General features: G+C 60.5%; 109 protein-coding genes and 2 tRNA genes (2 of these 111 cut by a window edge). 51 read left to right on the forward strand and 60 right to left on the reverse strand.

Annotated features, from left to right (window positions below):
* The 7 genes from ahpF to HYX42_RS21260 form a co-directional block, all read left to right on the forward strand.
* Nucleotides 1-169: the final stretch of an alkyl hydroperoxide reductase subunit F gene (gene ahpF, locus HYX42_RS21230; protein ID WP_293406959.1), read on the forward strand. It extends 1,400 nt beyond the left edge of the window; only the last 169 of its 1,569 coding nucleotides appear in the window; the start codon falls outside the window, past its left edge; its stop codon occupies nucleotides 167-169.
* A gap of 208 nt (nucleotides 170-377) precedes the next feature.
* Nucleotides 378-854 (forward strand): bacterioferritin, encoded by a 477-nt coding sequence (bfr, locus tag HYX42_RS21235; protein WP_293406961.1) that lies wholly within the window; start codon nucleotides 378-380, stop codon nucleotides 852-854.
* Between the two features lie 225 nt (nucleotides 855-1,079).
* Nucleotides 1,080-1,337 (forward strand): (2Fe-2S)-binding protein, encoded by a 258-nt coding sequence (locus tag HYX42_RS21240; protein ID WP_293406963.1) that lies wholly within the window; start codon nucleotides 1,080-1,082, stop codon nucleotides 1,335-1,337.
* A gap of 112 nt (nucleotides 1,338-1,449) precedes the next feature.
* Nucleotides 1,450-2,178 (forward strand): TonB family protein, encoded by a 729-nt coding sequence (locus HYX42_RS21245; protein ID WP_366931172.1) that lies wholly within the window; start codon nucleotides 1,450-1,452, stop codon nucleotides 2,176-2,178.
* 35 nt (nucleotides 2,179-2,213) lie between these two features.
* A complete protein-coding gene (locus HYX42_RS21250; protein WP_293406965.1) occupies nucleotides 2,214-2,930 on the forward strand; it encodes a MotA/TolQ/ExbB proton channel family protein in 717 nt (238 codons plus the stop codon).
* A 17-nt stretch (nucleotides 2,931-2,947) separates the two neighbouring features.
* Entirely contained in the window at nucleotides 2,948-3,358 is a 411-nt protein-coding gene (locus tag HYX42_RS21255) for a biopolymer transporter ExbD (protein ID WP_293406967.1), read from the forward strand.
* 144 nt (nucleotides 3,359-3,502) lie between these two features.
* Nucleotides 3,503-3,721 carry a hemin uptake protein HemP gene (locus tag HYX42_RS21260; RefSeq protein ID WP_293406969.1) on the forward strand — a complete coding sequence of 73 codons (219 nt, stop codon included), beginning with the start codon at nucleotides 3,503-3,505 and terminating at the stop codon, nucleotides 3,719-3,721.
* A 213-nt stretch (nucleotides 3,722-3,934) separates the two neighbouring features.
* On the opposite strand, the gene HYX42_RS21265 is transcribed toward HYX42_RS21260, so the two are convergent.
* Nucleotides 3,935-4,342, reverse strand: coding sequence for a heme-binding protein (locus tag HYX42_RS21265; RefSeq protein WP_293406971.1), 408 nt, complete (start codon nucleotides 4,340-4,342; stop codon nucleotides 3,935-3,937).
* Nucleotides 4,343-4,542: 200 nt separating this feature from the next.
* Between HYX42_RS21265 and HYX42_RS21270 the strand changes: the two genes are divergently transcribed.
* Entirely contained in the window at nucleotides 4,543-5,232 is a 690-nt protein-coding gene (locus HYX42_RS21270; protein ID WP_293406973.1) for a Bax inhibitor-1 family protein, read from the forward strand.
* Between the two features lie 47 nt (nucleotides 5,233-5,279).
* Here the strand turns inward: HYX42_RS21270 and rlmD are convergent, their stop codons facing one another.
* The 4 genes from rlmD to surE all read right to left on the reverse strand — a co-directional run bounded on the left by rlmD (nucleotide 5,280) and on the right by surE (nucleotide 9,477).
* Entirely contained in the window at nucleotides 5,280-6,743 is a 1,464-nt protein-coding gene (rlmD, locus tag HYX42_RS21275) for a 23S rRNA (uracil(1939)-C(5))-methyltransferase RlmD (RefSeq protein ID WP_293406976.1), read from the reverse strand.
* A 125-nt stretch (nucleotides 6,744-6,868) separates the two neighbouring features.
* Nucleotides 6,869-7,753, reverse strand: a complete 885-nt coding sequence (locus HYX42_RS21280) for a peptidoglycan DD-metalloendopeptidase family protein (protein ID WP_293406978.1) — start codon at nucleotides 7,751-7,753, stop codon at nucleotides 6,869-6,871.
* Between the two features lie 72 nt (nucleotides 7,754-7,825).
* Complete coding sequence (locus HYX42_RS21285; protein ID WP_293407723.1) at nucleotides 7,826-8,554, reverse strand: protein-L-isoaspartate(D-aspartate) O-methyltransferase; 729 nt, start codon at nucleotides 8,552-8,554, stop codon at nucleotides 7,826-7,828.
* Between the two features lie 113 nt (nucleotides 8,555-8,667).
* The gene (surE, locus tag HYX42_RS21290) at nucleotides 8,668-9,477 is read right to left on the reverse strand and encodes a 5'/3'-nucleotidase SurE (protein ID WP_293406980.1); all 810 of its coding nucleotides are present in this window, start codon (nucleotides 9,475-9,477) and stop codon (nucleotides 8,668-8,670) included.
* Between the two features lie 122 nt (nucleotides 9,478-9,599).
* Between surE and HYX42_RS21295 the strand changes: the two genes are divergently transcribed.
* Entirely contained in the window at nucleotides 9,600-10,574 is a 975-nt protein-coding gene (locus tag HYX42_RS21295; protein WP_293406982.1) for an NADPH:quinone oxidoreductase family protein, read from the forward strand.
* Nucleotides 10,575-10,851: 277 nt separating this feature from the next.
* Here the strand turns inward: HYX42_RS21295 and HYX42_RS21300 are convergent, their stop codons facing one another.
* The 3 genes from HYX42_RS21300 to HYX42_RS21310 are packed head-to-tail and all read right to left on the reverse strand — an operon-like array spanning nucleotide 10,852 to nucleotide 12,574.
* Nucleotides 10,852-11,352: a low molecular weight protein-tyrosine-phosphatase gene (locus HYX42_RS21300; protein WP_293406985.1), complete on the reverse strand. Its 501-nt coding sequence runs from the start codon at nucleotides 11,350-11,352 to the stop codon at nucleotides 10,852-10,854.
* A gap of 57 nt (nucleotides 11,353-11,409) precedes the next feature.
* A complete protein-coding gene (locus HYX42_RS21305; protein ID WP_293406987.1) occupies nucleotides 11,410-12,252 on the reverse strand; it encodes a DUF5677 domain-containing protein in 843 nt (280 codons plus the stop codon).
* Between the two features lie 25 nt (nucleotides 12,253-12,277).
* Nucleotides 12,278-12,574, reverse strand: a complete 297-nt coding sequence (locus tag HYX42_RS21310) for a hypothetical protein (protein ID WP_293406989.1) — start codon at nucleotides 12,572-12,574, stop codon at nucleotides 12,278-12,280.
* A 77-nt stretch (nucleotides 12,575-12,651) separates the two neighbouring features.
* On the opposite strand from HYX42_RS21310, the gene HYX42_RS21315 reads away from it, so the two are divergent.
* A complete protein-coding gene (locus HYX42_RS21315) occupies nucleotides 12,652-13,065 on the forward strand; it encodes a hypothetical protein (protein ID WP_293406991.1) in 414 nt (137 codons plus the stop codon).
* A 10-nt stretch (nucleotides 13,066-13,075) separates the two neighbouring features.
* Here the strand turns inward: HYX42_RS21315 and HYX42_RS21320 are convergent, their stop codons facing one another.
* From HYX42_RS21320 to HYX42_RS21350, 7 genes are all read right to left on the reverse strand, one after another.
* Nucleotides 13,076-13,303, reverse strand: coding sequence for a hypothetical protein (locus HYX42_RS21320; protein WP_293406993.1), 228 nt, complete (start codon nucleotides 13,301-13,303; stop codon nucleotides 13,076-13,078).
* 160 nt (nucleotides 13,304-13,463) lie between these two features.
* Nucleotides 13,464-13,539: transfer RNA gene (locus tag HYX42_RS21325), tRNA-His, on the reverse strand.
* Nucleotides 13,540-13,591: 52 nt separating this feature from the next.
* Nucleotides 13,592-15,538, reverse strand: a complete 1,947-nt coding sequence (locus HYX42_RS21330) for a SurA N-terminal domain-containing protein (protein ID WP_293406995.1) — start codon at nucleotides 15,536-15,538, stop codon at nucleotides 13,592-13,594.
* Nucleotides 15,539-15,644: 106 nt separating this feature from the next.
* A tRNA-Val gene (locus HYX42_RS21335) sits at nucleotides 15,645-15,720 on the reverse strand.
* A gap of 22 nt (nucleotides 15,721-15,742) precedes the next feature.
* The gene (locus HYX42_RS21340; RefSeq protein ID WP_293406997.1) at nucleotides 15,743-16,015 is read right to left on the reverse strand and encodes an HU family DNA-binding protein; all 273 of its coding nucleotides are present in this window, start codon (nucleotides 16,013-16,015) and stop codon (nucleotides 15,743-15,745) included.
* A 253-nt stretch (nucleotides 16,016-16,268) separates the two neighbouring features.
* Nucleotides 16,269-17,363: a tartrate dehydrogenase gene (locus HYX42_RS21345; RefSeq protein WP_293406999.1), complete on the reverse strand. Its 1,095-nt coding sequence runs from the start codon at nucleotides 17,361-17,363 to the stop codon at nucleotides 16,269-16,271.
* Nucleotides 17,364-17,374: 11 nt separating this feature from the next.
* Nucleotides 17,375-18,256: an alpha/beta hydrolase gene (locus HYX42_RS21350; protein WP_293407001.1), complete on the reverse strand. Its 882-nt coding sequence runs from the start codon at nucleotides 18,254-18,256 to the stop codon at nucleotides 17,375-17,377.
* Nucleotides 18,257-18,382: 126 nt separating this feature from the next.
* On the opposite strand from HYX42_RS21350, the gene HYX42_RS21355 reads away from it, so the two are divergent.
* On the forward strand, nucleotides 18,383-19,333 hold the full coding sequence (locus HYX42_RS21355; RefSeq protein ID WP_293407003.1) for a LysR family transcriptional regulator: 951 nt from the start codon (nucleotides 18,383-18,385) through the stop codon (nucleotides 19,331-19,333).
* Nucleotides 19,334-19,344: 11 nt separating this feature from the next.
* On the opposite strand, the gene HYX42_RS21360 is transcribed toward HYX42_RS21355, so the two are convergent.
* The 3 genes from HYX42_RS21360 to uvrC all read right to left on the reverse strand — a co-directional run bounded on the left by HYX42_RS21360 (nucleotide 19,345) and on the right by uvrC (nucleotide 22,844).
* Entirely contained in the window at nucleotides 19,345-20,235 is an 891-nt protein-coding gene (locus tag HYX42_RS21360) for a DMT family transporter (RefSeq protein WP_293407725.1), read from the reverse strand.
* Between the two features lie 68 nt (nucleotides 20,236-20,303).
* Nucleotides 20,304-20,870, reverse strand: coding sequence for a CDP-diacylglycerol--glycerol-3-phosphate 3-phosphatidyltransferase (pgsA, locus tag HYX42_RS21365; RefSeq protein ID WP_293407726.1), 567 nt, complete (start codon nucleotides 20,868-20,870; stop codon nucleotides 20,304-20,306).
* Nucleotides 20,871-20,921: 51 nt separating this feature from the next.
* The gene (gene uvrC, locus HYX42_RS21370; protein ID WP_293407005.1) at nucleotides 20,922-22,844 is read right to left on the reverse strand and encodes an excinuclease ABC subunit UvrC; all 1,923 of its coding nucleotides are present in this window, start codon (nucleotides 22,842-22,844) and stop codon (nucleotides 20,922-20,924) included.
* A gap of 53 nt (nucleotides 22,845-22,897) precedes the next feature.
* Between uvrC and earP the strand changes: the two genes are divergently transcribed.
* The 3 genes from earP to HYX42_RS21385 all read left to right on the forward strand — a co-directional run bounded on the left by earP (nucleotide 22,898) and on the right by HYX42_RS21385 (nucleotide 25,670).
* A complete protein-coding gene (earP, locus tag HYX42_RS21375; protein WP_293407007.1) occupies nucleotides 22,898-24,004 on the forward strand; it encodes an elongation factor P maturation arginine rhamnosyltransferase EarP in 1,107 nt (368 codons plus the stop codon).
* Nucleotides 24,005-24,152: 148 nt separating this feature from the next.
* Nucleotides 24,153-24,707 carry an elongation factor P gene (gene efp, locus HYX42_RS21380; RefSeq protein WP_293407010.1) on the forward strand — a complete coding sequence of 185 codons (555 nt, stop codon included), beginning with the start codon at nucleotides 24,153-24,155 and terminating at the stop codon, nucleotides 24,705-24,707.
* Between the two features lie 96 nt (nucleotides 24,708-24,803).
* Entirely contained in the window at nucleotides 24,804-25,670 is an 867-nt protein-coding gene (locus HYX42_RS21385; RefSeq protein ID WP_293407012.1) for a TIGR00730 family Rossman fold protein, read from the forward strand.
* Here HYX42_RS21385 and HYX42_RS21390 read toward each other — a convergent pair.
* From HYX42_RS21390 to HYX42_RS21425, 8 genes are all read right to left on the reverse strand, one after another.
* On the reverse strand, nucleotides 25,658-26,845 hold the full coding sequence (locus HYX42_RS21390) for an MFS transporter (protein ID WP_293407015.1): 1,188 nt from the start codon (nucleotides 26,843-26,845) through the stop codon (nucleotides 25,658-25,660). The two genes, HYX42_RS21385 and HYX42_RS21390, sit on opposite strands and share 13 nt — an antisense overlap.
* Nucleotides 26,846-26,929: 84 nt before the next feature.
* Nucleotides 26,930-28,288 (reverse strand): DNA recombination protein RmuC, encoded by a 1,359-nt coding sequence (gene rmuC / locus HYX42_RS21395; protein ID WP_293407017.1) that lies wholly within the window; start codon nucleotides 28,286-28,288, stop codon nucleotides 26,930-26,932.
* Nucleotides 28,289-28,290: 2 nt separating this feature from the next.
* On the reverse strand, nucleotides 28,291-29,277 hold the full coding sequence (locus HYX42_RS21400) for a D-glycerate dehydrogenase (protein ID WP_293407020.1): 987 nt from the start codon (nucleotides 29,275-29,277) through the stop codon (nucleotides 28,291-28,293).
* Between the two features lie 47 nt (nucleotides 29,278-29,324).
* Complete coding sequence (pncB, locus tag HYX42_RS21405) at nucleotides 29,325-30,512, reverse strand: nicotinate phosphoribosyltransferase (protein ID WP_293407021.1); 1,188 nt, start codon at nucleotides 30,510-30,512, stop codon at nucleotides 29,325-29,327.
* Between the two features lie 65 nt (nucleotides 30,513-30,577).
* A complete protein-coding gene (locus HYX42_RS21410) occupies nucleotides 30,578-30,928 on the reverse strand; it encodes an FKBP-type peptidyl-prolyl cis-trans isomerase (RefSeq protein WP_293407022.1) in 351 nt (116 codons plus the stop codon).
* Nucleotides 30,929-31,302: 374 nt separating this feature from the next.
* Nucleotides 31,303-32,019, reverse strand: coding sequence for a nitroreductase (locus HYX42_RS21415; RefSeq protein WP_293407023.1), 717 nt, complete (start codon nucleotides 32,017-32,019; stop codon nucleotides 31,303-31,305).
* Nucleotides 32,016-32,459: a thioesterase family protein gene (locus HYX42_RS21420; protein WP_293407024.1), complete on the reverse strand. Its 444-nt coding sequence runs from the start codon at nucleotides 32,457-32,459 to the stop codon at nucleotides 32,016-32,018. Before HYX42_RS21420 ends, HYX42_RS21415 begins: the two co-directional genes overlap by 4 nt.
* A 44-nt stretch (nucleotides 32,460-32,503) precedes the next feature.
* Nucleotides 32,504-33,451 carry a histone deacetylase gene (locus HYX42_RS21425; RefSeq protein ID WP_293407025.1) on the reverse strand — a complete coding sequence of 316 codons (948 nt, stop codon included), beginning with the start codon at nucleotides 33,449-33,451 and terminating at the stop codon, nucleotides 32,504-32,506.
* A gap of 214 nt (nucleotides 33,452-33,665) precedes the next feature.
* Here HYX42_RS21425 and HYX42_RS21430 point away from each other — a divergent pair, with 214 nt between their 5' ends.
* Complete coding sequence (locus tag HYX42_RS21430; protein ID WP_293407728.1) at nucleotides 33,666-34,211, forward strand: phasin family protein; 546 nt, start codon at nucleotides 33,666-33,668, stop codon at nucleotides 34,209-34,211.
* Nucleotides 34,212-34,647: 436 nt separating this feature from the next.
* On the opposite strand, the gene HYX42_RS21435 is transcribed toward HYX42_RS21430, so the two are convergent.
* Nucleotides 34,648-35,481 (reverse strand): patatin-like phospholipase family protein, encoded by an 834-nt coding sequence (locus HYX42_RS21435; protein WP_293407729.1) that lies wholly within the window; start codon nucleotides 35,479-35,481, stop codon nucleotides 34,648-34,650.
* A gap of 224 nt (nucleotides 35,482-35,705) precedes the next feature.
* On the opposite strand from HYX42_RS21435, the gene HYX42_RS21440 reads away from it, so the two are divergent.
* The 6 genes from HYX42_RS21440 to HYX42_RS21465 all read left to right on the forward strand — a co-directional run bounded on the left by HYX42_RS21440 (nucleotide 35,706) and on the right by HYX42_RS21465 (nucleotide 42,475).
* On the forward strand, nucleotides 35,706-36,464 hold the full coding sequence (locus HYX42_RS21440; protein ID WP_293407026.1) for a 3-hydroxyacyl-CoA dehydrogenase: 759 nt from the start codon (nucleotides 35,706-35,708) through the stop codon (nucleotides 36,462-36,464).
* Between the two features lie 123 nt (nucleotides 36,465-36,587).
* Entirely contained in the window at nucleotides 36,588-38,474 is a 1,887-nt protein-coding gene (locus tag HYX42_RS21445) for a gamma-glutamyltransferase family protein (RefSeq protein WP_293407028.1), read from the forward strand.
* 68 nt (nucleotides 38,475-38,542) lie between these two features.
* The gene (locus HYX42_RS21450) at nucleotides 38,543-39,580 is read left to right on the forward strand and encodes an amino acid ABC transporter substrate-binding protein (protein ID WP_293407029.1); all 1,038 of its coding nucleotides are present in this window, start codon (nucleotides 38,543-38,545) and stop codon (nucleotides 39,578-39,580) included.
* Between the two features lie 31 nt (nucleotides 39,581-39,611).
* Nucleotides 39,612-40,625 carry an ABC transporter permease subunit gene (locus HYX42_RS21455; RefSeq protein WP_293407030.1) on the forward strand — a complete coding sequence of 338 codons (1,014 nt, stop codon included), beginning with the start codon at nucleotides 39,612-39,614 and terminating at the stop codon, nucleotides 40,623-40,625.
* A 4-nt stretch (nucleotides 40,626-40,629) separates the two neighbouring features.
* Nucleotides 40,630-41,742 (forward strand): amino acid ABC transporter permease, encoded by a 1,113-nt coding sequence (locus HYX42_RS21460; RefSeq protein WP_293407031.1) that lies wholly within the window; start codon nucleotides 40,630-40,632, stop codon nucleotides 41,740-41,742.
* Entirely contained in the window at nucleotides 41,735-42,475 is a 741-nt protein-coding gene (locus HYX42_RS21465) for an amino acid ABC transporter ATP-binding protein (protein WP_293407032.1), read from the forward strand. The genes HYX42_RS21460 and HYX42_RS21465 overlap by 8 nt, the downstream gene beginning before the upstream one ends.
* 8 nt (nucleotides 42,476-42,483) lie before the next feature.
* On the opposite strand, the gene HYX42_RS21470 is transcribed toward HYX42_RS21465, so the two are convergent.
* Entirely contained in the window at nucleotides 42,484-44,130 is a 1,647-nt protein-coding gene (locus HYX42_RS21470) for an acyl-CoA synthetase (RefSeq protein ID WP_293407033.1), read from the reverse strand.
* Between the two features lie 144 nt (nucleotides 44,131-44,274).
* On the opposite strand from HYX42_RS21470, the gene dnaG reads away from it, so the two are divergent.
* Entirely contained in the window at nucleotides 44,275-46,278 is a 2,004-nt protein-coding gene (dnaG, locus tag HYX42_RS21475; RefSeq protein WP_293407034.1) for a DNA primase, read from the forward strand.
* Between the two features lie 319 nt (nucleotides 46,279-46,597).
* Here the strand turns inward: dnaG and HYX42_RS21480 are convergent, their stop codons facing one another.
* Nucleotides 46,598-46,768: a hypothetical protein gene (locus tag HYX42_RS21480; protein ID WP_293407035.1), complete on the reverse strand. Its 171-nt coding sequence runs from the start codon at nucleotides 46,766-46,768 to the stop codon at nucleotides 46,598-46,600.
* 91 nt (nucleotides 46,769-46,859) lie between these two features.
* Here HYX42_RS21480 and rpoD point away from each other — a divergent pair, with 91 nt between their 5' ends.
* Nucleotides 46,860-49,025, forward strand: a complete 2,166-nt coding sequence (rpoD, locus tag HYX42_RS21485) for an RNA polymerase sigma factor RpoD (protein WP_293407037.1) — start codon at nucleotides 46,860-46,862, stop codon at nucleotides 49,023-49,025.
* A gap of 76 nt (nucleotides 49,026-49,101) precedes the next feature.
* Here the strand turns inward: rpoD and HYX42_RS21490 are convergent, their stop codons facing one another.
* From HYX42_RS21490 to HYX42_RS21525, 8 genes are all read right to left on the reverse strand, one after another.
* A complete protein-coding gene (locus HYX42_RS21490; protein ID WP_293407038.1) occupies nucleotides 49,102-49,806 on the reverse strand; it encodes an ABC transporter ATP-binding protein in 705 nt (234 codons plus the stop codon).
* Nucleotides 49,799-50,590 carry an ABC transporter ATP-binding protein gene (locus HYX42_RS21495; protein ID WP_293407039.1) on the reverse strand — a complete coding sequence of 264 codons (792 nt, stop codon included), beginning with the start codon at nucleotides 50,588-50,590 and terminating at the stop codon, nucleotides 49,799-49,801. Before HYX42_RS21495 ends, HYX42_RS21490 begins: the two co-directional genes overlap by 8 nt.
* The gene (locus HYX42_RS21500) at nucleotides 50,587-51,573 is read right to left on the reverse strand and encodes a branched-chain amino acid ABC transporter permease (protein WP_293407040.1); all 987 of its coding nucleotides are present in this window, start codon (nucleotides 51,571-51,573) and stop codon (nucleotides 50,587-50,589) included. Before HYX42_RS21500 ends, HYX42_RS21495 begins: the two co-directional genes overlap by 4 nt.
* Nucleotides 51,570-52,442, reverse strand: coding sequence for a branched-chain amino acid ABC transporter permease (locus HYX42_RS21505; protein WP_293407041.1), 873 nt, complete (start codon nucleotides 52,440-52,442; stop codon nucleotides 51,570-51,572). Before HYX42_RS21505 ends, HYX42_RS21500 begins: the two co-directional genes overlap by 4 nt.
* Nucleotides 52,443-52,557: 115 nt before the next feature.
* Complete coding sequence (locus tag HYX42_RS21510) at nucleotides 52,558-53,736, reverse strand: ABC transporter substrate-binding protein (protein WP_293407042.1); 1,179 nt, start codon at nucleotides 53,734-53,736, stop codon at nucleotides 52,558-52,560.
* 131 nt (nucleotides 53,737-53,867) lie between these two features.
* Nucleotides 53,868-54,320 (reverse strand): nuclear transport factor 2 family protein, encoded by a 453-nt coding sequence (locus HYX42_RS21515; protein ID WP_293407043.1) that lies wholly within the window; start codon nucleotides 54,318-54,320, stop codon nucleotides 53,868-53,870.
* A gap of 2 nt (nucleotides 54,321-54,322) precedes the next feature.
* The gene (locus HYX42_RS21520) at nucleotides 54,323-55,474 is read right to left on the reverse strand and encodes an ABC transporter substrate-binding protein (protein ID WP_293407731.1); all 1,152 of its coding nucleotides are present in this window, start codon (nucleotides 55,472-55,474) and stop codon (nucleotides 54,323-54,325) included.
* A 79-nt stretch (nucleotides 55,475-55,553) separates the two neighbouring features.
* The gene (locus tag HYX42_RS21525; RefSeq protein WP_293407045.1) at nucleotides 55,554-56,327 is read right to left on the reverse strand and encodes a GntR family transcriptional regulator; all 774 of its coding nucleotides are present in this window, start codon (nucleotides 56,325-56,327) and stop codon (nucleotides 55,554-55,556) included.
* Between the two features lie 191 nt (nucleotides 56,328-56,518).
* Here HYX42_RS21525 and HYX42_RS21530 point away from each other — a divergent pair, with 191 nt between their 5' ends.
* Genes HYX42_RS21530 through HYX42_RS21540 form a run of 3 tightly spaced genes read left to right on the forward strand, consistent with a single transcriptional unit; the run spans nucleotide 56,519 to nucleotide 59,737 of the window.
* Nucleotides 56,519-57,574, forward strand: a complete 1,056-nt coding sequence (locus HYX42_RS21530; protein ID WP_293407046.1) for an aromatic ring-hydroxylating dioxygenase subunit alpha — start codon at nucleotides 56,519-56,521, stop codon at nucleotides 57,572-57,574.
* A 42-nt stretch (nucleotides 57,575-57,616) separates the two neighbouring features.
* Nucleotides 57,617-58,573, forward strand: a complete 957-nt coding sequence (locus HYX42_RS21535) for a PDR/VanB family oxidoreductase (protein WP_293407073.1) — start codon at nucleotides 57,617-57,619, stop codon at nucleotides 58,571-58,573.
* 51 nt (nucleotides 58,574-58,624) lie between these two features.
* Nucleotides 58,625-59,737 (forward strand): 5-methyltetrahydropteroyltriglutamate--homocysteine S-methyltransferase, encoded by a 1,113-nt coding sequence (locus HYX42_RS21540; RefSeq protein WP_293407075.1) that lies wholly within the window; start codon nucleotides 58,625-58,627, stop codon nucleotides 59,735-59,737.
* Nucleotides 59,738-59,964: 227 nt separating this feature from the next.
* Here the strand turns inward: HYX42_RS21540 and HYX42_RS21545 are convergent, their stop codons facing one another.
* The 14 genes from HYX42_RS21545 to HYX42_RS21610 form a co-directional block, all read right to left on the reverse strand.
* Complete coding sequence (locus tag HYX42_RS21545; protein WP_293407077.1) at nucleotides 59,965-61,065, reverse strand: aldose epimerase family protein; 1,101 nt, start codon at nucleotides 61,063-61,065, stop codon at nucleotides 59,965-59,967.
* Nucleotides 61,066-61,095: 30 nt separating this feature from the next.
* The gene (locus HYX42_RS21550) at nucleotides 61,096-62,064 is read right to left on the reverse strand and encodes a TRAP transporter substrate-binding protein (RefSeq protein WP_293407080.1); all 969 of its coding nucleotides are present in this window, start codon (nucleotides 62,062-62,064) and stop codon (nucleotides 61,096-61,098) included.
* Between the two features lie 85 nt (nucleotides 62,065-62,149).
* On the reverse strand, nucleotides 62,150-63,130 hold the full coding sequence (locus tag HYX42_RS21555) for a tripartite tricarboxylate transporter substrate binding protein (protein ID WP_293407082.1): 981 nt from the start codon (nucleotides 63,128-63,130) through the stop codon (nucleotides 62,150-62,152).
* 61 nt (nucleotides 63,131-63,191) lie between these two features.
* Nucleotides 63,192-64,124 carry a 2-hydroxy-3-oxopropionate reductase gene (glxR, locus tag HYX42_RS21560; RefSeq protein ID WP_366931177.1) on the reverse strand — a complete coding sequence of 311 codons (933 nt, stop codon included), beginning with the start codon at nucleotides 64,122-64,124 and terminating at the stop codon, nucleotides 63,192-63,194.
* A 57-nt stretch (nucleotides 64,125-64,181) separates the two neighbouring features.
* The gene (garL, locus tag HYX42_RS21565) at nucleotides 64,182-64,979 is read right to left on the reverse strand and encodes a 2-dehydro-3-deoxyglucarate aldolase (protein WP_293407088.1); all 798 of its coding nucleotides are present in this window, start codon (nucleotides 64,977-64,979) and stop codon (nucleotides 64,182-64,184) included.
* Nucleotides 64,980-65,016: 37 nt separating this feature from the next.
* Entirely contained in the window at nucleotides 65,017-66,015 is a 999-nt protein-coding gene (locus HYX42_RS21570; RefSeq protein ID WP_293407091.1) for a tripartite tricarboxylate transporter substrate binding protein, read from the reverse strand.
* 57 nt (nucleotides 66,016-66,072) lie between these two features.
* On the reverse strand, nucleotides 66,073-67,128 hold the full coding sequence (locus HYX42_RS21575) for a beta-propeller fold lactonase family protein (protein ID WP_293407733.1): 1,056 nt from the start codon (nucleotides 67,126-67,128) through the stop codon (nucleotides 66,073-66,075).
* A gap of 78 nt (nucleotides 67,129-67,206) precedes the next feature.
* Nucleotides 67,207-68,781 carry a galactarate dehydratase gene (gene garD / locus HYX42_RS21580; RefSeq protein WP_293407094.1) on the reverse strand — a complete coding sequence of 525 codons (1,575 nt, stop codon included), beginning with the start codon at nucleotides 68,779-68,781 and terminating at the stop codon, nucleotides 67,207-67,209.
* A gap of 29 nt (nucleotides 68,782-68,810) precedes the next feature.
* Nucleotides 68,811-70,118, reverse strand: coding sequence for a glucarate dehydratase family protein (locus tag HYX42_RS21585; RefSeq protein WP_293407097.1), 1,308 nt, complete (start codon nucleotides 70,116-70,118; stop codon nucleotides 68,811-68,813).
* A 39-nt stretch (nucleotides 70,119-70,157) separates the two neighbouring features.
* Nucleotides 70,158-71,459, reverse strand: coding sequence for a TRAP transporter large permease (locus tag HYX42_RS21590; protein WP_293407100.1), 1,302 nt, complete (start codon nucleotides 71,457-71,459; stop codon nucleotides 70,158-70,160).
* A gap of 49 nt (nucleotides 71,460-71,508) precedes the next feature.
* A complete protein-coding gene (locus HYX42_RS21595; RefSeq protein ID WP_293407735.1) occupies nucleotides 71,509-71,997 on the reverse strand; it encodes a TRAP transporter small permease in 489 nt (162 codons plus the stop codon).
* A gap of 211 nt (nucleotides 71,998-72,208) precedes the next feature.
* A complete protein-coding gene (locus tag HYX42_RS21600; protein WP_293407103.1) occupies nucleotides 72,209-73,177 on the reverse strand; it encodes a TRAP transporter substrate-binding protein in 969 nt (322 codons plus the stop codon).
* Nucleotides 73,178-73,234: 57 nt separating this feature from the next.
* Nucleotides 73,235-74,134 (reverse strand): SMP-30/gluconolactonase/LRE family protein, encoded by a 900-nt coding sequence (locus tag HYX42_RS21605; protein WP_293407106.1) that lies wholly within the window; start codon nucleotides 74,132-74,134, stop codon nucleotides 73,235-73,237.
* 11 nt (nucleotides 74,135-74,145) lie between these two features.
* Nucleotides 74,146-74,976 (reverse strand): NAD(P)-dependent oxidoreductase, encoded by an 831-nt coding sequence (locus HYX42_RS21610; protein ID WP_293407109.1) that lies wholly within the window; start codon nucleotides 74,974-74,976, stop codon nucleotides 74,146-74,148.
* Between the two features lie 134 nt (nucleotides 74,977-75,110).
* Between HYX42_RS21610 and HYX42_RS21615 the strand changes: the two genes are divergently transcribed.
* Complete coding sequence (locus tag HYX42_RS21615; protein WP_293407112.1) at nucleotides 75,111-75,911, forward strand: FadR/GntR family transcriptional regulator; 801 nt, start codon at nucleotides 75,111-75,113, stop codon at nucleotides 75,909-75,911.
* A 389-nt stretch (nucleotides 75,912-76,300) separates the two neighbouring features.
* Nucleotides 76,301-77,671 (forward strand): glucarate dehydratase, encoded by a 1,371-nt coding sequence (gene gudD, locus HYX42_RS21620; protein ID WP_293407115.1) that lies wholly within the window; start codon nucleotides 76,301-76,303, stop codon nucleotides 77,669-77,671.
* A 131-nt stretch (nucleotides 77,672-77,802) separates the two neighbouring features.
* Here gudD and HYX42_RS21625 read toward each other — a convergent pair whose 3' ends face one another.
* On the reverse strand, nucleotides 77,803-78,675 hold the full coding sequence (locus tag HYX42_RS21625; RefSeq protein ID WP_293407118.1) for an amidohydrolase family protein: 873 nt from the start codon (nucleotides 78,673-78,675) through the stop codon (nucleotides 77,803-77,805).
* An 89-nt stretch (nucleotides 78,676-78,764) separates the two neighbouring features.
* Here HYX42_RS21625 and HYX42_RS21630 point away from each other — a divergent pair, with 89 nt between their 5' ends.
* From HYX42_RS21630 to HYX42_RS21650, 5 genes are all read left to right on the forward strand, one after another.
* Nucleotides 78,765-79,559, forward strand: coding sequence for a crotonase/enoyl-CoA hydratase family protein (locus tag HYX42_RS21630; protein WP_293407121.1), 795 nt, complete (start codon nucleotides 78,765-78,767; stop codon nucleotides 79,557-79,559).
* Complete coding sequence (locus HYX42_RS21635) at nucleotides 79,556-81,472, forward strand: feruloyl-CoA synthase (protein ID WP_293407124.1); 1,917 nt, start codon at nucleotides 79,556-79,558, stop codon at nucleotides 81,470-81,472. The genes HYX42_RS21630 and HYX42_RS21635 overlap by 4 nt, the downstream gene beginning before the upstream one ends.
* Before the next feature lie 78 nt (nucleotides 81,473-81,550).
* Nucleotides 81,551-82,543 carry a tripartite tricarboxylate transporter substrate-binding protein gene (locus HYX42_RS21640; protein WP_293407127.1) on the forward strand — a complete coding sequence of 331 codons (993 nt, stop codon included), beginning with the start codon at nucleotides 81,551-81,553 and terminating at the stop codon, nucleotides 82,541-82,543.
* A gap of 94 nt (nucleotides 82,544-82,637) precedes the next feature.
* Complete coding sequence (locus tag HYX42_RS21645) at nucleotides 82,638-83,123, forward strand: MarR family winged helix-turn-helix transcriptional regulator (RefSeq protein WP_293407130.1); 486 nt, start codon at nucleotides 82,638-82,640, stop codon at nucleotides 83,121-83,123.
* Nucleotides 83,124-83,363: 240 nt separating this feature from the next.
* Nucleotides 83,364-83,672 carry a winged helix-turn-helix transcriptional regulator gene (locus HYX42_RS21650; protein ID WP_293407134.1) on the forward strand — a complete coding sequence of 103 codons (309 nt, stop codon included), beginning with the start codon at nucleotides 83,364-83,366 and terminating at the stop codon, nucleotides 83,670-83,672.
* Between the two features lie 63 nt (nucleotides 83,673-83,735).
* Here HYX42_RS21650 and HYX42_RS21655 read toward each other — a convergent pair whose 3' ends face one another.
* Both HYX42_RS21655 and HYX42_RS21660 read right to left on the reverse strand, forming a co-directional pair.
* On the reverse strand, nucleotides 83,736-84,887 hold the full coding sequence (locus HYX42_RS21655; RefSeq protein ID WP_293407137.1) for a hypothetical protein: 1,152 nt from the start codon (nucleotides 84,885-84,887) through the stop codon (nucleotides 83,736-83,738).
* A gap of 117 nt (nucleotides 84,888-85,004) precedes the next feature.
* On the reverse strand, nucleotides 85,005-86,009 hold the full coding sequence (locus HYX42_RS21660) for a tripartite tricarboxylate transporter substrate binding protein (RefSeq protein ID WP_293407140.1): 1,005 nt from the start codon (nucleotides 86,007-86,009) through the stop codon (nucleotides 85,005-85,007).
* 93 nt (nucleotides 86,010-86,102) lie between these two features.
* On the opposite strand from HYX42_RS21660, the gene HYX42_RS21665 reads away from it, so the two are divergent.
* On the forward strand, nucleotides 86,103-86,837 hold the full coding sequence (locus tag HYX42_RS21665) for a GntR family transcriptional regulator (protein ID WP_293407143.1): 735 nt from the start codon (nucleotides 86,103-86,105) through the stop codon (nucleotides 86,835-86,837).
* 7 nt (nucleotides 86,838-86,844) lie between these two features.
* Here HYX42_RS21665 and HYX42_RS21670 read toward each other — a convergent pair whose 3' ends face one another.
* Nucleotides 86,845-88,113, reverse strand: coding sequence for an MFS transporter (locus HYX42_RS21670; protein ID WP_293407146.1), 1,269 nt, complete (start codon nucleotides 88,111-88,113; stop codon nucleotides 86,845-86,847).
* 231 nt (nucleotides 88,114-88,344) lie between these two features.
* Nucleotides 88,345-89,079: a PadR family transcriptional regulator gene (locus HYX42_RS21675; RefSeq protein WP_293407149.1), complete on the reverse strand. Its 735-nt coding sequence runs from the start codon at nucleotides 89,077-89,079 to the stop codon at nucleotides 88,345-88,347.
* Nucleotides 89,080-89,395: 316 nt separating this feature from the next.
* Here HYX42_RS21675 and grpE point away from each other — a divergent pair, with 316 nt between their 5' ends.
* The 4 genes from grpE (at nucleotide 89,396) to HYX42_RS21695 (ending at nucleotide 93,633) form a co-directional block, all read left to right on the forward strand.
* On the forward strand, nucleotides 89,396-89,965 hold the full coding sequence (gene grpE / locus HYX42_RS21680) for a nucleotide exchange factor GrpE (RefSeq protein ID WP_293407152.1): 570 nt from the start codon (nucleotides 89,396-89,398) through the stop codon (nucleotides 89,963-89,965).
* A 244-nt stretch (nucleotides 89,966-90,209) separates the two neighbouring features.
* Nucleotides 90,210-92,153 (forward strand): molecular chaperone DnaK, encoded by a 1,944-nt coding sequence (dnaK, locus tag HYX42_RS21685; RefSeq protein ID WP_293407155.1) that lies wholly within the window; start codon nucleotides 90,210-90,212, stop codon nucleotides 92,151-92,153.
* A 128-nt stretch (nucleotides 92,154-92,281) separates the two neighbouring features.
* Nucleotides 92,282-93,415, forward strand: coding sequence for a molecular chaperone DnaJ (dnaJ, locus tag HYX42_RS21690; RefSeq protein WP_293407158.1), 1,134 nt, complete (start codon nucleotides 92,282-92,284; stop codon nucleotides 93,413-93,415).
* Nucleotides 93,416-93,435: 20 nt separating this feature from the next.
* Nucleotides 93,436-93,633, forward strand: coding sequence for a hypothetical protein (locus HYX42_RS21695; RefSeq protein WP_293407161.1), 198 nt, complete (start codon nucleotides 93,436-93,438; stop codon nucleotides 93,631-93,633).
* A gap of 91 nt (nucleotides 93,634-93,724) precedes the next feature.
* On the opposite strand, the gene HYX42_RS21700 is transcribed toward HYX42_RS21695, so the two are convergent.
* Nucleotides 93,725-94,528, reverse strand: coding sequence for an enoyl-CoA hydratase/isomerase family protein (locus tag HYX42_RS21700; RefSeq protein WP_293407164.1), 804 nt, complete (start codon nucleotides 94,526-94,528; stop codon nucleotides 93,725-93,727).
* Between the two features lie 223 nt (nucleotides 94,529-94,751).
* On the opposite strand from HYX42_RS21700, the gene HYX42_RS21705 reads away from it, so the two are divergent.
* The 4 genes from HYX42_RS21705 to HYX42_RS21720 all read left to right on the forward strand — a co-directional run bounded on the left by HYX42_RS21705 (nucleotide 94,752) and on the right by HYX42_RS21720 (nucleotide 98,212).
* Complete coding sequence (locus tag HYX42_RS21705; protein WP_293407166.1) at nucleotides 94,752-95,858, forward strand: S-(hydroxymethyl)glutathione dehydrogenase/class III alcohol dehydrogenase; 1,107 nt, start codon at nucleotides 94,752-94,754, stop codon at nucleotides 95,856-95,858.
* A 99-nt stretch (nucleotides 95,859-95,957) separates the two neighbouring features.
* A complete protein-coding gene (gene fghA / locus HYX42_RS21710; protein WP_293407737.1) occupies nucleotides 95,958-96,815 on the forward strand; it encodes an S-formylglutathione hydrolase in 858 nt (285 codons plus the stop codon).
* A gap of 26 nt (nucleotides 96,816-96,841) precedes the next feature.
* Nucleotides 96,842-97,561: a glutathione binding-like protein gene (locus tag HYX42_RS21715; RefSeq protein WP_293407168.1), complete on the forward strand. Its 720-nt coding sequence runs from the start codon at nucleotides 96,842-96,844 to the stop codon at nucleotides 97,559-97,561.
* A gap of 30 nt (nucleotides 97,562-97,591) precedes the next feature.
* Entirely contained in the window at nucleotides 97,592-98,212 is a 621-nt protein-coding gene (locus HYX42_RS21720; protein ID WP_293407170.1) for a 2-hydroxychromene-2-carboxylate isomerase, read from the forward strand.
* 44 nt (nucleotides 98,213-98,256) lie between these two features.
* On the opposite strand, the gene HYX42_RS21725 is transcribed toward HYX42_RS21720, so the two are convergent.
* Entirely contained in the window at nucleotides 98,257-99,234 is a 978-nt protein-coding gene (locus HYX42_RS21725; protein ID WP_293407172.1) for a tripartite tricarboxylate transporter substrate binding protein, read from the reverse strand.
* 135 nt (nucleotides 99,235-99,369) lie between these two features.
* Nucleotides 99,370-100,590: an aminotransferase class V-fold PLP-dependent enzyme gene (locus tag HYX42_RS21730; RefSeq protein ID WP_293407174.1), complete on the reverse strand. Its 1,221-nt coding sequence runs from the start codon at nucleotides 100,588-100,590 to the stop codon at nucleotides 99,370-99,372.
* Nucleotides 100,591-100,716: 126 nt separating this feature from the next.
* Here HYX42_RS21730 and HYX42_RS21735 point away from each other — a divergent pair, with 126 nt between their 5' ends.
* Genes HYX42_RS21735 through HYX42_RS21745 form a run of 3 tightly spaced genes read left to right on the forward strand, consistent with a single transcriptional unit; the run spans nucleotide 100,717 to nucleotide 105,554 of the window.
* Nucleotides 100,717-101,412, forward strand: a complete 696-nt coding sequence (locus HYX42_RS21735; protein WP_293407177.1) for a GntR family transcriptional regulator — start codon at nucleotides 100,717-100,719, stop codon at nucleotides 101,410-101,412.
* The gene (locus HYX42_RS21740) at nucleotides 101,412-104,564 is read left to right on the forward strand and encodes an FAD-binding and (Fe-S)-binding domain-containing protein (protein WP_293407179.1); all 3,153 of its coding nucleotides are present in this window, start codon (nucleotides 101,412-101,414) and stop codon (nucleotides 104,562-104,564) included. Before HYX42_RS21735 ends, HYX42_RS21740 begins: the two co-directional genes overlap by 1 nt.
* Nucleotides 104,565-104,609: 45 nt before the next feature.
* The gene (locus tag HYX42_RS21745) at nucleotides 104,610-105,554 is read left to right on the forward strand and encodes a 1-phosphofructokinase family hexose kinase (RefSeq protein ID WP_293407740.1); all 945 of its coding nucleotides are present in this window, start codon (nucleotides 104,610-104,612) and stop codon (nucleotides 105,552-105,554) included.
* An 89-nt stretch (nucleotides 105,555-105,643) separates the two neighbouring features.
* Here HYX42_RS21745 and lgt read toward each other — a convergent pair whose 3' ends face one another.
* Entirely contained in the window at nucleotides 105,644-106,450 is an 807-nt protein-coding gene (gene lgt, locus HYX42_RS21750; RefSeq protein WP_293407181.1) for a prolipoprotein diacylglyceryl transferase, read from the reverse strand.
* A gap of 164 nt (nucleotides 106,451-106,614) precedes the next feature.
* Between lgt and HYX42_RS21755 the strand changes: the two genes are divergently transcribed.
* From HYX42_RS21755 to HYX42_RS21780, 6 genes are all read left to right on the forward strand, one after another.
* Complete coding sequence (locus HYX42_RS21755; RefSeq protein WP_293407183.1) at nucleotides 106,615-107,538, forward strand: LysR family transcriptional regulator; 924 nt, start codon at nucleotides 106,615-106,617, stop codon at nucleotides 107,536-107,538.
* Nucleotides 107,539-107,966: 428 nt separating this feature from the next.
* Complete coding sequence (locus HYX42_RS21760) at nucleotides 107,967-109,157, forward strand: mandelate racemase/muconate lactonizing enzyme family protein (RefSeq protein WP_293407185.1); 1,191 nt, start codon at nucleotides 107,967-107,969, stop codon at nucleotides 109,155-109,157.
* A gap of 50 nt (nucleotides 109,158-109,207) precedes the next feature.
* Nucleotides 109,208-109,888, forward strand: a complete 681-nt coding sequence (locus HYX42_RS21765) for a 4-carboxy-4-hydroxy-2-oxoadipate aldolase/oxaloacetate decarboxylase (RefSeq protein ID WP_293407187.1) — start codon at nucleotides 109,208-109,210, stop codon at nucleotides 109,886-109,888.
* An 11-nt stretch (nucleotides 109,889-109,899) separates the two neighbouring features.
* Nucleotides 109,900-110,298 carry a carboxymuconolactone decarboxylase family protein gene (locus HYX42_RS21770; protein WP_293407189.1) on the forward strand — a complete coding sequence of 133 codons (399 nt, stop codon included), beginning with the start codon at nucleotides 109,900-109,902 and terminating at the stop codon, nucleotides 110,296-110,298.
* A 45-nt stretch (nucleotides 110,299-110,343) separates the two neighbouring features.
* Nucleotides 110,344-111,348 carry a tripartite tricarboxylate transporter substrate binding protein gene (locus tag HYX42_RS21775; protein ID WP_293407192.1) on the forward strand — a complete coding sequence of 335 codons (1,005 nt, stop codon included), beginning with the start codon at nucleotides 110,344-110,346 and terminating at the stop codon, nucleotides 111,346-111,348.
* A 16-nt stretch (nucleotides 111,349-111,364) separates the two neighbouring features.
* Nucleotides 111,365-112,087, forward strand: the 5' portion of a protein-coding gene (locus tag HYX42_RS21780) for a tripartite tricarboxylate transporter substrate binding protein (RefSeq protein WP_293407194.1). It continues 285 nt past the right edge of the window; 723 of the gene's 1,008 nt are visible here — the first part of the coding sequence; its start codon is at nucleotides 111,365-111,367; the stop codon falls past the right edge of the window.

Genomic DNA, 112,087 nt, shown 5'->3' on the forward strand with positions numbered 1-112,087 from the left:
CGGTGAAATCGTGGTCGACCCCCGCGGCCAGACCTCGGTGCCCGGCGTGTTTGCAGCGGGCGATGCGACGACGACGCCGTTCAAGCAGATCATCATTGCGGCCGGCGACGGCGCCAAAGCCGCGCTGAGCGCTTTCGATCACCTGATCCGCACGTCTGCGCCGGCCTGAGCCCTTCAAACCATGAGGGTCTTGTGTACGGGTCATCCGCAAGGGTGGCCCGTGCTGTTTGATGGCCCGAGCAACCGCCCGCGCCAATCAGCCAATACGAACAGTTATCACACTCACACGCAACAAAACCTGAAAGAACGGAAATACTTGAGTTCAACCGCCTTGCAACAGACAATGCGGAGTTGCAAATAACAATCAAGGACCAGCCATGAAAGGCGACGCTCAAGTCATCTCCCATCTCCAGGCCCAGCTCAAGAACGAGCTAACAGCCATCAACCAGTACTTCCTGCACTACCGCATGTACAAGCACTGGGGTCTGGACAAGCTGGCGAAGAAGGAATACGCAGAATCCATAGGCGAGATGAAGCACGCCGACAAACTCATGGACCGCATTTTCATGCTGGACGGCCTGCCCAACCTGCAGGACCTGGGCAAGCTGATGATCGGCGAGAACGTGCCCGAAGCCATGGGCTGTGACCTGAAAGCCGAAATGGGCGCACAGGAAACCATCAAGGCCGGTATGGCGCATTGCGAGCTTGTCCGTGACTACGTGTCACGCGACCTGCTCCAGGGCATCCTCGACGACACCGAAGAGCACATCGACTTTCTGGAAACCCAGCTGGAGCTGATCAACAAGGTCGGCATCCAGAACTACCTGCAGAGCCAGATGGGCGAGCTGGAATAGAGATTTAGAGCCGGTACAAGCCGGAAAAGCAGACAGAGACAAAAAGGGCCATAAAGGGCCCTTTTTTGGTTTTCACAGTTGATGACACGCCAGAGATCCGTGCCGGTTTCCCGCTGTGCCAAGCCATTGCTCAAAGCAAGGGCTTTAAAGTGATTGCAAATGCGATAGATTCGCATTTATAATTGCTTCACTGAATTAAATCATTCAACCAGCAAGCCAATCCAAATGATCGTCTGCGTCTGCCACCGAATCTCCGACCGCGAAATCGCCCGTCACGCACGTGCCGGCATGGGTTTTGACGAGATTCAATTCGAACTGGGTGTTGCCACCCAGTGCGGGCAGTGCGAAGGTTGCGCCAGGGATGTGGTGGCCCAATGCAGCGCAAGCTGCCCTACAGCCAACATCAAGCTCGCCAGCAATCTCCTGGAAGGCAGCACATGGCAAACACTACAACCTTTTTCGCAGCTCTCCCCGTCAGCCTGATACTGGTGGTGGGGTCGGCGTGGTGGGTTTTCAGACGCTGACGAACAATAAGTCACCATTTTCCAGCGCACACGGCACACTGCCGTGACATGCTTTCCCTTAATTCCCGCCCATGAACGCCCCCGCACATCCATCACCTACCGGCATGCCCTCGCTTGGCCTGCCGCCCGGGCTTGTCATCAAGGAAAAAACTGCCGCCAAAGCTCCGCTGTTAAGCCGCAATGTCACCATCGCCCTCGGTGTTGTCGGCTTGCACGTCGCATTCATCTGGGCCCTTCAAAGCGGGCTGCTGATCCGGGCGGCTGAAATCATTATTCCGGCGGAAGTGCTCACACAGTTCATAGAGCCGCCTGCGCCCAAGGTTGAGCCGGTTCCGCCCAAGCCGCCAGAACCCGTCAAAAAACCTGTTGTAAAAACATCGGTGCCGCCGCCCATGCCAATCGCGGTTGCCGACCCGACGCCCGCGCCAAATGCGCCCGTCGGTGTCACCACGCCTGCGCCGCCGGCGCCCCCCACACCACCGGCCCCCGCTCCTGCAGCACCACCCGCCGCGCCTTCGATGCAATTGCCGTCCAGCGACGCGAGTTACCTTCAGAACCCCAAGCCGCCCTATCCGCCCATCAGCCGCAGGATGAACGAGCAGGGTAAATCGATTATTCGTGTGCTCATTGGCATCGATGGATCGCCGCAAAAAGCCGAGATTGCGAAATCCAGTGGATACGACCGGCTCGACCAGGCCGCCATGACCACCGTGATGCGCTGGCGCTACGTGCCCGGCAAACGTAACGGCATGCCTGAAGAGATGTGGTTCAACGTGCCCATCAACTGGGTTCTCGAATAACACCGACCAATTTTTGTCTTCTGGAGTATTGATTCATGAATTCCCAATTCGGCCTTGCCAATGTCTGGAGCCAGGGCGATATCGTTACAAAATCAGTGGCCTTGCTGCTGCTTGTCATGTCGCTGGCATCCTGGATGGTCATCATCATCAAGACACTTGATCTCATCAAGTACAAAAAGATTGCAAAATCTGCAGAAGACTTTTGGCACAGCGAAGACTTCGCCGCAGGCCTGGCCAAGCTGGGTTCAGACCCGGCCAATCCGTTCCGCCAGCTGGCGCTCGAAGGCCGCGAAGCCACCCTGCACCACCGCAACACCAAGGCCCACCTGCATGACACACTGGATGTCAGCGACTGGGTCACGCGCACCTTGCGCAATGCCATTGATGAATTCACATCCAGGTTGCAGTCGGGCCTGGCAATTCTGGCGTCGGTCGGCTCCACAGCGCCATTTGTGGGCCTGTTCGGAACGGTGTGGGGCATCTACCATGCGCTGCTGGCCATCGGTTTGGCGGGCCAGGCCACCATCGACAAGGTTGCAGGCCCGATTGGCGAGTCGCTCATCATGACGGCTCTTGGCCTGGCAGTAGCCATTCCAGCCGTGCTCGGCTACAACGCGCTGGTTCGCGGCAACAAGAGCGTGCTGCAAAAGCTCAACCGCTTTGCACATGACATGCATGCCTACTTTGTGACGGGTGCGCGGGTCAGCGCAGGCACCTCGGCCAAAGTTCTGCCAATCGCCAAAAAAGCCTGATTTAAAAGAGAACCATCATGGCCTTTGGAACACAGGACGACAGCGACGAGGTGATGAACGAAATCAACATGACGCCCATGGTGGACATCATGCTGGTTCTACTGATCATCTTCATCATCACCATCCCGGTGATGAAACACTCGGTGAACATTGACCTTCCACGCGCGACCAACGAAGCGCAGAACATCAAGCCCGAAACCATACGCCTGACCGTTGATGCGCAGGGGGCCTACTACGTCAATGAAGCACCCACCACCGACGAGCAACTGATACCGCTTTTCAAGGCCGCCGCTGCGCGGAACCCGCAGCCCGACCTGCACATCCGCGGTGACAAGGCTGTGCGGTATGAACGCGTGGCGCAGGCCATGGCGGCCGCGCAGCAGGCCGGGCTGCGCAAAATCGGCTTCATCACTGAACCCAAGAACTGAAGGCCGGGGCGTCAAGCCTCAGGCTCACAACACGTTTTTGTAAAAAAATTGCGAGAAAAGCCCAAATCCGGTTGACTTTTAAATGCGAATAGTTATCATTAACTCATTGAATTATCAACGGCAAACCACACAGGTTTAACCATCATGTCCCTAGCGATGCCAGCGTCAAATACTCCGAGCCTTCCGCGTTCTGCGCCAACCGTGCAACCAGATGATTCAGCCAGCACGGTGATGGGGTCAACCCAGGCCAGCGTGAACAGCGATGACATCCTGCGGGGCCAGAAAACTGTCGAAATCAGTCACAATGGTTCAACCTATCGCCTGCAGGCCACCCGCCTGGGCAAATTGATTCTCACCAAATAAACCGGACACGCTTGCGGTGGCCACCAACCGCAGACACTACTTTCATCGTGGGGCGATCCGGGGCTCTCACCAGCCCCCAAGATCGTTTTAGCCAGCCACGGGCTTCCTTGAAGTCGTTTAGCCAGGCTTTTTTTCCACACCCACCTTTCCCCCGTAAACAAAAAAGCCGACATCAAAGTCGGCTTTTTTATGCAGGGCTAAACCTGCAGAAGCTCAGAGCCCAACAGCAGCCATGCCGGCACGCGCGATCTGCGCATCCTCATTCGACTTGACGCCGCTGACACCCACGGCACCCACGCACTGGCCATCCTTCATCATGGGCACGCCGCCCTCAAGCATGCCCTGGATGGTGGGTGCACTCAGGAAGGACACGCGACCACCGTTGATCATGTCTTCGTAGGTTTTGCTTTCGCGGCGGCCCAGTGCGGCAGTGTGCGCCTTGGCTGGCGCGATATGGGCAGATGCCGGTGGCGCGCCGTCCAGGCGCTGCAGGTGCAGCAGATGGCCGCCATCGTCGACGATGGCGATCGTCACGGCCCAGTTGTTCTTGACGGCTTCTGCCTCGGCTGCGGCGGCGATGGCCTTGATGTCGGCAAATTCAAGCACTGCTTTCGATTTCATGGTTTTCCCGGAAATGGTTGGTAAAACCCCTGAGGATACGCAAAATTTGGGCTTCTTTAGCCGCTTCCCGATTCAAATACTGAATGGTGGCTATTTCAGAACCCCTACTAAAAATAGGAAGTGCACCATTTCTTGATAAAGCAGGTCTTCACCCTAAAATGAACCTGCCTGCATTTGCCGGCTACTAGGAGATAACTCTCATGACTGAAAACGTCCAAACCATTGACTACGGCCTGGCGACTTCCAGCGAACAGCGCAACAAGGTCTTGCGCAACACCTACTGGCTGCTGGCCCTGAGCCTGCTGCCTACCGTACTCGGCGCCTGGCTGGGCGTATCCACCGGCATCACACGCTCCCTGAGCGGTGGCCTCGGCATGATCGTGTTCCTGGCAGGTGCATTCGGTTTTATCTTCGCCATCGAAAAAACCAAAAACTCGGCAGCGGGCGTTCCCGTCCTGCTGGGCTTTACCTTCTTCATGGGCCTCATGCTCTCGCGCATGATCGCCATGGTGCTGGGTTACAGCAATGGTGCTTCCCTGGTCATGACGGCGTTTGCCGGTACAGCAGGCGTGATGTTTGTGATGGCCAGCCTGGCGACGGTCATCAAGCGCGACATCAGCGGCATGGGCAAATGGCTGTTTGCCGGTGTTCTGGTTCTGCTTGTTGCATCCGTCATCAATGTGTTCGTCGGCTCGACCATGGGCATGGCGGTGATCAGCACGCTGGCAATTGCGATTTTCAGCGCCTACTTGCTGTATGACCTCAAGCAGGTGATTGACGGCGGTGAAACGAACTACATCAGCGCCACCCTTGCCATCTACCTCGACCTGTTCAACATCTTCCAGAGCATGCTGGCACTGCTGGGCATCTTCGGCGGTGAGCGCGACTAGGGCCTGTCATCGCTGCGCACAACAAAAAGGGCCTCGCGGCCCTTTTTTTATATCCTGTCAAATACCGCAATGCTCTCGACGTGGGCCGTATGCGGAAACATGTTTACAACACCTGCCGATGTACAGCGGTAGGCCCCGCTCTCCAGCAACACCCCGGCATCGCGCGCCAAGGTGGCCGGATTACAACTCACATAGACAATGCGCTCAGGCAACGCCCAGTCGCCCAGCACAAGGCTCTGCTGGTCTTTGCCATCGTCACACGGCACGCCGGTCACCAATTGCTGGTGCAGCGCTGCCAGGGATTTGAAAAGTTCAAATGCGCCTTCACGCGGCGGATCGACCAGCCACTTCTGTGCCGCGCCGTCCCTCGCGAGCATTGCCGGTGTCATTTCAAACAGGTTGCGGGCCACAAAGCTTGTTGGTGACAAGGCGCCACGTACGCTGCTTGCACCCTTGTTCCTGTCAAAGTTTTCGCGTGAGCGCGCCACCAGCACTTCGCTGCCTTCGATCCCCAGCACTTCGCGCGCACGCGTTGCCAGCGGCAAGGTGAAGTTGCCGAGGCCGCAAAACCAGTCAATCACGCGCTCATCGGGTTTCACGTCAAGCAGGCGCAGCGCACGCGACACCAGCACCTGGTTGATGTGCGGATTGACCTGCGTGAAGTCCGTGGGCTTGAAGGGCATGACCACGCCGAACTCCGGCAAGCCGTAGTTCAACTCATGAGTGGTCTCGTCAAGCAGCTTGACAGTCTCCAGCCCGCCGGACTGCAACCACCACTGCAAGCCCTCATGAACAACGGCAAAAGCACGCAGCCTGGCAATGTCACCCTCGCTCAGTGGCTCCATGTGCCTGAGCACCATGGCCGTCACGTCATCGCCGCAGGCCAGTTCGATCTGCGGAATGGTTTCCTTCGCGTCCATGCTGGCTATCAATTCACGCAGCGGCAGCAGCATATCGCTGACGTGTTCAGGCAGCACCAGGCAAACGTTCATGTCAGCGACATAACTGCTTTTGCGCTCATGAAAACCGACCAGAACTGCGCCCTTCTTGCGCACATAGCGCACCGACAGCCGGGCGCGGTAACGATAGCCCCAGGCCGGTCCTTCTATGGGACGCAGCAGGTTTTCAGCCTTGAGTTTGCCGATGTGCCACAGGTTGTCTTCAAGCACGCGCTGCTTGACTGCCACCTGCGCGCTTACATGCAGGTGCTGCATCTTGCAGCCACCGCAGGCACCGGTGTGCATGCCAAAGTGCGGGCAACCTGGCCGCACACGTTGTGACGACTCGCGGTGGATCGCCATCAGCGTGGCTTTTTCAAAGCTGGCTTTTTTACGGAATACGCTGGCTGTCACGCGCTCAAAAGGCAGCGCACCTTCAATAAACACCACCTTGCCGTCTTCCCTGTGGGCGATGCCCTGGGCTTCAATATCAAGCGACTCTATGGCAAGGATATCGGGGAGGTATTCTTTTAACGCCGGGGCTGGCGGCAGGTTATCGTTTTCTTCTGACATGAATGAATTGTCTCAGGTGCGCATGGGGCGGCAGCGGCCGGATATTCATGCCTGTAATACCGGCTTTTATTTCAGGCAAAAAAAGAGGCTGTACGACAGCCTCTTTTATATTCGTGCAATGCTGTTTATTTGGCAGGCAGGTACTTTGCCGGATCTACAGGTTTGCCCTGACGGCGCACTTCAAAATGCAGTTTCACGCGGTCGGCATCGCTGTTGCCCATCTCGGCAATCTTCTGGCCCTTTCTCACGGTCTGATCTTCCTTGACCAGCAGTGTCTGGTTGTGGGCGTAGGCCGTGAGGAAGGTGTTGTTGTGCTTGAGGATGATCAGGTTTCCATAACCGCGCAGGCCTGCACCGGCATACACCACTCGGCCATCGGCCGACGCAAGGATGGGGTCCCCCGCCTTGCCTGAAATATCAAAACCCTTGTTCTTGACCTCATCAAAACCGGCGACAAGCGTGCCCTGTGCAGGCCAGATGAAAGCGAGGTCGTCTTCGCTGGCAGATGCCGTTTGACTGCTTGCAGGCGAAGACGCAGGGCGGGCGGCACTGGCTGCCTGCACTGGCGCCGTGGTGCCTGTGTTTGCGGTGGCCACGCCGGATGTGACAGGCCGCGTCACAACAAGCGAGCTTTCGCTGGTCGGCGGCACCACACGCAGAACCTGGCCGACTTCGATCAGGTTGGGGTTTTCAAGGTTGTTCCAGCGCACAACATCGCGCCAGTTTTGCCCTGTGTCCAGGCCAATGCGTATCAGCGTATCGCCGGGCTTGACGGTGTAGTAGCCGGGCTTGCCTGCATTCTCGAAGCCGGGCGGCTGTTTGACACCCGGGTCCACCGCTGTGACGGGCGCACGCGAACCACCCGTACCACGATCTTCGACAGGCGCGGGGGTCAATGAGCGTGAGCTGCAGCCTGCAGCCAGCACGACCACAGCCAGCAGGCAGGCAATGCCCGCCCTGGTCGGTGATTTTCGGTTTTTGTCAGGTAGCGGAATTTGGAAAGTTGCCATGTTGCACCCTGTGTTGTTTGATTGCTTTTTTGATGGACGGCACCGGCGATAACGCAGCCGGGCGACACCCTGTCAGCTTGTACCTGATTTTAAAGGCACAAAATGCACGGCCTCCAGCAAGGTCTGCTTGACCCCTTGCGCCGTCTTGTCAACCACCACCAGCGCCTGCGTGCCATTGGCCGATTGCAGCGGCGCGACCAGCCTGCCGCCTATGGCCAACTGGTCAATCCAGTTGGCAGGAATGTTGTCGCCACCGGCTGCCGAAATGATGGCCGCATAGGGCGCGCCCTTGGCGTAACCAATCATGCCGTCACCAAACATCAGGTGCACATTGGGCAGGCGCATGGGTCTGAGGTTGTCACGCGCCTTGTCATGCAGGCCGCGCAGGCGTTCTATGCTGTAGACCTCTTGTGCCAGCTGGGCCAGCACCGCGGCCTGGTAGCCGCAGCCAGTGCCAATTTCAAGCACACGGCCCAGCTTGCCCTGGCGGCCCTCGTTGCCGCGCATCAACAATTCCAGCATGCGGGCCACCACATTCGGCTTTGAAATCGTCTGACCCAGGCCTATGGGCAGGCTGGTGTCTTCATAGGCCTGGTTGACCAGCGCGCTGTCTACAAAACGGTGCCGCTCGACCTGGCCCATGGCAGCCAGCACCTGCGGGTCAGTCACGCCTTGCGCTGCCAGCTTTTGCACCATGCGCGCACGCACGGCATGTGAGTCAAGCCCCAGGCCGCTGGGAACCGGCTTTTGCGCGGCCTTGGGGCTGACTGCACCCGAAGGGCGAGACAAAGGCGCAGCCATATTTTTGTTGGCAGTCGGCACGCCCGCCGCAGGCTTCAATTGCACCGGGAACGAAGGGCGGCTGGCAATCACGCCGCTTTTGGGCGCAGACACGGGCGGCTTGCCGGATGGCTTCATGCAGCCTGCGTCAGTGTTATGGCGGCTTGCGCGGCCGACTGTGCAAACGACTGCGCCCAATACGGCAGTCGCTCGTGGTCGGTCAGGTCCACATGCAGCGGCGTGATGGCCACAAAGCCTTTTTTGGTGGCGTGAAAGTCCGTGCCCTCGCCTTCGTCCTTGGCCGGGCCAGCACCGCCTATCCAGTACATGGTTTCGCCACGCGGGCTGGTTTGGGTGATGACGCGCTCCGCCGCATGGCGACGGCCAAGGCGCGCAACCTTCACGCCCTGGATTTGCTCATATGGCAGGTTCGGAATATTCACGTTCAGCAACCACGGCGGCACGCTGGGTGCCTTGCCTTCGGCAATCACTTCCAGCGTGGGCATCAACTGCAGCACCAGGTCGCGTGCGCGCTGAGCTGCCGCGTCGATATGAGCCCAGCCTTTTTCAGTTTGCGAGAACGCAATCGCCGGAATGCCAAACAGGTAGCCTTCCATCGCGGCACCCACGGTGCCCGAATAGATGGTGTCATCGCCCATGTTGGCGCCGTTGTTGATGCCGGAGACCACCAGGTCAGGCCGGTAGCCCAGCAGGCCGGTCATGGCGATGTGTACGCAGTCGGCCGGCGTGCCGTTGATGTAGCGAAAGCCATTGGGGGCCGTGTGCACGTACATGGGGGAATGCAGGGTCAGCGCGTTGGACTTGGCACTGTTGTTCTGCTCGGGCGCAACAACCTCCACATCGGCCACATCCTTGAGCGCCTCGTACAGGGCAACAATGCCGGGTGCCTGGTAACCGTCATCGTTGCTGATCAGAATTTTCATGAGCCGATTTTAGGTCACTGGGGCGACAGCCAGCGTCGTTTTCCCCTCGCAAACGGCCTGTTTTCAGGTTTGTTTTGCCTATGATGCTGGATTGCCATCAACAGACGACGAACGGAGACGACATGCACGCCTGGCTTTGTGAAAACCCTGTGGGCGTTGATGCCCTGACCTGGAAGGAACTGCCCACCCCCGAGCCCAAAGCCGGCGAGGTGCTGATAGAGATCAAGGCCGCCAGCCTGAACTTCCCGGACCTGCTGATCGTGCAGAACAAATACCAGATGAAGCCGCCCCTGCCCTTTGTGCCGGGTTCGGAATACGCCGGTATCGTGCAGGCCGTCGGCGAAGGCGTCACCTACCTGAAGGTCGGCCAGCACATCGCCTGCCTCTCGGGCACAGGCGGTTTTGCCACCCACACCATTGCACCAGCCGCGCTATGCATGCCGCTGCCAGAAGGTTTCCCGTTTGTCGATGCAGCCGCCTTCATCATGATTTACGCCACGTCACACCACGCGCTGGTAGACCGGGCGCAGCTCAAGGCCGGCGAGACCGTGCTGGTACTGGGCGCAGCAGGCGGCGTCGGCACATCGGCCATCCAGATTGCCAAGGCGGTGGGCGCCAAGGTGATCGCCGCAGCGTCCACCGACGAGAAATGCGAACTGTGCAAATCCATAGGTGCAGACGCCACCATCAACTACAGCAAAGAGAATTTGCGCGATTCGATCAAGGCGCTCACAGACGGCAAAGGCCCCGACGTGATCTATGACCCGGTCGGCGGCGATTTCAGCGAGCCAGCCTTCCGCTCCATCGCCTGGCGCGGCCGCCACCTTGTCATCGGTTTTGCATCCGGCCCGACGCCGTCCATCCCGCTCAACCTGCCCCTGCTCAAGGGCGCCTCCATCGTCGGCGTGTTCTGGGGCGGCTTCGCCAAACAGGAGCCCAAAGCAAACGCCGCCATGATGCAGGAGCTGGCCACCTGGTACGGCCAGGGCAAGATCAAGCCGGTTATCGACAGCACCATGCCCATGGCAGACCTCAAGGCCGCCTACGCCCACATGGGTTCACGCGGCGTCAAAGGCAAGCTGGTGATGGTGAACTGAGCTCCTGCTTTTGATTTCGACGGTCTGACCGTACTGTTTTTGCTGAAAAGCCACTTTTTAACGTAAACATTAAAAATTTAACATCTACAGCAAAATTTAGGCTTCCGGACCTTTTTGAATCGCCAAAACCCGGTTTGGAGGCCTCAATACTGGTAAAAAAGCCGATTTTCAGGTGACAAATTGGCCTCCAAGCCAATAGATATGCACGTGAGCAGCTATTTAATTGATAGCAATTTCCATCACCCAAATCCGATCCAGCTGCTTCGTGCAGGCCCGCTCACCGCAGCCCGGTGGCCAACCGGGCCTTCACATGCCGCAGCAAGCCTTCACAGGCATCCTCCACCAGGTCAAGCACCTCGTCAAAGCCATCGTCGCCCCCGTAGTAAGGGTCAGGCACCACCGCACTCTCATGCGTCAGGCAGAACTCGGTAAGCCGGCGCACCTTGCGCTGGTGCCCGGGCGGGCAATCGGCCTGAATCAAGGCCAGGTTCTCCCAGTCCATCGCCAGAATCAGGTCATACGTTTCGAAGTCAGACGCTGTTATCTGGCGCGCCCGCTGCTTTGAGAGGTCGTAGCCGCGCCTGAGCGCGTACGCCTGCGAGCGCTCATCCGGCGGGCTGCCAACGTGGTAGTTATGGGTACCGGCTGAATCGACCTTTACCTGCTCGCTCAGGCCCTGCCCTGCCACCTTGTGGAGGAACACGCCGTGCGCGGTCGGGCTGCGGCAAATGTTGCCCATGCAGACGAAGAGGACCGAGAGGCTTGCCGCATCTGTCATTGGAGAGGTTCCCCGTGGAACACCCGTGTTTCCCCAAAATTGTCCCCGAAACTTAGCTTACAGATCGCGCCTGACATACGCCTCGTCCAACTCAGCTGCAGCCTTCCACCACATGATAGCGGTCGGAAGGCATGGACTATTCTGCATCGTGGCCATGGCCGGCTCGAATAGGTCCGAGTAGTGTTGAATAAAAAGGGCCATTATGTAATTCGCGATTCTGAGCGTCACAGTGGTCAGGGCACGCTCTGCTTCGGGTGTATCGGCTTCACCCACCTGGAGCGCGGCAATGTAGCTCGAGTGCGAATAGTCGCACAGGTAGGTGTAGCTGCTGACGAAAAAACTGACGCTGAGATTGACTGCCTTGGCGATCTCATGCCACTTCATGTTCATTCGCCAGTCGCCCTTGAGCGCAGCCCGCTGCTGGACCGGTGCCAGAGTCAGGAACAACTCATGCACCGTGATTTCCGCCTTGAGCAGCTCGATCCGTGCTTTCTCAAGGTCGGCCTTAGTCTGAGACTCGGCATTCAGCACAGGATACTTCTGCCGGCTCATGAGGCCGCTCATGCGCCAAATCATTGCGCGTAGGCGACTCACCTCGAGGTCGGCCGGCCCGAACAGGAATGCGAAAGTGAGGTAGTTTTCCATCACTGCCCTGGCGACCACCTTGGCACTTGGGTGATCCACGATCCGAGTTTCGAAGTCGTTCAGGGTGATGACACTGCCCGCGGCGATCTGGTGCAGCGTACAGAGGTGGTAGATGAGCTTCTTGGCAAGGGTCTGGCGGTCGTTCATCCACCAGTCGCCGTCGGAGATAGGCATGCCCTTGGGCGCCTCGACCATGGTGACCAACAATTGCAGGAGCTGCGAATACGCCTCTCCGGGTTCTTTCGTCGGCACCATGGGCTTATTGTGCCGTGGTCGGGCGTTAGTCCTTAGCCATCTGACCACGGCAGATTTCGCAGCCGTCGTTGGCATAGTCGCTGCTCTCGGCGACCGCCTTGATGTGGTCGGTCATATCGCGCCGGTCTGCCCAGGCACTGCCGATCTGGGTCCATTTCGAATTGCCCAGCTTATAAGCGTCCTCGACCTCGCCGTTGTGTGCTCGGTAAACGATCTCTTCGTGGCGTTCGCAGCGAGTCAGATACCCGACCCCGATCAGCAGGTCTTTCGCCAGTTCGTTCTTGCCTTCTTCTTCGGCCATGTGCTGTTTTACGATGCCCATGTTGTCCCTGATGGTGGTTAACGGGCACCGATTTTACAAAATCTGGAATTCCCGTCTTTCCCCGGTAAAGTGCGGTGATGACTAAAACAATGATGGCCATTTTGATCAGCCTGGTGCTGGCGGGGTGCGAGAAGCCCAAACCACCGGAGCCGACTGTCGAGCAGAAGCTGAATGCGTTCGTCGCCTCGACCGTGACGGGAAGTGGCGGAAAACTTACCGGGGCAACGCTTGCCACTCAGACTTTAAGCACGCCTATCGTCTCCTACGTGGCGAAGATCACCACCCATAGCCCGGAATACATGCTTCGGCCAACCGGTGGCGACGACGCGGTGCGGGACGCCAATCTGGTCATCACACGGGCTTGGCAGGAGCAATTCTGCACTTCCCAGCTCAAGGCACTGTTGCAGGAAACCAAGGTCGATACCTTCTCTGTGCAGCTTGTGGACGGCACCGGCTTAGGCCATTCGGTCGCGGTCTGCATGAAGACCTGATGGCCCTCGGTCAGAAAACTCTGTCATCGTCGGCAGGGTCAAACCCGCTGGACACGGCACTGGCAAGCCGGCGGGCGCTGCGCTCCTTCAGCTTTTCGGTATTCAGAATCGCCGGCACCCCCACCTGCTTGACCACCCACCGGACTTTGAAGTTGTTCTTCCGGGACTTCGCGGTGTCCCTCTCGGCAATCGTGATAGTGCCCTCGATCGTCATGCCCTTGTCGTTGATGGCGAGCACCTGGTTTACCGCATAGGGTTCTGCATGCCTTAGCGGATGCCGGGCTAGTAAAGCCGTGCCATCAGCCCGCTGCTGCCTTCCGGTCAGGGCTCCATAGTCCCCCGGCTGTCCCCGGAAACAAATCAACCGCTCGTAAGCGGTTGATTTAAGGGGAAAATTTTGGGGTGGCTGATGGGGCTCGAACCCACGACAACAGGAATCACAATCCTGGACTCTACCAACTGAGCTACAGCCACCGCGAGGGCAAATTATAGCCGCTACTTTCCTCTGCCGAATGCAGAAAGAAAATTAACGGGTGACTGTTTCAGGTGCGGCCTGTGCATCTGCCGCTGCGCTCACCGGTTTGGCGACACGAATCTCGGTCTTGAAGCGGTCCTTCAGGCTGTTGTAGTAAGCCAGGCTTTCAGCTGCAGTCCACCACTGGGCGTACTGGTCCTGCTCCTGCTTGGCGCTGGGGCCCAGCGCCGGGTCGCGTGGCAATACCTTCAGCAGCTTCACAACTGCATAACCCTGCGCACCGAGGTCAACGCCGGTGAATACGGGCAAGGTCGATGCATCAGTCTTCAATGCTGTTTCGACAATCTTTGCGGGCAGCTTCTGCAACTGATCGCGTGACACGACCATGGCGGGCAGCAGCGTTGCGGTGTCAGGCGCGGCTTTCCATGCGGCCAGTTTGGCTGCGCCGTCCTTGCGGGCTTCTTCAGCGCCGCGCGAGGCAACCAGGCGCTGGCGAACATCGTCTTTCACCTCTGCCAGAGGTTTGGTGCGCGCCGGCGTGTACTGTACGATGCGGCCGGAGATCAGCAGGTTGGAGGCCGCTTCAACAGCTTCGGTGTTGCGCTTTTTCTCGATCGCATCGGGCGAGAAAATCGCATTGAGGAACTTGGCATTTGCAAGGGGGCCGCTGGCGCCGGGCTGTGGTTGGCGCGTAATGTTTGCTGCGGTCTTCACTTCAAGCTTGAGGCGGTCGGCAACAGGCTTGAGGCTGTCCGCCTGCTCGTAGACACCGTTGGTGAAGGCTTCGGCACTCTCGGAAAACTTCTTCTGCGCCTGCTGCTTCTTCACATCTGATTCAATCTCGGCCTTCATTTCTTCGAAGGTGCGCTGCTTGGGCGCCTTGATGTCTGTGAGCTTGATGATGTGATAGCCAAAATCAGATTCGACCACGTCGCTGATGTCGCCCTTTTTCATTGCAAATGCTGCATCCGAAAAAGGCTTGACCATGGCATCACGCGCAAAGAAATCGAGGTCGCCGCCATTGGGGGCTGAGCCAGGGTCCTGCGAATTTTTACGCGCAACATCGGCAAACGAGTCAGGCGCTTTTTTGACCTGGGCCAGCAACTCTGCAGCTTTGGCCTTGGCCTTCTGGCGATCAGCATCAGGTGCGCTTTTGGCTGCAGCGATGAGGATGTGGCTGGCGCGCCGCTCTTCGATGCCGCTCAGGCGGGCGGCGTTCTGGTCGTAGTAGGCCTTGAGGTCTGCGTCAGCAACCGTGATGCCCTTCTTGAGCGTGTCGACATCAAGAATCACATATTCAATATTCGCCTGCTCGGGAGCCTGAAAGAGTTTTTCGTTGGCCTTGTAGAACTGCTCAAGTTCTGCATCGGTCGGGTTGATTTTTGCCGCGTAGTCGGCGGCAGGGAAACTCGCCAGCTGGATCTCACGCTTTTCAAAATAGGCATTGAGCGCGGCATCTGCGGCAAGCTTTGGCGCGAAACCGCTGCCAGCCACGCCCATCAGCACCTGGCGGCTGGACAGGTCGGCGCGCACGTTGGCTTCAAACATTTCGGGGCTCAGGCCCTGGGCGCCCAGCATGGTGCGGTAGCGGTCCATGTCGAGCTTGCCATCGGGCAGGCGCAGCGATGCGATGTCCGGGTTCTCCTGCAGGTCACGCGCAAGACGCTGGTCGCTGGTGACCAGTTTTGATTTGGCGGCAGCAGCGGTCAGCACACGGTCGCGCACCAGGCGCTCCAGCGTCGCGTACTTTGCTTCGGGTGAATCAAGCAGCTTGGGGTCCAGCGACGGCATGGATGCCCGCAGCCTTTCGACTTCACGTTGATGCGCCCTGTCCCAATCGGTCTGCGTGATGTCCTGGCCATCTACCCTGGCGACCACGGCCGCCTTGTCCTTCGACTGGTTGTAGCCGTCCAGGCCAAACAATATGAAAGAAGGAACGATCAGCAAAAACAGCAAGCCCATCGTGACCTTGGTGTGCTTGCGAATGAAATCAAACATCTCGAAATTCCTGTAGACGGCCATCGCGGCCAGAGAGCCCCATGAATGTGGAGCCCTAATAAAAAAGGCGAACCATTTGTTCGCCTTTTCACATTATCGCAGTCTGTGGTGGGTGCTGACGGGCTCGAACCGCCGACCTACGCCGTGTAAGGGCGCTGCTCTACCAACTGAGCTAAGCACCCCACAAACTATTAACCATGTCTGTCAGTTCAAAGCATCTTTCAGCGCCTTGCCCGGACGGAACTTGGGAACCTTGGCTGCCTTGATTTTAATCGCATCGCCGGTACGCGGGTTACGGCCGGTACGCGCAGCACGTTTACCCACGGCAAAAGTGCCAAAACCCACGAGGGACACGGAGCCGCCCTTCTTCAGTGTGGTCTTGACGGCGCCAATGGTGGCTTCGAGCGCGCGGGTGGCCGCGGCTTTGGAGATGTCTGCGTTTTTGGCGATGTGCTCGATCAGTTCAGTCTTGTTCACAAAGGGCCCCTCGTTAGTGAAAAGTTAATTCGGTTGTCTCTAAAAAGTATCTCCCGGGACATCATGAACAGACGTCAGCGGGAGGCGGCATATGCAGGTCAACTGCTGCATGCCATTAGAGCGACGGGCTTCCCGTGTGTCAATACAGCAGCAGATTTTTACAACGTGCGGAGGCGGATTCTAGTCCCTTTTTTCACGCTTTATAAATCTGATTATGTGCACACATTGTAATTTTTTGCCTTGACAAATCGCCTCACACCAAAGCGGCTGCGATGGCTTTTCCGACATCGCTTGTGGATGCCGTACCACCCAGATCAGGCGTACGCGGCGCACCACTCTGGGGTGCAAGCACCTTCTCGATGGCAGCCAGCACGGCATCGTGGGCATCCTTGTGGCCGAGGAACTCAAGCATCATCGCGCCACACCAGATCTGGCCTATGGGGTTGGCAATCTGTTTGCCTGCGATGTCGGGCGCAGAGCCGTGCACGGGCTCAAAGAGTGAAGGGAACTTGCGCTCCGGATTGAGGTTGGCGCTGGGCGCAATGCCAATGGTGCCGGTGCACGCCGGCCCGAGATCACTGAGGATGTCACCAAAGAGATTGCTCGCAACCACCACATCAAAGAAATCAGGTCGCTGCACAAAATGCGCCGTGAGAATATCGATATGAAATTTGTCCAGGTTGATGCCTGGATAGTTCTTTGCCATCTCGACCACACGCTCGTCCCAATAGGGCATGGATATCGAAATGCCATTGGACTTGGTAGCGCTTGTGAGGTGTTTTTTGGGTCGTGACTGCGCGAGCTCGAAGGCAAACTTCAGTACCCGATCAACGCCAATTCTTGTAAACACGGATTCCTGCAAAACGAATTCCCTGTCAGTGCCGGGGAAAGCCTTGCCGCCAATGCTGGAGTATTCGCCCTCGGTGTTTTCACGCACGATATAAAAATCGATCTCGCCAGGCGCGCGTGCGCTGCCGTCCTTGCGCACAACGGGTGCAATGATGCCGGGCATCAGGCGTGCAGGGCGCAGGTTGATGTACTGGTCGAACTCGCGGCGAAACAGAAGCAATGAACCCCAAAGCGAAACATGGTCGGCGATCTTGTCAGGCCAGCCCACTGCGCCGAAATAAATCGCATCGTGCCCGCCGATCTGGTCTTTCCAGTTGTCGGGAAGCATCTTCCCGTGCTTTTCAAAATGGTCCCAGCTCGAAAAATCGAAATGGTCAAACTGCAGGTCGATGCCGAACTTGCGGGCAGCGGCATCCATCACGCGTATGCCTTCGGGCATGACCTCCTTTCCTATGCCATCCCCTGCAATAACTGCGATCCGTTTTTTTCCGCTGGCCATGATGTCTTCCTTCATTCAGTTTTAAAAAAATCAAAAATATTCTTGAGCAGAAGCTCTGGTGCTTCTTCAGCGATGTAATGCCCGCAAGGCAGGCTTTGTCCCGTGACCGTTGCGGCCCGCTCACACCACATCGCCAATACGTCAAAACATTTGCCTACCGCGCCATGCTCGCCCCAGAGGACATGCAAGGGTTGCAACAATTTATTGCCGGCGGCGATATCTTCCCGGTCATGCACAAGGTCAATCGAGGCCGAAGCCCGGTAGTCTTCACAGATGGCATGTGCGGTGCCCGCAATGGCGGCGCAACGTTCATATTCAGCGAGGGCCCGGGGTTCGAACGCGGCCATGCCGGCGTGGCGTTTACCCATGACACCGTGCAGGTAACGCACCGGGTCTGACTCAATCAGTGCCTCGGGCAGTGGTGGCGGCTGGATCAGGAAGAACCAGTGCCAATAAGCCGTGGCAAATGCCTCGCTGGTGCCCTCATACATCGCCAGCGTGGGGGCGATGTCCAGCAGCATCAGGCGCTCGACAGCCCCCGCGTGGTCCGCTGCCAGCCGATGCGCCACGCGCGCGCCGCGATCATGCGCCAGCACCTTGAAGCGTTCAAACCCATGGTGCGCCATGACGGCCAGCGCATCCAGTGCCATTTCGCGCTTTGAATAAACCACATGCCCGGCATCACCAGCAGCCCTGACCGAGTCGCCATAACCGCGCAGATCCATCAGCACAACAGTGAAGCGCCTAGCCAATTCAGGTGCGACGCGATGCCACATGGCATGGGTTTGCGGGTGGCCGTGCAGCAGCAGAAGCGGCGGGCCCTCGCCACCACGCAATGAATGTATCTGGCCTGCAGGCCCTGCTACCGGGACAGAAACAAAACCCTCAAACATGGGCCGGCCACCTGGCATATGAGTGGGTTTCTGCGAGCTTTTGTCTGGACATGGCTACATCATGCCGGTCTTGCCCAGCCGATTCAATCAATAATCAGAGCATTGATTATTTCTTTTTAAGAAATTATGGACAGAAGTGACCTTGAGCTGGTTCTCGCCATTCGTGACCACGGAAGCCTGACCGCTGCCGCATTAAGTCTTGATATCGCCGCACCTGCGGTGACCAAACGTCTTGCAGCGCTGGAGGCCAGCCTGGGCCAGCGGCTGTTCCAGCGGACTACGCGGCGCGTGAGCCCCACAGCAGAAGGCGAAACCCTGTGCGAGCGCGCACGGGTATTGCTGCAGGGCTTCACGGCACTGGAGGACGAGCTTCAGGAGAGAAAGGCACAGCCCACCGGTCTCATACGACTGGCCGCAACATTTGGCTTCGGCCGCCTTTGGCTTGGCCCTGCACTGGCCGAATTCCAGCAGCGTTACCCGCGTATCGAAATACAGCTGCAGCTGACAGAACAGCTGCCAGACCTGGCCCGCGAAGGATTCGACGGTGCCATCTGGCTGTGGTCAGTCAACAGCAGGCAGGCAGCCGAATGGGTGTCGCGCCGTCTGGCACGCAACCAGCGCGTGCTGGTGGCCTCCCCCGCTTACATAAGGGGCCATGGCATGCCAGCCACTCTGGAAGACCTGCAGAACCACGTGTGCCTCATCGCCCGTGAAAACGGAAATGAGGCAGCGCAGCGTTTTGATGTCTGGCAACTTCACAGGGAGCGCACCAAGACACCGGTACGCATACGCGTGAATGGCCCTCTTTCAAGCAACTCGGGCGAGCTGGTGCGGGACTGGTGCCTGCAGGGGCACGGGGTCATGCTGCGCAGCCTCTGGGATGTGACGCCGCAGCTGGCATCTGGCGAACTTGTCAGGGTGCTGCCGGCCTGGTCCATGCCGGATGCCGATATTCACTGGCTGGCGCCCTACCGCAACGACTCACCAAAACGCATAAGGCTGCTGATCGACTTTTTGCTTGCCCAGTTTGCGGCAGAGCCATGGAAGCTTAAAAACCGGGCCAGGCAAGGCCCTTGAGCGAGAAAGGTTCAGGCGGGTGTATCGGCCTGCTTCGGCCTCGCAGCCCTCACCACCAGGCTCACGCCAATCGCAGTCATGACGGTGCCGATGATGGTGGCTGTAGTGATCAGCTCGTCAAAAAGCAGCCAGGCCATCAGCGCGGTGGTGGGCGGCACCAGATACAACAGGCTGGTCACGGCGGTTGCTGCGCCGCGCTGTATCAGCAGATAGAGCAGAGAACTACCGCCTAGCGTGAGTGCCAGTACCGACCAGGCCATCGCGCCAATGAAGTGCGGGTTCCAGTTGATCGCCTCCGCCTCCAGAAAGCTAAAAGGCAGCGTGACCACCAAGGCAGCCGCCAGTTGTATAACGTTGGCCGTGCGCACGTCGGTGGGCTGAACAAAACGTTTCTGATAGAGCGTGCCCGCAGTGATGCTGAAAAGCGCGACAACCGTGGCAGCCAGCGTCAGCGCCGTGACTTCGTGGCCGGTGCCGAATTTGCGCGACACCACCAGCAGCAGACCACCCAGCCCGAGAGCAAGGCCCATCCACTGGCGCAGGGTCACTTTCTGCTCACCCTGCGCATCATCACCCCATGCAATCCAGGACACCCACAGCGCTGTCAGCACGGGCTGCAAGCCCACGATCAGGGCAGCGAGCCCTGAGCCCATGCCGCCCTTGACCGCTATCCACACACCGCCAAGGTAACCGGCATGCATGAACACCCCGGTGATGCCCAGATGCAGCCACTGCTGGCGACTGGCGGGCCAGACCGCACGTGCCAGAAAAATCCAGACCAGGAAGCAGGCAATGGACAGCGCGTAGCGGATTGAAAGAAAAGTCAGTGGCGGCGCATAGGGCAGGCCGTACTTGGCAACAATGAAACCGGTGCTCCAGATCAGGACGAACACCGCAGGCATGGCCCGTATGAGGGCGCTGTCGGAAGGCTTGGAACTCACAAAAAAGGCTTTATCGGAACGCAGGTGGCTTATTTGGCCCGGGCGCGGATTTCCGGGATCGCCTTTTGCAGGTAATAAATCATGGACCAGACCGTCAGGATGGCGGAGATCCAGATCAGCCAGGTGCCCCAGATGTGCGTGTTGATCACGCCAAAGAGCGTGCCATCGAAGAGCAGAAAGGGAATGGCGATCATCTGCACGGTCGTCTTGACCTTGCCCAGCATGTGCACAGCCACACTTTTGGTTGCACCTATCAGGGCCATCCACTCGCGCAGGGCCGAAATGGCGATCTCGCGGCCGATGATGATGAGTGCAACAAACACGTCTGCACGCTGCAGGTGAACCAGCACCAGCAGCGCGGCGCATACCAGAAACTTGTCTGCGACGGGATCGAGAAAGGCGCCAAACGAGGAAGTCTGGTTGAGCTTGCGGGCGAGATAGCCATCAAGCCAGTCGGTGGCGGCGAACACCACAAACATGGCCGTGGCGATCAGGTTCTGTTCGGCCGGAGATATCTTCAGGTAAAAAACACCCACGATCAGGGGGATCGCGATGATACGCGTCCAGGTCATCAGGGTGGGGATAGTCCAGAACATCTTCATGCATTTTGGCATGAGCCGGGCTCCGCCGGGTCTGGCCACTCAAAGTCAGTGCAGCGCGCGATAGATTTCTTCGGCCAGCTCGCGTGATATTCCATCAACGGTAGCGATGTCTTCAGCACTCGCAGATGCAATGGCCCGTATGCCGCCAAAGCGCTGCAACAGGCTGGCCCGGCGCTTGGGGCCTATGCCTTCAATGTCTTCGAGCTTGCTGGCTCCCACCCTGACCTTGGCGCGTTTGGCACGCATGCCGGTAATTGCAAAACGGTGCGCCTCGTCGCGTATCTGGGCTATCAGCATCAACGCAGCAGAATCGCGGCCCAGGTAGATCTTCTCGCGCCCGTCGGCAAATACCAGTTCCTCAAGGCCGACCTTGCGGCCCTCGCCTTTTTCAACGCCGGCAATGAGGCCGAGGTCAAGGCCCAGCTCTTCAAACACCTCGCGCGCCATGGATACCTGGCCCTTGCCGCCATCGACCAGCACCAGGTCGGGCAGCTTTGCCTCGTTGTTGCGGGCCGCCTCTGCCAGCTTGCTGTAGCGGCGCGTCAACACCTGGCGCATGGCTGCATAGTCGTCGCCCGGTGTGATGCCCTCAATGTTGTAACGGCGGTATTCCGCACTTTGCATCTTGTGGTCGTGAAACACCACACATGATGCCTGTGTGGATTCACCAGCGGTATGCGAGATGTCAAAGCACTCGATCCGCAGAGCGGCCAGATCTTCCATCTTCAGGTCCAGCGCCTCGGCCAGCGCGCGTGTCCTGGCCTGCTGCGATCCTTGTTCAGAGAGCAGGCGCGCCAGTTGCAGGCTGGCGTTTTTCTCTGCCATCTCAAGCCAGATTCGCCGCTGCTCGCGCGGCTGGTGAATGGCTGCGATGCGGTTTCCCGTCTGCGCCATCAGCGCCGCTATCAACTCTTTATCCACCGGCTCACTGCATACAAGCGTTGGCGGTACCGGCACATCGATGTAGTGCTGCGCAATAAAGGCTTCCAGCACCAGGGCTTCAAGCGTCTTGGTCTTGATGGCCCCTGCGCCTCCTGCAGCCCCGGCTGCGTCAACAGGCTCGGCATCCAGTTCGGCCACATCCACGGCATTCTCAATGTGTGTCGGGAAATAAGGCCTGTCACCCAGATGCCGCCCGCCTCGCACCATGGCCAGGTTGACGCAGGCCTTGCCGCCCTGCACTTTCACGGCCAGGATGTCCACATCCTTGTCGCCACCGATCTCCATGGACTGTTGGTGCAGCACTTTTGAAAGTGCGGACATCTGGTTGCGCAGCTCGGCCGCCTGCTCGAATTCCAGCCTGTCGGCATGCTGCAGCATCTGCTGCTCAAGCCCGTTCAATATCTCCTGGGTTTCACCCTGCAGGAATTTCTCGGCATTGGCAACGTCCTGTGCGTACTGCTCGGGCGTGATGTGGCCCACACAGGGCGCGGAGCAGCGCTTGATCTGGTACAGAAGGCAGGGCCGGGTGCGGTTGTTGAAGACCGTGTCCTCACAGGTGCGCAACCTGAACACCTTCTGCAGCAGCAGAATGCTTTCCTTGACCGCCCATGCGCTCGGATAGGGGCCGAAGTAGCGGTGTTTCTTTTCGACTGCACCGCGGTAATACGCCACGCGGGCAAAGGTGTGTGAGGCCAGCTTGAGATAGGGGTAGCTCTTGTCATCGCGAAACAGGATGTTGAACCTGGGATTCAGCGTTTTGATCAGGTTGTTTTCAAGCAGCAGCGCCTCGGCTTCAGACCGCACGACTGTCGTTTCCATGCGCACAATTTTGGTGACCATGTGGCCGATGCGCGTGCCGCCATGATTCTTCTGGAAATAATTGGACACACGCTTCTTCAGGTTGCGTGCCTTGCCCACATACAGCACACCGCCTTCCGCATCAAAGTAGCGGTAGACCCCCGGCATGGCCGGAAGCGCGGCAACCTCGCTGAGGAGTTGTGGGTCGAATTCGTGGATTTTGGTCATGCAGTCAGGGGAAGCGGGCGCATCTCGAAACCCGTATTGTGGACAATCCTGTCATGGATCACAGCGACCAAACCCTGCAATGGGACATATTTTGCAGGGTCATTGACAACTTTGGAGACATTGGCATCTGCTGGCGCCTCGCCGCAGACCTGGCCTCGCGCGGCCAGCAGGTGCGCCTCTGGGCTGACGACGCCAGCGCACTGGCATGGATGGCGCCGGGTGGCGCTGCTGGCGTCAGGGTCATGGCATGGACGCCGTCACTGGCCGACACTGACCTTGCCCTGTTGGCAACTGCACCATGCGATGTGATGGTGGAAGCATTCGGCTGCGACATTCCCGCACAATTCCTGACCGCATGTGCCGCACGGGCCGTCCTCAAAGGCAATCCCCCTGTCTGGATCAACCTCGAATACCTTTCTGCAGAGTCCTATGCAGAGCGCAACCACGGCCTGCCCTCACTGGTCAGCAGCGGCCCTGCAGCCGGGTGGAAAAAATGGTTCTTTTACCCCGGCTTCACGGCCCTCACGGGCGGCTTGCTCAGGGAAAGGCATCTGGCAGGAAAGTACAAGGCCTTTGTTCGTGAAGACTGGCTGAACGGCCATGGCATACCCTGGCAGGGCAAAACGCTGGTCTCGCTGTTTTGTTATGAGCCGCCCGTCTTGCCAGCGCTGCTAAAGCAACTGTCGGCGCAAGGACTTGATGGCAAACCAGTGCAACTGCTGGTGGCCGAGGGGCGTGCCCGGCAGGCAGTTCAGGCCCTCGAAGGCACTCTCGAGCACCCCGGTATCTCATACCTGCCGCTGCTGCCCCAAACTGATTTTGACCATCTGCTGTGGACCTGCGACCTCAACTTCGTGCGTGGTGAGGATTCCATCGTGCGCGCCATCTGGGCCGGCAAGCCTTTTGTCTGGCAAATCTACCCGCAGGACGATGGCGTGCACAGCATCAAACTCGATGCTTTCCTGACCATGCTGAAGGCACCCGCCTCCCTGCGTGATTTTCATGATCGCTGGAACCGGAGCACGACGGAACCTGCCGCCGCCAACCTGGCCATTGACCTCCCGGCGTGGCGAATCTGCGCGCAGAATGCCAAAACCAGGTTGACAGCCCTGCCAGACCTGACAGCCAGCCTGCTGGAATTTGTCCACAAAAACCGCTAAAATCAGGGGCTTTGTAGAAGTTGCCGGGTGTTTTCACCCATTTTGTCAGTAAGGCAACTCCCGCATTCCGCCGCTGAATGGGCATCAGGACCAGACACTGACGCTTGAGCGGCCTACCTCACTACGCACTATTTGCGCTGAACCCGTTATGAAAATCGCTCAAGAAATACGCGCCGGCAATGTCATCATGCATGGCAAGGAACCCATGGTCGTCCTGAAAACCGAATACAGCCGCGGCGGCCGCAACTCCGCCACCGTGCGCATGAAGCTCAAAAGCCTGATCGGCAGCTTTGGCACTGAAAACGTCTTCAAGGCCGACGACAAAATCGACCAGGTCATCCTGGATAAAAAGGATTGCACCTATTCCTACTTTGCAGACCCGATGTACATCTGCATGGACGCCGAATACAACCAGTACGAAGTCGAAGCCGAGAACATGGGCGACTCCCTGAACTACCTGCAGGACGGCATGGAACTGGAAGTCGTGTTTTACGACGGCAAGGCCATCTCCGTAGAACTGCCGACCAACGTCGAACGCGAAATCACCTGGACGGAACCAGCCGTCAAGGGTGACACCTCCGGCAAGGTCCTCAAGCCCGCCAAGATCGCCACCGGCTTTGAAATCGGCGTGCCTATTTTTGTGGCGCAAGGCGACGTGGTCGAAATCGACACCCGCACCGGCGAATACCGAAAACGCGTTTAATTCCGCCAATGCGGACAAAAGAAAGGCTCCCATGTGGAGCCTTTTTTGCGTCTGCAGCCTACCTTTGATGCAGAAGAACTGCTTCACAATATAAATATGCCCAACAAGACCCACGACCTCCACTCTCCTCGCCTCGCCGATGCCTGGGCGGTACTTCAAGCCCACTCGCATGCGGGTTACCAGCTCGAACCTGATGCCTCCCGCCTGGCCTTTGCCGACCCCGAGTTCCTGCTGCGCCGTGAAACGCGCGGCATACGCTTTCAGCTGGAAATGCTCAAGCCGGATCTGGAGCAGCAGGCACACGGGATTGAAAACACGGTCGTCGTGTTCGGCAGTGCCCGCTTTCGAAGCGAGGAAGAATCCGCAGCCCTGCTCGCACAGGCAGAAGCAGGCAGCGACCCTGAATTGACTGAACGCCTGCGCAAGCTGGCGCGTAATTCCCACTATTACGAAAAGGCCCGCACCTTTGGCAGTCTGGTCGCAAAGTACAGCGAACCCAAAGAACCGGCAGACAAGCTATTCATCTGCACCGGCGGCGGCCCCGGCATCATGCAGGCGGCAAACCGCGGTGCATTTGAAGCGGGCGGCATCAGCGTGGGGCTCGCAATCGCGCTGCCCATGGAGGAAGAAGCCAACCCCTACGTTCCACCCGCACTGCTTTTCAAGTTTCACTACTTTGCGCTGCGCAAGATGCACTTCATGATGCGAGCCAAGGCACTTGTGGTGTTCCCCGGCGGGTTCGGGACGCTGGACGAGCTGTTCGAGGTGGTCACGCTGGTGCAGACACGCAAGGCAAAAGCCGCCCCCATCGTCCTGTTCGGCAGTGACTACTGGAAGCGCCTGCTCAACATCGACATGATGGTGGAGGAAGGCGTGATATCACCCCAGGACGTGAAGCTGCTGCACTACGTGGACGACCCCCATGTGGCCTGGGACCTGATCAAGGACTTTTACGAGCTCTGATCACCATGGGGCAACGACGGCGGGCGCAAGCCCAGCACGGCCCGCGTGCCGACGCCCACAATACCTCCGAATACCCAGAACAGGCCGCTCACGCCAATCAGTGCGCCAGCCAGGCCAAACAGCATGGGCATGGCCACACTGGAGGCGTTGATGGTCATGAGGCGCAGGCCCAGCGCTTCGCCATGGCGCGAATGCTCCGTGATCTGGTGCAACATGCTCATCACCATGGGCTGCACTGCACCAAGCGCCAGCCCCAGCAACACCGAACAGATACCCATGCCCATCGCCGAAGTCATGAGAGGGTAGATCGCGAACACGAGGGCGGTAACGACATTTGCCGTGATGATGACGCTGCGTTCGCTGGCCCGGGCCGCAAACAGAGGCAAGGCCAGCCGCACGCCCGCTGCGGCCAGTGCGAACGCACCGAGGATGGAGCCAATCACCGATGCACTCAAGCCAAGCTCATGGCCCAGCAGCGGCAGCACAAAGGTATGCACATCCCACGCCGCAGCCTGCATCCAGTTGATGAACAGGAGCCGCCTGAACATCGGCGCACGCAGCAGGTCCCAGGCACGCGGCCTGACGCCCTCCGCGCGGGGGGACAGCGGCAACTCCCTGACCCCGCGCGTCAGCAGCCAGCTTGCCAGGGGCAACACCGCCAGCAGAATGAACGCCCAACGGTAGCCCGGCAGGTCACCTGCGGTATGCCCGGCATGATCAATCATCAACCCGGCAGCGAAGGGGCCGACAAAGTTGGCCGCGGCAGGAGCGATGGCCAGCCAGCTGAAAACCTGTTTGAGTTGTTGCGCGCCCTCGGCAGCCCGACCCGCATGGCGTTGCAGCGAAATGACAGCTACGCCGGTGGCGCCGCCGGTCAGCAATGCAGCTGCACACAATGCCGGAAACACGGGAAAGGCCGCAGCAAGTCCAGCCCCGGTAGCGGCCGCCATCACCGCAAGCACAAGTGGTTTTCGCAGGCCGTGACGATCAGCAAAGCGTCCTGCAGGCAAGGCCAGAAAAACCTGCGTCAGCGCAAACAGCGCCAGCAACATGCCAACCGCAGCAGCGCTGTAGCCCAGTTGCAATGCCAGCAGGGGGCCGGCCAGGCGCATGCCCGTCATGGCCGCATGCAGGCATACCTGCGCAAAAATCAGCCTGATCAGTTCCCGATTCATGTTGTGGGCTTACACATCAGGTCACAAGCCCGCACCATACGGCCTGGCGGGCCATGTGGCTATCTATTTGATGGCAAACCGGATTCACGGCAGGGTTTCATCACCTTCGTCTGCGGGCGGCAAAATCGCTTTGGACTGCCCTTCCGGCAAGGCTTCCACCTGCCGCAAGGCACGGTGCATGACATTGCTGCGCGTCTGCGCCTGGTCGAGCGTGTTCAGCACCGTCTGGGTTTGCGCTTTCACTTTCGACAGCACATCGCCAAACTTGGTGAACTCGGCTTTCACCGCGCCCAGCACCTGCCAGACTTCGCTGGAACGCTTCTCGAGCGCCAGGGTTCTGAAACCCATCTGAAGGGAGTTGAGAATCGCCAGCAGGGTCGTCGGGCCGGCCAGCACAATACGGTGCCTGCGCTGCAGGCCCTGCATCAGGTCGGGGCGACGCAATACCTCCGCATACAGGCCTTCCGTCGGCAGGAACAGGATGGCGAAATCGGTGGTGTGCGGCGGCTCGATGTATTTCTCTTCGATCGAACGGGCCTCCAGCCAGATGCGGGCCTCGAGCGCCTTGCCTGCCAGCTCCGCCGCTATCGGGTCGGCGCGCTGCTGGGCATCGAGCAGGCGTTCGTAATCTTCGTTCGGGAATTTCGCATCGATGGGCAGCCACAGCGGCTCGCCATGCGCATTGCGTCCGGGCAACCGGATCGCAAAGTCCACCGTGTTGCGGGTGCCGGGCCGGGTGCACACCTGCGCCGCGTATTGCTCTGCGGCAAACACCTGTTCGAGCAGGGCCTCGAGTTGGGCCTCGCCAAAAATGCCGCGGGTCTTGACGTTGGTCAGCAAATGCTTGAGGTCACCGACACCCTGGGCCAGCGTCTGCATTTCACCCAGGCCCTTGTGCACCTGCTCCAGCCGGTCGGCAACCTGCTTGAAGCTTTCACCCAGACGCGCTTCGAGCGTGGTTTGCAGCTTCTCGTCGACCGTCCTGCGCATCTCGTCGAGCTTGGCGGCATTGCTCTCCTGCAGTTGCGCGAGCTGCTTTTCCATCGTTTCACGGACCTCTGCAAGGCGGCGCGCATTGGCATCGCTCAAGCCCTGCAGCTGCGTGTTCAGCGTGTCGGCCAGCGATTTCTGCAGCAGCGTGAGTTGCTGCGAGAAAGCGTCGATCTGCGCGTTCTGGGTACGCGTCGACTCCGCGCCCTGCTGCACCAGCGCCTGCTGGAAGGTTGCGAACGTGGTGGCAAGCTCCTGCCGGCTCGCGCGGGCGTTGTCGCCGATTTCCTGCCGCACGTCACGCTCGAGCTTGTCATGCCCGGCGCGGATATCTGCAAGAAGCTTTGCCGCGCCGTCCGTGTCGGCCACAGGTTTGCGCGTGACCAGCCAAACCAGCAACAGCAGGATCAAAACCAGCAGGACCACAGACAGCCAGACGGCAATTTCAGGCATGCTTATCTTCCTGCAAGCACAGCCGGGTTCACGGGCGAAGGTGGGGTTCTGCCACTGAAGAATTCGATCAGGTTGTCAGCCGCCAGATTCGCCATGGCCAGCCGCGTCGGAACCGTGGCGCTGGCAATGTGCGGCGTCAGCACCACGTTGGGCACAGTCAGCAAATCGGGATGCACCGAAGGTTCGCCTTCGAACACGTCGATACCGGCGGCAGCGATCTGTTTGTGACGCAACGCCCTGGCGAGCGCCGCATCGTCCACGATACCGCCGCGGGCGATGTTGACCAGGGTTGCGGTGGGTTTCATCATGGCAAGCTCCGCCGCACCAATCGCATGGTGAGACTCCGGGGAATACGGCAGCACCAGCACCAGGTGATCGGCAGTTTCAAGCAGCTCCTTCTTGCTGACGTAACTGGCCTTGCATTCGGCCTCAAGCGATGCATCCAGCCTTGAACGGTTGTGGTAAATCACCTTCATGCCAAAGCCGAGCGCACCGCGGCGCGCAATGCCCTGCCCTATCCGCCCCATGCCAAGGATGCCGAGCGTTGATCCGTGAATGTCAGAGCCGGCAAACATGTCGAAGCTCCATTTGGTCCACTTGCCGGCGCGCAGGTAATGCTCGCTTTCCGTCATGCGGCGGGCTGCAGCCATGAGCAATGCGAAACCAAAATCGGCGGTGGTTTCGGTCAGCACATCCGGGGTGTTGGTGGCCAGCACCCCGGCCGCCGTCATCGCCCCGATGTCGAAGTTGTTGTACCCGACAGCCATGTTGGCGCAGATTTTCAGTTCCGGGCAGGCCTTGAGAACTTCAGCATCGATGCGATTGCTGCCGGTGGTGAACACACCGCTTTTGCCTTGCAAGTGCGCAATCAGCTGGGCTGGCGACCAGGCCTCATCGGCCGAGTTGTACTCGACTTCAAAATGCTTTTCAAGACGCGCGATGACCTCGGGAAAAATCTCCCTCGCCACCAGAATCCGGGGTTTGCTCATGTCAATAAACCTTCATGGGTTGGATGGCTGCGCAGTGCGCGCCCGTCTCATGCAATTTCGAAAACCTGACGCAGGTAGGCTAAGTACTTTTCGTCATCGCACATGTTCTTGGATGGTGTATCGGACAGCTTGGCCACGGGCTGGCCATTGCAACGAATCATCTTGATGACAATCTGCAGCGGGTCATAACCCAGATCGTTCGTGAGGTTGGTGCCAATGCCGAAAGCCAGCTGGCAACGGCCGCGGAACTGCTGGTAGAGCTCTATGGTGCGCGGCACGGTCAGGCCATCACTGAAGATGAGTGTTTTGGTTTTGGGGTCTACGCGGTTCTTGACGTAGTGCGCCAGCATGCGCTCGCCCCACTGGAAGGGGTCGCCACTGTCATGGCGCGCACCGTCAAACAGCTTGCAGAAATACATGTCGAAGTCGCGCAGGAAGGCGCTCATGCCATAGACATCCGACAGCGCAATGCCGAGGTCACCGCGATACTCTTTTGCCCAGGATTCAAAACCAAAAACCTGGCTGTCGCGCAGCCGCGGACCCAGCCCCTGGCAGGCCTGAAGGTATTCATGCGCCATGGTGCCCAGGGGCAGAATGCCCAGCTTCATCGCGAAGAGCACATTGCTGGTGCCGGCAAACTGGCCTGTAGGGCCTGTGCCCAGCCGGGAACTCAGGGTGCGCAGCACCTCTTCATGCCAGTCCTTGCCGAAGCGCCGGCGCGTGCCGTAGTCGGCGATCTTGAGCTCATGCAGCCCATCGGCCTGAAGTTCGAGAATTTTGGTGTCCAGCCGTTTGCGGCCCTCCGCCAGGTCAGGCTTCTTTTGAGTGTTGCGAAAGTAGACCTCGTTGATGATGGCCAGCACGGGGATTTCAAACAGGATGGTGTGCAGCCAGGGGCCCTTGATCGACACCTCGATCTCGCCCGAAGGCTGGGCCGTCACGGTGACATACTTTTCATTGAGCCTGAAGATGCCGAGAAAGTCGACAAAGTCGCTCTTGATAAAGCGCATGGCCTTGAGGTAGGCCAGTTCTGCATCCTGAAAGCGCAGGCTGCAGAGGCCGCGGATCTCTTCGCGGATCTCGTTGACGTAGGGTGCGAGGTCCTGGATGCCCGGTGAACCCGCGTTACGGCACTTGAAACGGTATTCGACTTCCGCACCCGGAAACTGGTGCAACACCACCTGCATCATGGTGAATTTATACAGGTCGGTATCCAGCAGGCTCGTAATAATCATTGAAAAATCCGGGTACGCAGAAACTTGTCTCTTGGCCTATTCTTGTTTGCTGACCCTCCGGGCACTCAGCCCAGAAAATCAACTTCAAACAGCAGCGTGGCGTTAGGCGGGATCACACCACCAGCGCCGCGTGCGCCATAACCCAGCTCAGCCGGGATGATGAGGCGGCGCGTACCGCCGACCGACATGCCCTGCACGCCCTCGTCCCAGCCCTTGATGACCTGGCCCGCGCCCAACGAGAACTCGAACGGCTGGCCGCGGTCCTTGCTGGAGTCGAACTTGGCGCCCTGCACACCGCCGTTGTAAAGCCAGCCGGTGTAATGCACCTTGACGTTCTGGCCAGCCCTGGCGATGGCGCCCGAGCCGAGAACGGTGTCTTCATATTGCAAGCCGGAAGGGTTGGTGGTGATGGCCATGGCGGTGTCTTTCTGGATGAGATGCAGCGCCCCTGCGCCCGAATCATGCAGGCCGAAAAGCGCTGAATTAAAAGAAGAGAAAAAGTGGCAGCACAGGGGCTGAACCAGCCTTTTCACGAACCTCTGACTTTACCCGCAAGTGGCAGCGTCCGTTCGGTTGCGAAGCAGGCGTCGGTAAGTACCGATCCCTTCAAGCCGGGGCCGCGGAACCGGCTTTGCCGTGCAGCAGGCGCAGCGGCCCCCTCGGGGGGCAGGGCGCTACACGCAGTGAGCGACAGTGGGGGCTACTGGGCCGCAGCGCAGGGCCGCCCCAAGCAAGGCCAGCCCCCTCGGGGGGCAGCGACCCACACGAAGTGGGGGAGCGTGGGGGCTATTCAGTCCAGCCAGGTCGTGAACTCCGCCGCCGGCACGCGCGGCGTGCGGAAGGTATTGACATGCGCAGTTTCGTCTGCATAACCCAGCGCCATGCCGCAGACCAGCATCTCGTCAGGCCCCGCGCCAATATGCGGCAGGATGATGCTGGCGAAGCCATTCCACGCGGCCTGTGGGCAGGTATGCAGGCCGTGGCCGCGCGCTGCGACCATGATGTTCTGCAAAAACATGCCGTAGTCAACCAGCGAGCCGCGGCCCATGACCTTGTCCATGGTGAACATCAAACCCACTGGCGCATCGAAAAAACGGTAGTTGCGCTGGTGCTGGGCATGCATCTTGTCCTTGTCGCCCTTGGTGATGCCCAGCAGGCCGTACAGGCCCCAGCCGTTTTCGCGGCGGCGGTCAATGTAGGGCGAAACCCACTTCTCGGGGTAGTAGTCGTATTCCTCGCGGTATTGCGATGCCAGCGAAGGGTCGGCGCGCAGGGCATCATGGGCCGCAACCACCTTGTCGACCAGGGCATCGCGGCTGGCGCCCTGCAGCACATAGGTCTTCCAGGGCTGGGTGTTGGTGCCCGATGGCGCACGGCTGGCCACTTCGAGAATGTGCGCAATGGTTTCCTTTGCCACCGGTTTGGGCAAAAACTCGCGCATCGACTGGCGGCTCTCTATGGCCTCATCAACCGCATTGGCGCGGGCTTCGGAAATGGCAGCATTCACTTGAGGGTCTCCAGTACAGAAAGTAATTCGGGCGGCAGGGGCACGGGCCGGCGTGTGTCGCGGTCCACATACACATGGATGAAATGCCCGCGCGCCGCACAGGTTTGCGCGGCATCTTCAGGGAACAGGCCGACTTCGTAGCGCACGCTGGAAGAACCGATGTGCGCCACGCGAATACCGGCAACAACATTCTCGGGAAAGGCCAGCGGCGCAAAGTAATTGCACTGGGTTTCGATCACCAGTCCGATGACCTTGCCGGCGTGGATATCGATGGCGCCCCTGTCAATCAGCAGGCCGTTGATGGCGGTGTCAAACCAGCTGTAGTAGACGACGTTGTTGACGTGGCCGTATACGTCGTTGTCGGACCATCGGGTGCCAATGGGACGAAAGGCCTTGAAGGCGCTGCGGGGTTCAGCCTGGGGGCGGGTGGGGGAAGTCATGAGCACTTATTTTGCCAGTGCCTGATGCGGGCGCATTTTGCCCACTACGGATTCCAGCGCCGCCAGTATTCAAGCGCGACGCGGTAAGTGTTCACCTGCACCTGCACGGTCTCGTCTATCTTCACGCCGTACCCCCCGGCCATCGAGAACGCCAGTGGTATGCGGCGCTGCCAGGCCCAGTCAAAGACGCGGCGGTCACGCGCCTCCAGCCCGTCGCAACTGAGCTTGAGCCGGCCCAGCCTGTCGCCTTCAAAAGGGTCGGCGCCGGCCAGAAAGAAGACCAGTCCCGGTTCGATGCGGCGTTCAAGCTCTTCCAGGGCGCGCTCCAGCGCCTCCAGATAAGGGCCGTCAGTGCAGCCGTCCGGCAACTCCACATCCAGGTCGCTGGTCTCCTTGCGGAAGGGAAAGTTCTTCTCGCCGTGGATGGAAAGCGTGAACACGCTGGCGTCGTTGGCAAAGATGCTGGCCGTGCCGTTGCCCTGGTGCACATCCAGGTCAATGATGGCGACCTGCAGGGGTTTTCTGGACTGTCTGAAATGCCTAGCCCACTCCGCCTGCATCAAACGTGCAGCCACTGCGGCATCGTTGAAAACACAAAACCCGCCGCCCTTGTGGGCGTATGAATGGTGCGTGCCGCCGGCCATGTTGCCGGCCACGCCCTCGGGCCTGCCTGCGCCCAGGCCGAGCGCGACGCGCGACGCAGCCACGGTGGCGCCGGCGGAGCGCCTGGCCCGCTCCGACATGCCCGGGCTCCAGGGGAAGCCGATCTCACGCTGTGCCGCTGCGGGCAAGGTGCCGTGCGTGATGGCGGCGACATAGGCAGGTGTGTGCACCAGTGCCAGTTCGCCATCGCTGGCCGCGGGGGCCTGCGCCATGCGTACCTGCGGCAGTTCGGCCACCACGCGGTCGCGCAGCAGGCCGTATTTGGCCATCGGGAAGCGGTGCCCTTCAGGCAGGGGCAAGACGAAGTTATCGGCGTAAAAAGCTTTCAAGAGACTTTCCGGGGGACTGGTGACACAAAGCGTTTTCGCTGGAGAAAGCGGGTTTTCAAAGGCCTGAAATAGGGCGTCGCAACTAAAATGGTGCAGCGCAACAAAAAGTGCTTGCATGCGCTGCGGGTAATCCCTATACTTCAGGTCATGTTGCAGTGCAGCAATTCAGCGCAGCAACTAGTTTTCAAACCCTTATTCACTATATTGGAGATTAATTATGCTGACCGCTGAACAAATCATCGCTTCCCACAAAGCCAACATCGAAACCCTGTTTGGTCTGACCCACAAGGCCTTTGAAGGCGTTGAGAAGCTGGTCGAGCTGAACGTGCAAGCCACCAAGGCAGCCCTGGCAGAAACCGCAAACCACACGCAAGCCGTGCTGGGCGTGAAAGACGCACAGGAACTGCTGGCCCTGCAAGCTGGTATGGTCCAGCCCCTGGCTGAAAAGACCGCTGCCTACAGCCGTCACCTGTATGACATCGCGTCAAGCGCTGGCGCCGACATCGGCAAGACCTTCGAAGCTCAATCCGCTGAAGCCCAGAAAAAGGTTTTGGGCCTGGTCGACAACGCTGCCAAGAACGCACCTGCCGGTTCCGAAACCGCTGTGGCCGTCATGAAGAGCGCAGTCGCTGCCGCCAACAACGCCTTCGAATCCATGCAAAAGGCTGTCAAGCAAGCCACCGACATGGCAGAAGCCAACTTCAACACCGTGGCTGCTTCCGCAGTGAGCGCCACCAAGACCGCCACCAAAAAGCGTTAATTCGCTGATGGCGAGTCCGGACGGGTTGCCTTCAAGGCGGCCCTCCTGAACCGGTTGTCTCCTCGGATCCGTTCGAAATTCTTTTCATGGATCCAGTTAAGCCCAGTCTCGCGACTGGGCTTTTTTTTGCCCGCTTCTAGTCTGCTTCCTGCCTGCGTGTCGGCCTTGCCAGGCTACTCAAAACGCAGCACCACCAATTTTTAATGTATACAGCAATTTTTTAATGTATACGTTAATATTTCGTCAAAAGTTAATATGCAAGTTAACTTTTAGGCTGCCGGCGGGTCCGCGGGCTGAAAATTGCCTCCAAAAAGCCGGTTTTAACCTGTCAAATAGGCCTCCAGACCAATATACACGCACGTGAGCAGCTATGAAAACCATAGCACCTTCACACTTGCGCCGCGTCCAAAACTGCGCCCCGGGCTGTGGTTGAGGGCTAGCGGCCTGCCGCCGCAGCCTCCAGCTTCGCCCTCAGGGCAGGCAGCGCCGCCTGCATGGCCGCCCTGCCCGAGTCGATGGCGCGCTGGCGTGCCGAAAAGTCGGCACTCTTCAGGCCGGTCAGTGAGGGCCGCACCACCACGTCAGCGTCTTTCAGCTCGTACTGGTTGATGGTTTTGCCCATGATGGCAAAGGTCTGCAGCAGGATCTGCAGTGTGTCGCCGGCCGGGTTGCCATCTGGCGGGCTGGAGATATCGACGGCCACGACCACATCGGCGCCCATCTGCCGCGCATAACGCACCGGCACGGGTGACACCAGCCCGCCATCAACGTATTCACGCCCGTTGATCTTGACCGGCACAAACACCGCAGGCACTGCGCTTGACGCACGCACCGCCGTGCCGGTGTCGCCGCGCTGGAACAGTACCGCCTGGCCGCTGTTCAGGTCGGTCGCCACAATGCCCAGCGGCATGGGCATGTTTTCGATGAGCTTCCCGGCGACCAGGTCGTTCACATACCGCGCCAGTGCATCGCCCCTGAACATGCCGCGGCCAAGGATGGGCAGCATCCAGTCGGTGATGGCAACCTCCTCCATGTTGAGCGCCGTCTGCTGCAACTGCGCGCTGGTCTTGCCGCTGGCGTACAGCGCGGCAACCAGGCTGCCCGCAGAGGTGCCCACCACCAGTTGCGGTTTCAGGCCGGCTTCTTCCAGCACGGCGATCACGCCCACATGCGCAAAGCCCCGCGCCGCGCCGCCGCCCAGCGCCAGGCCGATTTTGGGTGCCCTTTTCGATGCCGTGCTGTCAGCGGCAGTCGCGGCGGTGCCCGGCATAAACGAGGGCGTTGAACAGGCGGCCAGCAAGGCCGATAAAGCCAGGGTTGCCAGCACGGCAGCGCGCCTGGGCAGTTTTTTAAAATCAGGAGAGGTCATGGATATCCAGAGGCAGGAAGGACTTCATTTTGCCTCCGGGCTTGCGTCATAATTGACCTTTACGTAAACGTCAATCTGGCGCCGCCGTACTCACCCACTTATTCATTTTTCAAGGAAGACATCTCATGGACATCGCAGGCAAGGTATTTATCGTCACCGGTGGCGCTTCAGGTCTGGGCGAAGGCACGGCGCGCATGCTGGCTGAAAACGGCGGCAAAGTCGTCATCGCTGACATGCAGATTGAAAAAGGCGAAGCGGTTGCGAAAGAAATCGGCGGCGCCTTCGTCAAGTGCGATGTGAGCCAGGAAGCCGATGGCCAGGCCGTCGTGGCCAAGGCTGTCTCCCTGGGCAAACTGATGGGTCTGGTCAACTGCGCCGGTATCGCTACCGGCGAAAAAACCGTGGGCAAAAACGGTGCACACGGCCTGGCCGTGTTCAACAAGACCATCACCGTCAACCTGATCGGCAGCTTCAACATGATTCGCCTGGCGGCTGACGCCATGTGCAAGAACGAGCCTGAAGCCACTGGCGAGCGCGGCGTGCTGATCTCCACCGCTTCTGTTGCCGCCTATGACGGCCAGATCGGCCAGGCAGCCTACAGCGCCTCAAAAGGCGGCGTGGTCGGCATGACCCTGCCGATTGCCCGCGACCTGGCCCGTAACGGCATCCGCAACATGACGATTGCCCCAGGCATCTTCGGCACGCCCATGATGTTCGGCATGCCCAAGGAAGTCCAGGATTCGCTGGCTGCGGCCGTGCCCTTCCCAAGCCGTCTGGGCACCCCGCAGGACTACGCCAAGCTGGCCAAACACATCATTGAAAACGACATGCTCAACGGCGAAGTGATTCGCCTCGACGGCGCGATCCGCCTCGCACCGAAATAAGTCGCCGCCGGGCAGGACGGGAGCCTGCCCGCCCTTACCGGCGCTTTCAAAATGGCTGGCGTCCGACAGCGCGCAATTCCCCCGGCGGCTTAACATGGCCCACATCCAAGCCAAGGGGATTACATGAAACGCCTGATCACGCCACTTCTGCTCACAGCAACGCTGGCCGCCGTACTCACGGCCTGCTCAAGCACCTCTTCGTCATCGCTGGGCAGCTTCAGCTACACCACCCCCGACCAGCCCGAGGGCTCGTCCGGCTATACCGAAAAGCCCGGCTGGGCGACCAGCAAATACTCGGTCGCCGCGGCCAACCCGCTGGCCACCGATGCGGGCTACCAGATCCTGAAAGCCGGCGGCTCGGCCGTCGATGCAGCGATTGCAGTGCAGATGGTGCTGGCCCTGGTCGAGCCGCAATCGAGTGGCATTGCCGGCGGCTCATTCCTGCTGCACTACAACGGCAAGGATGTCGAAGCCTTCGACGGCCGCGAAACTGCGCCTGCCGCCGCAACGGACAAACTCTTCATAGGCGCAGACGGCAAACCCATGGCGTTTTACGACGCCGTGGTGGGTGGCCGCTCGGTCGGCACACCCGGTGCTGTCCGCATGCTGGAGATGGCGCACAAGCAGTACGGCAAGCTGCCCTGGGCGCAGCTCTTTCAGCCCGCCATCAGGCTGTCGGAAGACGGCTTCAAGGTCAGCCGCAGGCTTTACACCCTGCTGGTGCCTGAAGTGCACCTGAAAAAAGACCCGGTCGCCCTCGCCTATTTTTATGATGCGAACGGCCGGCCCTGGCCGGTGGGCCATCTGCTGAAAAACCCCGAGCTGGCCGCCGTGCTCAAGCAGATCGCGGCCAACGGATCAAAAGCGCTGCTTGAAGGCGAGGTCGCACAGGCCATCGTCGACAAGGTACAAAAACACCCGACCAACCCGGGCCAGCTCAGCATGGCCGACCTGGCTGGCTACCAGCCCAAAAAGCGCGACCCGCTGTGCTACGACTATGCAGCAGCCGGCAAAAACTACCGCATGTGCGGCATGCCGCCGCCCAGCTCTGGCGCAATTGCCATTGGGCAGATCCTGGGCATGCTGAACACCACGCCGGCCGCCACCCTGCCGCCGCTGCGCACCATGACAGACACCGGCATACGCTGCATACGCGCGCCCTGCCCCAGCCAGATGGAAAGCGTGCTGCCAAGCCCCGACTGGCTGCACCTGTACACCGAGGCATCGCGCCTGGCCTATGCAGACCGCGCGCAATACCTGGGCGACCCCGACTTTGTGCAGCCACCCGCAGGCAGCTGGATGAGCTTGCTGGAGCCCGCCTACCTGGCCAGCCGCGCAAAACTGATAGGCCAGCAAAGCATGAGGACCGCGACCCCGGGCCGGCCTGGTGGCGTGCAATCCAGTTATGCGCCGATGCCTGACCAGATCGAATACGGCACCTCGCACATTTCCATCATCGACCCGTACGGCAATGCGATTGCCATGACGACCACCATTGAAGACGCCTGGGGCTCGCGGCAGATGGTGAACCGGGGCAAAGGGCTGGCTGGCGGCTTTTTGCTCAACAACGAACTCACCGACTTCAGCTTTGCGCCCACCGATGCATCAGGCGCGCCCATTGCCAACCGGGTTCAGGGCGGCAAGCGGCCGCGTTCGTCCATGGCGCCGACGCTGGTGTTCGACAAGGCCACCGGCCAGTTGGTCATGACCACCGGCAGCCCGGGCGGCGCGGTCATCATCCACTTCACGGGCAAGACGCTGTACGGCGTGCTGAATTGGGGTCTGAACATCCAGCAGGCCATCAACCTGCCCAATTTCGGTTCACTCAACGGCCCGACCCTGCTCGAAGCCGGGCGCTTCCCGCCCTCCACCGCTGAAGCGCTGCGCGCACGCGGCCATGAAGTGCGCGAACAGGACATGACCAGCGGCCTGCAGGGCATACAGCGCACGCCCAACGGCTTTTTCGGCGGCGCCGACCCGCGCCGGGAAGGCATTGTGATGGGCGAGTGATTGCACTTTGTGCGAACATCGATTGCTTGCCATCTGACTGAAATTTCTACCGCTTCTGGAGTCACAACATGCTGAACACCCTTAAAAAACACTGGTTGGCCACCGGCGCACTCTGCGCGATGGCCGCGCTGGCAGTCCCCGCACACGCCGGCAAAACGCTTGACGCCATCAAGGCCCGCGGCCAGCTGGTCTGCGGTGTCAGCAGCGGCGTGGCAGGTTTCTCGCAAGCTGACAGTGCCGGCAAGTGGTCGGGCATCGACGTGGACGTCTGCCGTGCGATTGCCGCCAGCGTGCTGGGTGATGCCAACAAGGTCAAATGGGTGCCGCTGGTGTCACAGCAGCGTTTTGCGGCACTGCAATCTGGCGAGGTCGACATCCTGTCGCGCAACACCACCTGGACCATGACACGCGATGTGTCGCTGGGCCTGGCGTTTACTGGGGTGGTGTATTACGACGGCCAGGGCTTTATGGTGCCCACCAAGAGCAAGGTCAAAAGCGCCAAACAGCTCAAAGGCGCAACGGTCTGCGTACAGTCGGGCACCACGACAGAAAAAAACCTCAGCGAGTTCTCGCGCATCAACAACCTGAACATCAAACCCGTGGTGTTTGAAAAGTTCGACGCTGCCAATGCGGCTTATTTCTCGGGCCGCTGCCAGGCTTACACGACAGACGCTTCGGGCCTCGCCTCCATCCGCAACAAGGAAGCCAAGACGCCTGCCGATCATGTGGTGTTGCCAGAGCTGATCTCAAAGGAACCTCTCGGCCCCGCCGTACGCCGTGGTGACGACGAGTTTTTTGCAATCACCAAATGGGTGGTTTTTGGCCTCATCGAAGCCGAGGAATACGGCGTGACGCAAGCCAATGTCGATACCCTGCAAAAAGACAGCAAGGACCCCAACATCGGCCGCCTGCTGGGCACTACGGAAGACACCGGCAAGCTGCTGGGCCTGGACAAGGACTGGCTGGCACGCGCCATCAAGGCCAGCGGCAACTACGGCGAGATGTTTGAACGCAATGTCGGCCCCAAGAGCCCGCTGGGCCTGCCGCGCGGCAGCAACAACCTTTGGTCCAAAGGCGGCTTGATGTACGCCCCCCCAGTGAGATGACGGGCATCGGGTGACATTAAAAGAAGATGGATTGATCCCGCCAAGGCCGCCAGCTCCCGGGCGGCCTTTCTCATGGCGTGGGGCGAAAGCGCGCGGCATTGTCTACCAGTTGCTGGCCGTCGCAGTCATAGCCCTGCTTGGCTGGCTGCTCGTCAGCAACACGCTGGCCAATATGCGGGCACGCGGCATACAGAGCGGTTTTGATTTTCTCTCGCAGTCCGCCGGTTTTGACATTGGCGAGAACTGGTTCAACTATGAGGCGACCAGCCCCTACTGGAAGGCTTTTCTGGTGGGCCTGATGAATACCCTGCGTGTGGCCGTCATCGGCTGTGTGCTGGCAACACTGCTGGGCACGCTGCTGGGGGTTGCAAGGTTCTCGCGCAATGCACTGTTGCGCGGCCTGAGCTACGCTTACGTCGAGCTGTTCCGCAACATTCCGCTGCTGCTGCAATTGCTGGTGTGGTACCTGCTGTTCGTCGAATACCTGCCTGCGGCGAATGAAGCGCTCAACATTGGCAAGTTTATTTTCCTTAGCAAGAACGGCCTGGCTTTTCCGTCCTTTGTCTGGGAACAGGGGCACCTGGTTTTTCAGGTGCCGGTTGCCGGCGAGATACAGGTCGAGGGCGGCGGCAGCCTCAGCCCCGAGTTCATGGCTGTGTTGCTGGGCCTTGTGTTCTACACCTCAGCATTCATTGCTGAAGTGGTGCGGGCCGGTATTGCATCGGTGCCGGCAGGCCAGCGCGAGGCCGGTGCATCCATAGGCCTTTCGCGTGCCCGCACCATGCGCCTCATCGTGTTGCCGCAAGCACTTCGCCTCATCATTCCGCCGCTGACCAACCAGTACCTCAACCTGACCAAAAATTCATCGCTGGCGGTGGCAGTGGGCTACCCGGAACTGGTGTCGATTGCCAACACGTCCATGAACCAGTCAGGCCGCGCTGTTGAATGTATTGCCATCATCATGGCGGTCTACCTGACGCTGTCGCTCATCACCTCGGCGCTGATGAACTGGTTTAACCGCCGCGCGGCGATAAAGGAACGCTAGGTCAATGGCCCAGGTTTTTCGGCCCATTCCAGCACGAGCCGCGCCTGTGCACACCACTGGCGTGATGGCGCGCTTGCGGGCCAACTTTTTCTCGAACGCGCCGAATGCCGTCATCACCCTGCTTTTGCTGGCACTGGCCCTGTGGCTGCTGTTCAAAGCCATCGACTGGGGCGTGCTGCATGCGGTGTTTGCGGCTGACGCAGACCGCTGCCAGGCAGCGCGCGGCATGGGCGCATGCTGGGGCGTGATCAACGAGAAGGCGCGCTTCATCCTCCTCGGCCGCTACCCCCAGGAAGAACAGTGGCGGCCCGTGCTGGCCAGCTTTGCGTTGATGGCGCCGGTGTTTGCAAGTTGCAGCAGACGCTTCTGGAAACCGTCGCTCGCCCTGGTCTGGGCAGCGGGGCTGGCCGTGTTTTTTGGGCTGATGGGCGGCGGCGTGGCAGGGCTGGGGAAGGTGCCTACAGACCTGTGGGGCGGGCTGCCGCTGACCCTGATGCTGAGCGTGCTGTCCATGGTGCTGGCTTTTCCGCTCTCGGTGCTGGTGGCGCTTGGTAGGCGCTCCAGCCTTCCGGCCATACGTTCGCTCTGCCTGGCCTACATTGAATTGATACGCGGTGTGCCCCTCATCTCTGTGCTGTTCATGGCGTCCTTCATGTTTCCGCTGTTCATGCCCGTGGGCAAAACGCCCGATGTGCTGGTCAGGGTGGTCATAGGCATCACGCTGTTTGTGGCGGCCTACATGGCAGAAATCATTCGCGGAGGCCTGCAGACCGTGGGGCGCGGCCAAATCGAAGCTGCGGCCAGCATGGGCCTGTCGTACTGGCAGGCGCAGCGCAGGATCATCCTGCCGCAAGCGCTGGCTGCCGTTGTACCAAGCATCGTCAACAACTTCATCTCGCTGTTCAAGGACACCTCGCTCGTCACCATCGTGTCGCTGTACGAGCTGACCGGGGCGCTGTCGCTCGCGCTGGGCTCTGACCCGAACTGGCGGCCCTTCAAGATCGAGGCTTACCTGTTTATCGCCGCCATCTACTTCGCCTTCTGCTACGCCATGTCACGCTACAGCCTGCGGCTTGAAAAACGGCTGGCGCACAGCGCGCACAAAAACAATGACTGAACCCATCATCCGTTTCAACAAACTCAACAAGTGGTTTGGCAATTTCCACGTGCTGCGCGACATCGACCTGTCGATCGCGGCAGGTGAACGCATCGTCATCTGCGGGCCATCGGGTTCCGGCAAATCCACACTCATCCGCTGCGTCAATGCACTGGAGGACTACCAGGAAGGCTCGCTCACCGTCGCAGGGACTGTGCTGGGCGACAACACCAAAGCCGTTGAAGCCGTTCGCCGGCAGGTCGGCATGGTGTTCCAGCAGTTCAACCTGTTCCCGCATCTGTCGGTGCTTGAGAACCTGACGCTCGCACCCGTCTGGGTGGGCGGGCTGTCAAAAAAAGAGGCCGCCGAACGCGCGATGGCGCAACTGGAGCGCGTGCGCATTGCCGACCAGGCTGGCAAATACCCGCTGCAGCTTTCCGGCGGCCAGCAGCAGCGCGTGGCCATTGCACGCACCCTGTGCATGCAGCCCAAGATCATGCTGTTTGATGAGCCGACTTCGGCGCTGGACCCTGAAATGATCAAGGAAGTGCTGGACGTGATCGTCAGCCTGGCAGACCAGGGCATGACGATGCTTTGCGTCACGCATGAGATGGGCTTTGCCCGTGCCGTCGGCGACCGCATCATCTTCATGGATGAGGGGCAGATCGTTGAAGAGAACACGCCCGAGGCGTTTTTCACGGCACCCCGCACAGACCGGGGCCGGGACTTTCTCTCAAAAATCCTGGGGCATTGACCGCAGCGTCAAACGTCGATCGCCGCAGCCGACCCGGCCTGCTTGCGCAGCTCGAACTTCTGTATCTTGCCGGTTGACGTCTTGGGCAGTTCGCCAAACACCACGGCGCGCGGCACCTTGAAGGCCGCCATGTGCTTCTTGCAATGCGCCACGATGTCTTCAGCGGTCGTGCTCGCGCCGGCCTTCAGTTCAATGAAGGCACATGGCGTTTCCCCCCAGCGCGCATCGGGCTTGGCGACCACAGCAGCAGCCAGAACCGCCGGATGGCGATAGAGCACATCCTCCACCTCAATCGAGGAGATGTTTTCACCGCCCGAGATGATGATGTCCTTGCTGCGGTCCTTGATCTTCATGTAGCCGTCGGGGTACATGACTGCCAGGTCACCGGAATGAAACCAGCCACCGGCAAAAGCATCCTGCGTGGCCTTGGGGTTCTTGAGGTAACCCTTCATGCCAATGTTGCCCCTGAACATGATCTCGCCCATGGTCTCTCCGTCCATGGGCACCGGCTGCATGGTCTCGGGGTTGAGCACGCGCGCGTCGCGCTCAAGGTGGTAACGCACGCCCTGGCGTGAGTTGAGCCGCGCGCGCTCGCCCACATCGAGCTTGTCCCAGCCGTCCTGTGCCGGGCACACTGTTGCCGGCCCGTACACCTCGGTCAGGCCATAGACGTGCGTCAGGTCAAAGCCCATGGCTTCCATGCCCTCGATCATGGAGGCTGGCGGCGCAGCACCGGCCACAAAAGCCTTGACGCCCTGCGGCAGGCCGACTTTCATCGCATCGGGTGCGTTGACCAGCAGGCCGTGGACAATGGGCGCGCCGCAGTAGTGCGTCACGCCATGATCACGCATGGCATCAAAGATCGCCTGCGCTTCGACCTTGCGCAGGCAGACATTCACGCCGGCGCGAGCAGCTATCGTCCACGGGAAGGTCCAGCCATTGCAGTGAAACATGGGCAGCGTCCACAAATAGACCGCATGTTTGGGCATGTCCCATTCCAGGATGTTGGAGATTGCCGCCAGCGCCGCGCCACGGTGGTGGTATACGACGCCCTTGGGGTTGCCTGTAGTGCCGCTGGTGTAGTTGAGCGCAATGGCATCCCATTCGTTGTCGGGCAGCTTCCATGCGTAGCCCGCATCGCCGGTGGCCAGGAAATCTTCGTAGGTGATGCTGCCGATGTGCTCGGCCTTGCCGGTAAACACCGCATCCTCCACATCAATGACCAGCACAGGCGTGGTGGCCTTGCGCAGGGTCAACGCCTTCTTCATGGTGCCTGCAAACTCCGGGTCCACCAGGACCACTTTCGCTTCACCATGGTCCAGCATGAAGGCAATCGTTTCTGGGTCAAGCCGTGTGTTCAGGGCATTCAGGACTGCACCCGTGACGGGGATGCCGAAGTGGGCCTCCACCATGGCCGGGGTGTTGGGCAGCATGACAGCCACCGTATCGCCCTTGCCTATGCCGTGCCTTTCAAGCGCGCTGGCCAGTTGACGGCAGCGCGTGAACACCTCTGACCAGTTGCGGCGCAGGCTGCCATGTACGACGGCCAGGCGTCGCGGGTAAACCTCAGCCGTGCGCTCGATAAAAGACAGCGGCGAGAGCGCTGCGTAGTTGGCCTCGGCCTGAGGGAGGTCCTGTTCGTAGATATTGGGCATCTCGTCTCCGTCGTTGAATACTTTCGCCATATTAGCGCTGTAATGCCTTTCGCTTTTGACATAAGGCAATGGATATACCTTTAGAACCGCCCCTGCTCATGCCCACAGGTCTTTGCGCAAGCTGCCTCGGGGCACAATACAGGTATGGCCATCCCCCAGTCTTTTATCCAGGAGCTCCTGGCGCGCGCCGATGTCGTTGACATCGTGGGCCGCTATGTGCAACTGAAAAAGGGCGGCGCCAATTTCATGGGCCTGTGCCCTTTCCATGGCGAAAAGTCACCATCTTTCAGCGTCAGCCCGGCCAAGCAGTTTTATCACTGCTTTGGGTGCGGCAAGAATGGCAACGCCATCAGTTTTTTGATGGACCATGCGGGCATGACCTTTGTCGAGGCCGTGAAAGACCTGGCCCAGCAATACGGCCTACAGGTGCCGGAAGACGATGTCTCGCCGCAAGATCGCGCCAGGGCAGCGCAGATGCGCGAGCAGCAGGCCACACTGACCAGCGTGCTTGAAAAGGCCGCCATCGCCTACATCAAGCACCTGCGCGGGTCCGAGAAGGCCATCAACTACTTCAAGAGCCGGGGGCTGTCGGGCGAAATTGCCAGGACCTTTGGCCTGGGCTATGCGCCCGAAGGCTGGCGCAGCCTGGCGAGTGTGTTTCCGGACTATAACGACCCGCTGCTGGTTGAAAGCGGCCTGGTGATCACGGGCGAGCCCGGCGAAGAAAATGCTCAGGGCGAGGCCAAACGCTACGACCGCTTCCGTGACCGCCTGATGTTTCCCATCCGCAACGTCAAGGGTGAATGCATAGGTTTCGGTGGCCGCGTGTTCGGCGACGAAAAACCCAAATACCTCAACTCGCCGGAAACGCCGGTGTTCAGCAAGGGGCGCGAACTCTACGGCCTGTTTGAAGCCCGCACCGCCCTGCGCGAACACGGCTATGCACTGGTGACCGAAGGTTATATGGACGTGGTGGCGCTGGCGCAGAACGGTTTTGCCAATGCCGTGGCCACGCTGGGCACAGCCTGCACGGCAGACCACGTGCAAAAGCTTTTCAGATTCACCGATTCGGTGGTGTTCAGCTTTGATGGCGACAGCGCCGGACGCCGGGCAGCGCGCAAGGCACTGGATGCGGCCCTGCCCTTTGCTACCGATGTGCGCACCGTCAAGTTTCTTTTCCTGCCGGCCGAGCACGACCCCGACAGCTATATACGCGAGCACGGCCAGGAAGGATTTGCGGCCTATGTCAGCAAGGCCGTGCCTCTGAGCAGGTTCATGCTGGATGCTGCAGCGGAAAACTGCGACCTCGACACGGCAGAGGGCCGCGCCCACATGGCCAGCAATGCACGACCGCTGTGGAACCTGCTGCCGGACGGCGCACTGAAGCGCCAGATCATCACCGAGATTGCAGAGAAGGTGCAGATTGACATCCGCGACCTCATGCAGCTGTGGCAACCCGCTGCGGGGGGTTACAAGGGCGCCGGCAAAAGCAGCTCCAGGTACAGCAGCTCCGCACCGCGCCAGCCCGCCAGAGGCGGGCATTCCCACTCCGACTCTCCCGCCGGCAAGAGTCAGGGCGCATCATCTGATGACTTTGCAGGCTATTCGGAAGCACTGGGCTACGAGGTCGATTACGCCAGCTCCGAGCCGTATTTTTCGGCCTCACCCACCGCGCCTCATTCACCTGCGCCCTCATTCGGCGGCGGCAGGCAAGCTGCACGCCGCCACACTGGCCGCCTGCAGCCCGCCAGCCGTGAGGACCGCGTGCTGCGCCTCTTGCTGACAGAACCACAAAGCTGGGACAGGCTGACCAGCGAAGAGCACATGTTGCTGTGCGCCCTGCCCGCCCCCCACGGCCCCCTATTCACATGGCTTGAAAGCCAGTTGCACGAACATGGCCCCCAGCCCTGGGCGGCATTGCGCGAAGGCCTGCGCGGCCACGCCAGCGAGAACCACGCCATAGCGCAGATTTCGCAGATCCCGGAAGGCATTGAGGGTGACTGGATGGAGGTGCGCAGCATCCTCGACCAGCTGGTGCGCCTGGCACGCATGCGTGAAATGGACGGACTGATCCCCCAGATGGCGCATGACCCGGTGGCACGCCAGCGATACCAGCAACTGGCAGCCAGCGTCAAAAAAACAGCCTGAAACCGGCCTCGCGCCCAAAAAACAACCAAAACCAGGACAAAAATACCCTGATTTTCTTGCCTAAAAAACAGGCATTAGGGTATAATCCGACTTTCGATACGGCAAGCGCGACAGCAGCACCTCCGGCATCGGCCTTCCGCAAGCACGGAAAACTCTCAAAAGAGACGGCCACTTCCCGCAAGGACTGCACACCAAATGTTCGCCCAAACAGCTTGCCGGCTGCCCCTCTTTTCGTCGGGCATTTTTTGCGCCCTGATTTTTTGACCTTCTGCTTTTGCTTTATGCACGGGCGGGTTGATCATCGGTGCTTGCCTAGTGGTTACTGACAAATTTTTGCCAACGGAGACATTTCAATGCCTTTGCAGAAGTCGAAAAAGCCAGCCGCCAAGCCAGTCAAAGCCGCCCCCGTTGCCAAAAAAGCAGCGAAACCGGTCCTGAAGCCCGCGGCAAAGCAGTCAAAGCCACTTGCAAAGGCGGTTGAAAAAGTCAAAAAAACCGCCATATCTACTAAAGCTCAGGCCAGCAAAACGCCGTCGAAACCTGCCGCCAAATCCAGTCCGTCCCCGAAGAAAGCTCCCACCGTGCCCTCCAAGTCCGTTCCCGAAGCAAAACCTGTCGCCGCAGCCACAGCAGACGTACCCGTTAAAAAGAAACCCGGCCGCCCGCCCAAAAACCCGGCTGCTGCCGTTGAAGGCGGCGCACCTTCCGCTGGCGGCGCCAAGCGCGGCCGCAAGCCAAAAGTCGCCCTCAAGGGTGACGGCGATGAAGACCTGTCCGATGTCGTTGCCGAGTTTGAAGAACCGGTGACTGAAACGACCGAGAAGGTCAAACCGCTGCGCATGAAGATCAGCAAGGCGAAAGAACGCGCCTTGATGAAGGAATTCGGCCTGGATGAAACCGTCCTCTCCGAAGAAGACATGGCCAAGCGCCGTGCGCGCCTGAAAGCACTGATCAAGCTCGGCAAGACCCGGGGCTATTTAACCCACGGCGAAATTTCCGATCACCTTCCCGACAAGCTGATTGATGCTGAAACGCTGGATGCGGTGATCGTCACCCTGAACGACCTGGGGGTGGCCGTGTACGAGCAGACGCCTGACGCGGAAACGCTGCTGATCACCGCCAATGCACCGACTGGCTCGACCGAAGAAGAGGCTGAAGAAGCCGCCGAAGCTGCGCTGTCCACCGTCGACAGTGAATTCGGCCGCACCACCGACCCGGTCCGCATGTACATGCGTGAAATGGGCACGGTCGAGCTGCTGACCCGTGAAGGCGAAATCGAAATCGCCAAGCGTATCGAAGGCGGCCTCATGAAGATGATGGAAGCCATCTCGGAAAGCCCCGCCACGATTGCAGAAATCCTGCGCCTGGGTGAAGAAATCCGCGAAGGCAAGATCGTCATTTCCACCGTGGTCGATGGTTTCTCCAACCCGAACGAAGCCGACGATTACGTGGCCGAAGAAGACTTCGACGAGTTCGATGAAGAAGACGATGACGACGGCAAGGGCGGCTCGAAAGCGCTGACCAAAAAGCTGGAAGAGCTGAAAAAGGAAGCCCTGACCCGCATCGACAGGATCGCTTCACTGTTCGAGAAAGTCCACAAGACCTACGACAAGGAAGGCTACGGCACCCCCACGTACACCAAGGCGCAAAAGGCATTGAGCGATGAGCTGATGACCGTGCGTTTTACGGCCAAGACGATTGAAAAGCTGTGCGACCTGCTGCGCGGCCAGGTGCTGGACGTTCGCAAGAAAGAGCGCGAACTGCGCCGAATCATTGTCGAGAAGTGCGGCATGCCGCAGGAAATCTTCATCAAGGACTTCCCGCCCAACCTGCTCAACCTCAAGTGGGTTGAAAAACAGGTCGCTGCCAACAAGCCCTGGTCCGTCATCATGGCGCGCAACATTCCGCCCATCCAGGAACTGCAGACCAAGCTGGGCGAATTGCAGGCACGTGTTGTCGTGCCCCTTGGCCAGCTCAAGGACATCAACAAGCGCATGAACGAAGGCGAGTCCAACTCGCGTGATGCCAAGAAGGAAATGATCGAGGCCAATCTGCGCCTGGTGATTTCGATTGCAAAGAAGTACACCAACCGCGGCCTGCAGTTCCTCGATCTGATCCAGGAAGGCAACATCGGCCTCATGAAGGCGGTCGACAAGTTCGAATACCGTCGCGGCTACAAGTTTTCGACCTATGCCACGTGGTGGATTCGCCAGGCCATCACACGCTCCATCGCTGACCAGGCGCGCACCATCCGCAGTCCTGTGCACATGAGTGAGACCATCCACCAGAGGAACCGCCTGTCGCGCCAGCATCTGCAGGAGTTCGGCTTTGAGCCTGACGCCAGCATCCTCGCCGAGAAGATGGAGATTCCTGAAGACAAGATCCGCAAGATCATGAAGATCGCGAAAGAGCCGATCTCCATGGAAACGCCTATTGGTGACGATGACGACTCGCACCTCGGTGACTTCATTGAAGACGGTGCCAACACCGCACCGCTGGAAGCTGCCATGCAGGCCGGCCTGCGCGACGTGGTCAAGGACATCCTCGACAGCCTGACGCCACGCGAAGCCAAGGTGCTGCGCATGCGCTTCGGTATCGAGATGTCGACCGATCACACCCTGGAAGAAGTCGGCAAGCAGTTCGATGTGACGCGTGAGCGCATTCGCCAGATAGAAGCCAAGGCGCTGCGCAAGCTCAAGCATCCCTCCCGTTCGGACAAGCTGCGCAGTTTTATCGATACGCTGTAAGCCGGACAGACCATCAAAAAGGCCGGGCCCCAAACGGGGCCCGGCCTTTTTTTATGTTGAGCGGAAGTATGACTCTCTAGCGTGACACACCCAGAAGGCGATCAAGCACCTCGGGTTGCTCGCGCAACTCCTGTGCGGTACCCGAATGCACAACCGTGCCGCGATCCAGCACCACGGCACTGTCAGAGATCGCCAGGATGGCCTGCGGATGCTGCTCAACGATGATGGCCGACAGACCCTCTTCGCGCGTGATGCGGCGAATGGCGCGCAGCAGCTCTTCAACAATGATGGGGGCCAGGCCTTCAAGCGGCTCATCGAGCAGCAGGAGTTTGGGGTTCAGCACCAGCGCACGGCCGACTGCCAGCATCTGCTGCTCACCGCCCGAGAGTTGGGTGCCCAGGTTGCTCTTGCGTTCAGCCAGGCGCGGGAACATGGTGTAGACCCGCTCCGGGGTCCAGGCACCGGGGCGCTGAACAGCCGTCAGGTTTTCGTCCACCGTCAGCGACTTGAAGATGTTGCGTTCCTGCGGAACCCAGCCTATGCCGACTGCGGCACGTTCATGCGAAGGCAGCTTGTGCAACTCGATACCGCTCAGGCTGATGCTGCCTGCATGCTGTCGTGTTGCACCCGCCAGTGTGTTGATCAGCGTGGTCTTGCCGGTGCCGTTGCGGCCCAGCAAAGCCAGGGTCTTGCCCTCTTCAAGCGACAGCGACACATTGTTCAGGACAACCGCTTCGCCATAACCTGCACTCAGGCCTTCGACTTTAAGCAGCTCAGTCATGATGAGCCTCCTCACCATGTCCGAGATAAACCGCCTTCACCTCAGGATCATTGGCGATCTGCTCGGGGTCGCCCTCGGTCAACACCGTCCCGTTCACCAGCACCGTCATGCGCTTGGCAAAACTGAAAACCAGGTCCATGTCATGTTCAATCAAAAGAATGGAGACGTCGGCCGGCAGCGCCGCGACGGTCTGCAAAAGTTCTTCGCGTTCCCCCGCCGGCACACCCGCCACCGGTTCGTCAAGCAGCAGCACCTTGGGTTCGCAGGCCAGTGCAATGGCGATTTCCAGCAGGCGGCGCTTGCCGTAGGCCAGCACACGCGTCTCCTGGTTCATGACCTCGGTCAGGTGAAACTGCTCGAGCAGCTTTTCACAGCGCTCGACGACCAATGCGTTCTTGCCCAGCGGGTTCCACCAGCTGGTGCCCAGCCCGTTCTGCTGCGACACGGTCAACGCCAGTGTCTGAAGCGGCGTCAGGGAATCAAACAGCTGGTTGATCTGAAAGGTACGCACCATGCCGCGCTTGACGCGCCGGTTGGGTGCCACGTTGGTGATGTCTTCGCCCAGCAGCGTGATGCGGCCTTCGGTCGGCTGCAGCACACCCGTCAGCAAATTGATCAGTGTGGTCTTGCCTGCGCCATTGGGACCAATCAGCGCGTGGCGTGCACCTTTTTTAAGATGAAGGGTCACATTGTTGGTAGCAGTGATGCCGCCAAAGCGCATCACCAGGCCGTCAGCGGCCAGCACGGTTTCGACGTTGTCCATGTTGTTGACGGCGGAGCTCATGCGCGCCCCCGCTTGAACCAGGTCCATGGGCTGAGCAGGCGTTCACGACCCACCAGCATCAGGACAACGAGGAAGAGGCCAATCCAGAAAGTCCAGTACTGCGGCGTGATGGTCGAAATCGCATCCTGCATGAGCTTGAACACGACGGCACCGGCGACACCGCCGTAAAGCCAGCCCGTACCGCCTATCACCAGCAGCAGCATCACGTCCGCAGAACGGTCAAACGCAAACACATCCAGCGACGCAAAACCTGTGGTCTGCGCCAGCAAGGCACCTGCAGCACCGGCAGCGCCGGCAGCGATGGCGTAAATGACCGCAAGGCGCGATGACACAGGAATGCCTATGGCCATGGCACGCAGCCGGTTGTCACGTATAGCCATCAGGGTCGCGCCAAATGACGACTTGGCCAGGCGGCGAGCCAGTATGAACAGGATCAGCAACACCACCAGTGAATAGCAGGCAGCCGTGCGGCCACTCAGGTCAAACTCGAACCTGCCAAGCAGCGGCCCCATGACCACGCCCTGCAGGCCGTCAGCGCCACCGGTGATTTCGCTGAACTTGTTCGCCAGTTCGAGCAGCAACAGCGCCACACCCAGGGTCACCATCAGCCGCGTCAGGTCACTGCCGCGCAGGATGGTCAGGCTGCAAACGGCGCCAAGAATGGTTGACACCACAATCGCGACGGCCAGGCCGACCAGCGGGTCGGGCATCACCAGTTTGGCGAACAGGGCTGCAGTGTAGGCGCCCATGCCGAAGAAGGCCGCATGCCCCAATGACACGATGCCGCTGTAACCCAGCACCAGATCCAGAGAGATGGCGAACAACGCGACGATGGCGATCTCGTTGATGATGAGGGCATGCGAACCCAGCACAAAAGGCGATGCCAGGGCGAGCAACCAGAACAACGGCTCCCACACTTTCCAGCGGCTGCTCTCATGCAGGCCCTTGCGGACTGCTTCTACGGAATTGGTCTGGTTTGTCATTTGCCGCCCTTGCGCACAAAGAGGCCTTGCGGACGCCAGATCAGGATGATGATCATGAGGCTGTAAACAATGAAGGCACCCATTTTGGGGATGTAGTACTTGCCGGCCACATCGGCAATGCCCAGCAAGAGGGCAGCCAGCAGCGGGCCGGTGATGGATGATGTGCCGCCCACGGCGACAACGATCAAAAAGTAAATCATGAATTTCAGCGGGAAGGTCGGGTCTAGCCCCAGCACCTCCGCGCCCAGCGCACCGCCAAGTCCGGCAAGGCCCGAACCGACTGCGAAGGTGGAGAGGAACACCACATTGACATTGATGCCCAGGCCAGCAGCCACACGCTGGTCGTCAACCGATGCACGCAGCCTGCTGCCAAAACGGGTTTTGGCCAGGATGTACTGGAGGGCAATCGTCAGTGCGGCACAGACGATCACGATGAACAACCTGTAATGGCCCATGCCCAGCATCCACGCGCCTTCGCCGAACTCGGAACGGCCCTTGAGCCATTCAGGCAACTGCACGATTTGCTGGGTTGAACCGATAAAGTAATCGGCGGCCGCCACGGCCATAAAGGTCAGGCCAATGGAAAACAGCACCTGGTCCAGGTGGGGCTTGTGGTACATCGGGCGGTAGAGCGTGCGCTCCAGCAGTCCGCCTATGAGCGCCGAGCCGATAAAGGCCAGCGGCAGGCAAACAAGGAAGGGCACACCAAAGCGCTGCATCAGCAGCACCGTGATGTAGCCGCCCACCATGGCAAAGGCACCGTGCGCGAGGTTGATGAAATTCATCAAGCCCATGGTCACGGCCAGCCCTACGGCCAGTACGAAAAGCAGCATGCCGTAGGCAATACCGTCAAAGAGAATGGTTAGCATGTGTTAGCAAATGCTCGGGTTGCGAGAGTATTCATGCCAGGAACGCCGCGGAACCGGCTTCGCCGGGCCGCAGGCGTTGCCCCCTGGGGGGAGGCAGCAGAGCTGCCATGGGGGGTTACTTGGTTTTTCCGGGATCCTTCATGTCCTTGATCACGTCGAACTCCACGTTGTAGAGCTTGCCGTTCTTGCGCTCAACCTTGCGCAGGTACATGTTCTGCACGACATCGCGGGTTTGTGCATCAATGAACATCGGGCCGCGCGGGCTTTCAAAGATCTGGCCCTTCATGGCCGCCAGCAGCGCTTCGCCGCCGCCGTTGCCCTTGGTGGCACGCAGTGCTTCGTAAATCACGCGCATGCCGTCGTAAGCGCCGACCGCCACGAAGTTGGGGCGCATGCCCTTGTTGGCCTTTTCAAACGCGGCCACAAACTTCTTGTTCAGTGCCGAGGGATGGTCAGCCGAATACTGGTGTGAGGTCACCACGCCCAGCGCGCCATCACCCATGTCGTTGAGCTGGTCGTCATCGGTCAGGTCGCCGGTGCCTATCAGCTTGATGCCGGCCTTGTCCATGCCGCGCTCCAGAAACTGCTTCATGACGGCTGCGCCTGCGCCGGACGGCACAAACACAAACATCGCATCCGGTTTCAGGTCACGGACCTTCTGCAGGAAAGGTGCAAAGTCAGGATTGCGCAGAGGCACGCGCAGCGATTCAACGACCTGGCCGCCATTGAAGGTGAAGCGGTCCTTGAAGTATTTTTCGCCATCGAGGCCGGGGCCGTAGTCGCTGACCAGGGTCACGACTTTCTTGATGCCGTTTTTGGGCGCCCAGTCCGCCATGGCCACAGCAGACTGCGGAATGGTGAAGCTGGTGCGAACGATGTAGGGTGATGCCTCGGTGATGATGGAGGTCGCTGCCAGCATCACGACTTCAGGGGTTTTCGACTGTGTGGCGATGGGGGCGACGGCCAGCGCAATCTGGGTCAGGCCCATGCCGGCCAGCACGTTGACCTTGTCGTTGACAACCAGTTCCTGGGCGATGCGCTTGGAGGCATCAGGCAGGCCGCCGTCGTCCTTGACGATCAGTTCGATCTTGCGGCCGTTGACGGTGTCACCGTTCATGGCCATATAGGCACGCGCGCCGGCTTCCATCTGCTTGCCGGTGGTGGCCTGCTGGCCTGTCAGCGGGGTGATCAGTCCAATCTTGAAGGGCGTCGTGTTGGCCTGTGCCATGGCATTGCCGGCAGCCAGGGTAGCGGCTGCAACAGCCACTGTGCCGAGAAAAAATCTTTTATTCATGGTCTCTCCAAAGGTTTCAGACAACAGTAATCACCGCCCGAGAATGTCGCTTGCCCTGCGAAGATGCGCAAGCGATATTTCAGACTCTCAGTTATAGCAGCTTTAAATAACAGCCGGGCCTGGCGGCCAACTCAGGAGGATTGCGCGGAATGCATGAGGAATCGTGCATTGCGCCTGGCAATACGCCAGTCGCTGCCGTCAGGAACAAAGCTGTCATCAAACTCGCCGAGCACCAGCGGCTGCGCTACCGCCCTGCCCTGCGGTCCTGCGTCGGTTCTGCTGTCAGAAGCCCACAAGGTCACAAGGCTGGTCGCCCGGCAACCATTTTCAGACACATCGCTGAATCGCGTATTGGAGATTACGTGTAGGGACATGCGCCAGGCCGGCCTTGCCTTGTACGCCGCCAGGATGGCGTCTCGCCCCTTGAGAACGCTGCCGTCAGGCCGTTGCAGCAAGCCCTCAGGGACAAACAGCCCGCAGAAAGCATCGAAATCGTTGCCATCAATAAAAGCCGCTGCCGCGTGAATCACACGCAGGCAGCCGGCCTCTATCTCCAGCACCCTGGAAGCTGAAATCACCGCCATGCTTACTTGCCGGTCTTGCCCGGGTCCTTCACATCCTTGATGGTGTCAAACTCCACGTTGTAAAGCTGGCCGTTGACGCGCTCGACACGGCGGATGTAGACGTTCTGCACAATGTCGCGGGTCTGCGCATCAATAAAGATGGGGCCGCGAGGGCTTTCGAAGATCTGGCCCTTCATGGCGCCCACCAGTGCAGCCCCATCGCCCTGCCCCTTGGTCGCCTTGATGGCTTCATAGATCACGCGCATGCCGTCGTACGCTGCAACGCCAAAGAAGTTGGGCCGCACGTTGTTGCTCAGCTTCATGAAGGCGGGCACGAACTTCTGGTTGGCTGCCGACTTGTGCGCGACAGAGTAAGGATGCGAGGTCACCAGGCCAAGGGCCACATCGCCCATGTCGTTGAGGATTTCGTCATCGGCCACGCTGCCTTCACCGATCAGCTTGATGCCGGCCTTGTCCAGACCCCGCTCGGCAAACTGCTTGAGCAGCGCGGTGCCTGCACCTGCGGGAACGAAGACAAACAGTGCATCGGGCTTGAGGTCGCGCACTTTTTGCAGGAAGGGTGCGTAGTCCGGGTTGCGCAGAGGCACGCGCAGCGAATCGACGATCTGCCCGCCGTTGAAGGTAAAGCGTTCCCTGAAGGTCTTTTCTGCGTCAAGGCCTGGGCCGTAGTCGGTGACCAGCGTCACAACCTTCTTGATGCCGTTTTTGGGCGCCCATTCGGCCACCCCCAGCGTGACCTGCGGCAACGTCATGCTGGTGCGCACGATGTAGGGCGATGCTTCCGTGATGATGGAGGTGGCAGCAGCCATGATGACCATGGGGGTCTTGGACTGCGTGGCTATCGGCGCGGTCGACAGCGCCAGTGGCGTCAGGCCAAAACCGGCCAGCACATCAACCTTGTCGGTTACCACCAGGTCCTGTGCGAGGCGCTTGGTCACATCCGGCAGGCCGGTATCGTCCTTGATCACCAGTTCAATCTTGCGGCCCGCAACCGTATCGCCGTTTTGCTGCATGTAGAGCTTCACGCCGTTTTCGATCTGTTTGCCGGTCGAGGCAAATGGCCCCGTCATGGGCAGCAGAAGGCCGACCTTGAAGGGCTTGCCGGCTTGCGCCAAGGCCAGCCCGCCCTGCACTGCCAGTGCTGCGGCGGTCATCTGGCCCAGAAATACGCGTTTTGTTGAATCCATGGTCATCTCCTGCTTGGTTGTTGAGTGGGGGTTTTAAAAATACTGGTCAATCACTTTTGCGAATAAGGCTCACACCCGGCGTACGTCCCGCATCGTGACCCTCCATCACCTCGCGCAAATTGCGCCTGGCGATTCGGGCATGCTCGCGCATGATGGATTCTGCACGGGAACCTTCGCGCAGCCGTATGGCCTCCAGCACCTGCCAGTGCTGGTCCTGCGCAACTATAAGCATGTCGCGCGCATGCGGTGAATCGGCCTGCTGCAGGACAAACCCTGACGGCGAGGCAAACGGCAGGTTCACTACCCGCTCCAGTTCGCGCGCAATCACGGTGCTGCCGGCCATCTCGCCAAGCAGGTTGTGAAAGCGCTGGTTCAGCGTCACATACCGCATGAAGGCCTCATCATCAAGCGCCGCACGCGCCAGCACCTCATCAATCTCGCGCAGGCAGGCATCGGCCTGCTCAAGGGTAGTCTGGTCAACGCCACGCTCAGCGGCGAGCCGGGCCGACAGGCCTTCCAGCGTGCCGCGCAACTCGATGGCCTCCGATACATCGCGCTCCGAAAAAATCCTGACCGCATAACCGCCGTTGGCCAGAGCCTCCAGCAAGCCCTCCTGCTCCAGCCGCATCAATGCAGCACGAATAGGGGTCCTGGAAACACCCAGCTTTTCAACAATCGCCAGTTCGGTGATGCGCTCACCGCTGGGCAACTCACCCGCCAGGATCATCTCGCGCAAACGCAGCTGCGCCTTGACGGCCTGGGAACCGCCCGATTCCTGACTGTCAGCAACAGGTATGGGTGTAAGGGTTGAAGCGTTCATTTTGCAATCTCTGTATACATCTTAGACTTGAAAATCCGAATTGATGCTCATTTTTGATGCAATTTTGGCAAAATCAGGGTATTCTCCTAGTAAATACACAAATCAATGTATACATAAACACGATTTTGAGATCATGCGCCCGCCTGCACTCGTAACGAGCCACACCCATTAACCACCACAAGGAAAACCCCATGTTCCCCAAAAATACCTGGTACGTCGCCTGCACACCCAATGAAATCGACGACAAACCCCTGGGCCGGCAGATCTGCGGCCACAAAATCGTCTTCTATCGCGGGGCGGAAGGCAAGGTCGTTGCCCTTGATGATTTCTGCCCCCATCGCGGCGCGGCCCTGTCATTGGGCTCGGTGTGCGAAGGCAAGCTGGTCTGCGGCTACCACGGCCTGGCCATGAACTGCGACGGCAAGGTGGCATCCATGCCCGGCCAGCGCGTGCAGGGTTTTCCCAAAACACGAAGCTACCCGGTTGTAGAGCGTTACGGCTTTATCTGGGTCTGGACCGGCGACGAAAAACTGGCCGACGACAAACTCATTCACCCGCTGGAGTGGGCCGAAAGCCCTGAATGGGCCTATGCAGGCGGGCTGTACCACGTCAAGTGCGATTACCGCCTGATGATAGACAACCTGATGGACCTGACACATGAAACCTATGTGCACACCACCAGCATAGGCCAGAAGGAAATCGACGAAACACCTGTGAACACCAAAACCGAAGGCGACATGGTCATCACCAGCCGCTACATGGAAAACGTCATGGCCCCGCCCTTCTGGCGCGCCAACCTGCGCGGCAACAACCTGGCCGACGACGTGCCGGTAGACCGCTGGCAGGTCTGCCGCTTCACGCCACCCAGCCATGTGATGATCGAAGTCGGCGTGGCCCACGCCGGCAAGGGCGGCTACGACGCCGACCCGAAACACAAGGTCCACAGCATCGTCGTGGATTTCTGCACGCCGGAGACGGAAACCACGATGTGGTATTTTTGGGGCATGGCACGGAACTTCAACCCGAAAGACAAGGCACTCACGGCGCAAATCCGTGAAGGCCAGGGCAAGGTCTTCGCGGAAGACACCGTGGTGCTCGAAGCGCAACAGCGCAACCTCGATGCATTCCCTGAGCGCAAGCTGCTGATGCTGAACATTGACGCGGGCGGCATGCAGTCGCGACGCATCCTTGACAGGCTGATTGCAGCGGAACAACCAAAACCCCAACCCGAGACACAAGCAGGCTAGACGTGAAACACCCCTGTCGGATGCTCACCACGAAAAAATAATATGGACAACATCAAGGTCAAGGTCGTACGCAAGACCAAAGAGGCAGAAGACATTGCCAGTTTTGAACTCGCGCGTGAAGACGGTGCGCCGTTACCCGCCTTCAGCGCCGGCTCGCACGTCGATGTGCACATCCCCGGCGGGCTGGTTCGCCAGTACTCCCTGTGCAACGACGCCGGCGAGCAGCACCGCTACCGCATCGCCGTCCTGCGCGACCCGGCATCGCGTGGCGGCTCCACCGGCATGCATGAGGCGGTGAAAGAAGGTGACGCGATCACCATCAGCACCCCCAGGAACCACTTCCCCCTGCAGCATGCCACGCGCACGCTGCTGTTTGCAGGTGGCATAGGCGTCACACCGCTGCTGTGCATGGCCCAGCGGCTGAACAAGACCGGCGCCGACTTCACCATGCATTACTGCACGCGCTCGGAAGACCGCACGGCCTTCCGCCAGGAGATCCACGACTCGGCATTTGCAGAAAACGTGCAGTTTCACTTTGATGCCGGCCCGGCCGAACAGAAGCTGGACCTGAAAAAAGCTCTCGGCAAGCCGGATGCCGGCAAACATCTTTATGTGTGCGGCCCCGGTGGCTTTATTGATTTCGTCGTCAACACGGCCAGGGCTGAAGGCTGGGGCAGCGACCAGATCCACCTTGAATACTTCGGCGCTGCGCCGCAGGACACGTCGAACGACGGCAGCTTCGATGTGAAGATCGCCAGCACCGGCAAGACCTACGCCATTGGCGCAAAGGACAACATCATCCAGGTACTGAAAAGCAACGGGATCGAGATTCTCACATCGTGCGAGCAGGGTGTCTGCGGCACCTGCATCACGCGCGTGCTGGAAGGCGAGATCGACCACCGCGACATGTATTTCACGGACGAGGAAAAGGCCGCCAACGACCAGTTCACGCCCTGCTGCTCGCGTGCAAAAAGCAAGGTGCTGGTGCTGGATCTGTAACAGCCGTTTTATTCACGCAGCCATTCATCAACAAAAAAAGGAAAGAGACAAATGACCCAGCTACCCGCCCGCTTCGACCACGTCGGCAGCTTCCTGCGCCCCAAATACCTCCTCGACGCCCGTGACCAGAAAGCCAAAGGCCAGATCACGGCCGAACAGCTTCGGCTGGTCGAGGACAAGGCGATTACCGAGATAGTGAAGTTCCAGGAAGACGTGGGCCTGAAAAGCATCACCGATGGCGAGTTCCGTCGTACCTACTTCCATATCGACTTTCTGGACCAGCTCGGCGGCGTGAAAACAGACATCCCCGTCACCTTCATCAAGCCCGATGGTTCGCAGGAGCTGGCGCCACCCGTCATGAAAGTCGTCGACAAGGTCCGCCATGCCAAGGACATACAGCTCGCCGACTTCCTGTACCTGAAAAGCCAGGTCAGTGCAGGCAACACACCCAAGGTCACCATCCCCTCACCCACCATGCTGCACTTCCGGGGCGGCCGCGCCGGCATCAGCCGCAGCGCCTACCCGGAACTCGACCCGGCGTTTTATGAAGACGTGGCCAAGGCCTATGGCGACGAACTGCGCAGCCTGTCTGCTGCAGGTTGCAACTATGTGCAGATGGACGACACCAACCTCGCCTATCTCTGCGATGAAAAAATGCGTGAAGCCGCACGCCAGCGCGGTGACGACCCCAATGAGTTGCCGCACCGCTATGCCAAGTTCGTGAACCTTGTCGTGGCGCAAAAGCCCAAGGGCATGTTGCTGGCCATGCATCTGTGCCGCGGCAACTTCAAGAGCACGCATGCAGCCGCCGGCAACTACGAGCCGGTGGCCGAAGCCCTGCTCAAGGAAATGGACCTGGACGCCTACTTCCTCGAGTACGACGACGACCGCAGCGGTGACTTCAAGCCATTGCGTTTTTTGCCCAAGGGCAAGACTGTTGTGCTCGGCCTGGTGACCACCAAGATAGGCACCATGGAAAGCAAGGATGCCCTCAAGCGCCGCATCGAGGAAGCCGCCAAATACGCGCCGCTGGACCAGCTCGCGCTGTCACCGCAGTGCGGCTTCAGCAGCACCGTACACGGCAACGACATCGCGGTTGAAGCCCAGCGCGCCAAGTTGCGGCTGGTGATTGAAACCGCACAGGAAGTCTGGGGCGATCGCTGACCTGATCGGCAGCCACACACAAAAGCCCGGCCTGCAAAAGCAGCCGGGTTTTTTTATGCGCCGCTAAATTGCTACAAAAAATGTAGCTGCCCACGTGCGTATTTATTGGGCTACAGCCATTTTCGGCAGTCAAAATGGCATGTTTTGAGGCTTTTTTGACCTTCCACAGGAGCTTTCGACGCCCTGACAGCCAAAAATGTAAAGTCGACTTTACATTTTCGGCCCGCTCATCCCATGAAGCGGTAAAGCGTCTTGCCGCGGCGGCTCTCGCCCGGCAGGTGAACTGATGACGGAAACGCCGGGCAATTCGGCGCGTTTGGATAGCCCTGCGGTTCCAGACACAGCGACTGCTGCTGCAGGTAGACCCGCCCGCTTTTCCCCGGCCCGCCCAGCAGCGGCTCACCGGCTTGCAGGCCGGTATAAAACTGCAGCGCCGGCTCGGTAGACCAGACTTCCATCACGCGGCCAGCGGCCCGCGCCCTCACCCGCGCGGCCAGCACGGGTGCATCGCCCGCAGCGCGACTGGTAAGGTAGCAGTGGTCATAGCCTTCAATGCTGCCCGCTCCCGCGTCAGTTCGCATGCGCTCGCCCAGCAGCACCGGCTGGCGGAAGTCGAAAGCCGTTCCCGCTACATCCAGCAGTTCACCTGTGGCGACCAGGTCGCCGGTCGTCGCAAAGTACTGGTTTGCAGCAATCATGACTTCATGGCTGCGCACGTCGCGTTGCGAGCCATCGGCTGATTCGCCGTTGAGGTTGAAAAATGCATGTGTGGTGAAGCTGGCCACCGTGGGCTGGTCAAGCGCCCTGGCTTCGTAATCCAGCACCAGCTCGTTCGCATCTGTCAGGCTGTAGGTCAGGCGCAGAATCAGCGCGCCGGGAAAGCCCTCTTCGCCATCTTCAAACCGGCAACCCATCTCCACACTTGAATCGCTGCGCTGCACTGCCTTGAACACCCTGAAACGCGAGCCCCGCTTGCCGCCATGCAGGCAGTGCGTCCCGTTGTTGGCTGCAAGCTGGTGGTGCACACCATCGAGTGTGAATGCGGCATTGCCGATTCGCCCGGCATAGCGACCGATAAAAGCGCCCATGGAGGCCGAGCCCTCCACCGCCGCCTCCAGGCTGTCATAGCCCAGCACCACGTCGGTAAGCTGCCCATCACGCCCTGGTACAAGAATCTGCTCTATCTTCGCGCCGTAGTTCGTGATGCAGGCCACCATGCCGCGTGAATTGCGCAGGGTGTAGAGCGCGACGGCCTCACCGTCCACCTCACCCCGAAAGCGCGCGGCATCAAGCAGCTTTGGTGGGGCAACATTGGCGGATGAACGCATATGAAGAACCTCAACTACAAAACGATGTCGCTAGTCTGCCACGATGGTCAGCAGCTCTTCACGTGTTTTGGGGTCAGTCATGTATTTGCCATACAGCGGCCCCATGCGGCGCACCATGGGCGAAGCATCCCTGAGCTTGACGAATATCGCCCCCTGCTTTGTGGTGGCATCCAGGGATGACAGCACACGTTTGTTCCAGAGATCGCGCATCAACAGGGCCGACTTCGCACCCGCAGCCATCACGGCCGCCTTCTCGTCCTTGTCGAGCTTGCCCCACAGCTTGACGGACACCACCAGTGCTTCCGGCGAGATGACATGGCTGGTCACATACACATTTTTGGCCACCTTGAAGTGCCCTGTCGATTCATAGGACGGCAGGTTGTTCTCGGCGCAGTCCACCTGGTCTTGCTGCAGCGCGCCCAGCACGTCCTTGAAAGGCAGGGCCACTGGCGTTGCACCCAGCAGCTTGACCATTTCGATGTAGATGTCCGATTGCTGCACACGGATTTTTTTGCCTGTCAGGTCGGCCACGCTGTTGATGGGTTTGACGCAATAAAACGAACGCGCGCCGCCGTCATACCACCCCACCACCACAAACCCCGATGACTTCAGGTTGGCGGCAAAACGCTCACCCAGCTTGCCGTCCAGGTGCTTGAACATGTGGGCCGAGTCCTTGAACAGGAAAGGCAGGTTCAGCACCTTGATGCCGGGCACTGCATCGGACAGCGGGCCCGAGCTGAACTCGGCAATATCGATCTCGCCGTTTTTGAGCATCTGCACCGCCTTGGGCTGGTCGCCCAGCGTGCCGTTCGAGAACACCTCGACCTGGTACTTGCCTTTGGTCACGTTGCCGACATCCTCGGCAAAGCTTTTCATCGCTTCCGTCACCGGATAGCCCTCGGGGTGGATGTTCCAGGCACGTAGTTTTGTCTGCGCGAAACTGGCACTGGTGGCCAGCGCAAAGCCAAGGCAAAGAAGCCCTTTGAAGGAAGCGTGCATTGTTGTCTCCGGTTGTACCCATGAGCGGCCCGCGGCTCAAGTCGCTTCTTTTTTTTGAATGCAGATCCGCCCTGACGGCGTGCGGTCAGTCCAGTTTGATGGACGCCTCTGTCACCACCTTCGCCCAGCGGCTGCGCTCCTGGTTGAAGAAGGTGTCCTGCTGCTGGGGCGTCATGGTGACCACTTCAGCGCCCTGCCCTGACAGCTTGGCGCGGATCTCCGGGCTCCGGATGATCCTGATGAGTTCGGTGTTGAGCCGGCTGATCACGGACGCAGGTGTGCCGTTGGCCACCAGCAGTCCCTGCCAGGTGCCCGACTCGAAACCGGCAAGCCCCTGCTCTGCCAGCGTCGGCACATCGCCGATCAGGGGCATGCGCGAGCCTTTGGAAACACCCAGTATCTTGAGCTTGCCGCTTTGCACAAAGGGCAGCGTGGCCAGCATGCCGTTCATCAGCACCTGTGTCTGGCCTGCAATGGTGTCGCTGACGGCCTGTGAGCCGCCCTTGTACGGAATGTATTGCCACTTCGCCTTGCTGGCCCGCTCAACAGCCACGCCCGCCAGGTGCGGTGCGCTGCCCATGGCCGTCACGGCAAAGTTGAGGCTGGATTTGCGCGAGAGTTCGACCAGTTCCTTGAGGTTGCTCACCGGCACTGATGGGTGAACCACCAGCAGATGCGGCGAGTAGGCCAGCATGGTGACGCCACGCAGGTCTTTGGAAGGGTCAAACCCCAGTTTGGTGTACACCGAAGGGCTGATGGCCAATGCCCCGGTGTCGCACAGCAGCAGCGTGTAGCCATCAGGTGCCGACTTGGCAACAAAATCTGCACCCAGGTTGCCGTTTGCGCCCGCCTTGTTCTCGACGATGACGGGTTGCTTCAATGCGTCTGACAGGGGTTGTGAGATGGCACGCGCAATGATGTCTGAAGAACCCCCGGGTGAATAAGGAACCACCAGGCGTATGGGTTTGGCCGGCCAGGCCCCACCCTGTGCCTGAGCCAGACCTGTGATGGCACCGCTACCCAAAACCAGTGAGCCAGCAATGAGCCCACGTCGATTGATCGTCATGTCTTTGTCTCCGTTGATGGTTTGGGGCCTCTGCGGGCCCTTGAAAAAAACAGGGTTGGCGTTATGCCACGTCGTGATGCGCCATCAGCTCCAGCGCACGCACCAGCGCCGAGTGATCCAGGTCCTGCATGTCATTGGCTGCACACACCTGCATGAGCTGCGCTGCGCCCGCTGTTTGCGGCAGCGCCACACCCAGAGTCCGGGCGCCGGAGAGTGCAAGGCCCAGATCCTTCTGGTGCAGGCCAATGCGAAAGCCGGGCGCGAAGGTGCGCTTGATCATGCGTTCACCATGCACTTCAAGAATGCGCGAAGCCGCGAAGCCGCCCATCAGCGCCTGGCGTACCTTGGCCGGGTCCGCGCCTGCCTTGCTGGCAAACAGCAGTGCTTCACCGACTGCGGCGATGTTGAGCGCGACGATGATCTGGTTGGCGACCTTGCAGGTCTGGCCGTCGCCGTTGCCGCCGACGAGTGTGATGTTCTTGCCCATCAGCTCGAACAGCGGCTTGACCTTGTCAAACGCTGCATCGGGGCCGCCGACCATGATGGTCAGGCTGGCCGCCTTGGCGCCAACCTCACCGCCGGACACGGGCGCGTCGAGGTAATCGCAGCCGAGATCGTTGATGGATTTTGCAAACTCCTTGGTGTCCATGGGCGAGATGGAGCTCATGTCGACAACTGTCTTGCCCCTGGAGAGGCCCAGCGAAACGCCGTCTTCACCAAACAGCACCCTGGCCACATCGGGGGTGTCCGGCAGCATCATGAAAATAATGTCGGCCTTCTCTGCTACTTCTTTCGCAGACTTGCAGGCCACGGCCTTGCCGGTCAACAGGTCTGCAGGTACCTTGCTGCGTGTGGTGAGGAAGACCTCATGCCCGGCCTTGATGAGATGCGCCGCCATGGGCGCACCCATGATGCCAAGACCGATAAAACCCAGTTTGCTCATTGTTTGATTCCTTGAAAGTTGATGCCGGAAACGGCGTGCATTTGCGGGAATGCGCGGAACCGGCTCTGCCGGGCCGCAGCATTGCCCCCCAGTGGGGGGAGGCGCGCGTCAGCGCGCTTCGGGGGGCGTCCTGTATTTGTCGTGCAGGGCCTGCGTGGCCGAGCGGAACACGCCCAAGTCGCTGCCCACGGCGACAAAGGTGGCGCCCATCTCGAGGTAACGGCGCGCGTCGGCTTCGACCGGCGCAAGAATGCCGGTGGGCTTGCCGCAGGCTTTCGCATCAGCAAATACCGCCGCGATAACCTTCTGCACATCCGGATGCCCGGCATTGCCAAGGTGACCAAGACTGGCAGCCAGATCTGAAGGGCCCACAAAAATGCAGTCAACGCCGTCAATGGCGGCAATGTCTTTTGCAGCCTCAACGCCCTTGCGGCTTTCAATCTGCACCATCACACAGATGTGGTCGTTGATGGACTTGAAATATTCGGGCACGGTGCCATAGCGGTTGCTTCGCTGCGACACCGAAATGCCGCGAACGCCCTGTGGCGGGTAGCGCGTGCCGCGCACGGCACGCAGGGCCTCGTCAACGCTCTCAACAAACGGAATCAGGAAGTTGTAAAACCCGGCATCCAGCAGGCGCTTCAGTTCAACTTCGTTGTTGCTGGTCGGCCTTACCACCGGGGCGCTCGGGCTGTCTTTCAGCGCCATGAGCTGCGGTATGAAAGTACCGACATCGTTGGGCGAATGCTCACCGTCGAGCAATATCCAGTCAAAGCCGGCCACGCCCAGCACTTCTGTCGTGATGGCATTGGCCAGTGAAGACCAGCAGCCTATCAGGCGTTTGCCTGCAAGCAGGTCCTGCTTGAAGCGGTTGGGAAAGGGTTGGTAGGGTGTGGGCTGTGTCATGGTGATTTGCTGTTGCTCTAACGGTTTCGATTCGGTTCTATTCAGCCTTGATATTGGCGGCCTTGATGACGCGCGCCCACTTGTCGACTTCCGCCTTCTGGTAGACGGAAATCTGCGCTGGCGTCATGTTTGAAGGCTCCATGCCGAAGCCCTTGAGCTTGGCCTGCACGTCTGGCAGGGCCAGTACCTTCATGACCTCGGCGTGCAGACGGTCAACGATGGGCTGCGGGGTGTTCGCGGGCACGAACATGGCCTGCCACGACACCATGTCGAAACCCTTCTGGCCGCTTTCGGCGATGGTCGGCACATTGGGATAGCCCGGCACGCGCTGGCTGCCGGTGATGGCGATGGCACGCAGCTTGCCGCTCTGAATGTGCGGGCCCACGACCAGGCTGGTGTCGAACATCATGTCGAGCTGCCCACCTATCACGTCCTGCACGGCGGGGCCTGAACCCTTGTACGGCGCATGCGTGAACTTCACGCCTGACTGGCTGGCCAGCAGTTCCAGCGCCATGTGCGGCGAGGTACCGATCCCGGGCGAGCCCGAGCTCAGGCCGCCATTCCTGGCGCGGCTGGCCTTGAGCACGTCATCCAGTGTGCGCATGGGGCTGCTGGCGGGCACCACCAGCAGCAGCGGAGCTGCACCCAGCATCGCGATGGGCGTGAAAGACTTGACCATGTCATACCCAATGGGGGTGGTGTAGAGGCTGCCATTGATCGAATGGGAACTGATGGTGCCGCCCAGCAGCGTGTAGCCGTCCGCAGGAGCGCGGGCAGCAATGGCCGAGCCCACGCTGCCGCCCGCCCCCCCCTTGTTGTCGATCACCACCGGCGTGCCCAGCGCGGTGGACAGTGCTGGCGCGATGACGCGGGCCAGCGTATCCGTATTGCCGCCGGGGGGGAATGGCACCATATAGGTGATGGCCTTGCCGGTGGGCCAAGTGCCCTGGGCGAATGCGCTCAGGGTTCCAAAGCCGGTGACGATAGCAGTGGCGGTGGCGGCGAGTGCGGTCTGAATGAGGGTGCGGCGTTGCATGTGTGTCTCCTTGATGTGTACTGTCTGTGATATGCGTGGATGAAAGGCTTTGCCGCCTCAGGGCATTTCGACGATCTCGACCCAGTTCGGGTTCTTGCCCGCTGGCTGGCTCTTGCCAGCGCCGGGCATGCCGGTGGCGGCGTCAATCGGGTGCAGGGACACGCCGTGCGAGTCCTGGCCGGTGGAAATCAGGAAGCGCCCCGTGGAATCCACTGCAAAACCGCGCGGCGTTTTCTCCGTCGGCGTCTGTCCCACCACCTGCAGCCTGCCAGTAGCGGGGTCGACCTTGAAGGTGGTCAGTGTGCTGGATGTGCGCTCGGACCCATAGAGGAATCTGCCGTCAGGAGAGATCTGCAGGTCGGCCGCCCAGACCTTGCCGGTGAAGCCCGGCGGCACGACGGTGCTGCGCTGCACATGGCTCATCGTGCCCTTCGCGGCATCATAGGCAAACACATCGACTCCGCCGTCCAGCTCGTTGATCAGGTACGCGTACTTCTGCGCCTTGTCCCAGAGGAAGTGGCGCGGGCCGGTTTTGGCGGGCGCAACGTTCACCAGCGGCGTGTCGTTGGGGCTGAGCATGCCGCTGGCCGCGTCGAACTTCCAGCTGGAGAGGTTGTCGCCACCCAGGCTGGTGGCAAACACGTACTTGCCCGAGGCATCGGCATGAATGGCATGCGCATTCGGTGCGGTTCGCAGGACCTGCTGGACCGGGCCAACCACGCCGTCTTTCTCGATGCTGTTCACGGTGATCTTGTTGCCGCCATAAGAGGCTGCGAACAGCCACTTGCCGCTCGGGTCGAGGTCGATGTTGGGAACGCTATCAGCCAGGGCGGACTCGCCCAGCTTCTTCAGCCCCCCGGTCGCACCGTCAATGGCGAAGGTGACCACGCGGAAGGGCTGCGAACGCAGCGCCACATATAAAAACTTTTTGTCCCTGCTCACCACCATGGGCATGGCGGTGCCGCCCACCGGCACTTTGACCACAGGCGTCAGGCTGCCGGCAGCGCGGTCCAGCTGCATCACCGAGATGTCCTGGCTGTCGGCATTGCTGACGTAAACCCAGGTCGCAGCAGATGCGCTGCCAGCCAGGACTGCAAAGCCCGTGGCCAGCATCGCAAAACCCCGGCGAACTGAATGTGAAGTCATTGAAAAACGGCTCATCTTTTGTCTCCTCTTTTTGGTTGTTAACGTTCAGGTCACAGGTGCGGGGTTGAACAGCACCAGCGCGTTGTGCAGCTTCCATTGCTCTGCCCAGGTTTTTTTGCGGCCGCTGGCCACGTCGAGCATGAAATTGAAAAGCTCCCAGCCGACGTCGGCAATGCTGGCGTCGCCATCTGCGATGCGGCCGGCATTGATGTCCATCAGGTCATGCCAGCGCCTGGCCAGGTCTGTGCGCGTGGCGACCTTGATGACGGGCACTTCTGCCAGGCCGTAAGGCGTGCCGCGTCCGGTCGTGAACACATGCAGGTTCATGCCGGCAGCCAGTTGCAGCGTGCCGCAGATGAAGTCGCTGGCCGGGGTAGCCGCGTAGATCAGGCCTTTTTGTTTGAGCTTTTCGCCCGGCGACAAAACGCCAGAGATGGGCGCGCTGCCCGACTTGACGATGGAGCCCATGGCCTTTTCAACAATGTTCGAGAGGCCGCCCTTCTTGTTGCCGGGCGTGGTGTTGGCGCTGCGGTCAACCATGCCTTTCTGCAGGTAGGCGTCGTACCAGGCCATCTCGCGGATCATGGCGGCAGCCACCTCAGGCGTGCTGGCGCGTGAGGTGAGCTGGTCTATGCCGTCGCGCACTTCAGTGGTTTCTGAAAACATGACAGAGGCCCCTGCCCTGACCAGCAGGTCAGTTGCAAACCCCACAGCCGGGTTGGCCGTCACGCCAGAGAATGCATCGCTGCCGCCGCACTGCACACCTACGACCAGCTCGCTCGCGGGCACGGTCTCACGCTGGCGGGCGTTGAGCTTTTCAAGATGCAGCACCGCCGTCTGCATGATGGACTCAATCATGGACATGAAGCCCACATGGTTCTCGGCCTGCAGGCAGACTACATCCAGCGGTGCGTCTGCGCTCTGACCCACGTCTGCCACGCTACGTTCATCAACAATCTGTATCGTGCCCGGCGGCATCAAACGCTCGGGCTGCAGCTTTTCACAACCCAGGCTGACCACCATGACCTCACCGCCAAAGTTGGGGTTCAGCGAGATGTTGCGCAGTGTGCGTATCGGGATGATGGCATCGGGTGCATCGATGGCCACGCCGCAGCCGTAGGTGTGCTCAAGGCCCACGACGTCATCAACATTCGGGAATTTCGGCAGCAATTCGGCCTTGATGCGCTTGACGGCAAAGTCGACAACACCGGCCACGCACTGAACAGTAGTGGTGATGGCGAGAATGTTGCGTGTGCCCACAGAACCATCGGCATTGCGAAAACCTTCAAAGGTGTAGCCTTCAAGCGGCTCCATGGGCCCGGGTTTGACGGTGGCGATGGGCAGGCCCTCCAGCCCGCGTGCGGCCGGCATCTCCAGCAGGCGCTCATGCACCCAGCTGCCGGCGGGGATGTCCTTTAGCGCATAGCCTATGGGTACGTTGTAGCGCAGCACCGCCGTGCCTTTGGGCAAATCAACCAGCGCAACCTTGTGCCCCTGCGGCACCTTGTCAACCAGGCGCAAACCATCTGCAAACACGGTGCCCGCAGGCAGGCCGCCGTCGTTGGCGACTATGGCCACGTTGTCACGTGGATTCATGAGGATGTGAAGCGGCGCAGCCATGGTCAGTGATCAGTAACTCAATAACTTAGTTAGTAGCGGGGTTGCACGCCCGTGAAGGACGGGTCGTACTTGCGCATCTGCCCAAGGTCGTCGCGGTTGCGTATGCCGCAGTTCAGGTAGTTGTCGTGCAGGCGGGCCAGGGCCGTGCGGTCAATCGTGACACCCAGGCCGGGGCTGGTCGTCACGCGCAGGCTGCCGTCTTCAAAGCGCAGGCGGCCGCCCTCCACGATCTCTTCGTCCTGCCACGGGTAATGGGTGTCGCAGGCGTAGGTCAGCAGCGGCACGCTGGCACACAGATGGGTCATGGCCATCAGGCTGATGCCCAGATGCGAGTTGCTGTGCATGGACAGGCCCAGGTCGAAAGTACGGCACAGCCGCGACAGCTGCTGCGTGGCGCGCAGGCCTCCCCAGTAATGGTGGTCGCTCAGCACGATCTTCACCGGGCAGCCCATGTCGGCGTTGCGGCGGAACTCTGCAAAATCGGTCACCACCATATTGGTAGCCAGCGGCACTTCGCATTCACGTGCCACGGCGGCCATGCCGTCCAGGCCAGGCGCCGGGTCTTCGTAATACTCCAGCACGCCGCGCAGCTTGTCGACGATGCGCAGGCTGGTCGCCACGCTCCAGTTGGCGTTCGGGTCTATGCGCAGCGGCGTGCCAGGAAAGGCTTTTGCCAAAGCCAGCAGACCGGCTGCTTCATCATCGGGCGGCAGCGCACCGGCCTTCAGCTTGATGCTCTTGAAGCCATACTGCGCGATCATCTGACGGGCCTGCGCCACCAGTTGATCTGGTGTCACGGCCTCGCCCCAGGGGTCGGCCGGATAGCCGGACGATGCAGGCTTGTCGATGTGCACCGCGTGTTTGTAGAACAGGTAGGCCGAATACGGCACGCAGTCGCGGGCCGCGCCGCCCAGCAGGTCGACCACCGGTGCGCCGGCAAGCTGGCCCTGCAGGTCCAGCATGGCGACCTCGAAAGCACTGACCACCTTGGCCACGTTCTTGGACACATGGGTGCCCGGCGCCAGCGATACCTGCTGGCCGAGAAATTCAGACGCCGTCAGCGCAGGCGGCGTGACCAATGCGGCCACACGCGTTTCCATCTCATTGAGCGACCACGGCGAGAGGCCGACCAGGCTGGGTGCCGCCTTCGCCAGCACCTCCAGCATGGGCAGGTCGCCATAACTCTCGTTGATGCCAACCAGGCCCGAGTCTGTTTCCAGTTCAATGATGGATCGCAGCGCCCAGGGCTCGTGTATGCCGGCCGCGTTCAGCAGCGGCGGATCGCGGAACGCGATGGGCGTGATGCGGATGTGCCGGATGGCATGCGAAGTGGTCATGACGAAAGCTGTGGCGAGGTGGAGAGGCGGGTTGGCTATTTATTTGGCTGCGGCCATGAACATGTTGGGCAGCCACAGCGAGAACGCAGGCACGTAGGTGACCAGCATCAGGCACAAGGTCAGTGCGCCGTAGAAGGGAAGGATGGACTTCATCACCTCCCCGACCGATATCCCCCCTATCGCGCAGCCGACAAATTGAGTCACCCCCACCGGTGGCGTGTTCAGGCCGAGCGCACAGTTGATCAGCATGACCATGCCGAACTGTGCCGGGTGCATGCCGAACTGCATGGCAATGGGCAGGAAGATGGGTGTGCACACCAGGATGGTGGCGGCCATGTCAAGGAAAGTGCCGAGCAGGAACAGCATCACGTTGATCATCAGGAAGATGACCCACGGTTCGGTGGAGATCGACATCATCAGCGCGCCAGTTTTCTGCGGCACTTCGTACAGCGCCATGAAATACCCGAAGGCCGATGAAATGCCGATCAGCAGCAGCACGACGCCGGTGGTCTTGCAGGCCTTGGCGCAGGACTTGATGAAGTTCTTCCAGCTCAGCGAACGGTAGACGATGGCCGTCACGAACATGGCCCACAGCACCGCGGTCGCGGCCGATTCGGTTGCAGTGAACACGCCCGACAGGATGCCGACCAGGATGATGACCACAATGAGCAGGCCGGGCAACGCCGCCACGAATGCGACCAGCACCTCGTGCCAGCCAGGGAAGGCGCCGCGCGTTGGATAACCGCGCTTGACCGCGACATAGTAGGCCGCGCCCAGGTTGCACAGCGTCAGCAGCAGGGCCGGAATGACACCTGCAAGGATGAGGCTGAGCACGCTGACCGAGGCAATGCCGGTGGTCGCCAGCGTGAAGATGATCAGGTTGTGCGAGGTCGGCATCAGCACGCCGACCAGCGCGGCGTGCGTCGTGACATTGACCGCGTAATCAGCGTCATAGCCCTCCTTCTTCATGAGCGGGATCATCACCGAGCCCATGGCGGACACGTCGGCCAGTGCGGAGCCGGCAACGCCGCCGAACAGCGTACAGCCGATCACATTGCTCATGCCCAGGCCGCCGCGCACATGGCCCACCAGGCTGTTGGCAAAGCGCACGATGCGTTCGGCAATACCGCCGTAAAGCATCAGCTCACCGGCAAACACAAAGAACGGAATGGCGAGGAATGAGAAAACCTGCATGCCGCCCACCATCTTCTGGAAGACGATGGGCACCGGCACACCGGCATACAGCACGGTGGCGATAGACGCCAGACCGATGGAGAAAGCCACCGGCACGCCGATGATCAGGAAGACGAGGAAGGTGATGGAAAGAACAGCGAGTTCCATGATGGTTTGCCTTGGCTCTGGAGCAGTTTTTGTTGGAGTTTTTCTGGGATCAGTGCCAGGACGGCATGACTTCTTCGCCGCGCAGCAGCGCGATGACGTGCTCGAACGAGAACAGGACAATCAGTACACCGGCAATCACCAGCGCCAGGTAATCCACACCTTCGGGAATGCCGAGCATGGGGTCCAGTTCAGCCCACTTCAGGCGCGTCCAGATCCAGCCGGCCCAGGCCATGACGCCGCCGAACATCGCCACGAGCACGTGGATCAGGATTTCGATCTTGAGCCGCATCGACACGGGCAACAACGCGACCATGGAATCGAGCCCGATGTGCCCGGCGTCGCGCACACCCACGGCAACGCCCAGCGCCGTGATGTAGAGCACCAGCTGCAGCGCCAGCGCCTCCGTCCAGGTCGGGGTGTCGTTGAAGATGTAGCGGCCGACCACCTGCACCTGCACCGCTAGGATCAGGACGATCAGGCCGACGATGGCGAGCATCAGGCCGACCTTGCTGATGACCGCGCAGATACGGTTGAGCAAAAGATCAGCGGGCGGCTGGCTGTGCGCGTCGGTTTCAATCGGCGACGTTTCTATCGGCCCGGTTTCTATTGGCGCTGTTTGCAATGGGGTGTTCATGTGAGGTCCGACGTTAAGACACGGCAGAAAGAAGAAGAAAGCGGAAAAGAGCAGGAAAAAACAGGTACAGGAGAAGCCCGCGCGGACGAGGTCCACGCGGGCCGGGGATGCAGGCTTACTTGGTGTCCTGCGCAGCCTTCACCAGACGCTGCAGGTCAGGCGTGTTGATGAACTTGGCATACACGGGCTGCATGGCGGCCTGGAAGGATTTCTTGTCCACATCCTTGACGAGCTGCGTGCCGGACTTGAGCACGACGTCCAGGGCCTTGGCCTCCTGCTCGTCCCACTTCTGGCGCTGGAAGGTCACTGATTCCTTGGCGGCGGCGCGGAACATGGCCTGGTCTGCAGGCGACATCTTGTCGAACACGGCCCTGGAGATCACCAGCATTTCAGGCGCCATCGAGTGCTCGGTGTACGAATAGACCTTGACGGCTTCGTAGTGCTTGAAACCTTCGTAGGAAGGGATGTTGTTTTCAGCCGCATCGATCAGGCCGGTCTTCAGGGCGGTGTAGACCTCGGCAGTCGGCATCGGCGTTGCATTGGCGCCCATGGCGTTGGCAACGGCCACCCACAGGTCCGAAGGCTGGACGCGGATTTTCATGCCCTTGGTATCGGCCAGCGTACGGACGGCCTTCTTGGCGTAGACGGAACGCGCGCCGCTGTCATAGAAAGCGAGGCCGACCAGGCCCTGGCTTTCGCAGCCCTTGAGGACTTCTTCGCCAACCGGGCCGTCCAGAACCCGGCGCATGTGCGGGATGGAGTTGAACAGGAAGGGCATGGTGGGCACCAGGCTCTTGGGGCACAGCGAATTGAGCGAGCTGATGTTGACGCGGTTCATCTCCAGCGCGCCTATCTTGACCTGGTCCAGGGTTTCCTTCTCGGAGCCCAGTGCGCTCTTGTTGAAAACCTTGATGGTGTACCTGCCACCGCTTTGTTTGGCCAGCACCTCGCTCATGTGACGCACGGCCGAGACAGTCGGGTAGTCGTCGCTGTTGTGCACATCGGCAGAGCGCAGCTCGACGGCTTGTGCGGAAAAAGCCAGCAGGCCTGCGGCCAGGGCGGTAAGTTTCAGGGTTGCTTTCATTGTCTCTTCCTCTAGGTTGGTGGTAAAAAACGCGTTAACTAACTCTTTGATATTTTTTTAAAGCGTGCACGCAGCTTCGGGCAGCCCGCGTACGCCGGGGCGCAACGCAAACACACCGCCGGCCAGCGGCTGGTCAGATAAATCGATGCCCCCCGGGCGAATCGATGTCACGAACAGGGTGTCAAGCCCGGCGCCGCCAAAGGCGCACATGGCTGGTTTTTTGACGGGCACCGCCAGCGAGCGGTCCAGCCTGCCGTCGGGTGTGAAGCGGTGGATGAGGCCCGCATCGTTGCCGCAGATCCAGTAGCAGCCCTCGGCATCCACAGCAGCGCCATCAGGCCGACCGGGAAATGCATTCATGTCGACAAACACGCGGCGGTTCGTTGGCGTGCCGGTCGCGGTTTCGTAGTCGAAAGCCCAGATCATCTGCACCAAGGGGTGCGAATCGGACAAATACATGGTCTTGCCGTCAGGGCTGAAGGCCATGCCGTTGGGCGTGATGAAACCTTCAAGCAAGGTTGCGAGGCCGGCGTCGCCGTCATAGCGGTACACGTTGCCGACTTTTGCGCCGGCAGACATGTCCATCAGCATGGTGCCCGCGAGAAAGCGCCCTTGCCTGTCGCAGCGGCCGTCGTTGAAGCGCATGCCGGGCATGGCGTGGCTCACGGGGGCCAGTTGCGTGAAGCCGAGCTTGCCACCGGCTTGAGGATCAAGCCTGAACACGCCGCTTTCGGCACCCACAATCCAGCCGCCACCCGCCACCGCGCCTATGCAGGCCAGCATTTCAGGCGCCGTCCAGGTCGTCAGGCCGGCGGCTGCATTCCAGCGGCACAGTTGGCGCGCGGGAATATCCACCCAGTACAGCGATTGTTCAGCCACGCTCCAGACCGGGCTTTCGCCCGTGCCGTTGCGCGCGTCAAGAACCAGTTCGGCCTGTACAGACATCGCAGCACCCATGGTCATCCCGCTCAGGCGACCTTGTCAGGTGAGACGTCGGGGAAGGGGCCGGCCTTCACGAAACCACCGCCCTGGTAAATGGCAGATGGGTCATTCAGGTCTGGCGAAGATGTCCTGGCGTAAATGGCATCGCGGAATACATCGGAGCTGTCCTGCGGCACATAACCGACATGGCGCGAACGGCTGTTGTCCCACCAGGTCACGGCGTTATCGGACATGCCGAAAATGATGCTGTGGCCCAGCACCGGCGTGGTCAGGCAGGCGGTGATCAGGCGGTGCAGGTCGTCAAAACTCAGCCAGGTGGCCAGCATGCGGCGGTCACGCGGCTCTTCAAAAGATGAGCCGATACGCACGCAGGCCGTCTCAATGCCGTAGCGGTCAAAATAAAGGCGCGACAGGTCTTCGCCGAAGGCCTTGCTCAGGCCGTACAGGCCGTCGGGACGTGGCGGGTCGTCGGCCGTGATGGTCTGGTCCTGGCGGTAAAAGCCGACCACATGGTTGGAGCTGGCAAACACCACACGCTTGACGCCATGCTTGCGCGCTGCTTCATACAGGTTGTAGGCCCCAATGATGTTGCCCTGCAGGATGGGCGTGAACGGCCCTTCGACCGAAATGCCGCCCAGGTGGATGATGGCGTCAACGCCCTTGACCATGGCATCGACAGCTGCGGCATCGGCCAGATTGGCCAGCACCACTTCTTCGCCCGCCTCTGCGGCGCCAAAATCCTGGAGGTCGGACAGCCTGAGCGTGGTGCAGTTGGCTTTCAGGCGCTGGCGCAGGGCCTTGCCCAGGCCGCCAGCCGCGCCGGTGAGCAGCAGTTTTTCGTGAACCTTGATCGTCATTTTTTATACAGGTATCGCAGTTTTAAGACTGGACATTTTTTTGAAGTTTGCTAAAGTTGACCTAAATCCGAAGTCATAGGTTGTCTGATGACTGAATTTTGTTTCTCACCCCAAGCCCTGTCAACGACTTTTTGATGGAATCAAGGAAAACCCCTAGCTTTGCCGAAGACGGCGCCCTGGCACTCGCCCAGGACGAATCGCCACGCCTGCGCAGGCCGCGCGGGCTGGTGAGTGAAATCGTTGATTCGCTGGCCGCCAGCATTCGTGAAGGCCGCATGCAGCCGGGTGAAAAGCTGCCGACCGAAGCTGAAATCATGGCGAAGTTCGACGTCAGCCGCACTGTCGTGCGCGAGGCGCTTTCGAAGCTGCAGGCCTCCAGCCTGGTCGAAACCCGCCACGGCATTGGCACCTTTGTGCTGCAGCCGCAGGACGCCGGTAACTTCCGTATCAATGCCGAAGACTTCGCCACGGTGGCCGATGTGATCTCCGTGCTTGAGCTGCGCATCAGCCTTGAAACCGAGGCTGCAGGCCTGGCTGCGGCAAGGCGCACCCCTGAAAACCTGGCTGCCATGGAGGCTGCACTGAAGGCGTTTTCAGATTCGATAGATGCTGATTCGGACGCCGTGCCGCCCGACTTCCAGTTCCACATGGAAGTCGCCCGCTCCACAGGCAACCGCCACTTCGCGGACCTCATGACCTACCTGGGCACCATGATCATCCCGCGCACCCGCGTCAACACCACGCAGAACGCGCCCGAGGGCCGGCTCAACTACCTGCAGCGCGTCAATGGCGAGCACGAAAGCATTTACAACGCCATCCGCAACCAAGACGCCGAAGCCGCCCGCGCCGCGATGCGCACCCACCTGTCGAACAGCCGCGAGCGGCTGCGCAAGGGCAAGAACGCACACACCACCCAGACCCTGAACGGCCAGTAAACGGGATAAGGGATATTTAACGTATACGGCAAATTTTTGATGTGTACGTTAAAAAATAGCCAAAAGTTAATATGGGACTTAACTTTTCAGGGTTTGAGCAGATTCCAGCTTAAAGAACTGCCTCAAAATGCCTGGAAAAGGCTATTTTGAGGCATTAAATTAGCCTCTAGCCCAATAGATATGCGCGTGAGCAGCTACTGAATTAATAGCAAAAATAAACCCGGCGGTCCTCGGTCGACTGCGAAATCGCAGCGCCGCCATGATCCCGTCGCGCAAACCTTGGCCCCCGGCACGGTCCAGGAAAAGCTGCGTATTCGGGTATGCCTTAGGTTGTAAATACGGCTTTTAGTTGTACGATGACTGATCAATAACCCTAATACAAGCACCTCATGACAGCTCAACAGGCCCAGACCGAACAGCTTTCCTCCGTACAGGCGTCTACCCCACGCATCACGCACATGCGGGTCATTCCGGTCGCCGGCCATGACAGCATGCTGCTCAACCTCAGCGGCGCGCACGGCCCCTTCTTCACCCGCAACCTTGTGGTGCTGACCGACAGCCTGGGGCACACCGGCGTGGGCGAGGTGCCGGGTGGCGAAAAAATCCGACAGACGCTTGAGGACGCGCGCGAACTCATCATTGGCCAGTCGCCCGGCAACTGGAACCACATCCTCAACAGCATGCGCGCCAGATTTGCCGACCGCGACAGCGGCGGCCGCGGCAACCAGACTTTTGATTTGCGCATCACCATTCACGCTGTGACTGCCGTTGAAAGCGCGCTGCTTGACCTGCTCGGGCAATTTCTCGGCGTGCCGGTTGCGGCACTGCTGGGCGACGGCCAGCAGCGCGACTCGGTCGCCATGCTGGGCTACCTCTTTTATATTGCGGACGGCAAAAAAACCGGCCTGCCCTACCTCGCCGACCCCGGTGCAGACGACGACTGGCTTCGTCTGCGCCATGAACCGGCCATGGACGCCAAAAGCATAGTCCGCCTGGCAGAAGCCGCGCATGCGCGCTACGGCTTCAAGGACTTCAAGCTCAAGGGCGGCGTGCTGCGCGGCGAAGAAGAGATGGAGGCCATCATCGCGCTGTCGGAGCGCTTTCCCGATGCGCGCATCACGCTGGACCCGAATGGCGGCTGGCTGTTGAAAGACGCCATACGCATCTGCAAGGACAGACACAAGGAACTGGCCTATGCCGAAGACCCGTGCGGCGGTGAAGGCGTGTTCTCTGGCCGCGAGGTAATGGCCGAGTTCCGCCGCGCCACCGGCCTCATGACGGCGACCAACATGATCGCCACAGACTGGCGCGAGATGGCGCACACCATTCAGCTGCAGTCGGTCGACATCCCGCTGGCCGACCCGCATTTCTGGACCATGGAGGGCTCGGTGCGCGTGGCGCAGCTCTGCCAGACCTGGGGCCTGACCTGGGGATCACATTCAAACAACCACTTCGATGTGTCGCTTGCGATGTTCACGCAGGTCGCAGCTGCTGCGCCTGGCAAAGTCACGGCCATAGACACGCACTGGATCTGGCAGGACGGCCAGCACCTGACAAAAAACCCGCTCAAGATTGTTGACGGTGAAGTAGCACTGCCGAAAAAACCAGGCCTCGGCGTGGAGCTCGACATGGATGCGGTCGAAGCCGCGCACCAGCTTTACCTCAAGCACGGCCTGGGTTCACGCGACGACGCGGTGGGCATGCAGTTCATGATTCCTGACTGGAAGTTCAATCCCAAGATGCCCTGCATGGTCAGATAATTTGGCCCCCACGGTCGCTCACTTCGTGTAGCTCCCTGCCCCCCGAGGGGGCCGCCCGCCTGTGGCCCGGCAAAGCCGGTTCCACGGCTCCACTTGCAAAAGAATAAGTCAGACGCGCCACCGAGCGTGGATCACCCCGGCTGGCCTAGGCCCAGCAAACGCATAGCATTGCCCTTGAGGATGCCGGGCATCACTTCCGGCTTGAAGCCTGCATCTTCAAAATCCTTCATCCAGCGGTCTGGCGTGATCAGCGGGTAGTCGCTGCCGAAAAGGATGCGGTCCTTGAGCAGTGTGTTGGCGTACTGCACCAGTTGCTTGGGAAAGTACTTGGGGCTCCAGCCAGACAGGTCTATCCAGACATTGGGCTTGTGGGTGGCTACGCTCAGCGCTTCGTCCTGCCACGGAAAGCTCGGGTGCGCCATGACGATCTGCATATCGGGGAAATCAATCGCCACATCGTCCAGGTGCATGGGGTTGGAATACTCCAGCCGCAGGCCGCCGCCGCAGCGCATGCCGCTGCCTATGCCGCTGTGGCCGGTGTGGAAGATGGCCGGCAGCTTGTACGCGTTGATCACCTCGTAAATCGGCCAGGCCATTTTGTCGTAGGGGTGGTAGCCCTGCACCGTCGGGTGGAACTTGAAGCCCTTGATGCCGTGCTCGGTAATCAGCCGCTCCGCTTCGCGCGCACCCATCTTGCCCTTGTGCGGATCAATGCTGCCGAAGGCCATCATCATGTCGCTGTTCTTCTTGGCGGCCTCTGCGATCTCCTCATTCGGGATGCGCCGGCGGCCCAGCTTGGACTCGCTGTCGACCGTGAACATGATCAGGCCAATCTTGCGTTCACGGTAATAGGCGATGGTTTCTTCAATGGTCGGGCGCTTCGAGTTCTTGAAGTACTTGTCTGCGGCGCGGTCGTATTCCTCGCCATAGTTGTCAAACGGGTTCCAGCAGCTGACTTCGGCGTTGGTGTGGATGTCTATGGCGATCAGGTTCTTGCAGTCCATGTCGTGTCCCGGGTAAATACTTAGATGAATGATGTCGGGGTGGCTTAAATTAGCTATTCAATATAGCTTTATTCAAACCATCAAACAATATGCAAAATCCCCAAGCTGAAACCAATCCGGGGGACGTTTCAGTCGAACACCGCGGTGCGATTTCCATTGTGCGCCTGTGCCGCCCCAAAAAGCGCAATGCCATCAACGACGGCCTGATGGCCTCGCTCGGCCAGCGCTTTGCGGAGCTGCCATCCGAAACCAAAGCCGTCGTCATCGCGGGCGAAGGCGATCATTTCTGCGCCGGGCTGGACCTGAGCGAGCTCAAGGACCGTGATGCGGTCGAGGGCCTGCACCACTCACGTTCATGGCACAAGATACTGACCGAGATGGAATTTGGCCGCGTGCCCATCGTGGCGGCCCTGCACGGCGCTGTGGTCGGTGGCGGGCTGGAGCTCGCCAGCACCTGCCATATCCGTGTGGCCGACGAGACCACCTTTTTTGCCCTGCCCGAAGGTTCACGCGGTATTTTTGTCGGCGGCGGCGGCTCGGTGCGGATTCCCAAACTCGTGGGCGCCCACCGCATGCTCGACATGATGCTGACGGGCCGCGTCTACAAGGCGGCAGAAGGCGTGGGCATAGGCATGGCGCAATACCTGGTGCCTCCCGGCGAGGCCCTGGCCAAAGCCATCGAACTGGCTGAGCGCATTGCCGAGAACGCGCCCATGACCAACTACGCGCTCATGCACGGCCTGCCCCGCATCGCGGAACAGCCGGCCGACCACGGTTTCCTCACCGAAGCCATGCTGGCGGCGATTGCGCAGTCGGCGCCCGAAGCCAAAGCCCGCGTCCGTGCCTTCCTGGACGGCACCGGCCCCAAGGTCAAATTCAAATGAGCCGCGCGACTGTCACGCCAAGGGCCACATTTCGCCCCTTTGATTTTGGTGTGACGCGTGCCTTGCGCCGCGATGCGGGGGCTGTGACCTACCTGCAGGCAGAGCAGCCGCTGCAACCCTATCCAGAACGCATGACCGACAGGCTGCTGCACTGGGCCAGGCTCAAGCCCGATCAACCGCTCTATTCAAGGCGCGACCCGGCACTGGGTGGCGACTGGCGTTACCTGACTTTTGCACAGGCCCTGGAGTCCGCACGCGCAATTGGCCAGGCCCTGCTTGATCGCGGCCTGAATGCCGAACGGCCGCTGGCCATCCTCAGCGAGAACAGTCTTGAGCACGCCATGCTGGCACTGGGCGCCATGTACGCAGGCGTTCCGTTCTGCGCGGTGTCACCGCCCTACTCGCTCGTCAGCAAGGACTTTGACAAACTGCGCCACGTCATGGACACGCTCACCCCGGGCCTGGTGTTCGCGGCCGACTGGCAGCGCTATGGCCGGGCGATCGAGGCGGTTGTGCCGCGTGATGTTGAAGTGGTCATTGGCGCTGACGACACGGAGGCTGCAGGCCGGGACATCACGCCGTTTGCCGACCTGCTCAAAACGCAGGCGACAGCGCAGGTCGATGCGGCCATGGCGGCGACCGGGCCTGACACGCTGGTGAAGTTCCTGTTTACCAGCGGCTCCACCAAGTTGCCCAAGGCCGTCATCAACACACAGCGCATGATCTGCGCCAACCAGCAGCAGATGGCCCAGTCCATGCCCGTCATCACGGAGTCGCCGCTGGTGCTGATGGACTGGATGCCGTGGAACCACACCGCAGGCGGCAACCACAACTTCTTCATGGTGCTTTACCACGGCGGCACGCTCTACATCGACGACGGCAAACCCACGCCTGCACTGCTGGGTGAAACACTGCGCAACCTGCGTGAAATTGCGCCCACCTGGTACTTCAACGTGCCGGTTGGTTTTGAGGCGATTGCCAGTGCCATGCAGACCGATGATGTCTTGCGGCGCAACTTCCTGTCGCGCGTACGCCAGCTTTTTTACGCCGGGGCTTCGCTGTCCCAGCCGGTCTGGGACAGCCTGTACGCCAGCTCCGAACGGGAGTACGGCGAAAGAGTCGTCATGACTGCAGGCCTGGGCATGACCGAGTCCAGCCCCTTCGGCCTGTTCGTGACCACACCGCATTCAAAAGCCGGCGACCTCGGCTTGCCGGGGCCCGGCCTTGAATTGAAGCTCGTTCCCATGGGTGACAAGACCGAGATCCGTTACCGCGGCCCCAACATCACGCCCGGTTACTGGCGCAATCCGCAGGCCACGCAGGAAAGCTTTGACGAAGAAGGGTTCTTCTGCACGGGCGACGCCGTGCAGTGGATTGACCCTGATGACATTCACCAGGGCTTGCGCTTCGATGGCCGCATTGCAGAAGACTTCAAGCTGGCCACCGGCACATTTGTCAGCGTGGGCCCAATGCGGGCCAGGATCATTTCCGCCGGAGCGCCTTACGTGCAGGATGCCGTGATCACCGGCCTGGACCTCCATGAAGTCGGCGCCATGCTGGTCGCCACCCCCGCCCTGCGTACCCTGAGCGGCCTGGGTGCCGGCGCTTCCATCAGCGAGGTGGCGGCTTCAGCCCCCGTCAAGCGATGGCTTCAGAACCTGTTGAACAGCCTGACAGCAAGCGCCACCGGGAGTTCCACACGCATTGCACGCGCGCTGATCCTCACGGAGCCCGCGTCCATCGACAAGGGCGAGGTCACCGACAAGGGTTCGATCAACCAGCGCGCCGTCCTCAAGCACCGTGCCGCCCTGGTCCAGGCCCTGCATGACGGCAGCGCCGCGCATGTGGTCGTGGCAGACACCCCGACACGCGCATCAATGACACCCGCCTCACCGGCAGCCCGCACGGCATAGGCGCGCGGCTGCAGCACCGACAAAAGCAAACTGAAATCACCCGGCCCATAACGTCAACAACCTCAACAGGAGACTTTTATGCTTCATCGCCGCACCCTTCTTCGTTCAGCCGCCACCACAGGCCTGACGGCCTGCATAGGCGCGCCACTGCCTGCATTGGCCCAGGCACCCATTGAAACGGTTCGTGTCATCGTCGGCTTCCCGCCGGGCGGAACCACCGACGCTTTTGCGCGCCGTGTGGCCGACAAGCTGCGCGGCAACTATGCCGTCAATGCACTCGTGGACAACAAGCCCGGCGCGGGCGGGCAGATCGGCGTCACCGCGCTGCGCGAAAGCCCGGCAGACGGCTCGGTGATGCTGCTGACGCCCGCCTCCATGCTCACCATCTATCCGCACACCTTCCCCAAACTGCCCTACAAGATCGACGATGTCACGCCCATCAGCACGGCGCTGTACACCGCCCACGGCTTCGGCGTAGGCCCACAGGTGCCGGCCAATGTCAAAACACTGCGTGACTTCCTGGACTGGGCCAAAGCCAACCCCGGCATGGCCAACTATGGAACCCCGGGCGCAGGCTCCATGCCGCACCTGGTAGCGGCACTGCTTGAAAGGGCATCGGGCGTGCCGATGAAACAGATTCCGTACCGCGGTTCCGGCCCCGGCATACAGGAACTGCTGGGCGGCCAGATCGCCGCTTTCTCATCACCGCTCGGCGATTACCTGCCTTACCTGCAGAGCGGACGCCTGCGGCTGCTGGCCGTGACAGGCACCACACGTTCAAAATTCGCACCCGAGGTTCCGACCTATGCCGAACAGGGCTTTGCCGAGCTGACCATGCGCGAGTGGTATGGCATTTTCATGCCGCCACGTGCCAGTGCCGCTGTCACCGCACGGGCGCATGCCGCCCTGCGCGCCGTGGTGGCACAAAAAGAAGTGATCGACTTTGGAACGCCTCTTGGCCTGGAAGCGATTGCCTCGCCCACCCTGGAGGACTTTGCGCGCACGCTCAAGGCGGATGCAGATTTGTGGGGGTCCTACGTGAAGCGCATAGGGTTTACGGCCGAGTCCTAGTCCTGAGCCCCCCGGCAGCGGCCAGCAACGGCCCCTGCCGGGCACACCTGAAGCTCGTGTAAGGTGTGCAGTTTTGTAGAACCCGTAACGCAACATGCCCCTATCCCCCGAAAAAGACCTGGATTCAGATCCGGCACCCGCCACCAGCCCCACCAGGGATCTGGACACCAGCTTCCTGGAAAGCCTTGTCGGGTACAACGCGAGGCGGGCCGTTCTGCAGATCATCGAGCTGTTCATCAGCCGCATGACGGACCATGACATGCGGCCTGTCCAGTTCTCCGTCATGTCTCTGATCGCACGCAACCCGGGCATCACATCGCGCCAGCTCTGCGATGTGCTGGGCATGATGTCGTCCAACCTGGTCGCCATGGTGCGGTCACTGGAAAAACGCAAGCTGATCATCCGCAAACCCCATCCCAATGACGGCCGTGCGACCGGTCTGCATCCCACCCGCGCAGGCACCGCGCTCGTGCACGTGGGGGAACAAACCATATCCGCCCTGGAAATAGAAGCGACGTCCGGTCTGACCTCTGCCGAACGAAAAACACTCATACGCCTGCTGAAAAAAATCTACCTGTAGCGGTCAGGCACCGGGGGTTTTGGGCAAGGCGCCTGCACCCGTGTCAATCAGCAAATACAGCATATCGCTTCACAGTCACAGTTTTCTGCTCTTTTGGCCGTGAAGCTGCACACCACGGTCTTTACTAGCTATAAAACCTGTAGCAGCGTGAAATTTTGCGTTATATTTGCACCACGCCACGGGATTGCCGGTCCAAGTGTGACTAAACTGTGACCAAATTCGAATCGAGGAGATGAGTTAATGAGTGCCAAGGAAAACGCCGCTGTCGGCCAGCTGTTTGAACTGCTCGAGTCACGTTATGCACTGCGCGTGTTGTGGGCACTGAAAGACGGCCATCCCCAGACCTTCAGGCTCCTGCAGGACAGCGTTGGCAGCATCACCCCGAACACCCTCAACACCCGCGTCAAGGAATTGCGCACTGCAGGCCTCATGACGCACGGCGACGCCGGCTACACGGTTACCCCGCTCGGCAACGACCTGCTCAAGCGCCTGGGTGAACTGCAGGGCTTTGCCGCCAAGTGGCAAGCCAGCCTGGCCAAGAAAAAATAACCCCTGCCTCCATAAAAAAAAGCGGCCTTCATGGCCGCTTTTTTGTTGGCATGTGGCACAGGTTCAGATGGCCGTTTCCAGCAGTTCAATCGGGTTGCCGAATTTTTCAGCAGCCGCCCTCACGGCCGGGTCACGCAGTGCAGTCAGAAAGCCGCCGTCAATCAAGGACTGGCCATCCACCTGCACCGTGCTGTCCAGCGTGACGAGATCCATGTGCACGGGCGGCTCTTCCCATTGGGGCATGGTGCGCAATATGTATTCGCTGGGTTTGGCGAGGTCTATGCCGAAATGCAGCGCACCCGGCGCGTTGGAGCCGGCGGGGTAAATCGTGTGGCGCGGCGCTTTCGGGTTGAAGCCGCAGCCCAGTTCAATCAGCCGCCCGCCCACCAGCATCTCGCGCAGGATGACGGCCTCTTCAGATTCACCCGTCACTTCCACAATCGTGTCGCTCTCAAAACGGCAGCCGATTTTTTCGGCAAACGGTTTGGCGAAACCCACGGCCCATTGCGGGTACAGCGTGCCCGACATGGTCACAGGCGCATTCGCGTCATTGCGATGCGCCGTGCGGTCCCACAGGTTGGGGCCATGCGTGGGCAGGTAGTGCACATAACAGCCGGGCTCGTCGGCGAACATCTTGCCGCGCCAGCGGTTGCCGGCCTGCAGCAACTGGCGCATCTCCGGCGTGTAGTCAATCGAGAAATCGCTGCCGCGCACGTCCGAGAACTTCACCGTGAAGTCCTTGCCTGCGGGGTAACGCTGCGCCGTTGCGCGGATGATCTCGCCCACCAGTTCAGCCGGGAAACGCGCCTGCGGCGTGTGCAGAAGGTCAAGGTCGCGGAAATAGGTGATCTTGACCCAGCGCTGGCCGGCGGCACGCTGCGCGATGAAGAACGGATCAAAGATGGAGCAGAACCATGTCGACACCACAAAATCGGCATCGGCCACCAGCGCCTTCACCAGCTCTGGCACCTCGGTCACCTGGCTGGTGCTTTCCATGTACTGGCGCACCGTGGCGCCGCGCGCGCGCGCCAGCCCCATCACCGCATCGGCCACGCGTGTGTCCAGCAGCGGGTCTGTCAGCAGCAGCACCTTGTCACCCTGGCCGAACGCAAAGGTGCGCTGGAAGTTTTCAAGCGCGGCGAAATAGTTTCTGGTGTCCGTCGTGGCGGCACGCACGCCGGGAGGCAGGCCTATCAGTTCATCTGTGGTCATCATGTGTTTGGTCCTCTTGTTCCATATCTGGTTCATTGCGAGACTAGGCGCATCGCCGCAGACAGTGCGTTAGCACGGCAAGGCGGTGCAACGACGTATCGCGGTGAAGCAGCTACGGAATCAGTCGACTGCGGCGCCTGAGCGCTTGACTGCATTGCCCCACAGCGTGATGTTGCTGGCAATGTATTTTGAAAGTTCTTCAGGCGTGGTCGGTGCCACGTCGGCGCCGCGCTGCTGCAGTTGCGCGCGCAGTTCAGGGTCGGTCTGCGCCTTGTGGATGGCGGAGACCAGCCGGTCAACGATGGGGCGCGGCGTGCCGGCGGGCACCATGATGGCGTCCCAGGCGCTGACGTCAAAACCTTTGAGGCCTGACTCGGCCACGGTCGGCACGTCAGGCCAGGCCGGCACACGTTTGGGTATGGTCACTGCCAGCGGCTTGACGCGCCCGGCTTTGGCCTGCGGCGCTGCGTTGGGCATGACCTCGATCATGAAATCAACCTGCCCGCCAATCAGGTCGGTCATGGCCTGCGCGCCACCGCGGTAGGGAATGTGCACTGCGGACACGCCTGCGCTGGCCTTGTAGATTTCACCAGCCAGGTGCGAGGTCGTGCCATTGCCGGCAGAACCGAAGGTGTACTTGCCGGGGTTGGCCTTGAGCAGTTTCGTCAGGTCGGCCATGGAACTGACCGGCAGATTGGGCCGCACCACCACCATGGCGGCCAGTTGCGTCAGCTGCGACACCGGCTCCAGGTCTTTGAGCGGGTTGAAGCCGGGCGCCTTGTAAATGGTCTGGTTGATGGCCAGCGTGCCGTTGGTGCCGTAGAGCAGCGTGTAGCCATCGGCCGGCGCTTTTGATGCAGTGACGCTGCCGACATTGCCGCCTGCGCCTGCCAGGTTTTCAAACACGATGGGCTGGCCCAGCTCGCGGCCCACACGCGTCATGACCAGGCGCGCCAGGATGTCGCCGCCGCCGCCGGCGGTGAAGGGCACGATGACCTTCAAGGGCTTGTTGGGGTAGCCTGCGACCTGCGCCTGCAGTGAAGGCACTGCCGCCATGGCGAGCATGCCAGCGGCAAAAAGTCTGGCGAGTGCTGCCAGGGTATGTCTCTTGGGGGGGTTGTTCATGGGGAAGTCTCCGGTTTATATTGCACGCAATAATACCATCTCGCTTGAATTTTATGGAACATTAGCACCATATTGCATGCAATAATAAGCCTCATGTCTTCGCAGATCGACTACACCATTGACCGGCTGCGCCAGCAGGTCCTGAGCGGCAGGCTGGCGCCTGGCGCACGCATGGTCGAGCTTGAACTGTCTGCGCAACTGGCCGTGTCACGCACACCGATTCGCATTGCGCTGGCAGAGCTTGAGAAGGAAGGCCTGCTGGAGCGCCTGCCGACGCGCGGCTTCAGGGTGCGACAGTTCACGGTGGACGAAATTGCAGACGCCGTCGATGTGCGCGGCGTGCTCGAAGGCATGGCTGCGCGCAGTGCCGCCGAGCGCGGGCTGGGTGCAGGGATCAAAACCCGGCTGCAGGACTGCATCACCGAAGGCCGTCTGCTGCTTGAAAAGGCCGAAGTCGCAGGCCACGTGATTGACGCCGCACGCTGGGTGCCCATGAATGCGCGCTTTCATGCCGCGCTGGTGGAAGCCGCAGGCAACAGCACGCTGGCCTCAGCGCTGGCGCATGTGAGCAAGACACCGATGGCAGGCGCCGGTGCGCTCAGCCTCAACGGCGTGCTGCCGCTGCTTGAATACCGCTTCATCCAGCGCGCGCAGACCGATCATGAAGACGTGCTGGCCGCGCTGCTGGCGGGTGAAGGTGCACGCGCCGAAGCGCTGATGCGTGAACACGCACACCGCAGCCGCAACAACAAGCGCGAACTGATTGCGCGCATGCAGGCGCCTGCTGCAGGAAAAAGCGCCAAAGGCCGGGCCAGGCCGTCCGCCTGAGTTTTGCCTAGGCCACGGCGGGCCGCGTCCGGAAGCGCATCAGCAGCGCACCAATCACCGCCGTCAGGGCCAGCGCCGACAGGGCCAGCGACCAGTGCACGCCGATCACAGCGCCCATCAGCCCCACAGTGATGCCGCTGAAGGCACGCATGCCGAGGGCCGCCATATTGAACAGCCCGATCACACGGCCGCGAATCTCGCCGGGCGCATTGAGCTGCACCAGCGCCTGCGTCATGGAACTGAAGGACAACTCCAGGAAACCGGCGATAAAGAGCAGCGTCAATGCCAGCGGGTAACTGGAAGACAGCGCAAAACCTGCGAGCGCGGTACACCACAGCACCGCCAGGATCAATGCAGTGCGCGGGTTGGATTTGAGCAGGCCGCCGCCTTCAAGCAGAAAGCCCGCCAGCAGCGCGCCCGCCGCATCAGCCGCCAGCAGCATGCTGTACGACACACCCGGGTCGCCATGGCCGAGGTCATGCGCAAAGCCCGGCATCTGCGCCTGGTAGGCGCCACCTATGAAGAAAGATGTGCAACCCGCCAGCAAGGTCATGGACACGATGAGCCGGTTACCGGCGATGTCGCGCATGGTCTGCACGATGTCAGCAAGGCCCCGCACAGCGCGCTTGATGGCTGCAGGGCCCTTGCGGAATTTCGGGCCGTAAGGCGCCTTCCATAACCAGAGAATCAGCGGCAGGTAAAACACGGCGTTGAGCAAAATGCCGTGCGAGGGGCCCATGGCCAGCATGATGAGTCCGCCCACCGCAGGGCCGACCAGCACACCCAGATAACGTGCGGATGCATTGAGGCGAACGGCACTTGGCAGGTCACGCGGCTCGACGATGTCATGCAGCAGCAGCTGGCTGGCCGTTTGCCACAGCACACCCGCGACGCCGTGAATGGTCAGCAGCACCATGGCATGCCACATCTGCAGTGTGTCGGTGATGAAGAAGTAGCCCCAGCCTATGGATGCCGTCATGAAGAGCAGCATGCCGGCCTGGATGATGCGGCGCGGATCAAAACGGTCGGCCAGCGCACCGGCTGCGACCGAGAACAGCAGGAAAGGCAGCCAGTGCGACACGACGGCAAAGCCGCCCAACGCAGGCGACTGAAACTTCTGGAACACCATCCAGTAGCTGATGACGTGCTCGATGTTGTCGGCCATCATGGCCAGCACGTAGGTGAAAAAATGCATGCGGTAGCCGGGTACGCGCATGGCCGCGAATGAGGGTCGTACGACCGGCGCCATGGCTGGCGAGGGGGAAGGTGGGGTCAAGACAGGACTTTCAAAAACGGGGGCCGGACCCGCATGCGGAGGCCTCGGCATTCTGGCACTGGATGACAAACTTTGCTGAATGGCCAATTTCTGCGTTTGTCGTTGCGGACCTGATCCGCAATCCACGGGCGGTGGATGCCAGGCTGTGAGTTTTTTCAGGCGATGGTGATTGATCGACGATGGATCCCGGATCGAGTCCGGGATGACACATCTATATAGGAGCGCTGTTGTCTACCAGCCTCGGATCTCTTTCGCCGCTCTTTCGAGCACTTCCGCCACACGCGCCTGCTCTTCAGCGGACGCACCGTACTTTTCAATCAGCGCTGACTTGATGCTGCGCCTGGCCTGCTTGAGCGGCGCCGACATGCGGTGCCAGCCGTGGTGACCGCGGCGTTCGTCCAGGTCGTCGGCGCCCTCGCCGTCTTCACCTTCTTCTGCATTGCCGGACATAGCCCTGCGCACGCCATCCATCTTCTTGCCGATGAAGGCGAGCTGCTCCAGCAAGGTGTCAACCGTTGTGCGGTTCTGCTCGAGGTTGGCCAGGCCGGCTTCGGTGATGCTGTAGAGCTTTTTGGCGCCCTCCGTCGCCACTGTGGCGTAGCCGATCTCTTCAAGATAGGTCAGCGCCGGGTAGACCATGCCTGGGCTGGGGCTGTAAAAACCGTTGGAGCGTTCGTCCAGCGCCTTGATGACTTCGTAGCCATGGCGAGGCTTCTCGGCCAGCAGCGCCAGTATCAAAAGCTGCAGGTCGGCCGAACCCAGCTTGCGGCCCGGGCCCATGCCGCGACCGCCCCGGCCAACCCCCTTGCCTTCACCGGGAAAACCGCCGCCAAAGTCAAAACGGAAGCCGCCAAAACCGCGGCCGCCCATAGCGTGATGAGCGGCATGGTGAGCAGCGTGACGTTCATGATGGGCCGCATGGCGGGCTGAAACGTGGTCCTGAATGTGTTTGAAAAAGGGATGCATGTATGGCCTGAAAGAGTGGTGTGATGGACGCTACTATATCAAAGATACATCCAAAAACATATCTTACGATATAAATTCCTTGTAAAGCCAGATCGGCAGTGTCACGCGGATCGCGGGCGAAAAGCTGGCCCCGCTGAGGCACTTACAATCTCGCGTTGCCTGGCGCCCGGGTTTCCGCCCTTATGGGAAGGTTTCACCCGGTTTTTCATCAGTTTTCGGCGTGTTTACGGCACAAACCGAATCCCCCTGCCCTTGAAAAGGCTTTTGAGGGCCCCAAGTGGTCTGCAACCCCGCTTAACAACTTCCCGCTTCAAGCATGTCTGACAATCAACAACCCGAACAAAATCAAAACCTGACGGGCGCGCCCAGCCCCGAAGAGCTCGAAGCAGCGCAAGCCGCCAACGAGTTTGACGCGCAGAACGAACTGGCCGCAGCCCAGGCTGAACTGGCCACCCTGAAAGCCAAAAACACCGAGTTGGCAGACAGCTACCTGCGTGCCAAGGCTGAAACCGAAAACGCCCGCCGCCGCGCTGATGAAGAAGTCGGCAAGGCGCGCAAGTTTGCGCTTGAGAGTTTTGCGGAAAGCCTGCTGCCCGTGGCCGACAGCCTGGAGGCCGGCCTGGCCATACAGAACGTCACGCCAGAGCAGATTCGCGAAGGCTCGGAAGCCACGCTCAAGCAGCTCAAGGCTGCACTGGAGCGCAACAAGGTCATCGCCATAGACCCCGAAGCCGGGAGCAAATTTGACCCGACCCGGCACCAGGCCATCAGCATGGTGCCTTCGGACCAGGAAGCCAACACCGTGGTCAACGTGCTGCAAAAAGGCTACCTGATTGCCGAGCGCGTTCTGCGCCCTGCCCTGGTCACCGTGTCCGCACCCAAATAAACATGAGCCCCCACGCTCGTCACTTCGTGTACGTCGCTGCCCCCCGAGGGGGCCATCCTTGCTTGGGGCGGCCCGGCGCTGCGGATACAAATTTTTTTGAGCTGCATCACTTGAATATGCACCGCTTATCCACAAGTCATCAACACAGTTATTGATACCGGCCAGTTGCCCAGTCTGATCGTTTCATCGCAGCAACCGGCCACCCTTTTTTAAACCTTAACGAATCGAAAAACAGGAGCTCATCATGGGAAGAATTATCGGCATCGACCTTGGCACCACCAACAGCTGCGTGTCCGTCATGGAAGGCAATACGCCGCGCGTGATCGAAAACTCTGAAGGCGGCCGCACCACGCCCTCCATCGTCGCCTATCAGGAAGACGGCGAGACGCTGGTCGGCGCATCGGCCAAGCGCCAGGCCGTGACCAATCCCAAGAACACGCTTTACGCAGTCAAGCGCCTGATCGGCCGCAAGTTCACAGAAAAAGAAGTGCAGAAAGACATCGCGCTGATGCCTTACGCCATCGTGGCTGCCGACAACGGCGACGCCTGGGTTGAAGTGCGCGGCAAGAAGCTGTCTGCACAACAGGTGTCCGCCGACATCCTGCGCAAGATGAAAAAGACCGCCGAAGACTACCTCGGCGAAGCCGTGACGGAAGCCGTCATCACCGTGCCTGCTTACTTCAACGACGCACAGCGCCAGGCGACGAAAGACGCCGGCCGCATTGCAGGCCTGGACGTCAAGCGCATCATCAACGAGCCTACCGCTGCAGCCCTGGCCTTCGGCCTGGACAAGCAGGAAAAAGGCGACCGCAAGATTGCCGTCTATGACCTCGGCGGCGGTACCTTCGACATCTCCATCATCGAGATCGCAGACGTCGATGGCGAAAAACAGTTTGAAGTGCTGTCGACCAACGGCGACACCTTCCTCGGCGGTGAAGACTTTGACCAGCGCGTCATCGACTACATCGTGGCCGAGTTCAAGAAGGACAGCGGCATCGACCTGTCGAAAGACGTGGTCGCCCTGCAGCGCCTGAAAGACTCCGCTGAAAAGGCCAAGATCGAACTGTCCAACAGCGCAGCGACCGAAGTCAACATTCCCTACATCGCACACGACCCTGCGACCGGCCCCAAGCACTTGCTGGTCAAGCTGAGCCGCGCAAAACTCGAGAGCCTGGTTGACGAGCTGATCGAGCGCACCATCGCGCCTTGCCGCCTGGCCATGAAGGACGCTGGCGTCAGCGCCTCCGACATCCATGACGTGATCCTGGTCGGCGGCCAGACCCGCATGCCCAAGGTGCAGGAAAAAGTGAAAGAGTTGTTCGGCAAGGAGCCGCGCAAGGACGTGAATCCTGACGAAGCCGTTGCCGTTGGTGCAGCCATCCAGGGCCAGGTTCTCTCCGGCGACCGCACCGACGTGCTGCTGCTTGACGTGACCCCGCTGTCCCTCGGTATCGAAACCATGGGCGGCGTGATGACCAAGATGATCAAGAAGAACACGACCATCCCGACCAAGTTCGCGCAGACCTTCTCGACCGCTGAAGACAACCAGCCGGCCGTGACGATCAAGGTGTTCCAGGGTGAGCGTGAAATCGCTTCGGGCAACAAGGCCCTGGGCGAGTTCAACCTGGAAGGCATCCCGCCAGCAGCACGCGGCACGCCGCAGATCGAAGTGTCTTTCGACATCGATGCCAACGGCATCCTGCACGTGGGCGCCAAGGACAAGGGCACCGGCAAGGAAAACAAGATCACCATCAAGGCCAACTCCGGCTTGTCTGAAGCCGAGATCCAGCAGATGGTGAAGGACGCCGAGCTCAATGCCGAAGAAGACAAGAAAAAAGTCGAGTTCGTGCAGGCCAAGAACAACGCCGAAGCCATGGTGCACAGCGTGAAGAAGTCCCTCGGCGAATACGGCGACAAGCTGGAAGCCGGCGAGAAGGAAAAAATCGAAGCGGCCATCAAGGACATGGAAGAAGCCCTTGCCGGCGACGACAAGGCAGCCATTGACGCCAAGAACACGGCGCTGATGGAAGCCAGCCAGAAGCTGGGCGAGAAGATGTATGCCGACATGGAAGCATCGAAAGCCGCAGCGGCAGGCGGCCCCGGCGCAGGCGCCGAACAGGCCCAGGCCAAACCGGAAGCGGACGACAACGTGGTTGACGCCGAAGTCAAGGAAGTGAAGAAGGGCTAAGCCCCAGGCACTCCAGGCCCAGAAAAGGCGGAAACCAGGAGAAATCCCGGCTTTCCGCTTTTGTGTTTGCGCCCCGGCCTGCCCCGCAGTTTCGCCACAAGATTTTTGAAGACCCCTGACTGACCGCCATGGCCAAAAAAGACTACTACGACGTGCTCGGTGTTCCCAAGAACGCGAGCGATGAAGACATCAAGAAAGCCTATCGCAAGCTGGCGATGAAGCACCACCCCGACCGCAACCAGGGCGGCGGCAAGGCAGCGGAAGAAAAATTCAAGGAGGCCAAGGAAGCCTACGAGATGCTGTCCGACGAGCAAAAGCGCGCCGCCTATGACCAGTACGGCCATGCGGGTGTGGACCCCAACCGTGGCGGCCCGGGCGCAGAAGGTTTCGGCGGCTTTGCCGAAGCCTTTGGCGACATCTTCGGCGACGTGTTCGGCGGCCAGCGCGGCGGCCAGCAGCGCGGCGGGCGTCAGGTCTTTCGCGGTGGCGATTTGAGCTACGCCATGGAAGTCACGCTTGAAGAAGCCGCCGCCGGCAAGGAGGCGCAGATCCGCATACCCAGCTGGGATGACTGCAACACCTGCCAGGGCAGCGGCGCCAAGCCGGGCACCAAGGTTGCAACCTGCACCACCTGCCACGGCCACGGCGTCGTGCAGATGCGTCAGGGCTTTTTCAGCGTGCAGCAGACCTGCCCGCAGTGCAAGGGCACCGGCAAGCTGATTCCCGAGCCCTGCATTGCCTGCCACGGCGTGGGCAAGACCAAGACCAACAAAACGCTCGAAGTCAAGATCCCGGCCGGCATAGACGACGGCATGCGCATACGTTCGACCGGCAACGGCGAGCCCGGCACCAATGGCGGCCCGCCCGGCGACCTGTACATCGAGATTCGCGTCAAAAAACACGACATCTTCGAGCGTGACGGCGACGACCTGCACTGCGCCGTGCCCATCAGCTTCACCACCGCAGCCCTGGGCGGCGAAATTGAAGTCCCGACATTGGCAGGCAAGGCCGCCATCGACATCCCCGAAGGCACCCAGGCCAGCAAGCAGTTCCGCCTGCGCGGCAAGGGCATCAAGGGCGTGCGCTCCAGCTACCCCGGCGATTTGTACTGCCACATCACGGTTGAAACGCCGGTCAAGCTGACCGAGCACCAGAAGAAGCTGCTGAAAGAGTTCGACGAGTCGATCAAAAAAGGCGGCGCCAAACATTCACCCAGCGAGGAAGGCTGGACGGACAAGCTGAAGAACTTTTTCAGCGCCTGAACTGCCTTTAGCCATTTGATGTGAACCTGCCCGCCGGTATGAAAATACCGGCGGTGCTGTTTCTGGCACCTGAAAATGCAGAGACTGCTATTAATTCAGTAGCTGCTCACGCGCGTATCTATTGGTCTTCAGCCGATTTAGTGCCTGAAAATGGGCATTTTTTGACTGTTTTGAGGCTTCCTGAGGCCAGTAAAAGCCGCCAAAGCCCAAAATGTTAATACCCATATTAACAATGTTAAGTTATATATTAACTTTTGGCTTGCAAGCCCAGCTGGTCCCGAATCAAGCGCTGCCCAGGCATGCCCTGCGTCAAACCCAGGCAAAACGGCTGGGGCGCTTTGCCGCGAAGTCGGACGCCGCCGCACGGTGGTCATCGCTGGCAAAGGCCATGCCCTGCGCATTGGCCTCCACGTCCAGCATGGTTGCAAACGAACTCACCTGCGACTGGTTCATGGCCTGCTTGGTCAGTGCAATCGCCAGCGCCGGGCCGCGCGCCAGGTTTTGCGCCACGGCATTCGCGTGGGCCTGCAGATCGGTTGCCGGCACCACCTCACTGACAAAACCCCAGTCCAGCCCGGTCTGCCCATCGACTTCGCGCGCCGAGAACATCAGCGCCTTGGCGCGGTGCAAGCCGACGCTGCGCGCGAGCGTGTAAAGCGCGCCGCAATCGGGCACCAGGCCGACCTTCATGAAAGACATGCAAAACCGCGCAGCCGGCGTAGCGATCACCATGTCGGCCAGCAATGCCAGCCCAAACCCGCCGCCGTAGGCACAGCCATCGACTGCGGCAATCACCGGCTTGTCGCTTTCAAACAGCGCCCTGATGCCGGTGTGGGCTGTGCGCATGCGCTGGCGGCCTGCTTCGGCCGTCATGCGTTCGCCGGCATCCATGGACTTCACGTCGCCGCCCGCGCAGAAATGCCCGCCTGCACCAGTCATGACGATGGCGCGTACGGCCGGGTCGGCCACGGCCCAAAGCGATGCCTCATTGAGTTCATCGCGCGTGGCCATGTCGATGGCATTGCGGCGTTCGGGCCGGTTCAGCATGATGGTGGCGACGCCTGAGGCGACGGTGTAATGGATGAAGCGGAGTTTGGGGCTGCTGGTGGTCATGCGATTCCTGTGACTTTGCTGGCCTGTCCTGCAGGCCGATGTGTCGAATATAAATCGGCAGGACACGCCCATCGCGGAAACGGCCCCTGTGTCAAGCGCAGGGTGACTGGCGCCGGTGGCTATACGGCCTGCCGCCGCCCGCCCACCGTACACGTGGCTTATAGTGCTTCGTCGCCGCCTCAAGGCTGCATGGCAACCTCAAATCAACTTCACACACAAACACATGAAAACCAAAGCCGCCGTAGCCTGGAAATCAGGCGCACCCCTGACCATTGAAACCGTTGACCTCGACGGTCCGAAGTTCGGCGAAGTGCTGGTCGAGATCAAGGCCACCGGCATTTGCCACACCGACTACTACACGCTGTCTGGTGCTGACCCAGAAGGCATCTTCCCCGCCATCCTCGGCCATGAAGGCGCGGGCATCGTGGTCGATGTCGGCCCCGGCGTGACGACGCTGAAAAAAGGCGACCACGTCATTCCGCTCTACACACCCGAATGCCGCCAGTGCAAGTTCTGCCTGTCACGCAAAACCAATTTGTGCCAGCTGATTCGCGGCACCCAGGGCAAGGGACTGATGCCTGACGCCACCAGCCGCTTCAGCCTGGACGGCAAGCCCATCTTTCATTACATGGGCACCTCGACCTTCAGCAACTACACGGTGGCGCCTGAAATTTCGCTGGCCAAAATCCGCGAAGACGCGCCTTTCGACAAGGTCTGCTACATCGGCTGCGGCGTGACCACCGGCATCGGCGCCGTGCTCTTCACTGCCAAGGTGGAAGCCGGCGCGAATGTCGTGGTGTTCGGGCTGGGCGGCATTGGCCTGAATGTGATCCAGGGCGCGAAGATGGTGGGCGCCGACAAGATCATCGGTGTCGACATCAACCCCGCCCGCCAGGAAATGGCACGCAAGTTCGGCATGACGCACTTCATCAATCCCAAAGAAACTGAAAACGTCGTGGATGCCATCGTGCAGCTGACCGACGGCGGCGCCGACTACAGCTTTGAATGCATTGGCAACACCAAGGTCATGCGCCAGGCGCTGGAATGCACACACAAGGGCTGGGGCCGCAGCATCATCATCGGCGTGGCAGAAGCCGGCGCCGAGATCAGCACCCGCCCCTTCCAGCTTGTGACCGGTCGCAAATGGGAAGGCTCGGCTTTCGGCGGCGCACGCGGCCGCACCGATGTGCCGAAGATCGTCGACTGGTACATGGAAGGCAAGATCAACATCGACGACCTGATCACACACACCATGCCACTCGAAGACATCAACAAGGGTTTCGACCTGATGAAATCTGGCGAGTCGATTCGCGGCGTGGTACTTTATTAGCCCCACGGTTGCTCACTTCGTGTAGCGCCCTGCCCCCGAGGGGCCGCTGCGCCTGCGGCCCGGCAAAGCCAGTTCCGCGGCCCCTGCTTGTACTGGAAGATCGTTATGAGTCTTGAAATCGTTGGTGAGCACGGCTGCTTCGGCGGCCTGCAACGCTTCTACAAACATGAATCGCAGGTCATAGGCCTGCCGATGAAGTTCTCGGTCTTCCTGCCGCCGCAGGCAAAACAGGCCCATGCAAAAGTGCCAGCGCTGGTCTACCTTGCAGGCCTGACCTGCAATGAAGAAACCTTCATGACCAAGGGCGGCGCGCAGCAGCTGGCCGCCGAACTGGGCATCGCCCTCATTGCGCCCGACACCAGCCCGCGCGGCGCCGGTGCGCCGGGCGAAACCGACAGCTGGGATTTTGGTGTGGGTGCAGGTTTTTACCTTGATGCGACTGAAGCACCATGGTCAAAACATTACCGCATGGAAAGCTACATCACGGACGAGCTCTTGCCACTGGTCGCAGCGAGCCTGCCCATAGACAGCAAACGCATAGGTATCTTCGGACACTCCATGGGTGGGCATGGCGCATTGACGCTGGCGCTACGCCATCCTGATCTCTTCAAGTCAGTATCGGCCTTCGCGCCGATTGCCGCGCCCAGCCAGTGCCCCTGGGGACACAAGGCTTTCACGGGTTACCTGGGCACGGACAAAACCGAATGGGCCAAACATGACGCGACGGCCCTGATGACCGAAGCAGGCAAAGCGCCCTTCCCCGGCGGCATACTGATTGACCAGGGCCTGGCCGACAAATTCCTGGCAGAGCAGTTGCACCCGCATCTGTTCGAAGCCGCCTGCAGGGCCAAAGGCCAGCCCCTCACATTGCGCCGCCATGAAGGTTACGACCACGGCTACTATTTCATCAGCACATTCATGAACGACCACCTGCGTTTTCACGCCGCGCAGCTTTAGTCACACATCTTTTCAGGAGACAGGACATGATCGACCTCTACTACTGGCCCACACCCAACGGCTGGAAGATCTCCATCATGCTGGAGGAATGCGACCTGCCGTACAACATGATCCCGGTCAACATCGGCAAGGGCGAGCAGTTTGCGCCCGACTTCCTGCGCATCAGCCCCAACAACCGCATGCCCGCCATCGTCGACCACGCACCTGCAGGCGGGGGTGAACCCATCGCCATTTTTGAAAGCGGCGCCATCCTGCAATACCTGGCCGACAAGACCGGCCGCTTTCTGTCACCCGTGCTGCGCGACCGCTACCAGACGCTGCAATGGCTCAACTGGCAGATGGGCGGACTCGGCCCCATGGCCGGGCAGAACGGCCACTTTCTGCTCTATGCGCCCGAAAAAATCCCTTACGCGATTGACCGCTACGGCAAGGAAGTCGACCGCCTGTACGGCGTGCTCGACAAACAGCTGGCCCACACCGGTGCCTTCGTGGCAGGCCAGGCCTATTCGATTGCCGACATGGCCATCTTCCCGTGGACACGTACACACAAGGCCCAGAACGTCGACCTCGCAAAATTCCCGCATGTGCAGCGCTGGTACGACACCGTGATTGAACGCCCCGCCGTCAGGCGCGGGCTGGACATCGGCAAAGAGTTGCGCCCGCCGGCCATGACCGACGAGGCCCGCAAGGCGCTGTTCGGCCAGACGGCTGAGAGCATCAAGGCCGGCCATCACAAGCCTCAATAAGCAAAAACAAAATACAAAAGAGACAACAGCATGATTGAATTTTTCTTTGACTGCTCCAGCCCCTGGACCTACATCGCCTTCCGCAACATCCAGCCCATCGCGGCTGAACTGAAAGCGCCCATCATCTGGCGCCCGGTGCTGGTCGGCGGCATCTTCAACGTGGCGAACAAGAACGTCTATGCCAACCGCGAAGACATGAATTCAGCGCGCAACCGGTATATGCTGAAAGATGTCCAGGACAACGCGCGCGCAGCAGGCATGAATATCGTCTTCCCGCCCACGGTGTTTCCCGTCAGCAGCGTCAAGGCCATGCGCGGCTGCATCTGGGTGGCGCAGGATGCAGAAGCCCAGGGCAAACACCTTGCGTTTGTTGAAGCCGTCTTCGCCGCCTACTTCACGCAGGACCTGGACATCTCGCAGGATGAAGTCCTGGTGTCCATCTGCAAGCAGGTCGGCATCAATGCCGATGCGTTCATGGCCGGCATCGCACAGCCAGCCATCAAGGATCAGCTCAAGGCCAATGTTGACGAGGCCGTTGCGCGTGGCGCGTTTGGCGCGCCGACCTTCTTTATCGGCGATGACATGTATTTTGGCAATGACCGGCTGGGCCTGGTGAGGGACGCTGTTGTCCGGGCCCGGGCCAAGCCATAGATATCGTTGCGTTGAAGCGGTTTGCCCTTCAGCGAACAGGGACCTCAGGCCTCAACCGACACCCTGGCATCCTTGATGACCTTCGCCCACTTGGCCTGCTCAGCCTTGATGAACGCCGCAAACCTCTCAGGCGAACCACCACCATCCTCAGCACCATATTGCTCGAACTTCTCCATCACGTCAGGCATCTGCATGACCTTGTTGATGTCTTCGTTCATGCGTTTTGCGATCACCTGCGGCAGCTTGCCCGGGCCGACCAGTCCGTACCAGGTGGTGGCGTCGAAGCCGGGGAAACCTGACTCGTCCATGGTCGGCACATTCGGGTGGCCCTTGGCGCGTTTGGTTCGGGTCTGGGCAATCGCAATGGCCTTGCCGCCTTTCACATGCGGTGTGGCCGAGGTCATGGTTTCGAAGCAGTAGTTGACCTGGCCGCCCAGCAAATCATTGATCGCGGGGCCGGAGCCCTTGTACGGCACATGCAGCGGATTGATGCCGGCGCGCAGCTTGAACATCTCCAGCGCCAGGTGCTGGGCCGACCCGCCGCCTGCTGATGCGAAGCTGATCTTGCCGGGTTGAGCCTTGCACAGCGCGACCAGGTCTTTCACGGTTTTGGCGGGCTGGGCTTCATTGCAGATCAGCAGGTTGGGCGTGACGCCTACGAGGGCGATGGGCACAAAGTCGCGCTCAACCACATATCCGAGTTTGGGCACCAGGCTGGGCGCCAGCGCGTGGCTGTTGATGTGGGCCATGAGCAGCGTCGTGCCGTCGCTCGGTTGTTTGGCCACATAGTCGGCGGCGATCACGCCTGCGGCACCGGCCTTGTTTTCAATCACGATAGGGGTGTTCCACATCACTGACAGTTTTTGCCCGACCACACGTGCCAGCGCATCAGTACCGCCGCCTGGCGGAAAGCCGACCACGATGCGTATGGGCCCGGTGGGCAGGTTCTGCGCCCGCAGCCAGGGTGATGCGACCAGCGTTGCCCCGGCTGCTGCGGCGGTGAGTACGGTTCTGCGTTGCATGGTTTGTCTCCTTTGATTTTTGAACCCGATATCCGACTTTCCCTGTCATCCCGGACTCGATCCGGGATCCATCCCCGCTTCGATGGAGATGGATTGCGGGTCAAGCCCGCAATGACACGCGCACGGCCCGCAACTTCACGCCGCCTTGCGCATGGGCACCACAGCCGCGTGGCTTGAAAAATAATCCATGGCGGCCTGCACGCCGGAACCGGCGAGCTTCACGCCGGACAGCTTCAGGCCCATCTCGCAGCCAGCCAGCGCGGCCATCAATGTGAGGTCATTGCAATCGCCCAGATGGCCTATGCGGAACATCTTTCCCTTGACTTTGCCCAGGCCCGTGCCAAGCGAACAGTCAAAGCGTTCATAAATCACCTTGCGCACCGCGTCGGCATCAATGCCCTCGGGCATCATCACGCCGGTCAGGATGGGTGAATACACGGCCGCATCGGCACACTGGATCTGCAGGCCCCAGGCCTTGACTGCGCTGCGCACGCCTTCGGCCCAGCGCTGGTGGCGCGCGAACACGGCATCGAGACCGTGTTCGAGCAGCATGTCGCAGGCTTCGCTTAGCGCGTAGAGCAGATTGGTGTTGGGTGTAGACGGCCAGTAGCCGGTCTTGTTCATCTCGATGATCTCGTCCCAGGCCCAGAAGGCCTTGGGCAGCGTGGCCTTCCTGCTGGCCTCTATCGCTTTGGCAGACAGCGCGTTGAAGCTGATGCCGGGTGGCAGCATCAGGCCTTTTTGCGAGCCGCTGATGCTCACGTCAACGCCCCATTCGTCATGACGATAGTCGGCAGAGCCCAGACCCGAGATGGTGTCCACCAGCAGCAGCGCCGGGTGTTTTGCGGCATCAATGGCCTTGCGCACAGCGGCGATGTTGCTGGTCACACCGGTGGAGGTTTCGTTGTGCACCACACATACGGCCTTGATGGTGTGCTGCGTGTCGGCCTTCAGGCGCTCTTCAATCAATGCAGCCTGCACGCCGTGCCGCCACACATCTGCGCCGGGGTAGCTCATGACTTCTGTCTTGAGGCCTACGCGCGCAGCCAGTTTTTGCCACAGCGCGGCGAAATGGCCTGTCTCATACATCAGCACATGATCACCGGGGCAGAGTGTGTTGACCAGTGCGGCCTCCCATGCACCTGTGCCCGAGGCCGGGTAAATCATCACCGGCTGTTTTGTCTGGAAGATTTTTTTGATGTCTGCCAGCACCTTGAGCCCCAGCGCCGCGAACTCGGGGCCGCGGTGGTCAATGGTCGGGTAACTCATGGCGCGCAGAACGCGGTCAGGTACAGGCGAAGGGCCGGGAATCTGCAAAAAATGGCGGCCGGTGGGGTGAAAGTCAAGCTTCAACATAAAACAGAAACTCCATGAAAGTGAGCCATTTTTTGCATACAAAATTCATTTGTCAATGCCATTCAGGGTAATCACCTGAATGACTCCGGGTTTGACAGCCAGACTTTTTGCATACAAAATTTACACATGACTGCTGAAATCATTGCCATCCCGCGCGCCGCGCTGCACGAACAGGTGGCCCACCGCCTGCGGCAGATGCTGGTGGAAAACCGCATTGCACCGGGCGCCAAACTCAATGAGCGTGAGTTGAGCGAGGTGCTCAATGTCTCGCGCACGCCGCTGCGCGAAGCCATCAAGATGCTGGCCGCCGAAGGCCTGGTCGAACTGCTGACCAACCGCGGCGCGATAGCGGTCGAGCTGACCGAGGCCGACGTGCTCAATACCTTTGAAGTCATGGCCGGGCTGGAGGCCCAGTCGGGTGAACTGGCCGCGCAGCGCATCACCGATGCCGAGCTGGTTGAAATCAAGGCCATGCACTTTGAAATGCTGGCCGCGTACACACGACGCGACCTGCCGGCGTACTACAGGCTCAACTCCGCCATTCACAGCGCCATCAATGCCGCCGCCAAAAACCCGGTGCTGACCATCACCTACCAGCAGGTCAATGCCCGTTTGCAAGCGCTGCGATTCAGGTCCAACCAGGATGGTGAAAAGTGGAAAGCCGCCGTGAAGGAACACGAGCAGATGATCAGCGCACTGGAAGCGCGCGATGCCGCAGCCATGCGCCAGGTGCTGCTGGACCACCTGGAGCACAAGCGAGATGTGGTGGTTGAACAATTGCGCGCCGCCAAAAACACTGCCACCGATAAAGCCAAAGCCTGATGAATGCTCCCCTGCCCCTGAAAGTGGTGCGCGCAGCTGCCGCCCACGACGAGAACACCAATTACGACGGCGTCGCCCGCATCAGCAACGAGGTCGCCGGCAAACTGGCTGCCCGGCTGGCCTCGGAGACCGGTGGTGAAGTGCTGTTCAGCGGCGCAGACCGGGGCCGCTACGCCACCGATGCATCGATCTACCAGATGACACCGGTGGGGGCGTTTGTGCCGCGCATCATGCCGGACGTCAAAACCGCGCTTGATATCTGCCGCGACATGGGTGTGCCCATCGTGGCGCGCGGCGCGGGTACATCACAGTGCGGCCAGACGGTGGGCGCGGGCCTGGTGGTGGACTATTCAAAACACCTGCGCAACATCATTGACCTTGACGTCGCCAACCGCACCGTCGAGGTCGAGCCTGGCATCGTGCTGGACCACCTCAATGCCGCGCTGAAAAAGCACGGACTCTGGTACCCGGTCGATGTGTCAACCAGCGCGCAGGCAACATTGGGCGGCATGGCCGGCAACAACTCCTGCGGCAGCCGCAGCATTGCTTACGGCAACATGGTGCACAACGTGCTGGGCCTGCAGGCCTGGACATCCGACAGCACCCTGCTGCAGCTCGGCCCTTACGCACAAAGCAGCGGCAAGGCACGTGAGCTGGGCGATTACGTGCGCGGACTGGCGCAGCAGCTGCAACCGGAGATTGCGGCGCGCTGGCCCAAGGTGATGCGGCGCGTGGCGGGCTACAACCTGGACATCTTCAACAACCAGAGCGAGCGGCCCTACACCGCCGACGGCTCGGTCAACCTGGCGCACCTGCTGATTGGCAGCGAAGGCACGCTGGGCCTGACGAAATCACTCACACTCAAACTCAGCGAGCTGCCGCAGGCCAAGGTGCTGGGCGTGGTGAACTTCCCGACCTTTTACCGCGCCATGGATGCGGCCCAGCACATCGTGAAGATTGGCGACGGCACGCTGACAGCGGTTGAGCTGGTAGACCGCACCATGATTGATTTGTCGCTGCAAAACCCGGTGTTTGCGCCCACGGTGCGCAGCGCACTGATCGGCGAGCCGGCGGCCGTGCTGCTGGTTGAGTTTTCAGGTGCGAACAAAACGGAACTGCTGCCAAAACTCAAACGCCTGGGCGAGCTGATGGGCGATTTGCTGCTGCCCGATTCAGTTGTTGAACTGGTGGATGACGCCGCGCAGAAAGCCCTGTGGGAAGTGCGCAAGGCGGGCCTGAACATCATGATGAGCCTGAAGGGCGACGGCAAGCCGGTGAGTTTTATTGAAGACTGCGCCGTGCCGCTGGAGCACCTGGCCGAGTACACCGACGCGCTGACAGAGGTGTTCAGAAAATACGGCAGCAAGGGCACCTGGTACGCGCACGCATCGGTCGGCACGCTGCATGTGCGGCCGATTCTGGATATGCGGCGCGAGGGCGCCCCCAGGATGCGTGCGATTGCCGAAGAGGCCTCGGCGCTGGTCAAAAAATTCAAGGGCGCCTACAGCGGTGAGCATGGCGACGGCCTGTGCCGCGGCGAATGGATCGAATGGCAGTTTGGCCCGAAGATTACCGAAGCGTTTGCCGGCATCAAGCAGGCGATGGACCCGCTCAACCTGCTCTGCCCCAAACGCATGATTGAGCCGCCGCGCATGGACGACACGCGGCTGATGCGCTTTCCGCCCAGCTACAGCGTGATACCGATTCGCACCGCGCTCGACTGGCGCGCATGGGATGTGCAGAACGACCCGGTGACCGAACTCACCAGCGCACCCGGCAGCGGCGGCGACCCGGCCAGCGGTTTTGCCAAGGCCGTGGAGATGTGCAACAACAACGGCCACTGCCGCAAGTTTGACGCCGGCACCATGTGCCCGAGCTACCGGGTAACGCGTGATGAAAAAGATTCGACGCGCGGCCGGGCGAACACCCTGCGACTTGCCTTGTCAGGTCAAATCGGGGCGCCCTCACCCCTGCCCTCTCCCAAGGGGAGAGGGCGTGAATCCGGATTGCCCCCTCGCCCGCTGGCGGGAGAGGGTTGGGGTGAGGGCTCTCTGGAAGCTGTCAAAGATGCGCTGGACCTGTGCGTCGGCTGCAAGGGCTGCAAGCGCGACTGCCCGACCGGCGTCGACATGGCGAAGATGAAGGTCGAGTTTTTGCATCACTACAAGGCAAAACACGGCTTCACGCTGAAAGACAAACTTGTCGCCCGCCTGCCCGAGTACGCCGCGCTGGCCAGCCGCTTCGCGCCGCTGCTGAACTTACGCGACCGCATTCCCGGGCTTGCGAAGCTGAGTGAAAAACTGACCGGCTTTTCAAGCCAACGCACATTGCCGAAGTGGCAGCGCAAGACCTTCTTCAATACGCCATCTCAATCGGCCACGCGTGAAGAAGTGCTGGCCGCCGCCAAACCTGCGGTGCTGTTTGTCGACACCTTCAACGGTTACTTTGAGTCAGGCAACGTCCTCGATGCCCTGAAGGTGCTGCAGGCTGCGGGCTACACGGTGCACATCGCCACCAAAAAGAAGGCCGACGGCAAGGCCCTCTGCTGCGGTCGTACTTATCTGGCGGGCGGCATGGTGCAGGAAGCGAAACTCAAGGCTGCCGAACTCGTAGGCGCCCTGCTGCCTTTTGCAGACAAGGGCATTCCCATCGTCGGGCTGGAGCCATCCTGCCTGCTCACGCTGCGTGATGAAACCCTGGTCATGGGCCTGGGTGATGCGGCGGTCACGGTCAGCAAGCACGCGCTGCTGCTTGAAGAGTTCCTGGCGCATGAAGCTGCTGCCGGCAAGCTTGATGCGCTGAAGGCCGCGCTGCAGCCGGTGACGCAACCCATATTGCTGCATGGCCACTGCCACCAGAAAGCCTTTGGCGCGGTCAGCCCCATCATGGATGTACTCAAGCTGATTCCCGGGGCGAAGCCGGAGCTGATCGAGTCCAGTTGCTGCGGCATGGCGGGCAGCTTTGGCTACGAGGCCAGCCACTATGAGGTGTCGATGCAGATGGCTGAACTGAGCCTGCTACCGGCGGTGCGCAAACAGCCAGATGCCATCGTGGTGGCAGACGGCACCAGTTGCCGCCACCAGATCAGGGACGGCGCGCAGCGGGAGGCGATTCACGTCGCCGCCCTGCTGGCGCAGCAATTGCCCGGCTGAGGCGTACCCGGCAGCGGGCACAGGCTCGCGGTGTAAAGTCAGATGATGCACCTCGCCGACATCCTGACCATCACCCTGAACCCGGCGCTGGACGTGTCGACGTCCACAGACAAGGTGATGGACACACACAAGCTCCGTTGCACAGCGGCGGTCTTTCACCCAGGCGGTGGCGGCATCAACGTAGCGCGCGTGCTGCAGCGGCTGGGCAGCAACTGCCTGGCGTTGTACCCGGCGGGCGGCATGAACGGCCAGCGCCTGCGCCAGCTGCTGGACCAGGAGCAGGTGCGCAGCCATGGCATCGCCATTGCAGGCGAGACGCGCGAGAGCTTTCATGTCCACGAAACCTCCAGCGGGCGCGATTTCCGCTTTGTACTGCCGGGGCCAACCCTGAGTCCGCCGGAATGGCAGGCCTGCCTCGACGCCTTCAGCGCCCTCGAAGTGCCGCCTGCTTATCTGGTGGCCAGCGGCAGCCTGCCGCCCGGGGCGCCCGACGACTTTTACGCACGGCTGGCAAGACTGGCCCGCATGCGCGGTAGCCGACTGGTGCTGGACAGCTCGGGCCCGGCGCTCGCTGCAGCGCTGGCCGAAGGGGTTTACATGGTCAAACCCAGTCTGGGAGAGTTACGCGAACTGACAGGCTTGCCGCTGAGCACCGGGCCGCAGCGGCTCGAGGCGGCGCAGCGCATCATAGGGAAAGGACAGGCGCAAGTCGTGGCGCTGTCGCTGGGCGAAGACGGTGCCCTGCTGGTCACCGTGGACAGGGCATTGCGGGCTGGCGCCGTGCCGGTGAAGGTGGCCAGCACCATAGGCGCGGGCGACAGTTTTGTCGGCGGCCTGGTCTGGGCCTTCAGCCGCAGTGCCGATCTGGAACAGGTGTTCCGCTATGGCATGGCCTCGGCGGCGGCCGCCCTGCTCACCCAGGGAACCGCACTTTGCCAGCCCTCGGATGTGGAAAGGCTCTGCAGCGAAGTCGTCATCACGCCAGTCTGAGCGGCGGCGCCCAGGACCTTAAGACGCTACTATTTCGATAGCTGGTGGTGCCCGTCGCTATTGAACAAAACGAGATTTTTATATAAAAATCAGGCCCGTTTTGACGCCCAGGCCCAGAGCCAGGCACCGCCCACGATCATGGGAACGCACAGCCACTGGCCCATGCTCATGCCCAGCGCAAGAATGCCGAGAAAGTCATCAGGCTCACGGAAGAACTCTGCGATGAACCGGAAAACACCATAGCCAAACAGGAAGGCACCGGACACCTGGCCCATCTTGCGAGGTTTGCGTGCGTAGAGCCAGAGCAATACAAACAGCAGCAAACCTTCCAGCAGAAACTGGTAGACCTGCGACGGGTGGCGCGGCAGCATGGAACCGCTGTGTCTGAACACCATGCCCCAGGGCAGATCGGGCGATGAAAAGCGCCCCCACAGCTCGCCATTGATGAAATTGCCCACACGCCCCGCCGCCAGCCCCGTCGGCACGCAGGGCGCGATGAAATCCATCACCTGCAGCCACGGGCGCTGGCGTGAATGGGCAAACCAGAGCTGCGACACCAGCACACCCAGCATGCCGCCATGAAAACTCATGCCGCCCTGCCAGACATAAAAAATCTCCAGCGGGTGCGAGAGGTAATAACCGGGTTTGTAAAACAGGCAATAGCCGATGCGCCCGCCTATGACGACACCCATCACGCCGAGGAAAAGAATGTCTTCGATATCCCGCCGCGCCCAGGCGCCCGGGCCGGTGATGGAGGCATAAGGCTGATGCCGCAAACGCAGCGTAGCCAGAAAAAAGAAAAGGCCGAAAGCGGCCAGGTAGGTCAGCCCATACCAGTGAACGGCCAGGGGGCCAAGCTGCAGGGCGACGGGGTTGATTTCAGGGTGAATGAGCATGGTGGGTATTTTGCACGCTGCCCGTGACCCGCCTGCGTCAGCCGGTTTCGCCAGTGAATCGGCAGGCCACCCGCCGTGGCGCCCGGCAAAATGCATTACGCTTCGCCCATGATGACCACCTCAGCATCCCTGTCAGCATCCATGACCCACCCCGCAGGCCAGACATGCTGACGCTCAAGCAGGTAGAAGCCGTTTACTGGGTCAGCACCCTGGGCAGCTTCAACGCAGCGGCCGACCGCCTGAACGCCACGCAGTCCACCATCTCAAAGCGCATCCTCGACCTCGAAGCCTTTCTGGGCATCGATGTGTTCGAGCGCAACAACCGCGCTCAGCTGACGCTCAAGGGGCGTGAGTTGCTGGGTGATTTTGAAAAGATGCTTGAGCTGCAGCAAAGCGTGGTGAGCCGCGCCGGCAACGAAAGCTCCTACTCCGGCCGCTTCAGGCTGGGCGTGACCGAGATGGTGGCACTGACCTGGCTGCCCGCATTGATCTCGGAAGTCCGCAAGGTCTACCCACTCATCGTGCTCGAACCCAAGGTCGACCACACCACCAAACTCTGGCCGCAAATGGCCAGCCACCTGCTCGACATGGTGATTTGCCCGCACCTGCAGACCGAAGGCCACCTTTTTGAAACCGTGCAGCTCGGCTTCATGGATTCAAGCTGGATGTGCCGCCCCGACCTGCTCGACGACCGCAAGGGCGGTCTCCCCATAGAAGACGTGCTGCGGCTGCCGCTGCTGACCTACTCCGAAGGCTCGCTGCTGCACCAGCGCCTGCTGAAGGCCATTGCCGCCGCCAACATCTGGCACGACAACACCATCGTCTGCAACAGCATGATCGCGCTGGCGGAACTGGCCAGCGCGGGCCTGGGCGTGACCTACCTGCCGCGCGAATACTTCTCGTCGTATGTCGAATCAGGCAACCTGCGCACCATACAGACCAGCCTGGTGCTGCCGCCGCTGGAGTACACCGCCGTCCACCGCAGCGATGCCGTGAGTGTGCGGATCGCCGACATTGCGCGCAGCGTATGCGACTTCGGCCGCCCGCGCTGGCACAGGCGCCAGACCGATACAGCAGCCGTTTCCTGAGCTGTCACGCGACGGTGAGCGTGACCTCCAGGCGTCTGTGGCCAAGGGTTTGTCCCGCATCCGGGCTTCCTGCTTTTGCCTATGCTTCAGGCTGCAGGTCAGGAGAGCCAGGGGCTAACTCTCCAGCATTTGTCCTAGCCCTTTCGACGCCATGTCGAATCGAATTAATCCAACAAGTTAGTAACTTGATATTCCTTTTTGGAATACACAAATAACCCGGCTACCCCGCTTTTCCGGTCAATGGCACCGGGTCGATAGACGTTCGGGTTGTAAGTTCATCACCAGCTTGTAGATTCAAAAAAGCGATAGCGCTTTGAGAATTTAATTCTCTTTATACGCCGCACCCTGCGTGACATACTGGCGCCCGTTCAAGGCAAACCGGAAGCACGGTTTCGCCTGATTCCAGTCACAACGAGGAGACATGCACCGTGAAGATTGCAAGGATAGAAACGTTTTTCTTCTACCCCGAAAGCGGCAAAAACCTGCTGTTTTGCCGCATCGAGACCGAAGACGGCCTGCACGGCTGGGGGGAGTCCTATGTCGGCGTCAAGAAGGAACGTGTCGTCGACGAATACCTGCGGGCCATGGCGCCTTACGTCATCGGCCGCGATGCAAGCAACATCCGTCACACCGCGCAGGTGATGTTCGACGACTTCGCCATCCGCCGGTCGTCGGTCGATTTTTTCTGTGCATGGAGTGCCATCGAACTGGCGATGTGGGACATCGTCGGCAAGAAGGCCAACATGCCGGTGTACCAGATGCTGGGCGGCGCCTGCCGCGAGAAGGTGCGAATCTACGCCAACGGCTGGTGGTACGGCGTGACGGACATCGACAGCACGGTCAAACGTGCCTTGCAGGTCAAGGAGATGGGCTACACCTCGCTGAAATGGGACCCTTTCCCGGGCCCGTGGCGGACGCACATCACCAGGCAGGAAGAAGACTACGCCGTCGACAACGTGCGCGCCATGCGCGAGGCGCTGGGCCCCGACATGGACCTGCTCATCGACGCACACCGCCGCGTCGCGCCGCACCATTCGATACGCGTGGCCAAAAGGCTGGAAGAGTTCGGCATCTTTTGCTACGAGGAGCCCTGCCTGTCTGACAACCTCGACCTGGTGGCCGAAGTGCGGCACGCGATCTCGACACCTGTGGTCACCGGCGAGACGCTCTACACCAAGGAAGACTTTGCCCGCGTGCTCGAAAAACGTGCGGCGGACATCCTGAACCCGGACATCTGCGCCGTGGGCGGCCTGACCCAGATGCTGGACATTGCGGCCATGGCGCAGCCCCATGCGGTGGCCATCAGCCCGCACAACTACAACAGCACCATCGTAGGCCTTGCAGCGACGGTGCACCTGTCGGCGCTGATCCCGAACTTTTTGATAGCCGAGTGCTTCATCAACCTGAAGGACGCCTGCGACAGCATCGCCAAACTGGGCCTGACCATCAGCGAAGGCTGGGTCGACCTGCCGACCACGCCCGGCCTCGGCGTCGACATCGATGTCGAGCAGATGCGCAAGAAACCCTACAAGGATTTTCCGCACAAGGACATGCGCCAGTACTGGGACGAGTTCCCGCGCAAGAACTATGTGTGGGGCGTGGCCAACGTGACACGCTGACACCAGAAACCGACATCAGGCAACCAGAACACCATCACCAAGGACAGTACATGACAATGATTGCAGAACAGAAAAAAGCAGCCCAGGCGAAATACATCGGCTACGCCGGCGTTGCATCCGCCACCGCCCATGAAGCCATGGAGCGTCGTGGCGCCGTGGATTCGCAGATCAAGCCCATCCGGCTGGGCATGCGCCTGCTGGGCCGCGCCTTCACCTGCATATGCCCACCCAACGACAACCTGACCCTGCATGCGGCGCTGAAGATGGCATTGCCCGGTGACATCCTCGTCTGCAATGCCGGTGGCTTTACCGAACAGGGCCTGTTCGGCGACGTGATGGGCAGTTGCGGCCTGGGCCGCGGCCTGGGCGGTTTGCTGGTCGATGGCGGCGTGCGCGATTCCGAAACGCTGGCGCAGGTGGGCTTTTCGGTGTTTTCGCGCGGCATCTCCATCAAGGGAACCGTCAAGGAGACCATGGGCCAACTCCAGATTCCAGTCGTCATCGGTGGCGTCATCGTGCACCCCGGCGACCTGGTGATAGGTGATGACGACGGCGTCTGCATCGTGCCGCAGGCCGAAATCGAATCCCTGCTGCCGCTGTGCAAGAAGCGCGAGGAAAAGGAAGCGAAGTTCCGCGCCGCCCTGATGGAAGGCAAGACCACCTGGGACATGCTCAACCTGGAAGAGCTGCTCAAAAGCAAGGGCATCACCTCGCCTTTCGCCAAATCCTGAGGAGACCGACCATGGCCAAGCCCCAACCCATCAACTACGAAGACGCGTCGCCATCAGTGCGCGCGGTTTTCGACGACATCAAGACCAGCCGCAAGGTGCCTGATGTGAACAACATCTGGAAGTACCTGGCGAATGACCCGGCCACCCTGAAGCGCACCTGGACCAGCGTCAAGGAAGTCATGGCCCCGGGCGGCGCACTTGACCCTGTTGTCAAGGAAATGATTTACCTGGCCATCAGCGTCACCAACAACTGCGGCTACTGCGTGGCCAGCCACAGCTTTGCCGCAAGCAAGGCCGGCATGACAGACGAGATGTTCGGTGAGGTCATGGCCATCGTCGGCATGGCCAATGAAACCAACCGTCTCGTGACAGGCTACCGGGTCCCGATTGACGCCGCCTTCGAGCAGTAAACCGCCGTGCCGCGCCCTGACGGCGCGGCCAACCAAGGAGACAGCATGTTCAATACATTCAAACCGGGGCGGATACTGAAGGCCGCCACGCTGGCGCTGGCAGCCGCCAGTGCATCCCTGATCATCCCGGCCGCAGCCCAGGCGCAAGCCGCCTTCCCGGACAAGCCGGTGAAGCTGCTGGTGCCCTTTTCAGCCGGCGGAGGCCAGGACATCTTTATCCGCAACCTGCTGCCCAAACTGAACGAGCTGCTCGGGCAGCCGGTGGTGATCGACAACCGCGCAGGCGCCTCCGGAAACATCGCGGCTGCCGCAGTCGCCGGTTCGCCCCCCGACGGCTACACCTTGCTGCTGGGCACGGCTGCCACACACGGCATGAACCAGGCCATGTTCAAAAGCCTACCCTTTGACGCGCAGACCAGTTTCGAGCCGGTGGCCCTGATTGCCGAAGTACCGCTGGTGCTGGTGGTTCACCCCTCCATTCCCGCCAACAACGTCAAGGAACTGGTGGCTTACCTGAAGACGCGCCCCGGCCAGCTCGCCTATGCCTCGTCCGGCACCGGCGCACCGCTGCACCTGGCCGGCGAGTTGTTCAAGAAGAATGCCGATGTGGACATCCTGCATGTGCCGTACAAGGGCTCAGGCCCGGCCATGATCGATCTCGTCGCGGGACGTACCGTGATGATGTTCGACACCTTTGCGGCTACCAACCCGCATGTCAAGGCTGGCGCGCTCAAGCGACTCGGTGTCGCCAGCCTGGCGCGCTCGAACGCCGCACCCGAACTGCCCACCTTGCGCGAGCAGGGTTTTGCGGTTGAAGCGTATTCGTGGAGCGGGATTTTCGCGCCGGCCAAAACGCCGCGCCCCATCGTCGACAAACTCGCGCAGGCCTTCAACACCGCCGTCAACGACGCCGCCATTCGCCAGCGCCTCTATGACATCGGCTTCGACCCGGTCCGCACCTCCGGCCCTGAACAGCTCAAGGGCTTTGTGACCTCCGAGCTGCGCAAGTGGTCCGACGTCGTGCAGATCGCCAAAATCAAACCCGAATGACCCCCGGAGAAAAAGCATGAACATCCGAAAAACCTCCTCCCTGCGTCGCATGCTGACCCTGCTGGCTTGCGCGGCAGCCGCGATGGCCGTGACGCACACCGCGCAGGCACAACCGGCGGCGGCCGGCGCATGGCCCGACCGCCCCGTCAAACTGATCGTCCCCTTCCCGCCGGGCGGCGGCAACGATGCCTTTGCGCGCGAGCTGGGCAATGCCCTGCAGAAAAAATTCGGCCAGGCCTTTGTCGTGGACAACCGCGCGGGTGCCAGCGGCAACATCGGCATCAGCGCCGTCGCCAAGAGTCCTCCGGATGGCTACACCCTGCTGGTGGTGTCGAACACACTGGTCACCAACCCCGGCCTGTCGGCACAGGTGCCGTATGACGTGTACAAGGACTTCGTGCCCATCACCCTGGCTGCGGGCCTGCCCGTCGCGCTGGTCACCAGCCCCGAAGTGGTCCCCAAAACCCTGCCTGCCCTGATCAGCTATGCCAAGGCCAACCCCGGCAAGCTCAGCTACGGCACGGCGGGCGTGGGCTCGCCGCACCACCTGACCACCGAATACTTCGCATCGCGCGCAGGCGTCTCGCTGCTGCACGTTCCGTTCAAGGGCCAGGGGCAGATCGTTCCGGAAATCGTGGCGGGCCGTGTCGACATGGCTTTCCTCGCCATCAGCTCGGTTATCCAGTTCATGCCCAGCGGCAAGGTGCGCGCCATCGCGATTGCCGGCGCCCAGCGCAGC

The organism is Polaromonas sp. (assembly GCF_016185115.1).
Classification (GTDB): Bacteria; Pseudomonadota; Gammaproteobacteria; order Burkholderiales; family Burkholderiaceae_C; genus Polaromonas.

What these genes read in the sequence shown, in the direction of transcription:
- bfr (WP_293406961.1), top strand. Translation starts at nt 378, where the DNA reads ATGAAAGGCGACGCTCAAGTCATCTCCCATCTCCAGGCCCAGCTCAAG.
- HYX42_RS21240 (WP_293406963.1), top strand. Translation starts at nt 1,080, where the DNA reads ATGATCGTCTGCGTCTGCCACCGAATCTCCGACCGCGAAATCGCCCGT.
- HYX42_RS21245 (WP_366931172.1), top strand. Translation starts at nt 1,450, where the DNA reads ATGAACGCCCCCGCACATCCATCACCTACCGGCATGCCCTCGCTTGGC.
- HYX42_RS21250 (WP_293406965.1), top strand. Translation starts at nt 2,214, where the DNA reads ATGAATTCCCAATTCGGCCTTGCCAATGTCTGGAGCCAGGGCGATATC.
- HYX42_RS21255 (WP_293406967.1), top strand. Translation starts at nt 2,948, where the DNA reads ATGGCCTTTGGAACACAGGACGACAGCGACGAGGTGATGAACGAAATC.
- HYX42_RS21260 (WP_293406969.1), top strand. Translation starts at nt 3,503, where the DNA reads ATGTCCCTAGCGATGCCAGCGTCAAATACTCCGAGCCTTCCGCGTTCT.
- HYX42_RS21265 (WP_293406971.1), bottom strand. Translation starts at nt 4,342, where the DNA reads ATGAAATCGAAAGCAGTGCTTGAATTTGCCGACATCAAGGCCATCGCC.
- HYX42_RS21270 (WP_293406973.1), top strand. Translation starts at nt 4,543, where the DNA reads ATGACTGAAAACGTCCAAACCATTGACTACGGCCTGGCGACTTCCAGC.
- rlmD (WP_293406976.1), bottom strand. Translation starts at nt 6,743, where the DNA reads ATGTCAGAAGAAAACGATAACCTGCCGCCAGCCCCGGCGTTAAAAGAA.
- HYX42_RS21280 (WP_293406978.1), bottom strand. Translation starts at nt 7,753, where the DNA reads ATGGCAACTTTCCAAATTCCGCTACCTGACAAAAACCGAAAATCACCG.
- HYX42_RS21285 (WP_293407723.1), bottom strand. Translation starts at nt 8,554, where the DNA reads ATGGCTGCGCCTTTGTCTCGCCCTTCGGGTGCAGTCAGCCCCAAGGCC.
- surE (WP_293406980.1), bottom strand. Translation starts at nt 9,477, where the DNA reads ATGAAAATTCTGATCAGCAACGATGACGGTTACCAGGCACCCGGCATT.
- HYX42_RS21295 (WP_293406982.1), top strand. Translation starts at nt 9,600, where the DNA reads ATGCACGCCTGGCTTTGTGAAAACCCTGTGGGCGTTGATGCCCTGACC.
- HYX42_RS21300 (WP_293406985.1), bottom strand. Translation starts at nt 11,352, where the DNA reads ATGACAGATGCGGCAAGCCTCTCGGTCCTCTTCGTCTGCATGGGCAAC.
- HYX42_RS21305 (WP_293406987.1), bottom strand. Translation starts at nt 12,252, where the DNA reads ATGGTGCCGACGAAAGAACCCGGAGAGGCGTATTCGCAGCTCCTGCAA.
- HYX42_RS21310 (WP_293406989.1), bottom strand. Translation starts at nt 12,574, where the DNA reads ATGGGCATCGTAAAACAGCACATGGCCGAAGAAGAAGGCAAGAACGAA.
- HYX42_RS21315 (WP_293406991.1), top strand. Translation starts at nt 12,652, where the DNA reads ATGACTAAAACAATGATGGCCATTTTGATCAGCCTGGTGCTGGCGGGG.
- HYX42_RS21330 (WP_293406995.1), bottom strand. Translation starts at nt 15,538, where the DNA reads ATGTTTGATTTCATTCGCAAGCACACCAAGGTCACGATGGGCTTGCTG.
- HYX42_RS21345 (WP_293406999.1), bottom strand. Translation starts at nt 17,363, where the DNA reads ATGGCCAGCGGAAAAAAACGGATCGCAGTTATTGCAGGGGATGGCATA.
- HYX42_RS21350 (WP_293407001.1), bottom strand. Translation starts at nt 18,256, where the DNA reads ATGTTTGAGGGTTTTGTTTCTGTCCCGGTAGCAGGGCCTGCAGGCCAG.
- HYX42_RS21355 (WP_293407003.1), top strand. Translation starts at nt 18,383, where the DNA reads ATGGACAGAAGTGACCTTGAGCTGGTTCTCGCCATTCGTGACCACGGA.
- HYX42_RS21360 (WP_293407725.1), bottom strand. Translation starts at nt 20,235, where the DNA reads ATGCCTGCGGTGTTCGTCCTGATCTGGAGCACCGGTTTCATTGTTGCC.
- pgsA (WP_293407726.1), bottom strand. Translation starts at nt 20,870, where the DNA reads ATGTTCTGGACTATCCCCACCCTGATGACCTGGACGCGTATCATCGCG.
- uvrC (WP_293407005.1), bottom strand. Translation starts at nt 22,844, where the DNA reads ATGACCAAAATCCACGAATTCGACCCACAACTCCTCAGCGAGGTTGCC.
- earP (WP_293407007.1), top strand. Translation starts at nt 22,898, where the DNA reads ATGGATCACAGCGACCAAACCCTGCAATGGGACATATTTTGCAGGGTC.
- efp (WP_293407010.1), top strand. Translation starts at nt 24,153, where the DNA reads ATGAAAATCGCTCAAGAAATACGCGCCGGCAATGTCATCATGCATGGC.
- HYX42_RS21385 (WP_293407012.1), top strand. Translation starts at nt 24,804, where the DNA reads ATGCCCAACAAGACCCACGACCTCCACTCTCCTCGCCTCGCCGATGCC.
- HYX42_RS21390 (WP_293407015.1), bottom strand. Translation starts at nt 26,845, where the DNA reads ATGAATCGGGAACTGATCAGGCTGATTTTTGCGCAGGTATGCCTGCAT.
- rmuC (WP_293407017.1), bottom strand. Translation starts at nt 28,288, where the DNA reads ATGCCTGAAATTGCCGTCTGGCTGTCTGTGGTCCTGCTGGTTTTGATC.
- HYX42_RS21400 (WP_293407020.1), bottom strand. Translation starts at nt 29,277, where the DNA reads ATGAGCAAACCCCGGATTCTGGTGGCGAGGGAGATTTTTCCCGAGGTC.
- pncB (WP_293407021.1), bottom strand. Translation starts at nt 30,512, where the DNA reads ATGATTATTACGAGCCTGCTGGATACCGACCTGTATAAATTCACCATG.
- HYX42_RS21410 (WP_293407022.1), bottom strand. Translation starts at nt 30,928, where the DNA reads ATGGCCATCACCACCAACCCTTCCGGCTTGCAATATGAAGACACCGTT.
- HYX42_RS21420 (WP_293407024.1), bottom strand. Translation starts at nt 32,459, where the DNA reads ATGACTTCCCCCACCCGCCCCCAGGCTGAACCCCGCAGCGCCTTCAAG.
- HYX42_RS21435 (WP_293407729.1), bottom strand. Translation starts at nt 35,481, where the DNA reads ATGCCGGGCACCGCCGCGACTGCCGCTGACAGCACGGCATCGAAAAGG.
- HYX42_RS21440 (WP_293407026.1), top strand. Translation starts at nt 35,706, where the DNA reads ATGGACATCGCAGGCAAGGTATTTATCGTCACCGGTGGCGCTTCAGGT.
- HYX42_RS21445 (WP_293407028.1), top strand. Translation starts at nt 36,588, where the DNA reads ATGAAACGCCTGATCACGCCACTTCTGCTCACAGCAACGCTGGCCGCC.
- HYX42_RS21450 (WP_293407029.1), top strand. Translation starts at nt 38,543, where the DNA reads ATGCTGAACACCCTTAAAAAACACTGGTTGGCCACCGGCGCACTCTGC.
- HYX42_RS21460 (WP_293407031.1), top strand. Translation starts at nt 40,630, where the DNA reads ATGGCCCAGGTTTTTCGGCCCATTCCAGCACGAGCCGCGCCTGTGCAC.
- HYX42_RS21465 (WP_293407032.1), top strand. Translation starts at nt 41,735, where the DNA reads ATGACTGAACCCATCATCCGTTTCAACAAACTCAACAAGTGGTTTGGC.
- HYX42_RS21470 (WP_293407033.1), bottom strand. Translation starts at nt 44,130, where the DNA reads ATGCCCAATATCTACGAACAGGACCTCCCTCAGGCCGAGGCCAACTAC.
- dnaG (WP_293407034.1), top strand. Translation starts at nt 44,275, where the DNA reads ATGGCCATCCCCCAGTCTTTTATCCAGGAGCTCCTGGCGCGCGCCGAT.
- HYX42_RS21490 (WP_293407038.1), bottom strand. Translation starts at nt 49,806, where the DNA reads ATGACTGAGCTGCTTAAAGTCGAAGGCCTGAGTGCAGGTTATGGCGAA.
- HYX42_RS21495 (WP_293407039.1), bottom strand. Translation starts at nt 50,590, where the DNA reads ATGAGCTCCGCCGTCAACAACATGGACAACGTCGAAACCGTGCTGGCC.
- HYX42_RS21500 (WP_293407040.1), bottom strand. Translation starts at nt 51,573, where the DNA reads ATGACAAACCAGACCAATTCCGTAGAAGCAGTCCGCAAGGGCCTGCAT.
- HYX42_RS21505 (WP_293407041.1), bottom strand. Translation starts at nt 52,442, where the DNA reads ATGCTAACCATTCTCTTTGACGGTATTGCCTACGGCATGCTGCTTTTC.
- HYX42_RS21510 (WP_293407042.1), bottom strand. Translation starts at nt 53,736, where the DNA reads ATGAATAAAAGATTTTTTCTCGGCACAGTGGCTGTTGCAGCCGCTACC.
- HYX42_RS21515 (WP_293407043.1), bottom strand. Translation starts at nt 54,320, where the DNA reads ATGGCGGTGATTTCAGCTTCCAGGGTGCTGGAGATAGAGGCCGGCTGC.
- HYX42_RS21520 (WP_293407731.1), bottom strand. Translation starts at nt 55,474, where the DNA reads ATGACCGCCGCAGCACTGGCAGTGCAGGGCGGGCTGGCCTTGGCGCAA.
- HYX42_RS21525 (WP_293407045.1), bottom strand. Translation starts at nt 56,327, where the DNA reads ATGAACGCTTCAACCCTTACACCCATACCTGTTGCTGACAGTCAGGAA.
- HYX42_RS21530 (WP_293407046.1), top strand. Translation starts at nt 56,519, where the DNA reads ATGTTCCCCAAAAATACCTGGTACGTCGCCTGCACACCCAATGAAATC.
- HYX42_RS21535 (WP_293407073.1), top strand. Translation starts at nt 57,617, where the DNA reads ATGGACAACATCAAGGTCAAGGTCGTACGCAAGACCAAAGAGGCAGAA.
- HYX42_RS21540 (WP_293407075.1), top strand. Translation starts at nt 58,625, where the DNA reads ATGACCCAGCTACCCGCCCGCTTCGACCACGTCGGCAGCTTCCTGCGC.
- HYX42_RS21545 (WP_293407077.1), bottom strand. Translation starts at nt 61,065, where the DNA reads ATGCGTTCATCCGCCAATGTTGCCCCACCAAAGCTGCTTGATGCCGCG.
- HYX42_RS21550 (WP_293407080.1), bottom strand. Translation starts at nt 62,064, where the DNA reads ATGCACGCTTCCTTCAAAGGGCTTCTTTGCCTTGGCTTTGCGCTGGCC.
- HYX42_RS21555 (WP_293407082.1), bottom strand. Translation starts at nt 63,130, where the DNA reads ATGACGATCAATCGACGTGGGCTCATTGCTGGCTCACTGGTTTTGGGT.
- garL (WP_293407088.1), bottom strand. Translation starts at nt 64,979, where the DNA reads ATGACACAGCCCACACCCTACCAACCCTTTCCCAACCGCTTCAAGCAG.
- HYX42_RS21570 (WP_293407091.1), bottom strand. Translation starts at nt 66,015, where the DNA reads ATGCAACGCCGCACCCTCATTCAGACCGCACTCGCCGCCACCGCCACT.
- HYX42_RS21575 (WP_293407733.1), bottom strand. Translation starts at nt 67,128, where the DNA reads ATGCTGGCCACGGGCTTTGCAGTCCTGGCTGGCAGCGCATCTGCTGCG.
- garD (WP_293407094.1), bottom strand. Translation starts at nt 68,781, where the DNA reads ATGGCTGCGCCGCTTCACATCCTCATGAATCCACGTGACAACGTGGCC.
- HYX42_RS21585 (WP_293407097.1), bottom strand. Translation starts at nt 70,118, where the DNA reads ATGACCACTTCGCATGCCATCCGGCACATCCGCATCACGCCCATCGCG.
- HYX42_RS21590 (WP_293407100.1), bottom strand. Translation starts at nt 71,459, where the DNA reads ATGGAACTCGCTGTTCTTTCCATCACCTTCCTCGTCTTCCTGATCATC.
- HYX42_RS21600 (WP_293407103.1), bottom strand. Translation starts at nt 73,177, where the DNA reads ATGAAAGCAACCCTGAAACTTACCGCCCTGGCCGCAGGCCTGCTGGCT.
- HYX42_RS21605 (WP_293407106.1), bottom strand. Translation starts at nt 74,134, where the DNA reads ATGGGTGCTGCGATGTCTGTACAGGCCGAACTGGTTCTTGACGCGCGC.
- HYX42_RS21610 (WP_293407109.1), bottom strand. Translation starts at nt 74,976, where the DNA reads ATGACGATCAAGGTTCACGAAAAACTGCTGCTCACCGGCGCGGCTGGC.
- HYX42_RS21615 (WP_293407112.1), top strand. Translation starts at nt 75,111, where the DNA reads ATGGAATCAAGGAAAACCCCTAGCTTTGCCGAAGACGGCGCCCTGGCA.
- gudD (WP_293407115.1), top strand. Translation starts at nt 76,301, where the DNA reads ATGACAGCTCAACAGGCCCAGACCGAACAGCTTTCCTCCGTACAGGCG.
- HYX42_RS21625 (WP_293407118.1), bottom strand. Translation starts at nt 78,675, where the DNA reads ATGGACTGCAAGAACCTGATCGCCATAGACATCCACACCAACGCCGAA.
- HYX42_RS21630 (WP_293407121.1), top strand. Translation starts at nt 78,765, where the DNA reads ATGCAAAATCCCCAAGCTGAAACCAATCCGGGGGACGTTTCAGTCGAA.
- HYX42_RS21635 (WP_293407124.1), top strand. Translation starts at nt 79,556, where the DNA reads ATGAGCCGCGCGACTGTCACGCCAAGGGCCACATTTCGCCCCTTTGAT.
- HYX42_RS21640 (WP_293407127.1), top strand. Translation starts at nt 81,551, where the DNA reads ATGCTTCATCGCCGCACCCTTCTTCGTTCAGCCGCCACCACAGGCCTG.
- HYX42_RS21645 (WP_293407130.1), top strand. Translation starts at nt 82,638, where the DNA reads ATGCCCCTATCCCCCGAAAAAGACCTGGATTCAGATCCGGCACCCGCC.
- HYX42_RS21650 (WP_293407134.1), top strand. Translation starts at nt 83,364, where the DNA reads ATGAGTGCCAAGGAAAACGCCGCTGTCGGCCAGCTGTTTGAACTGCTC.
- HYX42_RS21655 (WP_293407137.1), bottom strand. Translation starts at nt 84,887, where the DNA reads ATGATGACCACAGATGAACTGATAGGCCTGCCTCCCGGCGTGCGTGCC.
- HYX42_RS21660 (WP_293407140.1), bottom strand. Translation starts at nt 86,009, where the DNA reads ATGAACAACCCCCCCAAGAGACATACCCTGGCAGCACTCGCCAGACTT.
- HYX42_RS21665 (WP_293407143.1), top strand. Translation starts at nt 86,103, where the DNA reads ATGTCTTCGCAGATCGACTACACCATTGACCGGCTGCGCCAGCAGGTC.
- HYX42_RS21675 (WP_293407149.1), bottom strand. Translation starts at nt 89,079, where the DNA reads ATGCATCCCTTTTTCAAACACATTCAGGACCACGTTTCAGCCCGCCAT.
- grpE (WP_293407152.1), top strand. Translation starts at nt 89,396, where the DNA reads ATGTCTGACAATCAACAACCCGAACAAAATCAAAACCTGACGGGCGCG.
- dnaK (WP_293407155.1), top strand. Translation starts at nt 90,210, where the DNA reads ATGGGAAGAATTATCGGCATCGACCTTGGCACCACCAACAGCTGCGTG.
- dnaJ (WP_293407158.1), top strand. Translation starts at nt 92,282, where the DNA reads ATGGCCAAAAAAGACTACTACGACGTGCTCGGTGTTCCCAAGAACGCG.
- HYX42_RS21700 (WP_293407164.1), bottom strand. Translation starts at nt 94,528, where the DNA reads ATGACCACCAGCAGCCCCAAACTCCGCTTCATCCATTACACCGTCGCC.
- HYX42_RS21705 (WP_293407166.1), top strand. Translation starts at nt 94,752, where the DNA reads ATGAAAACCAAAGCCGCCGTAGCCTGGAAATCAGGCGCACCCCTGACC.
- HYX42_RS21715 (WP_293407168.1), top strand. Translation starts at nt 96,842, where the DNA reads ATGATCGACCTCTACTACTGGCCCACACCCAACGGCTGGAAGATCTCC.
- HYX42_RS21720 (WP_293407170.1), top strand. Translation starts at nt 97,592, where the DNA reads ATGATTGAATTTTTCTTTGACTGCTCCAGCCCCTGGACCTACATCGCC.
- HYX42_RS21725 (WP_293407172.1), bottom strand. Translation starts at nt 99,234, where the DNA reads ATGCAACGCAGAACCGTACTCACCGCCGCAGCAGCCGGGGCAACGCTG.
- HYX42_RS21730 (WP_293407174.1), bottom strand. Translation starts at nt 100,590, where the DNA reads ATGTTGAAGCTTGACTTTCACCCCACCGGCCGCCATTTTTTGCAGATT.
- HYX42_RS21735 (WP_293407177.1), top strand. Translation starts at nt 100,717, where the DNA reads ATGACTGCTGAAATCATTGCCATCCCGCGCGCCGCGCTGCACGAACAG.
- HYX42_RS21740 (WP_293407179.1), top strand. Translation starts at nt 101,412, where the DNA reads ATGAATGCTCCCCTGCCCCTGAAAGTGGTGCGCGCAGCTGCCGCCCAC.
- HYX42_RS21745 (WP_293407740.1), top strand. Translation starts at nt 104,610, where the DNA reads ATGCACCTCGCCGACATCCTGACCATCACCCTGAACCCGGCGCTGGAC.
- lgt (WP_293407181.1), bottom strand. Translation starts at nt 106,450, where the DNA reads ATGCTCATTCACCCTGAAATCAACCCCGTCGCCCTGCAGCTTGGCCCC.
- HYX42_RS21755 (WP_293407183.1), top strand. Translation starts at nt 106,615, where the DNA reads ATGCTGACGCTCAAGCAGGTAGAAGCCGTTTACTGGGTCAGCACCCTG.
- HYX42_RS21765 (WP_293407187.1), top strand. Translation starts at nt 109,208, where the DNA reads ATGACAATGATTGCAGAACAGAAAAAAGCAGCCCAGGCGAAATACATC.
- HYX42_RS21770 (WP_293407189.1), top strand. Translation starts at nt 109,900, where the DNA reads ATGGCCAAGCCCCAACCCATCAACTACGAAGACGCGTCGCCATCAGTG.
- HYX42_RS21775 (WP_293407192.1), top strand. Translation starts at nt 110,344, where the DNA reads ATGTTCAATACATTCAAACCGGGGCGGATACTGAAGGCCGCCACGCTG.